At 66.6% G+C, this 115,343-nt stretch carries 95 protein-coding genes and 2 tRNA genes (2 of these 97 cut by a window edge); 76 read left to right on the forward strand and 21 right to left on the reverse strand.

Features of this window, described 5'->3' with window-relative positions; genetic code table 11:
• From HCH03_RS02615 to HCH03_RS02645, 7 genes are all read left to right on the forward strand, one after another.
• Window positions 1-772 carry the 3' portion of a YaaA family protein gene (locus HCH03_RS02615; RefSeq protein ID WP_221688235.1) on the forward strand. It extends 59 nt beyond the left edge of the window, so 772 of the gene's 831 nt are visible here — the last part of the coding sequence; the start codon falls outside the window, past its left edge; the stop codon is at window positions 770-772.
• A gap of 445 nt (window positions 773-1,217) precedes the next feature.
• Window positions 1,218-2,258: a protein kinase domain-containing protein gene (locus HCH03_RS02620; protein ID WP_221688236.1), complete on the forward strand. Its 1,041-nt coding sequence runs from the start codon at window positions 1,218-1,220 to the stop codon at window positions 2,256-2,258.
• Between the two features lie 27 nt (window positions 2,259-2,285).
• Window positions 2,286-3,356 carry an FHA domain-containing protein gene (locus tag HCH03_RS16730; RefSeq protein WP_221688237.1) on the forward strand — a complete coding sequence of 357 codons (1,071 nt, stop codon included), beginning with the start codon at window positions 2,286-2,288 and terminating at the stop codon, window positions 3,354-3,356.
• 104 nt (window positions 3,357-3,460) lie between these two features.
• A complete protein-coding gene (locus tag HCH03_RS02630; protein ID WP_221688238.1) occupies window positions 3,461-3,784 on the forward strand; it encodes a hypothetical protein in 324 nt (107 codons plus the stop codon).
• Between the two features lie 74 nt (window positions 3,785-3,858).
• On the forward strand, window positions 3,859-6,432 hold the full coding sequence (gene leuS, locus HCH03_RS02635) for a leucine--tRNA ligase (protein ID WP_221688434.1): 2,574 nt from the start codon (window positions 3,859-3,861) through the stop codon (window positions 6,430-6,432).
• A gap of 103 nt (window positions 6,433-6,535) precedes the next feature.
• Entirely contained in the window at window positions 6,536-7,597 is a 1,062-nt protein-coding gene (locus HCH03_RS02640) for an NADH:flavin oxidoreductase (protein ID WP_221688239.1), read from the forward strand.
• Window positions 7,598-7,843: 246 nt separating this feature from the next.
• Window positions 7,844-8,488, forward strand: coding sequence for a SanA/YdcF family protein (locus tag HCH03_RS02645; protein ID WP_221688435.1), 645 nt, complete (start codon window positions 7,844-7,846; stop codon window positions 8,486-8,488).
• 69 nt (window positions 8,489-8,557) lie between these two features.
• Here the strand turns inward: HCH03_RS02645 and HCH03_RS02650 are convergent, their stop codons facing one another.
• From HCH03_RS02650 to HCH03_RS16550, 5 genes are all read right to left on the reverse strand, one after another.
• Window positions 8,558-9,226, reverse strand: a complete 669-nt coding sequence (locus HCH03_RS02650; RefSeq protein WP_221688240.1) for a molecular chaperone TorD family protein — start codon at window positions 9,224-9,226, stop codon at window positions 8,558-8,560.
• Window positions 9,227-9,353: 127 nt separating this feature from the next.
• Entirely contained in the window at window positions 9,354-10,229 is an 876-nt protein-coding gene (gene nrfD / locus HCH03_RS02655; RefSeq protein WP_221688241.1) for an NrfD/PsrC family molybdoenzyme membrane anchor subunit, read from the reverse strand.
• Between the two features lie 5 nt (window positions 10,230-10,234).
• On the reverse strand, window positions 10,235-10,855 hold the full coding sequence (locus tag HCH03_RS02660) for a 4Fe-4S dicluster domain-containing protein (protein ID WP_221688242.1): 621 nt from the start codon (window positions 10,853-10,855) through the stop codon (window positions 10,235-10,237).
• A gap of 13 nt (window positions 10,856-10,868) precedes the next feature.
• Window positions 10,869-13,103, reverse strand: a complete 2,235-nt coding sequence (locus tag HCH03_RS02665; protein WP_221688243.1) for a molybdopterin dinucleotide binding domain-containing protein — start codon at window positions 13,101-13,103, stop codon at window positions 10,869-10,871.
• An 87-nt stretch (window positions 13,104-13,190) separates the two neighbouring features.
• Complete coding sequence (locus HCH03_RS16550) at window positions 13,191-13,967, reverse strand: twin-arginine translocation signal domain-containing protein (RefSeq protein WP_185904186.1); 777 nt, start codon at window positions 13,965-13,967, stop codon at window positions 13,191-13,193.
• Between the two features lie 266 nt (window positions 13,968-14,233).
• On the opposite strand from HCH03_RS16550, the gene HCH03_RS02675 reads away from it, so the two are divergent.
• Complete coding sequence (locus tag HCH03_RS02675) at window positions 14,234-15,742, forward strand: helix-turn-helix transcriptional regulator (protein ID WP_221688244.1); 1,509 nt, start codon at window positions 14,234-14,236, stop codon at window positions 15,740-15,742.
• 7 nt (window positions 15,743-15,749) lie between these two features.
• On the opposite strand, the gene HCH03_RS02680 is transcribed toward HCH03_RS02675, so the two are convergent.
• Window positions 15,750-17,321, reverse strand: coding sequence for a response regulator transcription factor (locus tag HCH03_RS02680; protein ID WP_438821620.1), 1,572 nt, complete (start codon window positions 17,319-17,321; stop codon window positions 15,750-15,752).
• 211 nt (window positions 17,322-17,532) lie between these two features.
• Between HCH03_RS02680 and HCH03_RS02685 the strand changes: the two genes are divergently transcribed.
• The 9 genes from HCH03_RS02685 (at window position 17,533) to HCH03_RS02725 (ending at window position 30,363) form a co-directional block, all read left to right on the forward strand.
• Window positions 17,533-18,210 carry a molecular chaperone TorD family protein gene (locus HCH03_RS02685; protein ID WP_368042406.1) on the forward strand — a complete coding sequence of 226 codons (678 nt, stop codon included), beginning with the start codon at window positions 17,533-17,535 and terminating at the stop codon, window positions 18,208-18,210.
• Between the two features lie 178 nt (window positions 18,211-18,388).
• Window positions 18,389-20,587, forward strand: a complete 2,199-nt coding sequence (locus HCH03_RS02690; protein WP_080144386.1) for a molybdopterin-containing oxidoreductase family protein — start codon at window positions 18,389-18,391, stop codon at window positions 20,585-20,587.
• Between the two features lies 1 nt (window position 20,588).
• Entirely contained in the window at window positions 20,589-21,125 is a 537-nt protein-coding gene (locus tag HCH03_RS02695) for a 4Fe-4S dicluster domain-containing protein (protein ID WP_080144387.1), read from the forward strand.
• A gap of 7 nt (window positions 21,126-21,132) precedes the next feature.
• Window positions 21,133-21,999: an NrfD/PsrC family molybdoenzyme membrane anchor subunit gene (nrfD, locus tag HCH03_RS02700; protein ID WP_080144388.1), complete on the forward strand. Its 867-nt coding sequence runs from the start codon at window positions 21,133-21,135 to the stop codon at window positions 21,997-21,999.
• A 406-nt stretch (window positions 22,000-22,405) separates the two neighbouring features.
• On the forward strand, window positions 22,406-23,053 hold the full coding sequence (locus HCH03_RS02705) for a 4Fe-4S dicluster domain-containing protein (protein WP_221688246.1): 648 nt from the start codon (window positions 22,406-22,408) through the stop codon (window positions 23,051-23,053).
• Between the two features lie 5 nt (window positions 23,054-23,058).
• Window positions 23,059-24,372 carry an NrfD/PsrC family molybdoenzyme membrane anchor subunit gene (gene nrfD / locus HCH03_RS02710; protein WP_080145281.1) on the forward strand — a complete coding sequence of 438 codons (1,314 nt, stop codon included), beginning with the start codon at window positions 23,059-23,061 and terminating at the stop codon, window positions 24,370-24,372.
• Complete coding sequence (locus tag HCH03_RS02715) at window positions 24,369-27,635, forward strand: molybdopterin-dependent oxidoreductase (protein ID WP_221688247.1); 3,267 nt, start codon at window positions 24,369-24,371, stop codon at window positions 27,633-27,635. The genes nrfD (HCH03_RS02710) and HCH03_RS02715 overlap by 4 nt, the downstream gene beginning before the upstream one ends.
• A 665-nt stretch (window positions 27,636-28,300) precedes the next feature.
• Window positions 28,301-29,893, forward strand: a complete 1,593-nt coding sequence (locus tag HCH03_RS02720) for a DHA2 family efflux MFS transporter permease subunit (protein WP_246599480.1) — start codon at window positions 28,301-28,303, stop codon at window positions 29,891-29,893.
• Window positions 29,890-30,363 (forward strand): CBS domain-containing protein, encoded by a 474-nt coding sequence (locus HCH03_RS02725; RefSeq protein ID WP_080144392.1) that lies wholly within the window; start codon window positions 29,890-29,892, stop codon window positions 30,361-30,363. Before HCH03_RS02720 ends, HCH03_RS02725 begins: the two co-directional genes overlap by 4 nt.
• Window positions 30,364-30,393: 30 nt before the next feature.
• Here HCH03_RS02725 and HCH03_RS02730 read toward each other — a convergent pair whose 3' ends face one another.
• On the reverse strand, window positions 30,394-32,502 hold the full coding sequence (locus tag HCH03_RS02730; protein ID WP_221688248.1) for an alkyl/aryl-sulfatase: 2,109 nt from the start codon (window positions 32,500-32,502) through the stop codon (window positions 30,394-30,396).
• Between the two features lie 47 nt (window positions 32,503-32,549).
• Window positions 32,550-35,192, reverse strand: coding sequence for a hypothetical protein (locus tag HCH03_RS02735; RefSeq protein WP_221688249.1), 2,643 nt, complete (start codon window positions 35,190-35,192; stop codon window positions 32,550-32,552).
• A 161-nt stretch (window positions 35,193-35,353) separates the two neighbouring features.
• Between HCH03_RS02735 and HCH03_RS02740 the strand changes: the two genes are divergently transcribed.
• Window positions 35,354-37,918 (forward strand): LuxR C-terminal-related transcriptional regulator, encoded by a 2,565-nt coding sequence (locus HCH03_RS02740; RefSeq protein ID WP_221688250.1) that lies wholly within the window; start codon window positions 35,354-35,356, stop codon window positions 37,916-37,918.
• Window positions 37,919-37,966: 48 nt separating this feature from the next.
• Here the strand turns inward: HCH03_RS02740 and HCH03_RS02745 are convergent, their stop codons facing one another.
• The gene (locus HCH03_RS02745; RefSeq protein WP_221688251.1) at window positions 37,967-41,155 is read right to left on the reverse strand and encodes an ABC transporter ATP-binding protein/permease; all 3,189 of its coding nucleotides are present in this window, start codon (window positions 41,153-41,155) and stop codon (window positions 37,967-37,969) included.
• 251 nt (window positions 41,156-41,406) lie between these two features.
• Between HCH03_RS02745 and HCH03_RS02750 the strand changes: the two genes are divergently transcribed.
• Together HCH03_RS02750 and HCH03_RS02755 are read left to right on the forward strand one after the other, a co-directional pair.
• Complete coding sequence (locus HCH03_RS02750) at window positions 41,407-42,645, forward strand: hypothetical protein (protein WP_221688252.1); 1,239 nt, start codon at window positions 41,407-41,409, stop codon at window positions 42,643-42,645.
• Between the two features lie 288 nt (window positions 42,646-42,933).
• Complete coding sequence (locus tag HCH03_RS02755; protein ID WP_221688253.1) at window positions 42,934-43,449, forward strand: ferritin; 516 nt, start codon at window positions 42,934-42,936, stop codon at window positions 43,447-43,449.
• Window positions 43,450-43,563: 114 nt separating this feature from the next.
• Here HCH03_RS02755 and HCH03_RS02760 read toward each other — a convergent pair.
• A tRNA-Val gene (locus HCH03_RS02760) sits at window positions 43,564-43,638 on the reverse strand.
• 524 nt (window positions 43,639-44,162) lie between these two features.
• On the opposite strand from HCH03_RS02760, the gene cpaB (HCH03_RS02765) reads away from it, so the two are divergent.
• From cpaB (HCH03_RS02765) to HCH03_RS02885, 25 genes are all read left to right on the forward strand, one after another.
• Window positions 44,163-44,864 carry a Flp pilus assembly protein CpaB gene (cpaB, locus tag HCH03_RS02765; protein WP_080144399.1) on the forward strand — a complete coding sequence of 234 codons (702 nt, stop codon included), beginning with the start codon at window positions 44,163-44,165 and terminating at the stop codon, window positions 44,862-44,864.
• Window positions 44,861-46,306 carry an AAA family ATPase gene (locus HCH03_RS02770; protein ID WP_221688254.1) on the forward strand — a complete coding sequence of 482 codons (1,446 nt, stop codon included), beginning with the start codon at window positions 44,861-44,863 and terminating at the stop codon, window positions 46,304-46,306. Before cpaB (HCH03_RS02765) ends, HCH03_RS02770 begins: the two co-directional genes overlap by 4 nt.
• A gap of 2 nt (window positions 46,307-46,308) precedes the next feature.
• The gene (locus HCH03_RS02775; RefSeq protein ID WP_221688255.1) at window positions 46,309-47,634 is read left to right on the forward strand and encodes a CpaF family protein; all 1,326 of its coding nucleotides are present in this window, start codon (window positions 46,309-46,311) and stop codon (window positions 47,632-47,634) included.
• The gene (locus HCH03_RS02780) at window positions 47,604-48,584 is read left to right on the forward strand and encodes a type II secretion system F family protein (RefSeq protein ID WP_221688256.1); all 981 of its coding nucleotides are present in this window, start codon (window positions 47,604-47,606) and stop codon (window positions 48,582-48,584) included. Before HCH03_RS02775 ends, HCH03_RS02780 begins: the two co-directional genes overlap by 31 nt.
• Window positions 48,581-49,555 carry a type II secretion system F family protein gene (locus HCH03_RS16735; protein WP_368042407.1) on the forward strand — a complete coding sequence of 325 codons (975 nt, stop codon included), beginning with the start codon at window positions 48,581-48,583 and terminating at the stop codon, window positions 49,553-49,555. The genes HCH03_RS02780 and HCH03_RS16735 overlap by 4 nt, the downstream gene beginning before the upstream one ends.
• A gap of 307 nt (window positions 49,556-49,862) precedes the next feature.
• Window positions 49,863-50,138 (forward strand): hypothetical protein, encoded by a 276-nt coding sequence (locus HCH03_RS16275; RefSeq protein WP_246599481.1) that lies wholly within the window; start codon window positions 49,863-49,865, stop codon window positions 50,136-50,138.
• A gap of 5 nt (window positions 50,139-50,143) precedes the next feature.
• Window positions 50,144-50,449 (forward strand): hypothetical protein, encoded by a 306-nt coding sequence (locus HCH03_RS02795; RefSeq protein ID WP_246599482.1) that lies wholly within the window; start codon window positions 50,144-50,146, stop codon window positions 50,447-50,449.
• A gap of 22 nt (window positions 50,450-50,471) precedes the next feature.
• Window positions 50,472-51,014 (forward strand): TadE/TadG family type IV pilus assembly protein, encoded by a 543-nt coding sequence (locus HCH03_RS02800; RefSeq protein ID WP_246599483.1) that lies wholly within the window; start codon window positions 50,472-50,474, stop codon window positions 51,012-51,014.
• Window positions 51,002-53,251 carry a molybdenum cofactor biosynthesis enzyme gene (locus HCH03_RS02805; protein WP_368042408.1) on the forward strand — a complete coding sequence of 750 codons (2,250 nt, stop codon included), beginning with the start codon at window positions 51,002-51,004 and terminating at the stop codon, window positions 53,249-53,251. The genes HCH03_RS02800 and HCH03_RS02805 overlap by 13 nt, the downstream gene beginning before the upstream one ends.
• Complete coding sequence (locus HCH03_RS02810) at window positions 53,248-53,715, forward strand: hypothetical protein (protein WP_246599484.1); 468 nt, start codon at window positions 53,248-53,250, stop codon at window positions 53,713-53,715. The genes HCH03_RS02805 and HCH03_RS02810 overlap by 4 nt, the downstream gene beginning before the upstream one ends.
• Window positions 53,712-54,236 carry a hypothetical protein gene (locus HCH03_RS02815; protein ID WP_221688257.1) on the forward strand — a complete coding sequence of 175 codons (525 nt, stop codon included), beginning with the start codon at window positions 53,712-53,714 and terminating at the stop codon, window positions 54,234-54,236. Before HCH03_RS02810 ends, HCH03_RS02815 begins: the two co-directional genes overlap by 4 nt.
• Window positions 54,233-54,721, forward strand: coding sequence for a DUF192 domain-containing protein (locus HCH03_RS02820; protein WP_246599485.1), 489 nt, complete (start codon window positions 54,233-54,235; stop codon window positions 54,719-54,721). Before HCH03_RS02815 ends, HCH03_RS02820 begins: the two co-directional genes overlap by 4 nt.
• Window positions 54,718-55,491, forward strand: a complete 774-nt coding sequence (locus tag HCH03_RS02825; RefSeq protein ID WP_221688455.1) for a hypothetical protein — start codon at window positions 54,718-54,720, stop codon at window positions 55,489-55,491. The genes HCH03_RS02820 and HCH03_RS02825 overlap by 4 nt, the downstream gene beginning before the upstream one ends.
• Window positions 55,488-56,384 carry a peptidase A24 gene (locus HCH03_RS02830; RefSeq protein ID WP_221688258.1) on the forward strand — a complete coding sequence of 299 codons (897 nt, stop codon included), beginning with the start codon at window positions 55,488-55,490 and terminating at the stop codon, window positions 56,382-56,384. The genes HCH03_RS02825 and HCH03_RS02830 overlap by 4 nt, the downstream gene beginning before the upstream one ends.
• Window positions 56,385-56,468: 84 nt before the next feature.
• On the forward strand, window positions 56,469-56,699 hold the full coding sequence (locus HCH03_RS02835) for a hypothetical protein (protein ID WP_080144408.1): 231 nt from the start codon (window positions 56,469-56,471) through the stop codon (window positions 56,697-56,699).
• Complete coding sequence (locus HCH03_RS02840) at window positions 56,686-57,195, forward strand: TadE/TadG family type IV pilus assembly protein (RefSeq protein ID WP_221688259.1); 510 nt, start codon at window positions 56,686-56,688, stop codon at window positions 57,193-57,195. The genes HCH03_RS02835 and HCH03_RS02840 overlap by 14 nt, the downstream gene beginning before the upstream one ends.
• On the forward strand, window positions 57,192-57,713 hold the full coding sequence (locus tag HCH03_RS02845; RefSeq protein WP_185904205.1) for a pilus assembly protein: 522 nt from the start codon (window positions 57,192-57,194) through the stop codon (window positions 57,711-57,713). Before HCH03_RS02840 ends, HCH03_RS02845 begins: the two co-directional genes overlap by 4 nt.
• Window positions 57,710-58,384, forward strand: coding sequence for a hypothetical protein (locus tag HCH03_RS02850; RefSeq protein ID WP_221688260.1), 675 nt, complete (start codon window positions 57,710-57,712; stop codon window positions 58,382-58,384). Before HCH03_RS02845 ends, HCH03_RS02850 begins: the two co-directional genes overlap by 4 nt.
• Window positions 58,381-59,283 (forward strand): Flp pilus assembly protein CpaB, encoded by a 903-nt coding sequence (gene cpaB, locus HCH03_RS02855; protein WP_221688261.1) that lies wholly within the window; start codon window positions 58,381-58,383, stop codon window positions 59,281-59,283. Before HCH03_RS02850 ends, cpaB (HCH03_RS02855) begins: the two co-directional genes overlap by 4 nt.
• Window positions 59,276-60,595: a CpaF family protein gene (locus HCH03_RS02860; RefSeq protein ID WP_221688262.1), complete on the forward strand. Its 1,320-nt coding sequence runs from the start codon at window positions 59,276-59,278 to the stop codon at window positions 60,593-60,595. The genes cpaB (HCH03_RS02855) and HCH03_RS02860 overlap by 8 nt, the downstream gene beginning before the upstream one ends.
• A 35-nt stretch (window positions 60,596-60,630) precedes the next feature.
• The gene (locus HCH03_RS02865) at window positions 60,631-61,566 is read left to right on the forward strand and encodes a type II secretion system F family protein (RefSeq protein ID WP_221688263.1); all 936 of its coding nucleotides are present in this window, start codon (window positions 60,631-60,633) and stop codon (window positions 61,564-61,566) included.
• Window positions 61,567-61,602: 36 nt separating this feature from the next.
• A complete protein-coding gene (locus HCH03_RS02870) occupies window positions 61,603-62,610 on the forward strand; it encodes a type II secretion system F family protein (protein WP_221688264.1) in 1,008 nt (335 codons plus the stop codon).
• Window positions 62,611-62,621: 11 nt separating this feature from the next.
• Window positions 62,622-64,769: an RICIN domain-containing protein gene (locus HCH03_RS02875; RefSeq protein ID WP_221688265.1), complete on the forward strand. Its 2,148-nt coding sequence runs from the start codon at window positions 62,622-62,624 to the stop codon at window positions 64,767-64,769.
• 65 nt (window positions 64,770-64,834) lie between these two features.
• A complete protein-coding gene (locus HCH03_RS02880; RefSeq protein WP_185904212.1) occupies window positions 64,835-65,017 on the forward strand; it encodes a type II toxin-antitoxin system HicA family toxin in 183 nt (60 codons plus the stop codon).
• A gap of 21 nt (window positions 65,018-65,038) precedes the next feature.
• Window positions 65,039-65,485: a type II toxin-antitoxin system HicB family antitoxin gene (locus HCH03_RS02885; RefSeq protein ID WP_080144417.1), complete on the forward strand. Its 447-nt coding sequence runs from the start codon at window positions 65,039-65,041 to the stop codon at window positions 65,483-65,485.
• A 46-nt stretch (window positions 65,486-65,531) separates the two neighbouring features.
• Here HCH03_RS02885 and HCH03_RS02890 read toward each other — a convergent pair whose 3' ends face one another.
• From HCH03_RS02890 to HCH03_RS02900, 3 genes are all read right to left on the reverse strand, one after another.
• Entirely contained in the window at window positions 65,532-66,761 is a 1,230-nt protein-coding gene (locus tag HCH03_RS02890) for an ABC transporter permease (protein WP_221688266.1), read from the reverse strand.
• The gene (locus HCH03_RS02895; protein ID WP_221688267.1) at window positions 66,748-67,926 is read right to left on the reverse strand and encodes an ABC transporter permease; all 1,179 of its coding nucleotides are present in this window, start codon (window positions 67,924-67,926) and stop codon (window positions 66,748-66,750) included. The genes HCH03_RS02890 and HCH03_RS02895 overlap by 14 nt, the downstream gene beginning before the upstream one ends.
• 192 nt (window positions 67,927-68,118) lie before the next feature.
• Window positions 68,119-69,057: an ABC transporter ATP-binding protein gene (locus HCH03_RS02900; RefSeq protein ID WP_221688268.1), complete on the reverse strand. Its 939-nt coding sequence runs from the start codon at window positions 69,055-69,057 to the stop codon at window positions 68,119-68,121.
• A gap of 408 nt (window positions 69,058-69,465) precedes the next feature.
• Here HCH03_RS02900 and HCH03_RS02905 point away from each other — a divergent pair, with 408 nt between their 5' ends.
• The 3 genes from HCH03_RS02905 to nrdD all read left to right on the forward strand — a co-directional run bounded on the left by HCH03_RS02905 (window position 69,466) and on the right by nrdD (window position 71,988).
• Window positions 69,466-70,578, forward strand: a complete 1,113-nt coding sequence (locus HCH03_RS02905; RefSeq protein ID WP_221688269.1) for a sensor histidine kinase — start codon at window positions 69,466-69,468, stop codon at window positions 70,576-70,578.
• A complete protein-coding gene (locus tag HCH03_RS02910) occupies window positions 70,575-71,267 on the forward strand; it encodes a response regulator (protein ID WP_221688270.1) in 693 nt (230 codons plus the stop codon). Before HCH03_RS02905 ends, HCH03_RS02910 begins: the two co-directional genes overlap by 4 nt.
• 370 nt (window positions 71,268-71,637) lie before the next feature.
• Window positions 71,638-71,988 (forward strand): anaerobic ribonucleoside-triphosphate reductase, encoded by a 351-nt coding sequence (gene nrdD, locus HCH03_RS02915; protein WP_221688271.1) that lies wholly within the window; start codon window positions 71,638-71,640, stop codon window positions 71,986-71,988.
• A 267-nt stretch (window positions 71,989-72,255) separates the two neighbouring features.
• Here nrdD and HCH03_RS02920 read toward each other — a convergent pair whose 3' ends face one another.
• Complete coding sequence (locus HCH03_RS02920; protein ID WP_080144424.1) at window positions 72,256-72,600, reverse strand: winged helix-turn-helix domain-containing protein; 345 nt, start codon at window positions 72,598-72,600, stop codon at window positions 72,256-72,258.
• A 52-nt stretch (window positions 72,601-72,652) separates the two neighbouring features.
• Window positions 72,653-74,227: a threonine synthase gene (thrC, locus tag HCH03_RS02925; RefSeq protein WP_221688272.1), complete on the reverse strand. Its 1,575-nt coding sequence runs from the start codon at window positions 74,225-74,227 to the stop codon at window positions 72,653-72,655.
• A gap of 184 nt (window positions 74,228-74,411) precedes the next feature.
• Here thrC and HCH03_RS02930 point away from each other — a divergent pair, with 184 nt between their 5' ends.
• The 13 genes from HCH03_RS02930 to HCH03_RS02990 all read left to right on the forward strand — a co-directional run bounded on the left by HCH03_RS02930 (window position 74,412) and on the right by HCH03_RS02990 (window position 87,868).
• Complete coding sequence (locus tag HCH03_RS02930; protein ID WP_221688273.1) at window positions 74,412-74,693, forward strand: type II toxin-antitoxin system RelE/ParE family toxin; 282 nt, start codon at window positions 74,412-74,414, stop codon at window positions 74,691-74,693.
• Between the two features lie 13 nt (window positions 74,694-74,706).
• Window positions 74,707-75,033, forward strand: a complete 327-nt coding sequence (locus HCH03_RS02935; RefSeq protein WP_221688274.1) for a HigA family addiction module antitoxin — start codon at window positions 74,707-74,709, stop codon at window positions 75,031-75,033.
• A gap of 208 nt (window positions 75,034-75,241) precedes the next feature.
• Window positions 75,242-77,377: an HAD-IC family P-type ATPase gene (locus HCH03_RS02940; protein ID WP_221688275.1), complete on the forward strand. Its 2,136-nt coding sequence runs from the start codon at window positions 75,242-75,244 to the stop codon at window positions 77,375-77,377.
• A gap of 352 nt (window positions 77,378-77,729) precedes the next feature.
• Window positions 77,730-78,050: a FeoA family protein gene (locus HCH03_RS02945; protein ID WP_221688276.1), complete on the forward strand. Its 321-nt coding sequence runs from the start codon at window positions 77,730-77,732 to the stop codon at window positions 78,048-78,050.
• 485 nt (window positions 78,051-78,535) lie between these two features.
• A complete protein-coding gene (locus tag HCH03_RS02950; RefSeq protein WP_185904222.1) occupies window positions 78,536-78,775 on the forward strand; it encodes a FeoA family protein in 240 nt (79 codons plus the stop codon).
• Between the two features lie 575 nt (window positions 78,776-79,350).
• A complete protein-coding gene (gene feoB / locus HCH03_RS02955; RefSeq protein WP_221688277.1) occupies window positions 79,351-81,702 on the forward strand; it encodes a ferrous iron transporter B in 2,352 nt (783 codons plus the stop codon).
• Between the two features lie 136 nt (window positions 81,703-81,838).
• A complete protein-coding gene (locus HCH03_RS02960; protein ID WP_221688278.1) occupies window positions 81,839-82,069 on the forward strand; it encodes a hypothetical protein in 231 nt (76 codons plus the stop codon).
• 494 nt (window positions 82,070-82,563) lie between these two features.
• Window positions 82,564-82,944: a metal-dependent transcriptional regulator gene (locus HCH03_RS02965; RefSeq protein WP_080144431.1), complete on the forward strand. Its 381-nt coding sequence runs from the start codon at window positions 82,564-82,566 to the stop codon at window positions 82,942-82,944.
• 335 nt (window positions 82,945-83,279) lie between these two features.
• Window positions 83,280-84,107 (forward strand): septum formation initiator family protein, encoded by an 828-nt coding sequence (locus tag HCH03_RS02970; RefSeq protein ID WP_368042409.1) that lies wholly within the window; start codon window positions 83,280-83,282, stop codon window positions 84,105-84,107.
• A 54-nt stretch (window positions 84,108-84,161) separates the two neighbouring features.
• Window positions 84,162-85,163, forward strand: coding sequence for a Ppx/GppA phosphatase family protein (locus HCH03_RS02975; RefSeq protein ID WP_221688279.1), 1,002 nt, complete (start codon window positions 84,162-84,164; stop codon window positions 85,161-85,163).
• A gap of 124 nt (window positions 85,164-85,287) precedes the next feature.
• A tRNA-Leu gene (locus HCH03_RS02980) sits at window positions 85,288-85,372 on the forward strand.
• 255 nt (window positions 85,373-85,627) lie between these two features.
• Window positions 85,628-86,677, forward strand: coding sequence for a polyprenyl synthetase family protein (locus HCH03_RS02985; RefSeq protein ID WP_185904226.1), 1,050 nt, complete (start codon window positions 85,628-85,630; stop codon window positions 86,675-86,677).
• A gap of 294 nt (window positions 86,678-86,971) precedes the next feature.
• On the forward strand, window positions 86,972-87,868 hold the full coding sequence (locus HCH03_RS02990) for a peptidoglycan-binding domain-containing protein (protein ID WP_080144435.1): 897 nt from the start codon (window positions 86,972-86,974) through the stop codon (window positions 87,866-87,868).
• 180 nt (window positions 87,869-88,048) lie between these two features.
• Here HCH03_RS02990 and HCH03_RS02995 read toward each other — a convergent pair whose 3' ends face one another.
• A complete protein-coding gene (locus HCH03_RS02995; RefSeq protein WP_185904227.1) occupies window positions 88,049-89,854 on the reverse strand; it encodes a peptidase in 1,806 nt (601 codons plus the stop codon).
• Between the two features lie 191 nt (window positions 89,855-90,045).
• Window positions 90,046-91,557, reverse strand: coding sequence for a helix-turn-helix domain-containing protein (locus tag HCH03_RS03000; RefSeq protein WP_221688280.1), 1,512 nt, complete (start codon window positions 91,555-91,557; stop codon window positions 90,046-90,048).
• A gap of 259 nt (window positions 91,558-91,816) precedes the next feature.
• Here HCH03_RS03000 and HCH03_RS03005 point away from each other — a divergent pair, with 259 nt between their 5' ends.
• From HCH03_RS03005 to HCH03_RS16555, 5 genes are all read left to right on the forward strand, one after another.
• Window positions 91,817-92,302 carry a spore coat protein SP96 gene (locus tag HCH03_RS03005; protein WP_185904229.1) on the forward strand — a complete coding sequence of 162 codons (486 nt, stop codon included), beginning with the start codon at window positions 91,817-91,819 and terminating at the stop codon, window positions 92,300-92,302.
• A 127-nt stretch (window positions 92,303-92,429) separates the two neighbouring features.
• Window positions 92,430-93,746 carry a 3-isopropylmalate dehydratase large subunit gene (leuC, locus tag HCH03_RS03010; RefSeq protein ID WP_221688281.1) on the forward strand — a complete coding sequence of 439 codons (1,317 nt, stop codon included), beginning with the start codon at window positions 92,430-92,432 and terminating at the stop codon, window positions 93,744-93,746.
• Between the two features lie 11 nt (window positions 93,747-93,757).
• Window positions 93,758-94,252: a 3-isopropylmalate dehydratase small subunit gene (locus HCH03_RS03015; protein WP_221688282.1), complete on the forward strand. Its 495-nt coding sequence runs from the start codon at window positions 93,758-93,760 to the stop codon at window positions 94,250-94,252.
• A gap of 443 nt (window positions 94,253-94,695) precedes the next feature.
• Window positions 94,696-95,805, forward strand: coding sequence for a 3-isopropylmalate dehydrogenase (gene leuB / locus HCH03_RS03020; protein ID WP_221688283.1), 1,110 nt, complete (start codon window positions 94,696-94,698; stop codon window positions 95,803-95,805).
• Window positions 95,806-95,975: 170 nt separating this feature from the next.
• Complete coding sequence (locus HCH03_RS16555) at window positions 95,976-96,200, forward strand: helix-turn-helix domain-containing protein (protein ID WP_185904233.1); 225 nt, start codon at window positions 95,976-95,978, stop codon at window positions 96,198-96,200.
• 135 nt (window positions 96,201-96,335) lie between these two features.
• On the opposite strand, the gene HCH03_RS03030 is transcribed toward HCH03_RS16555, so the two are convergent.
• Entirely contained in the window at window positions 96,336-97,325 is a 990-nt protein-coding gene (locus tag HCH03_RS03030) for a CPBP family intramembrane glutamic endopeptidase (protein ID WP_221688284.1), read from the reverse strand.
• Window positions 97,326-97,940: 615 nt separating this feature from the next.
• Here HCH03_RS03030 and HCH03_RS03035 point away from each other — a divergent pair.
• From HCH03_RS03035 to HCH03_RS03060, 6 genes are all read left to right on the forward strand, one after another.
• The gene (locus HCH03_RS03035; RefSeq protein WP_221688285.1) at window positions 97,941-98,819 is read left to right on the forward strand and encodes an ABC transporter ATP-binding protein; all 879 of its coding nucleotides are present in this window, start codon (window positions 97,941-97,943) and stop codon (window positions 98,817-98,819) included.
• A 10-nt stretch (window positions 98,820-98,829) separates the two neighbouring features.
• Complete coding sequence (locus tag HCH03_RS03040) at window positions 98,830-100,422, forward strand: hypothetical protein (RefSeq protein ID WP_221688286.1); 1,593 nt, start codon at window positions 98,830-98,832, stop codon at window positions 100,420-100,422.
• A 19-nt stretch (window positions 100,423-100,441) separates the two neighbouring features.
• Window positions 100,442-100,759, forward strand: coding sequence for a DUF1648 domain-containing protein (locus HCH03_RS03045; protein ID WP_221688287.1), 318 nt, complete (start codon window positions 100,442-100,444; stop codon window positions 100,757-100,759).
• A gap of 19 nt (window positions 100,760-100,778) precedes the next feature.
• The gene (locus HCH03_RS03050; protein ID WP_221688288.1) at window positions 100,779-101,285 is read left to right on the forward strand and encodes a GntR family transcriptional regulator; all 507 of its coding nucleotides are present in this window, start codon (window positions 100,779-100,781) and stop codon (window positions 101,283-101,285) included.
• Window positions 101,286-101,291: 6 nt separating this feature from the next.
• Window positions 101,292-102,416 (forward strand): DUF1648 domain-containing protein, encoded by a 1,125-nt coding sequence (locus HCH03_RS03055; protein WP_368042410.1) that lies wholly within the window; start codon window positions 101,292-101,294, stop codon window positions 102,414-102,416.
• Window positions 102,417-102,725: 309 nt separating this feature from the next.
• Window positions 102,726-103,658 carry a LysR family transcriptional regulator gene (locus tag HCH03_RS03060; RefSeq protein ID WP_221688289.1) on the forward strand — a complete coding sequence of 311 codons (933 nt, stop codon included), beginning with the start codon at window positions 102,726-102,728 and terminating at the stop codon, window positions 103,656-103,658.
• Between the two features lie 182 nt (window positions 103,659-103,840).
• On the opposite strand, the gene HCH03_RS03065 is transcribed toward HCH03_RS03060, so the two are convergent.
• Window positions 103,841-105,673, reverse strand: coding sequence for an FAD-dependent oxidoreductase (locus tag HCH03_RS03065; RefSeq protein WP_221688290.1), 1,833 nt, complete (start codon window positions 105,671-105,673; stop codon window positions 103,841-103,843).
• A gap of 989 nt (window positions 105,674-106,662) precedes the next feature.
• Between HCH03_RS03065 and HCH03_RS03070 the strand changes: the two genes are divergently transcribed.
• Both HCH03_RS03070 and HCH03_RS03075 read left to right on the forward strand, forming a co-directional pair.
• Window positions 106,663-108,567 carry an ABC-F family ATP-binding cassette domain-containing protein gene (locus tag HCH03_RS03070; RefSeq protein WP_221688291.1) on the forward strand — a complete coding sequence of 635 codons (1,905 nt, stop codon included), beginning with the start codon at window positions 106,663-106,665 and terminating at the stop codon, window positions 108,565-108,567.
• Window position 108,568: 1 nt separating this feature from the next.
• Entirely contained in the window at window positions 108,569-109,309 is a 741-nt protein-coding gene (locus tag HCH03_RS03075; protein ID WP_221688292.1) for a DUF6198 family protein, read from the forward strand.
• Between the two features lie 19 nt (window positions 109,310-109,328).
• Here the strand turns inward: HCH03_RS03075 and HCH03_RS03080 are convergent, their stop codons facing one another.
• Window positions 109,329-110,573 (reverse strand): helix-turn-helix transcriptional regulator, encoded by a 1,245-nt coding sequence (locus tag HCH03_RS03080; protein ID WP_221688293.1) that lies wholly within the window; start codon window positions 110,571-110,573, stop codon window positions 109,329-109,331.
• Window positions 110,574-111,265: 692 nt separating this feature from the next.
• On the opposite strand from HCH03_RS03080, the gene HCH03_RS03085 reads away from it, so the two are divergent.
• Both HCH03_RS03085 and HCH03_RS03090 read left to right on the forward strand, forming a co-directional pair.
• Window positions 111,266-112,444, forward strand: a complete 1,179-nt coding sequence (locus HCH03_RS03085) for a winged helix DNA-binding domain-containing protein (RefSeq protein WP_221688294.1) — start codon at window positions 111,266-111,268, stop codon at window positions 112,442-112,444.
• Between the two features lie 1,113 nt (window positions 112,445-113,557).
• Complete coding sequence (locus HCH03_RS03090; protein ID WP_221688295.1) at window positions 113,558-114,355, forward strand: Cof-type HAD-IIB family hydrolase; 798 nt, start codon at window positions 113,558-113,560, stop codon at window positions 114,353-114,355.
• A gap of 167 nt (window positions 114,356-114,522) precedes the next feature.
• Here the strand turns inward: HCH03_RS03090 and HCH03_RS03095 are convergent, their stop codons facing one another.
• Window positions 114,523-115,343 carry the 3' portion of an L-cystine transporter gene (locus tag HCH03_RS03095; RefSeq protein ID WP_221688296.1) on the reverse strand. It continues 667 nt past the right edge of the window, so the window shows 821 of its 1,488 coding nt (coding positions 668-1,488); its start codon lies beyond the right edge, outside the window — the gene reads right to left on this strand; the stop codon is at window positions 114,523-114,525.

Consider the following 115,343-nt stretch of genomic DNA (forward strand, 5'->3'; position numbering starts at 1 on the left):
GCGCGACCTGCCGACGTTCCTCGACCGGACCGAGCTGTTGCTCGGCGCGTTGCGCGCGCTGTCCTACGACGAGGCGAAGGCGCTCTGGCGGTGCAGCGACGCGCTGGCCGAGCTCAACTTCGAGCGCGTCCGCACCATGGACCTGCGCGCCAGCGCGCTCACCCCGGCCGTGCTGGCTTACGAGGGCATCCAGTACCAGCATCTCGCGTCGCAGGTCATGGACGAGGCGCAGCTGGCGTACGTGCAGGAGCACCTGCGCATCCTCTCGGGCTTCTACGGCGTGCTGCGCCCCTTCGACGGCGTGGTGCCGTACCGCTTGGAGATGCAGGCGAAGCTGCCCGTAGGCGGCGCCCAAGACCTCTACGCCTTCTGGGGCGACCGCCTCTACCGCAGCCTCGCCGCCGAGACCGACGTGATCGTGAACCTGGCCTCGGTCGAGTACGCGAAGGCCGTCTTTCCGCACGCGCAGGCTTCCACGGCCGCCGACTCTGCTTCTTCGGCGGTGCCCGCGCGGGTTGGCGACGGCGAGGGCCGACCGTCCCCCGGGCTGTCCCCGCGCGTCGTCACCTGCCTGTTCGGCACCGTCGACGAGCGCGGACGCCTCGTCCAACGCTCCACCGCAGCGAAAGCCGCGCGCGGCTCCATGGTGCGCTGGTGCGCCGAGAACGACGTGCGCCGCATCGACGATCTGCGCGCCTTCGACGTGTTCGGCTACGCCTTCGACGAAGCGCGCTCCGCCAACGATTGCCTCGTGTTCGTGCAGGGGCGTTGAGCCTCGCGGCGCTTCCGCTCCCGTCCGTTTCCGTCTTAGGATTCCCCTCATATGAGCTCGGGGCCCCCGGCTTGCATGCGACTTGCAGATTCGCCGCCGGTTGTCTCGCGGTACGCGCAAACCTTGCTTGCAGGAGGATCGTTCGCGCAGGACGCCGCCTGCGCCCGCTTCCCGACGTGCGGCCGACGACGGTTGCGGCGCCTCGAACGGGGGCTCGTGCGAAGTTGCGCAACCCGTCCGGGCGTTTCAACGGGCTATAGTGCGAGGAGGGAGGCCTCCCGAAAATCGGCGGCGCGCACGTCAGAGCACTGCTCCAGGGCGGTGCGAGCGACCTCCCGCGCATGTTCGCCAGCACTCCTTGCACAGAACGCGTTTCCACGAGGGCCTCCGAACGGACCACGCGCCTTGGCGACTCTGGGCGCTCCGGCGAAGTGGAGGATCGGGCATGCATATCCATTCAGGAAACCGCGTCGAAGGACGTGGGCTGGCATCGCATCCCCTTTCGATCGATCTCGTGTCGAAGAACAGCCGTTCGAGCGTGTTCGTTTGCCGCCTCGCATCGGGCGCGGCGCCCCAGCGTGCGTGCTGTTTGAAGACCATGCGGGCGGAAGGCCCGTATTTGCGGCATCAGGTGGAGCTGTTCGCACGGCTTGCCGAGGATTCCCGTTCGCGTTCGGCGGAAGGGGAGGGCGGCACGCCGCGCGTTCTGACGTACGGGGTTGTGGGAGAGTCGCCGCCCGGCTCCGATCGTGGCAAGCTGCTCTACGTGGTGACCACGTGGATCGAGGGAACCGCGCTTTCGCACGTGATCGCGCAACGGACGCGGGGATGCCGGTCGGTTCCGCTCGCCGAAGCGCTGTCGCTGCTGTTCGATGTGGCCGTTGGCCTGCGCGACCTGGGGCGTTTCGACACGAATGCTCCGCTGATCCACCAAGACGTCAAGCCGTCGAACATCATCGTTTCGCCTTCTCCCCGCAACCGGGCGACCATCATCGATTTCGACACCGCGTTCTTCTTGGGCGGCCCTACGGACGCCGTGCCCTGCGGATCGTACGGATATACCGCGCCCGAGGGCGTTATCCGCAACGAGGGCTGGGAGAACGACACGATGGACGTGTTCTCGTTCGGCATCGTGGCGCACGAGGTGCTCACGGGGCTGTGGCCGTACCCGTTCCCGCCCTCTCCGCAGCGCGGTCTTTCTTTTTGGTCGGCGTACTGTCGCCAAGGAGCCGGCCCCCGCGTCGATGACAGGCTGCCGCGCGATATCCGTCGCACGATCCAGGCTTGCGTCTCCCTCGATCCGGCAGCGCGTCCGAGCGTCTTCGAGTTGGTTGAGCGGATGGAGCGGCTGAAGGATCGATACGCCGGCTCGAACGCTTCCTGCCCGCCGGCCGACGTCTCACAGCCCCTTCCCACGCCTGCGGATACGCCCCGTTTCCGTCCCGATTTGCCGGCCGGTGATATAACGAATGGTGTTGCGCAATAGGGCGACCTCCCCAAGACGAATAACCTAGTGATCGTTTACTTGCGCGAACGCAGGCTTGAAAAAGCAACAGAGACAAGGGGACAAGGTGCGGTTGACGACGAACACCGAGAAGACGCGATCATTCGACGTTCCGGGCGAGGACTGCGGTGGCATACGGCGCTGTACTACTTCGCCGAGCATATTCGATCGCTGTCGCATGGTCGGATCAATCACAAGGTCCTCTATTCCTACATCGGAACGAACGGCCACTACATCAACCACGACAATCCCACCATCCGCAAGCGCACGGCGGCCGTTCTGTCCCGTCTTATTCATTCGCGCCGCTACGTGGAGGATTTCCGCACGAGCTACGAGAAGAATCCGCGGGCTTTCGACGAGGCCGCGCAGCTTCTCTGCGCCGAGCTGTGCGAGGGAGCGGGTTGCGATGCCGGAGAGGCGGTCGACTATTTTCGCGGCGCCCTGTGGGAGGACGTCGAGCGCGGGTTGCAGAACGAACGCGAGGACGGGCGCGCGGAGCTCAACCCCGACCGCATAGCCAACGAGATGCATTCCTTGTTCGCCTGGTGCGACGAGCTTCCCGCCACGCATGGCAAGGAACAGCTGATCGTGCTTGCGTCCTCGTACTTCCATCTTATGACGTTCGGATATCTCGACGAACGGCTCGTGCTCGAGCTGGCCGACGAGACGCCGCTCGTCGTTCCGAACGCAGACGAGGGCCGACCCTGTCTGCAGGAGAACCGCGCCTGCCTGATCAAGTACGCGAGCGACGAGAAGGGCGCCATGGCCAACTGGTGGACCCTGACGGCCGACCGCCCGTTCGTCATCGGGCGCTACACCGATTGCGACGTCATCGAAGTGAATCCGTACGTATCGCGGTCGCACTGCCGCATCGTCGGCAAGGACGGCGTTTGGCTCTTGGAAGACCAAGGGTCGCGGCACGGCAGCCGCGTTCTGCGCGACGCGTGCGTCGTGTACGACAGCGCGCGCGACGGCCGCCAACCGTTCGAGCTCGCGTTCGGCGACCGCATCGTCCTGGCCGGCGTCGCGCACTACTGGTTCGGCGCCCTGCTCGAGGGAAATCGGACCGCACGCCGCTGATCGGGGGGGGGGGGGCAGCCGTTTTCCGCTCGGTCGAGAGCCCGCTCGGCGAGCGTGCTGGCAGCGGTCTGCCGAAGATATTCGATGGATGGAAGGCATGTGGGTTGCCCGAACCTATGATCGCGGAATCGTTCGATCCCGACCGGACGGTGATGGTATTGCCGCTGATTGATTCCAAGGATGGCAAAAACCGGCGGCAAAAACCGGCCGCAAACACAGGGAGGATAACGCAAGAAAAAGAGAACCAGGTGATCGATCTGCTGGTTTCGGAAGGGGCTGCCGGTAGGAGCAGGATCGTGCAGGCTCTCGAACTGGGGCCAACGAGGACCAAGGATATCCTGTCCAGCATGGTTTCCAAAGGTCTTATCGTACCGGAGGGGACGGGCCGGGCGCGCGTGTACCGATTGCCCGACGAAGCGCGCGAATAATCCCTGCAAGTGCGGCAACACTGCTACAATGTGCAATTACGATTGCCCATACGTTTCGAGGAAGCAACATGACCATGAAACCTTACAACCCGCACGAGATCGAGCCTCGCTGGCAGAAGGAGTGGGCCGACACCGACCTCTACCAGGTGACGGAGGACACCTCGAAGCCGACGAAGTACGTGCTGGAGATGTTCCCGTACCCGTCGGGCGACATCCACATGGGGCACGTGCGCAACTACACCATCGGCGACGTGGTCGCGCGCTATTCCAAGATGCGCGGCTTCGACGTGCTGCATCCCATGGGCTGGGACGCGTTCGGCCTGCCGGCCGAGAACGCGGCCATCAAGCACAACAGCCATCCCGCCGCCTGGACCTACGCCAACATCGACACGCAGAAGGCGTCGTTCAAGCGCATGGGCTTCTCGTACGACTGGGATCGCACCGTGGTGGCGTGCGACCCGGAGTACTACCGCTGGGGCCAGTGGATCTTCCTGCAGTTCTGGAAGCGCGGCTTGGTGGAGCGCCGCAACAGCCCCGTGAACTGGTGCCCGAACTGCGGAACCGTGCTCGCCAACGAGCAGGTCACGGAAGGCACGTGCTGGCGCTGCCACGGCGCGGTGGAGAAGCGTGACCTGACGCAGTGGTACCTCAAGATCACCGACTACGCCCAGGAGCTGCTGGACGACCTGGACCAGCTGGACGGCTGGCCCGAGCGCGTCAAGCAGATGCAGGCGAACTGGATCGGCCGCTCCGAGGGTGCCGAGGTCACGTTCACGCTGTGCGGGCCCGACGGCGAAGCGCCCGCCGAGCCCACCGAGGCCGACCGGATCACCGTGTTCACCACGCGCCCGGACACGCTGTTCGGCTGCTCGTTCTTCCTGTTGGCGCCCGAGTACCAGGGCCTCATGGAGTTGGTGGAGGGCACCGAGTACGAGGCCGGCGTGCGCGAGGTGGTGGAGGGCGCCGCCAAGGTGAGCGCCGTGGAGCGCGCGCAGGGCGACCGCGAGAAGCATGGTGCGTTCACCGGCCGATACATGGTGAACCCCATCAACGGCGAGAAAGTGCCCGTGTGGGTGGCCGACTACATCGTGAGCGACTACGGCACCGGCGCGGTCATGGCCGTGCCGTGCGGCGACCAGCGCGACTTCGAGTTCGCGCGCAAGTACGACCTGCCCATCATCCCCATCATCCTGGGCGAGGACGACCCGCTGTACCCCGAGCTCAACGGCGTGCAGGAGCGCCGCGTGACCTCGGTGGATTGGGACCACGCCTACGACGCCGAGGGCATCCTCGTGCAGTCCGGGAAGTACACCGGTATGACGGGCGGCAAGCACTCGCCGGCCGTGGACGCCATCGTCGCCGACCTCGAGGCCCAGGGCCTCGGCCGCACGAAAGTGGAGTTCCGCCTGCGCGACTGGCTCATCAGCCGCCAGCGCTACTGGGGCAACCCCATTCCGGCCATCCACTGCGAGAAGTGCGGCCTCGTGCCCGTGCCGGAAGAGGACCTGCCGGTGCGCCTGCCCGAGGACATCGACCTGGCCGCCGGCGAGACGCTGGCCACGCACGAGGCGTTCGTGAACACCACGTGCCCCGTGTGCGGCGGCCCGGCCAAGCGCGAGACGGACACCATGGACACGTTCACGTGCTCCAGCTGGTACTATCTGCGCTACACCGATCCGCATAACGACGAGCTGCCGTTCGCGCCCGAGAAGGCGAACCGCTGGCTGCCGGTGGACCAGTACATCGGCGGCATCGAGCACGCTATCCTGCACCTGCTGTACAGCCGCTTCTACACGAAGGTGCTGCGCGACCTGGGGCTGGTGGACTTCGACGAGCCGTTCGCGAACCTGCTCACGCAGGGCATGGTGCTGGACGAGCACGGCGAGGTCATGAGCAAGTCCAAGGGCAACGTCATCTCGCCCGAGGACATGATCGCCGGCTACGGCGCCGACGCCGTGCGCACCTACATCCTGTTCATGGCGCCGCCCGACAAAGAGCTGCAGTGGAACGAGGACGGCCTGGCCGGCATCTACAAGTTCATGAACCGTGCATGGCGCATCGTGAACGACTTCCTCTGCCAGGCGGGCGACGAGACGTTCTACCAGGAGGGCTCGTCGCGCGAAGAGGGCGAGAAGGCGGCTGAGACGCTCAACCGCGAGCGCCATCGCGTGGTGGGCAAGGTTGCCGACGACTTCGACCGCAACAACTTCAACACCGCCATCGCCGCCATCATGGAGCTGGTGAACGCGGCCAGCGACTACCTGCGCAAGGTGTCGCCCGAGACGCGCGCCGCCGACGAGCGTCTGCGCGCTCTGGACGCCGACGTGGCCGAGGTCATCGTGAAGATGATGGCGCCCCTGGCTCCGCACTGGGCCGAGGAACTGTGGCACACCGTGCTGGGCTGCGAGGGTTCCGTTTACGAGCAGCCGTGGCCGGAGTTCGACCCCGAGCAGGCCAAGGCCGACGAGGTGGAGCTGGCCGTGCAGGTGAACGGCAAGGTGAAGGCCAAGATCACCGTGGCCGCCGATGCCCCCGAGGACGACATGAAGGCCGCCGCCCTGGCCGCGGCCGAGCAAGTGCTCGCGGGCAAAGACGTCAAGAAGGTCGTCGTGGTACCGGGCCGCCTGGTGAACATCGTGGCGAAGTAGAAGCCGCGCTCGAACTGGCAACGAAGAGGCAGGGCAGCTCGGAGGTGCGGGCTGCCCTGTGCGTTTGGGCTGCGGATAGGTTCTAAAAGGCTAGGGAGCGATCATGGGCGCATTGTTCGAGGAGCTGGCGATCGGGACGCTGCGGGCGCGGAACCGGTTCGTGCGGGCGGCCACGTACGAGGGGTTGGCCACCGAAGACGGGCACGTCACGCCTGCATTGACCGCTATTTGCGAGGAACTGGCTGCGGGCGGCGTGGGCACCGTCATCTTGGGGTACGCGTACGTGACGGCCGACGAGCAGCCGAACCCGCGCATGCTGGGCATCTACGACGATTCGTTCGTGCCCGAGTACCGAGCGCTCGTCGGTGCGATGCACGAGCGCGGCGCGCGCGTCGTGTCGCAGATCGTGTACGGCGGCTCGGCGACGAAGCTCGAACCGCCGAGCGCGCGCATCCTGGGGCCTTCGGCGGTAGCCAATCCTAAGACGGGCGTCGTGCCCGTCGAGGCTTCCGCGCGCGACATCGAATGGTTGGGAGAGGTGTTCGCCGCCGCAGCCGTGCGCGCCCGGGACGCCGGGTTCGACGGGGTGGAGCTGCATGCCGCCCATGGCTACCTATTGAGCCAGTTTCTGAGCCCGCTGCTCAACCGCCGCGAGGACGAATACGGCGGCTCGATAGAGAACCGCGCGCGCATCGTCGTGGAGACCGTCGAGGCGGTGCGCCGTGCGGTGGGCGCGGATTTCCCGGTGATGGTGAAGCTGAACAGCTCGGACGGAGAAGAAGGCGGGCTGACCGAGGATGACAGCTTGGTGGTGGCGCGCCTGCTGGCAGATGCCGGAGTCTCGGCTATCGAGGTGAGCGGAGCGTGGCGCGCCTGCCGCGTGCGTGACTTCGGCGGCGAGCCTTTCTTCGGCGTCTTCGCGCGGCGCTTGGCCGAGGCGGTGGACGTGCCGGTTATCCTCACGGGCGGCAACCGACGGTTCGACGTCATGGAGCGCTTTGCTGCCGAGGACGGCATCGCCGGGTTCGGGCTGTGCCGCCCGCTCATCTGCGAGCCCGACCTGGTGAACCGCTGGGCGAGCGATTCCGGGTACGCGCCGCGTTGCGTCTCGTGCGACGGGTGCAGCAAAACCCCGGGACACTGCTGCGTGTTGCCGAAAAGGTAGGCGCAGAACAGCGCACAAAGTCCGAGAGCGTCCGTAGGGGCAGGTAGCAGGGCGCCCCTGCGGGGGTTTCGGTAAGCAACGTTCACGGGGCTTGCCGACGTTGCTCGGCCGCGCTGCTTCAACCGTTGTTTGTGGACAAGTCCGTGAGATTCGATGACGGGGGCGGCGTTGCGCCGCAAGGCCCGTGTCCGTTTGCTATCATCGAAGCCTATGACACGTGAGAAGAAACATGGATGGTTGAGGCGTATGGTGTGGCTCGTGGTCGGGTGCGCGATCGTTGCGGCGTTGGTCGTTGCGGGAACGAACGTCGCCACCATCGTCACCACCAAAGATGCCATCGTCGACACCGAGACGGCCGCGGCCTTCGATGCCGACGCCATCGTGGTGCTAGGTGCCTCCGTGTTCGCCGACGGCACGCCGTCGGGCATCTTGCGGGACCGGCTCGACGACGGCATCGAGCTGTACCGGGCGGGAGCCGCACCGAAGATCATCATGAGCGGCGACAACAGCACGGTGTCGTACAACGAGGTCAAAGCCATGAAGGACTACGCCATCTCCCAGGGCGTGCCCAGCGAGGACATCTTCAGCGACCATGCCGGCTTCTCCACCTACGAGAGCATGTACCGCGCCAAGCACGTGTTCGGCGCCGAGCGCATCGTGGTGGCCACGCAGACCTACCACCTGTACCGCGCCCTCTACTCGGCGCAAGGCCTCGGTCTGACGGCCGTGGGCGTGCCCAGCGACTACCACGCTTACAGCAAGCAGACCCAGTACGATCTGCGCGAGATACCCGCGCGCACAAAGGACTTCTTCAAAACGCTGTTCAAAGCCCCTTCCACGTTCGTGGGCGACTTCATCAGCCTGAACCAGTCGGGCGACGTGACCGACTAAGAAGGGCACTGACGCGAGAGCCGAGGCGCTACTCGAGGCGCGCGCCGTCGGGTCATGCGTCGAAAACGTCTAAGCAGCGTCGGAATCTACCGAATCGGCAAGGTTCTCCCGGTCGAGGGCGACCCACGCGGCGACGAGCGCGCAGAGGCGCGCGAAGAAGTCGTCGTCCGCCTCGGCCATGGCCTCTGCTGCTTGGTCGACCCAACGGGCAAGATGGAGGTCGACGAACCGTTTCCTCCACGCACGGCATCGCCTTGCCTCGCCCTCGCTTCGAGCCTCCGATTCGGCCCGCGCGAGCAGCGCCGCGAACGCCAGCTCGCTCGCCAGGCTGTCGGCCCGCAGGGTCTTCACGGCCAAAGGGTAGCCGGTCAGCGAGGCGAACTCGAAAGACCAGCTGCGATAGCATTGCTCCACGTGGTCGATGGCGGGCCCGGCGGTGGGCCCGTACCGCCGGGACCCGTCCACCACGGCCGAGTCGAGCAGGCAGCTCTCGCTCAAAGGCACGAAGTAGGGGCTCGCGGGGACGAAGAAGCGATCGAAGTACCGCTGCTCCAAGTCGGCGCTCGCCTCGAAGCATCTGAGCCCTTCTGCGCCGAGCAGGTCGGCCGCGCGGGCGACGTCGGGCAGGATCCGCCCGTCGGGAACGTTGAGCAGCGCCTCGGCCAGCGTTTCGTACACCAAGCCGGTCGCCCGCGCTTCCAGCGCGCGTTCCGAGCCCGTTTCGATGGTCGCTTGCATGGAAGCTCCTTTCCTGCGGGGCGGTCGGCAGGCGACCGCCCCTGTCTTGCACGGCCCGCCCCGCAGCCGCTCGGGGAGGGAGGGAGCGGTTGCGGATGCCAAGCGGGTGGTTGTCGGACGCGTCGCGCTAGAACAGCACCAAGGGCACGGCGGCCATGATAACCAGGTAGCGCAGCAGGAAGCCGCCCACGAGCACGCACGCCTCGCCGACGATCGCCATGCCGGACGACGCAGCTTCCGGGTTCTTCTTCGCCTGCGCGGCGCGCACCAGCTCGAGGCAGAACGGCAGCGCCAACCCCACGACCACCAGCCCCAGCCAGAACGCCACGGCGTAGGGCCCGCTCACCAGGTTTGCCACCGAAGCGGCGGCGGCCGGTCCGGCGCTGCCGCCCACGGAGGCCGTCACGGCCAGCAGCGCGACCACGAGCACGACCTCCAGCACGGGAAGCGCCAGGCCGGTCTTCTTCAGGAAACCCAGCCCGTCCGATCCCCCGAACTTGCCGACGTGCGCCGCCAGGAGCACGGCGGCGAAGCCGGACGAAGCGGCCGACACCAGGAACAGCAGCGGCAGCACGACGGGGTTCCACAGCGGGAATCCGGGTGCGTCGCCCAGCAGAAGGCCGGTGTACATGGCCACGGCCACGGCGCAAACCAAGCCGACGACGTCGAGCGCCTTGGGCGTGCTCTTCTTCCTCAGCATGACCACGAGCGCCACCACGCTCACGATCATGAACAAGATGAGGATGACCACGCCCCACGCCATGACCGACGAGAAGTTCGCCAGCAAGCCGAAGAAACGCAGCGGGTTCATGAGCCCCGCCTTGGCGTCCACCATGAGCAGCACCGTGCCCACGGCCACCGCGATCGGTGCGATGACGTAGCCCGCAAGGCGCAGCTTCGTCGCGTCGGGCTTGACGAAGCCCGCGAGCGCGGCCAACGCGAACGCGCCGGCGCCCAACCCTGCCAAGAACAGATAACAGGCGATAATTCCATCCCATACCATGCTGATCACCCCTCCAGCGGCTTAACGACGTTGCCGCCACGATGGATGGCGGATGTAACCGGCATGCCCTCCACCTGGGAAAGCCCCACGTAGAGCACCGCCGGGTCAAGTCCGAGGTCGGCGTAAAGCGCCTCGCCCCCAACCTCGGCCACCTTCTTCGCGATGTCGCTTTTCGGGTCGTTCAGGTCGCCGAAGTAGCGCGCGCGGGTCACGCACGTGGACACGCAGGCGGGCAGCAGGCCATGGGACGAGCGGTGGTAGCAGAACGTGCACTTGCCCACTTCGCCCGTGTCGTCGTTCACCCAACGGGCCTGGAACAGGCAGGCGGCCATGCAGTACTTGCAGCCGATGCACTTCTCCTCGTCCACCAGCACCACGCCTTCCTCGGTGCGGTAGCTGGCGCCCGTGGGGCACACCTTCACGCAGGGAGCGTCGGCGCAGTGGTTGCACAGCTTCGGCTGGTTGGCGCGGCGGGTTTGCTCGCCGGTGTTCACATCCCAGCTCTCCACCCAGGTGTTGAACTTCGTGAGCGGCACGCCGTTCTCCTGCTTGCAGGCCACGGCGCAGGCGTTGCATCCTATGCAGAGGGACAAGTCGATCAGCATGCCGAGTCGTTTCTCAGTCATCTTGCATCCCTCCCTATGCCTTCTCGATGTTGTACATGCCGCCGCTGCGTCCGGGCGAGCCGGCGTCGCTGTCGGCGTGGGGGTAGATGACCCCGTCCTCGAGCATCGGGTCGAGCATGGTTTGCAGGTGGACGCCCGCGGCGATGGCAGGATCCCCCTTCGCCAGCGTTCCGTCGATCTCGGCGTCCTGCGCGCCGTACGCATGGTGCCCGTAGCCGTAGGCCACGCCGAACGTGCTGCGCGCGATGCCGGCGCGCACCATGGCCTCTCCGGTCATGACGTCGCCCGTGGGGTTCGTGATGCGCACGGTGTCGCCGTCTTTGATGCCCAGCTCGGCCGCGTCGTCCAGGTTGAGCTCCAGGTAGTTCTTCTCGCACAAATCGCGCATGATGGGGCTGTTCGCCTGCATGGAGATGGAACGGAAGCGCGGCTTGTAGTTCGTGGAACGGAACGGCCATTCCTGCTCGCTGTACACCTCGGCGATGGGGGTGCGGTCGCAGAAGTCCTCGGGCACGTAGCGCAGCGCGGCGTCGGGGTGGACGCCCGAATAGGGGTTCTTGTTCAGGGCCTTCTTCTCGCTGTAGTACTGGATCAGGTACTCCTTGGCGTAGGCGCTGCGGCCGTTTTTCTGGCTCGTTTCGATGGGCCAGAAGCGTCCTCCGCGCGAAAGCACGTTGAGGACCTTCGGCCATTCCTCGGGCGTGACGGCTTCCTTCCAGGCGGCGGGAAGCTCGTCGAGCGCTTGCAGCTTCACATCCTCGTCGCGCACGTCGGCTACGGGCTCCTCGGCGAAGGCCAGGTTCGCCACGGCCTTCAGGAAGAAGTCGGCCGCATCGTTGAGCGGGTAGGACGTGCCGTCCGCCGCCTCTATGGCGTTGTCTCCGAACCCGGGCACATCGCACGCCTTCGCCACGTCGACGCAGAACGCCTCGAAGCTGGCGAAGCGCCCGTCGGACAGCTCGATGGTGCTGGGCTGCTTGGCTTGCCAGCGCACGGTGTTGCCCTTGCCGCGCCAGTAGCCCTCCTGCGTCACCAGGCCGAAGCTCTCGAACGGCGTGGTGTCGGGCACGATGTAGTCGGCGAGCTGCGCGTGCTCGCCGATGAAGGCGTCGCAGGCGATGTGCAGCGGCACGACGGAGGTGTCCTTGAGCTTTTCGATCACGCTGTCGCGCAACGCGCCCGAAGACGCCTGGATGGTGTTCGTCATCCAGGACACGAGGATCTTCGCCTGGTAAGGGTACTCGTTCACGATGGACACGAGCGCCTGATTGTCGGAAGTGGAAGGAACGTTGAGCCAGGGGAGCTTGGGCTTCGGGTCCTTCTCGCCTGCCGCGACGCGGGCCTTGTACTCGTCGGTTTGCGAGAACAGCTTCTGGGTGCGGCAGATGTACGTGGCGTTTTTGGCGGACACGGCCGGCTTGCCCTTGACGGTGGCCAGCTTGTAGCGATCGCCGTCGGTCGTGGTCTTCGAGCCGATACGGTAGCAGTTGCAGCCGCCGGTCATCTGCGCGGAGCCGATAAGGCCGTTGAGAGCCGGATAGGCCAGCACGCCGGTGGTGCCGTTGGCTGTTGCGGAACCGCCGAAGCCGAGGCGCGCGGACGCCTTGGTGCCGTGCGAGACGAACTCTTTGGCGATGCGCTCCATGGTGGCGACGGAGGTGCCGGTGATCTCGGCGTACTCGTCTAAGGTGTGCTCGAACGCGTTGTCTTTCAGGAACAGGAAGCTGCTGCGCACCTTCACGCCGTTCACTTCGCCCTCGTACTCGAACTGCGCGGCGTCGCTCTGCGTGTGTATGGCTGGCTGCCCGGTGGCCTGGTCGATGACGACGTAGTACGGCACCGGTGTGGTGGCCTTCGGATCGGCGGGAGGCTCTTCGAGCCCCGCGTCGGCCGCCCGCATGAGCTTGCGGTAGTTCGGGTGGTTCTCGTCGACGATGACGAGGTGGCTCGCGTTCGTGTAGGAGGCGAAGCCGCCCGCGAACGCGCTTTGGTAGTTCGGATAGGAAAGGAACGTGGCGTTGTACGTTTTGTCTTCGAGTATCTTCCGTACGATGCCCAGCGCAAACGCGGCGTTCGTCGCCGTTTTGATGGGCACCCAGGTGATGCCCTTGGCGGTGGGGGTGACGCATCCGTTGCCCAGCACGGGGTCCACCACGTCGATGGTGCACTCGCCGGTTTGCAGGCGGTCGAGGGTGCGTTTGGCGATTCCCTGGAAGCTCTTGCCGTTCGATCCGGGGAATGCGCCCATGAACAGGACGTACTCGCCTTCCTCAAGGTCGGGTTGGGTATTGTTCGAAGCGGTCTCTGCCAGCGCACGCGCTGTTTGGGAGCCGCCTCAAGTGGAGCCGTGGCCGTACTGGTTCAGGGAGCCGAAGCAGTTGGTGAACCTGGTTCCGATGGTCGTGCGTCCGTCGCCGCGTCCGCCCAGCATGACGAACTGGTTCGACACGGGGCCCAGGTCGGGCTGCGCGGGGTTCAGGGGCGTCTCGGTGTCGTGCAGCGCCTTGAAGCCCTCGACCTCGCGGTCCTCGCCCGCGTCGGCGAACAGCTTGCCGCCTTCGGTCACTTCCTTGATGAGCTCGTCCCAGCCGATGGCCTTCCACTTGCCCTCGCCGCGCTTGCCCGCGCGCTTGAGGGGCGCGGTGATGCGGTTGGGCTGCGCGTACACGTCCTGCGTGGCTTGGCCGCGTCCGCACACGGTTCCACGGGTGAGGTTGCCCTTGCCGGATGCGAATCCCATGGACTGATACGCCTCGCTGAGCGGCTCGTCGAAGTCCAGATAAGGGTACGCGCAGCTGGGATGGTAGGGGTTGCCTCCCACCGATATGAGCCGTCCCGATGCGCGATCCAGCTTGAGCCGGTTGCCGCACGAGCTGTAGCAGCCCAAGCACGCGCTGTAGCGCACGACCACGTCGTCGTTGATGTCGAGCTTGCCCGTCTCCGGGTCGACGGTGGCCTCGATGGGTTGGCCGTGCCGCTGCTCGGGGAACGCGGCCTCCTCGGCATGCGCCTCGCGCGGTAGGCCGGCGATCCCCACGCCGGCGATCGACAGGGCTCCAAGGCCGCCTGCGGCCTTGAGGAAGCTCCTGCGATCCAGGTTGATGCTTGCCATACTCCCTCCTTCTCCTCCGGTGAACCGGTCGGCCGCGATGCGTCCGACCTTGCCGTTATCATCCCCGGCGCAGGGCGCGGGCGCATCACCACGTTGCCGTAAAACATGCCCAAACGGCCCTCGAAGGCATAGTCATGATGTGACTATTTTCCTATTTCCGCAGATGGGATAGGCGAGGCGTCAGCCACATTTTCCTTGGTTTGCGGTACCATGGAAGGGGGGAGGGATCGCGCGCGTCGATTCCCCGATTGTTTGGGGGCAACCGCATGGTTCAGTATCTTGTAGAGCATATGAGGGTGTATCGGAAGCAGGCGCTAGGGTTCGCCTTCTTCCTGGCGTGGAACTACTACTCGTTCTTCTCGTGCGGGCTCGTGCCCGTTATCCGTGTGATTAGGAGCAGCGAGCGCGTGTGGGTGTGGGCGGGGCTGTTCATAGCCGTCGGCTCCATCGTGGCTATGCTCGTTTCCGCCAGAACGTCGCTTGCCGGCAAGAAGGCCTGCGGGGTCGCGGCGGCTCTGCTCGGCGCCGGGGGCACCGCGATCATTTGGACGAGCTTCTTCAACGAGGCCGCCTATCAGTGGGTGTCGGCCGGGGGAGGCATGATCGCGGGTGCGGGCTTCGCGTTGATGGCCCTGGTGTGGGGCGATCGGATGAGCCGGTACAACGAGGCGGCCATCGAGTTCTCGGCGCCCGCCTCGTTTATCCTGTCGTTTCTCATCTACTTCGCGCTCCTTGCGCTCAAAGGGCCCGCGTCGATGGCGGTGGACGCCCTGCTTCCCGTTCTCTCGATGTACTTCGCGTTCCGTCCCGCCGAAGCGGCGCATGGCGGTGACGAGGGGGTCGCCTACGTGGATCGGCGGGTGCGCGGGCGCGAGCTCGGCCATGCGCTGGCGGGCATCGTCACGCTGTGCCTGTTGTTCGGCATGCTCTGGTTCCAGTTCGCCTACTTCAGGTTGCTTTCCACGCCCGACGTGGTGGGCGATCGATTCCTGCATTACCTCGTGCCGTTCTCGTGCTCGTCGGTGCTCTCCATCATCGCCCTGCTGTCATGCATAAAGCTGTCGCGGCATTTGAACTTCACGCTCATGTTCCGCTGGGGGCTGCCCTTCCTGCTTCTGAGCTACGCGCTGCTGTACTACAACTACGACGACGAGGTGCAGAGGATCGTGGCGTACACGGTGAACTTCATCGGCATGTTCGGTGTGCAGTTCAGCTTTTGGATAGCCGCGCCGAAGTACGTGCGGCGTTCCCGTATTCCGGCGTACGTGCTGTTCGGAGGCATGTTTGCTGCCGAAGGCATGGGAATATTCGCAGGCACGTGGTACGGGCTTGCCGTCATCGACGGCGTGACCGCCACGAACGTGATGAACGAGTCGTTGCTGTTCTTCGTGGCGGTGCTGTTGGTGGCCATGGTGGTGGGCTTCAACCCGCGGTGGTCGTTTTTCCGCATGAGCCCGCGTTGGAAGGTTCGCGAGGACGAGGCCGACGACGAGGCTGCAGGCGGCACGTCGACCGCTGACGACATCAACGCCCTGTTCGCGCAGCAGGCCGAGGAACTGCGGGCGGCCTATGGGCTCTCGAATAGAGAGACGGAGGTGGCTGAGCTGCTTTTGGCGGGGCGCAGCCGCCCCTACATCCGCGACGAGCTGGTCATATCGCTCAACACCGTGCATGCTCACGCGCGCAACATCTACGCGAAGTGCGGCGTGCACTCGCAGCAGGAGTTCATGGACCTGCTGCGCCCCGTGGCGAAGCGGGACGAGCCCGAGGCGTGACGGGCCGCTAGCCGTACTTCTCGATCAGGTCGATGACCTGCTGCTTGGAATGCAGGTCGGTTTTCTCCAGGATGCGGCGGATGTGGGTGCGCACCGTGCTCTCGGACACGAACAGGGCCTCGGCGATGACCTTGGCCGAGCGCCCGCGCGCCAGGTAGGGCAGCACCTCGGCCTCGCGGCGGGTGAGGCCGTAGTCTTCGGCTATGGCGGCGTACAGGTCTTGGTCGGCATCGTCTTCCGCGGGGAGGGCGGCGGGAGGGGGCGCGACGGCCGGTTTCGGCGCGTCGGCATCTGCGGCGCGCTCGCCGGCTTCGGCCGCGCCGCCGGCGATCGGCTCCGGCGCCATGCCGTGCGCTGCTCCGCCGTCGAGCGCCGCAGGCTTCTCGCCGGCCTCCTCGGCGTTCCCCGCGGTTCCGGCCAAGCGCCGCTTGCGGCGCAACGTGTTGAACAGCCCCAGCATAACCAGCACGTACAGCGCGCCTATGGACACGCCCACGATGAGCGCCGACGGCTTGCCGGGCACGAGCGTGATGAGGAAGCCGATGCCCATGCCCACCAGGCGCAGCAGCACGGACAGCGAGCGCACGATGCCGCCCACGATATAGCCCGACACAGCGAAGTCGTAGGAGCAGGCCACCACGAGCGACCAGATGATGACGTCGAACAGCCCGTAGCTGGCGCTCATGATGATGTTGAGCGCCACCGGGTTCGTCTCCCAGAAAAACGGCAGCACGGCGAACAGCACCACGATCACGGGCACGATCACGCGGTACGCCATGTCCAGGTTGATGCGCGTGCGCGCGTACAGCACCAGCCCCACGAGCGCCGCGGCCACCACGAGGTTGGCCACGAGCGGCGCCAGGTGCGCCTCGTTCACCGAGCCCACCGAGAACACGGTGAGCTCCCACACGAAGCCGAACAGGCACGACAGCACCAAGCTGGCCACTATCAAGCTGACGAGCGAGCCCAGGGCGGCAAGCGAGCGCTTCGATCCCCCCGAAGCCGCGGCGCGGCCGTCCGGCTTCTCGGCGCGGCACCGCAGCAGGCACGCGTACGCCGCCAAAGGCAGCGGCACCATGAGCGCGATGGCGGGCACGCCCAGGTTCTCGGTCGCCAGCGACACGGCCAGGAACAGCGCGGCTGTGAGCAGGAAGGCCACCGGCAGGTAGAACGACGTGCGCGCGGGGTGCATGCGGCCGTAGCAGTCGGCCCAGCTGCCCCAGAAGAAGCCGTATCCCACTCCCGCGAGCACGGCCCCGCCCAGAAGCAGCGGCAGCAGCGCCCCGCCGCCCACGCGGCCCGCGGCGAACACCAGCAGCAATCCCACGATCACGAGCGCCGGCATGGGCCAAGAGGGCATGCGGTCGATGCGCACGGGGTCGTTCTCCACCCAGGCGGCCACGGCCAGCATGGCGGTCATGTTGGCCACGAACGACACGATAACCACGAGCGATTCGTATTCCGGCGTGTCGGCGGTGCCCGACAGTAGGATGGAGCTGCGGAACGTGAGCATGCTGCAGGCCCAGAAGAACGCCATGCCCACATGGCGCAGGCGCATCGTCTTCCACACCATGCGCATGCTGCGTCGTTCGTGTGCGACGGACAACGAAACCCCCATCTCGTGTGACGGCCGACGCGAGGGCGGAGCCCGTCTCCGCTCCGCCCTCGCGTCGGCATAGTTCTTTATCAAATCGTCTAGCAGGGGAAACGCGCAAATCATCAATTATTGATGACAATCGTTTCCCTCTGCGCACCTACGATGGCGACAACGAAGAAAGGAATCGGCTCTCGTGAACGCGACATCGAACATGGTACTCGCATTATCGCTCATTGCGCCGCTGTTTTCATCTCTGACCGAGGCAGAATACGGCGACGTATGCCGAAACCCGGCGTGGCGGGACGTGCGCGGGGCGGCGGAGCCGCTCGCCCGCGACGCCGTCGAGCGCGCTCTGGCCCTGCCGGCATGGCAGGTGCGCTCCACGTTGCAGAACGATGTGCTCCTGCCCGGCATGCCGCTGGCGGCGCTGCCGGTGGAGTCGCTCTACAAGCCGTGGTCCGCCGCTCCCGGCAACGCCTTCGGCGCCCAGCGCGGCCTGTACCTCGGAGACTCCGCGCAGCACATCCAGGCGGTGTGCGCGGCGCTCGAACTCGACGTGCCCGAGCGCTACGCGGCCATGCCCGACCATCTGTCGCTGCTGCTGGACCTTCTGGCCCTGTTCGTGGAGAGCGGCAACGCGCAGGCGGCGGCGGATCTGGCGGCCGACCACTTCGATTGGCTGGGCGACTACGACGTCGCGCTGGCCCGCAAGGCCGCCGACGCGGCGCGCGCCGACGCGCTCGACCCCGTCCGTCGCGCCGCGCTCGAGGAGGGCATCGCCCATCTGCGGGCCCTCGTCGCGCTGACGGACGCGCTCGTTCGGTCGGTCGTTTCGAACGAGGAGCGAGGGGCGTTCGCGTTGTCGTCCTGAGCGAAGGCGGCGCAGCCGCCGAAATCGAAGGATCTCGCGCGGCGGCAGGAAGCGATGGAGCTGCCGCCGCGCGAGATCCTTCGACCGCCGCACGCAGGGCGCTTTGCCCAAAAGGGCGCCCGGCGCGGAAGGCACGAAGGAAAGCAAGCTCGACAGGAAGAGGAAAGGGAGGAACGGGATGTTCGAAGACGTTTCAAGGCGAACGTTTCTGAAGGGGACCGCCGCCACGGCAGCCCTCGCCGCCGCGGGGTCGCTCTCGCTGGGCGCATGGCGCGACCAGGCGCAGGCGGCCGAAGCCGGCGGCATGTCCGGCGAGGTGCGGCAGGCTCCGTCGCTGTGCAACGGCTGCTCCAGCAAGTGCGGCCTCGTGGCCACCACGGTGGGCGGCAAGCTGTACACGCTCAAGGGCAACGAGACGCATCCGTACTCGAAGGGGCGCATCTGCGGGCGCGGCCACGGTCTGGCCCAGATGGCCTATTCCGACGAGCGCGTCACGCAGCCGCTGCGCCGCAAGGACAACGGCGAGTTCGAGCCCATCGACTGGGACACGGCCTTCAAGGAGATCGGCGAGAAGGTCAAGGGCATCGTGGCGAAGAGCGGCCCCGAGTCGCTGGCCATCATCCAGGATCCGCGCCCGTCGGGCAAGTACTACTCCAAGCGCTTCATGAACGCGCTGGGTTCGCCGAACGTGTACGCGCACTCCTCGTCGTGCAACCTGTCGAAGGAGAGCGCCTACATGCAAACCATGGGCGCGTCGAACTACTCCACCGACTTCGGCAACGCGAAGATGGTCATGTTCATCGGCCGCAGCTACGGCGACGGCATCCGCCCCTCGTCCGTGCAGAGCCTCGCGTCGGCCAAGGAGGCCGGCACGCGCATCGTGAGCGTCGACCCGCGCCTCAACAACTCCGGCATCTTCTCCAGCGACTGGGTGCCCATCAACCCCGGCACCGACCTGGCCTTCATCATGGCCCTGTGCAACGTGCTCATCGAAGAGGACCTCTACGACCACGAGTTCGTCGAGCAGAACACCGTCGGCTTCGACGAGTTCGCCGCGCAGGCTCAGGAGTACACGCCGGAATGGGCCGCCAAGATCACCGACGTGCCCGCCGAGCGCATCCAGGAGCTGGCGCGCGCCCTGGCGAAGGCCGCTCCGGCCGCTTCCATCGAGTCGGGTTGGCGCGCCGTCATCGGCTGCTCGTACCAGAACTCGTTCGAGACGGCCCGCGCCGCCTCGGCCGTGAACGCGCTCTTGGGCTCCTACGGAGCCAAGGGCGGCGCGCTGCTCACGTCGTCCCCGTCGGCCGGCAAGCTCACCGACGCCCGCTTCGCCGACCCGGCCAAGCCCGAGGCCAAGCGCGTGGGCAACAAGGAGTACCCGCTCGCCCTCGACAGCGCCGGCACGAACCTGGCCGCGCTCAAGGCGGCGCTCGACGGCTCCATGAAGGGCCTGTTCTTCTACAACAGCAACGCCGCGAAGGGCTACGCGCAGCCGAAGACCTGGACCGAGGCGCTGCAGAAGACCGACCTCGTCGTGACCATCGACGTGCAGATGTCCGAGACGGCGCTGCAGTCCGACTACGTGCTGCCCGAGGTCACGTACCTGGAGCGCTTGGAGCTGCCCGAGTTCATCGGCGGCAAGAAGCACTTCGTGGGCATGCGCACCGCGGCCATCGACAAGGTGCTGCCGGATGCCAAGACGTGCGACGAGATCTTCAACGGCCTGGCCGAGGCCTGCGGCGTGGGCGAGTACTTCCAGTTCACCGCAGAGGACCTGGCAACCGCGCAGCTGGCCACCGTGGGCGTGGACATCGACGTCATGAAGAAGGACGGTGTGGTCGAGCTGCCCGACCCGAACTTCAAGTACGGCGTGCCGAAGTTCAAGACCCCGTCCGGCAAGTTCGAGTTCTCCACCGAGGCCGTGGGCGCCGCCGGCCTGAACCCGGTCATCGGCTACATCCCGCGCAAGGTCACGCCGAAGGACGGCGAGTTCTACATCGTGGGCGGCAAGCAGGGCATCCACTCCCACACCATGACGCAGAACATCGAATGCCTCAACGCCATCTCGCGCGAGTACCACATGGAGCGCCTCTGGATATCCGCTCAGGACGCCGAGAAGCTGGGCGTGCAGACGGGCGACACGGTGGAGGTGGCGTCGAGCGAGCACACCGGCCAGGTGGAGGCCCGCGTCACGCAGCGCCTCAAGCCCGGCGTGGTGTTCCTGCCCACGCACTACGGCGGCGACTCGCCGGTGCAGACGCGCGCGTACCAGTACGGCATCGCGCTCACGGATTTCATCCCGTTCGACATGGAACCGGGCACCGGATCCATGATGAGCCAGGAGGTTGCGGTTACGGTGAAGAAGGTGGAGGCATAACATGGCACGCTACGGAATGCTGATCAACACGAAGAAGTGCGTGGGCTGCTTCGCCTGCCGCCTGGCCTGCCAGGCGAAGAACCACCTGGAGCCCACCGAGGCATTCATCAAGTTCCACGAGCTCGAGACGGGCGAGTTCCCCAACGTGTACAACGAGATCGTGCCCACCCAGTGCCAGCACTGCGAGGACGCGCCCTGCGCGGCGGTGTGCCCGACGCACGCCACGTACATCACGGACTCCGGCGTGGTATTGGTCGACCCGGAGAAGTGCATCGGCTGCAAGTACTGCATGGCCGCGTGTCCCTACGGCGCCCGCATCGTGCAGGAATCGACCGGCGTGGTGGAGAAGTGCCGCTTCTGCTACGAGAACGGCGAGCCGGGCAACCCGCCCGCCTGCGTGGGGACGTGCATATCCGGCGCGCGCGTGTTCGGCGACCTGGACGACCCCGAAAGCGACGTCTCGCAGGCTATCGCAAAGTACCATGCGCAGCCGCTCGCAAGCAACCTGACCGAGTCCAAGATCTACTACGTGAGGTGATGAAACCATGGTATGGGGACCTTTGATTGCATGGTATTTGTTTCTGGCCGGTGCTTCGGCCGGGGCGTTCCTGACGGCTGCGTTCGTCGAGGCCAAGTATCCCGACAGCGTGAAGATGCGCGTGGCGGGCCGCATTATCGCGCCCGTGTTCGTGGGCATCGGCCTGCTCATGCTCATGATCGACGCCGAGGCCGGCCTGCACAACCCGTTGCGCTTCTTCTGGCTCGTGTCTAACCCGGGCTCGGTCATGACGCTGGGCGTGTACTTCATCTGCATCTACATGCCGGTGACGCTGGCGGCTGCCATCCTCGAGATACTGAAGAAGAAGGTGCCGAAGTGGCTCACGTGGATCGGCATCGTGTTCGCGTTCGCCGTGGCGGCCTACACCGGCTTCCTGCTGGGCGTGGTTAAGGCGTACCCGCTGTGGAACAACGCCGTCCTGCCCATCCTGTTCGTGGTGTCGGCGCTGTCGGCGGGCCTTGCGGCTACGTCGCTCGTGGGCCTCGTCACCGACCGCGAGCGCTTCGAGCACATGTGGCTCATCAAGAAGTCGCACGTCATCCTCTCGGCTATCGAGATGGTGGTGCTGTTCACCATGCTCGTCATCGTGAGCGCCGGCAGCTTCGAGGGTGCGGCGTCGGTGCACTCCCTGATAGCGGGGCAGTATGCTCCGGCGTTCTGGGGCGGCATCGTGATCTTGGGCCTGGTGGCGCCGTTCCTCATCGAGGGCTATCCGGTGTTCATCGCCAAGCGGGTGGAAACGTCCACCACGTCGCTGGTGGTGAGCCTTATCGGCGAGGCGGGCGTGCTCGTAGGCGGCTTCCTGCTGCGCCTGCTGGTCATATTGTCCGCGCTGCCCGTGCTGTTCCTTTAGCGTAACGTTTCCCACGCCCCGCCTGCGATCGCAGGCGGAGGCGCTTCGGCGGCCCGACCCCCTTCGACGCCGCCTTTGCTCGACGGGCGCCACGTGTCCCCTCCCCTTACCGTGGCGCCCGGCTTCTTTTCCGCACTCCTCATGGAGTGCTTTTCGATATTGGATCGGTCGTATTGTTTTCGCAGGTGAACGGTAGATTCTTTCTCGTTTTCCCGTCAAAACCGATACGGAAGATCAACGTTTCGCATGCGGTCGCGGCCAAGCGCTAAGGTAAGGAGGCGCGCGGTCCGCAAGCCGGGCGGACGGGCGAGCGGGCTTCCGGCCCGCGCCCGATAGGGCCGGCGGCCGCGGGCTGCGCGGCGCCGAGCGCGCCGTTCGCGTTCAACCTGAGGAAAGAGGTGCAAGCATGGAGGATTCAGCCTCTCCGCACTGGGGCATGGTCATCGACCTGGCGAAATGCGTCGGGTGCGACTCGTGCACGGTGGCGTGCAAGGCCGAGAACCGCACGCCGCCGGGCGTGTCGTACAACGTGGTGCTGGAACAGGAGGCGGGCACGTACCCCAACATGCGCATCGAAGTGCTGCCGCGCCCCTGCATGCAGTGCGAGAACCCGCCGTGCGTGGCCGTGTGCCCCGTGCAGGCCACGTACCGCGGCGAGGACGGCATCGTGGTGATCGACGCCGACCGCTGCATCGGCTGCAAGTACTGCATCGCCGCCTGCCCGTACGGCGCACGCTCGGCCGACGAAGGCGAGAGCTACGCCGGCGAGATGCAGGCGGCCGACCAGGTGGTCGTGCCCGAGTACGGCGTGGACCGGGGCGTGCGCGGCAAGTACCGCGCCACGTACGGCACCGTGCGCAAGTGCACGTTCTGCGCGCACCGCATCATGGAAGGCGAGGCCCCGGCCTGCTGCGAGACGTGCGTCGGCGATGCGCGCTACTTCGGCGATCTGGCCGATCCGGCGTCGAAGGTCGCCCGCATGGCCGCTTCGCCCCGCGCGTTCCGCCTGAAGGAAGAGCTGGGTACCCAACCGTCCGTCTACTATTTGAGGTGATCGCCATGGCACGCACGCAAGCGAAAAGGCGCCCGTTCGGCGTCGAGCCGTTCTCCCGCCGGGCAACCGTCGTCTGGGCGGTTGTCGTGGTCGCCCTCTTGGCGGCCGGCGGCTTCTTCATGTTCGACCGGTTGGCGAACGGCCTGTCGATGGCCGGTGCGACCAACGCCGTGCCCTGGGGTTTGTGGGTTGCGGTCTACATCTGGTTCTCGGGTCTGGCGGGCGGGCTGTACCTCGTGTCGGCGCTCGTCTACCTGCTGCGCCTCCCGCGCTTCGCGCCCATCGCGCGGCTCGCGTTGGGCGGCAGCATCGTGTCGCTTGTCGTGTCGATGATCTTCATCGGCATCGACCTGGGCGCCATCAGGCATTCGCTGGGAACGCTGCTGTTCTTCCATTGGTCCTCGCCCTTGGCGTGGGAGATCAAGGCCTATATCTTCTTCATGGTCGTCGCCATCGCGCAGTTCGCGCTCGTGCTGTACAACGACCGTGGGGCTCGCGCGGCGGTCGCCGGCGCAGCCGACGGGCGGAAGGCCGACACGCATCGCGGCAACGTGAACCTGGTCGTTCGCGTGCTGGCGGGCGTGGGCGTGGCCACGTCGTTCGTGGGGCCTCCGGGCGGCACGGGCATGTTCTTCGCCGCCGTTAAGACGCGGGGGCTGTGGGAGGGCGGCATCACCTCGGTGCTGTTCTACGTCATGGCCGTGGTGACGGCGGCGGCGTTCCTCATCGTGGCCTATCGGCTGCTGTGCCGTCTGCGCGGCGCCCGCCCCGACGAGGCGGCGTGCACCGGCCTCGCGCGCGTGCTCGCGGCCTCGCTGTTCGCGCTCGCCCTCTGCGTGTTCTTCCAGCTGGCGCCCGCGCTGCTCTCCGACGATCCCCGAATCGCCGACGCGGTGGCGGTCATGACGGGCGGGTACCTGGCGCCGCTGTTCTGGATCGGCGAGATCGGCCTCGGCCTCGTCGTTCCGGCCGTGCTGCTGGCCCTGGGCGCCGCGCGGCGCTCGCCGGGCATGGTGACAGCCGCGTCCCTGTCGGTCATGGCGGGCATCCTCGCGTTGCGCTACGTGCTGGTGGTGGCCGGCTTTTCCGTTCCGCTGCTGGCGGGTATGGCGCCGCCGGTGTACGTGCCGAGCTTGGGCGAGGTTATGGTGGCGCTGTTCGTGCTTGGATTGGGCGTGGCCCTGTACGGGCTGGCCGTGCGCTTTCTGCCGCTGGAGGCCATGGGCCCCGGCGAAGGCGTGATGGAGAAGACGGCGATAGCCGGCAACGCGGCGGTCTTCGCCGGACCGGTTGGCAACGAGAAGGAGGCCGCACGATGAGCGAGCATACCGAAACCACGTCCGCAAGCCGCGAGGCCGCCGCGTCTCCGCACGGCGCCGACGCGTCCGCGCGCACGGCGTTCGGCACGCCGTCGCGCAGGGCGGTCGTGGGCGCGAGCGCCGCGGTGGCCCTGAGCGCGCTGGCGGGCGGCGCGGGCTTGGGCGCCTACATGGCTGCGAACGACCCGCTGACCGACGCCCCGCACGGCCGGGGGCAGACGTCCGGCGCTTACGGTGCCGACGACGTGGTGCTGTCCATGTGCAACAACTGCAACACCTACTGCACCATCAAGGTGCGCGTGACCGACGCCGCCGAGGGCACCGACGCGGCGGAGGGAGCCACGGCGCTCGTGCGCAAGATCTCCGGCAACCCCTACTCGCCGCTCAACTCGCAGCCCTACGCGCCCGTGCCCTACGGCACCGCGCCCGCCGACGCGCTCGCGCCCGACGGCTCCATGGCCGTGAAGGGCCGCGCGGCCAACGGCGGCATGATCTGCCTCAAGGGCCAGGCGGGCATCCAGCTCGTTCACGACGCGCTGCGCGTGACCCAGCCGCTGCGCCGCGTGGGCGAGCGCGGCTCCGACGAGTGGGAGACGGTGTCGTGGGACGAGGCCGTCGACGAGATCGTGAACGGCTCGCCGTCGCTCGGCACGCCGGGCGTGGCCGCGTGGTGGGCCTACGCGCCGAAGAAGGACGTGGAAGCCGACGTCGCCCTGGTGGAGGCCGGTGAGATGACGAAGGAGGCGTTCGCGCAGAAGTGGGGCGACAAGCTCATCGACGTGGAGCATCCCGACCTGGGGCCGAAGTCCAACCTGTTCTGCAGCTGCGGTGGCGACCGCATGTTCCTCATCGGCGACCGCTTCACGCAGAAGTGCTTTGGCTCGGTGAACAACTTCAACCACGGCGGCGTGTGCGGCATGACCGGCGTGATGGGCAACGCGCGCACGCACCCCACCACGGGGCACAAGCGCATGTACGCCGATATCGACCACTGCGAATGCCTCATCATCTGGGGCACCGAGCCCATGACCGCGAACAAAGGGCCGACCTGGCTGGCACCGCGCCTGTCGGTGGCGCGCGAGCGGGGCATGAAGCTTATCGTGGTGGATCCCCGCCAAGGCCGCAGCGCCTCGAAGGCCGACGTGTGGCTGCCGGTCGTTCCCGGCCACGATGCGGACCTCGCGTTCGCCATGGCCTCGTGGATCGTGCAGAACAAGCGCTACGACGAGGCCTACCTGCGCGCGCCCGGCAAGAAGGCTGCGGCCGCCTTGGGCGAGCCCACCTGGTCCGACGCCACACACCTGGTGGCCGTCGACCTGCCGAACCGGCCCGTGGTCACGGCAAAGCTGCTCGGACGCACGGGCGAGGGCGGGCTTGCCGACGACGCGCGGTTCGTGTTCGCGGGCGGCGAGCTCGTGGCGGCCGACGAGCTCGACGGCCCCGCCGACCTCGAGGTGGACAACGTGGTGGACGTGAAGGGCAAGCCCACGCGGGTGGTGAGCGTGTTCGCGCTTCTCAAGGAGCGCTTGGGCGAGCGCACGATCGAGGAGTACGCCGCCGCGGCCGGCATCGACGTGGCCGACGTGGTGGACGTGGCGCGCGAGTTCACCTCGCACGGCAAGCGCTCCTGCGTCATGAGCTACCGCGGTCCCGCCATGCACGCGAACGGCTTCGACGCCGTGCGCGCCGTCTCGTACCTCAACTTCCTCATAGGCAACCACGATTGGAAGGGTGGGCATATCGCCGCAGCCGCGAAGTTCGCCCCCTACACGGGGCGCTACGACCTGCAGTCCGTGCCGAACGCGCACGAGGGCTGGGGCATTCCCATCACGCGCCAGAAGACGGAATACGAGAAGACGAGCTACTTCAAGCAGGACGGCTACCCGGCGCCGCGCCCGTGGTACCCGTTGCCGGGCAACCTCTCGCACGAGATCGTGCCCACGCTGCGCGCCGGCTACGTGTACGACCACCTGGGTGCGCTGTTCATCCACCGCCATTCGCTCGTCGACTCCACACCCGGCGGCGACCGTTTGGCCGACGTGCTGTGCGACACGGACAAGATCAACCTCTTGGTGTCGTTCGACGTGGAGGTGGGCGACACGTCCCGCTACGCCGACTTCGTGCTGCCCGACTGCACCTATCTGGAGCGGTTCAGCCAAGAGCCCATCTACCCGAACCAGCAGTACCAGCTCATCCAGTTCGGTCAGCCCGCCGTGCGCGCCTACGAGGGCCCGCGATCGGTGGAGGACGTCTACCTGGAGATCATGGAGCGGCTCGGCCTGCCGGGCGTGGGCGAGGGCGCCGTGCCGAAGGGCAAGAAGGACAGCGGCCAGACGGCTTCGCTTTCGAGCGAGGAGGACTACTGGTTGAAGATGGCCGCGAACATCGCCTACGCCGGCGAGCCGGTGCCCGACGCCGATGCCGAGGAGCTGGCCCTGTTCGAGCGCGTGCGCGCTCGCGCCTTGGGCGACGCGTTCGACCTCGACGCGTGGAAGGCGGCCGTGGACGAGGACGAGTGGCCGAAGGTGGTCTACGTGCTCAATCGCGGCGGCCGGTTCGGGTCGGCCGACCCCGCGAAGGACGACGGCTACGAGGGCGACCTCATCAAAACGCGCTACGCCGGCTTGTGCGCGTTCTACGACCCGAAGACGGCGTCCACGAAAAACGCCCTCACCGGGAAGAACTTCGACGGCTTGGCCGCGGCGGCTCCGGTGGCCTACGCCGACGGCTCGGCTTTCGAGGCTCCGGCAGAGCGTCCGCTCGCCTTCGTCAACTGGAAGGCGCGCACCAACGGCACGCACCGCACCATCGCCTCGCCCTGGCTGCGCGAGACGGGCACCGAGAACTTCGTGTGGATGTGCCCGGCCGACGCCGCCGCGCGCGGCCTGGCAAACGGCGACGCCGTGGAGGTGGCGGGTCCGATGGGCTCGGAATCGGGCCACGTGCGCGTGACCGAGGGCATCCGCCCCGGCGTGGTGGGCTGCAACTTCTCGTTCGGGCAGACGGGGTACCGGGCCCGCCCCCTCGTCGTCGACGGCGAGGTGCTGGCGCCGGCGCCCGACTACCTGGAGGAATCCGGCGTGCTCGACGGCGACGTTCCCGGCGAGCAGAAGAGCGGCTTCGCCGGAGGCCGCGGGCGGGGCTTCATCATGAACGAGCTGCTGCCCGACGATCCCACCATCCAGGGAGGCGGCGGCGTGTGCGACCCGGTGGGCGGCGGCTCCGCGCAACTCGACCTGTTCGTGGAGGTGCGCAAGGCCTGATCGTTCCCGGCGCGGCCCTCCGCCTTCCCTGCCGCGCGCTTCAGCGGCCGGTTCCCGCGACGCGTTGCCGGGATCGGCCGCCTTTTCTTTGGCACCCCTCTTGCGACCGTGCTCGCTCTCCCCAGGTGCAACAACGTCCCGCCCCTCCAAGCGCGCCTGCTCCCGTCGGTGCGGGGCCGCGCCCTCGGTTCCAAGAGGGCTCCGCGGTCATGTGGAGTTCGTTTGAACGGCGAAATTTCTCGAAGATACGGGGTATTTTCACTTCGCTATACTTGAAGGAAACGAGACGAGAAAGCGCGCTTCCAGCGCGCGCAACTACGGGGGTGAGACGGCATGACGGCGCTTCGCGGCGAAGCTTTGATGCGGCACGATGCCGCAGAACCCGTGCAGGCAGGTATGTGGAAGGGGTTCCTCTGATGACGGCCTTCCCCCTGCGTCGCGCCGAGGCGACGACGTCCCGTTCGAACATGCTGTGGTAAGCGGCAGCTTTCTTCGAACCCCACCAATCTTTCCAACCGCATAGGGCCCGCAAGGCCGTTGGCGCACGACGCGATCGAGCATCCGCGCAGGCGAACCGCCGTGCGTTCCGTTCGATCGCCGTTCGAAGGCGCCTACGCACGCCTTGTCGGCGCCTGATCTTCCCGAAGAAAGGCAGTGACCAAGTTTTGAAAGCAGAACAACCGGTGGCCGCGCAGCAGCACAAGGCCACGCGCAAGGAGCTCACCATCATCGGCGTCGTGCTGGCCGGCGCGTTCCTCGCCATCTTGAACCAGACCGTCCTGTCCCCGGCGCTGCCGAAGCTCATGGAGACGTTCGACATCACGGCCGGCACGGCGCAGTGGGTGACGTCCATCTATTTGCTGGTGAACGGAATCATGGTTCCCGTCAGCGGGTTTCTTATCGACCGGTTCCCCACGCGCAAGCTCTTCTTCGCGTCCATGCTCGCGTTCATCGTGGGCACGGCGCTCTGCGCGGTGGCTCCGTCGTTCCCCGTGCTCATCGTGGGGCGCGTTTTGCAGGCGGCCGGAGCGGGCGTGCAGTTGCCGCTCGTGGCCGTGGTGCCCATGCTCATCTTCCCGCCCGAGAAGCGCGGCACGGCCATGGGCATGTCCGGCATCGTCATGAGCTGCGCGCCGGCCGCCGGCCCCGTGGTGGCGGGCGGCATCATCGACGCCATGGGATGGCGCGCCATGTTCGGCGCCATGCTGCCGCTGGCCGTGATCGTGCTGGCAGTGAGCTTCTTCTTGCTGTCGAACGTGGGCGAGCTCAAGCGGCCGCACCTCGACGTGCCCTCCATCCTGCTGTCCACGGTGGCCTTCGGCGGCCTGTTGTACGGGTTCTCCAGCGCGAGCACGCTGGGGTGGGGAAGCCCCCTGGTCATCTTGCCCATCATCGTGGGCGTGGTCGCGCTCGTGTGGTTCGTGCGGCGCCAGCTGCATATCGACGAGCCGCTGCTGCAGCTGCGCGTGCTGAAGCGCCCGACGTTCGCCTACTCGGCCATCATCGTCACGGTCATCAACTCGGCGCTTTCCGTGGGCAGCGTCATCCTGCCCATCTACCTGCAGAACGTGCTGGGGTTGACGGCGTTCGAAACCGGCATCCTCATGACGCCGGGCGCGGTGTGCACCATCTTCCTGAGCCCCGTGAGCGGCATGCTGTTCGACAAGTTCGGGCCGCGCGTCATCGCGGTCGTGGGCCTGACCGGGCTGTTCGGTTCCATGTTGGCGCTCGCGTTCGTGGGGTCGACCACGGCCATCTGGTACTTGGTGTGCGCCTACATCATTCAGTCGTCGGGTTTGACGCTGGCCAACATGCCCATCACCACCTGGGGCCTCAACTCGCTTGAGAACGACCAGATAGCGCACGGCAACGCTATCTCCAACACCGGCCGCCAGGTGGGCGGCGCCATCTCCACGGCGCTCATCGTCACCATCATGACGATGGTGACGGCGGCCAACGCCGAAGCCGGCCCCGTGCAGTCCACCGCCGTCGGCATCGACGTGGCCTACGGCGTTTCGGCCGCCATCGCCGCCGTGGCGCTCGTGCTTGCCCTGCTGAAAGTGCACAACCGCCGCAAGCCGGAGCAGCGCGGCGCGGCGAGCATCGAGCTGGTGCCGGATTCGACGGTGGCCGACGACGAGGTCGCGGCGCACCTTGCCGAAGCGACGCCGGCGTCGAAAACCGCACGTGTCGGCGAAACCGCGCGAGGCGCCCAGCCGCCCGTCGCGCACGAGACCCCCGAGGGAGCAGCCTTATGAAGCAACCGGTGAAAGACATCATGGAGCAGGAGGCCTACACCTGCCGCTACGACCAGACGCTCGGCGAGGTCGTGCAGATATTCAGCGAGAAGGGCACGAGCGGCATCACGGTGGTGGACGAGGACGACCGGGTGGTGGGCTTCATCAGCGACGGCGACATCATGAAGGCCGTGGCCGAGCAGAAAACGCGTTCCATCTTCAGCGGCTACTCCACCATGCTGTTGTACGACAACGAGTCGTTCGAGGACAAGGCGCGCGCCCTCAAAGACCGCAACGTCATGGAGCTGGCCACGAAGAAGGTGCTGTGCGTGCTGCCCGACCAGTCCATCGGCAGCGTGGCCGACATCCTGGGCAAGCGCAAGTACAAGAAGATACCCGTGGTCGACGAGCAGGGCGTGCTGGTGGGCGTGGTGCGTCGCGCCACCATCACGCGCTACATCTTCCGGCTGCTGTTCGGCGAGGGGGACTAGGGCGCTCGCGATCCTTCCCGTCCTCCTTCCTTACGGTTCCACGATGTTGAAGAAGAAATCGAACGCGACCAGGTGCTCGGTGAGCTTGGCGATGACGTCCTGATCCCCTTCGACGGCGATCGAAGCAGCTTGCGCGTCGGCATCGCGGTTGAGGATGGCGAACATGCCCAGGCGCGGCATCGTGAGCGTGGCGTCGGCGTCCGCCGCCTGCGTGCCCCGTTCGTACAGCACGACGCCCGAGCGCACGGTGAGCAGGTAGGGGTCCTCGTCGGTGAACGCCAGGTTCACGGTGAGGTTCAGGTTCTCGGCCGCGTTCGCGTCCAGCAGGATGCCCAGGTAGTCCAGCATCATGGCGGGCGTCATGGCGCGCTGGATGTCCGAGCTGCCGGTTGCCTGGTACTTCGGATCGGCGTCCACGCCGTCGCGCAGCTCCTTCGCACCGGTGAGGTAGGCGTTGCGCCAGGGGCCCGATTCCGCCTGGAAGCCCAGCTGCTCCAGCGCGTCGGCGCACAGCAGGCGAGCGGCTCGGTTGCCGGGGTCGGCGAACACCACGAGGTTCGTCACCTCGGCCACCCATTGGTACGCGCCCGCTTCGAAGTCCTGCGCGGCTTTCGCCAGCACCGCGTCCACGTCGCCGAAGTATTCCACGAACTTCTTGGCCGACTCTGCCGGGGGCAGGGCGGCCAGATGCACGGGATTCGCGTCGTACCAGCCCATGTACTTCTGGTACACGGCCTTCGCGTTGTGCGACACCGTGCCGTAGTACTGGCGCGTGTACCAGTTCTTCTCCAGCGCCGCGGGCAGCGCGATCAGGTGGGCTATCTCGTTGGCCGTGTAGCCTTGGTTCACGTACATCAGCGTTTGGTCGGCGATGAACTTGTACAGGGCGGCGGTGTTCGTGAGGTAGTCGCGGATGAAGTCCGCGCCCCAATGCGGCCAGTTGTGCGCCTGGAACGTGACCTGGGCCTCGCTGCCGTAGCGCGCGAGCGTTTCCATGAGGTAGTTCGCCCAGGCGTTGCCGTCGCGCACCTCCGCGCCGCGCAGGGTGTACAGGTTGTGCAGCGTGGCCGTGCAGTTCTCGGCAACCCACAGCGCCCGGTAGCCGGGGAACCACGTGTTCATCTCGGCGGGGGCCTCGGTGCCGGGCGTCATCTGGAACTCCATGGTCACGCCGTCGACGGTGCGCGTCTCGCCCGTCGTCGTGACGATGTCGTTCGGCGCGAGGTAGGAGACGGTGCCCGTGGACTGCCCCATGCCGATGCCGATGGACAGCTTGCCGGTGGGCGAGGCTTCCAGGAACGTGCCGTACTGATAGCCTGCGCGCCGCCCCATGGCGTTGCCGGCGTACACGTTCTCGGCCACGGCGTGCTCGGCGAAGCCCTGCGGCACGATGATGGGGATGGCGCGTGCGGCCACCTCCTCCTCGGACACGATGCCCTTGATGCCGCCGTAGTGGTCCACGTGGGGGTGGCTCATCACGATGCCCGTCACCGGGCGCTCGCCCAGGTTGTCGGTGACCAGATGGAACGCGGCGCGCGAGCACTCGCAGCTCATGAGCGGATCGAACACGATCCAGCCCGTGTCGCCGCGGACAAAGGTGATGTTCGTCATGTCGTAGCCGCGCACCTGGTAGATGCCGTCCACGACCTCGAACAGGCCGTAGAGGTGGTTGATCTGGGCGTTGCGCCAGAGGCTGGGGTTGGCGGTGTCGGGCGCGTCGGCAGGGCCGGTGCCGTCCGCGTCGAATGCCGCGCTCGTTTCGTCCACGTCGCCGGCGTTGCCCGCGCCGTCGAGGAACGCGTAGGCCTTCTGGCTCCACACCACCTTGCCGTCTTCGCCGGTGATCTCCAGCGTATCGGGCGCGGCGATGAGGCCGCGCGAGGCGAACTCGCGCTCGGTCTCATCGGAGAAGTCGAGCAGGGCGTACACGCCCTCGTTGGCTTCGACGGTGGCGTCGGTCGCGGGCTTCACGTCGGCGTTCAGGCTGTCGAGCGCGGCTTTGCCGGCGGATGCGCCGCCGGTTCCGGCTCCTGCGGCGACGCAGCCGCACAGGGCGCTTCCCGCGGCCACGAGCGCGCCGGTGGCGAACGCCCCGGTCACGAAGGTGCGGCGGTCGAGCGCGTGGGGATGTCGGGTCATGATGGGCCTTTCTCTCGAAGGGGACAAAAGGTGCCGGCGCTTCGGCGTCACCGTCGGGCGGCGCGTCGATCGTTGCGCGTTGCCGGTTGGTTTCGGCGTGCGCAGGCGAAAGCCGCTGCCGCGCACGCGATGAGCGAGAAGATGCCGATGCCGACGAACGGGACGAGCGGGAGGGGGTCGCCCGTTGCCGCGAGGGCGCTGCCGCCCTGCGCAGGCCCGGCGTTGTCGGGAGCGCCGGGAGCCGGCTCGGGTTCGACGGGCGCGCTTGCGAGCGTGAACGAGCGCCCGAGGCGGTAGGGTGCCCCCATGTCGATCCATACGCCGTCCTCGGAGCGCTCTCGCGCGAACGTCACCACGATCCGGTACATGCCCTCGTTCAAGCCGCCGGTGGCCAACAGCGCCTCGAAAGGATGCGCCGACCAGGCTCCGTCGGCCACTTCGACGATGCCGCCGTCGCTCAGCGATTCGATGCGCCACGAGGAAGGTCGCAGCCGCGCGGCGCCCCAGGCATGATCGGCTTCGACGTTGGCTCCCTCGGCCGAGAACACGATGGGGTCGCCGGGTGCGAACGTCTGCCCGTCGACCACGCCTTCGATAGAGCAAAGGGACTCGTCAGCGGTCTCGCTCGGCGCGGAATTCTTCGTGGTGACGCGGATCACGCAATCCTTGTAGGGCATGGACGTGGAAAGCGTCACCAACCCATGCTCGTCTGCGCACAGGTTGAACCCGTCGGCGGTCAAAAGCGTGTCCAGCACATTGCCGCGGTGGTCCATCAGATCGAGGCTCTCGAACGAATCACCGGCGTTCAGGATGATGGAGAGCTTGTCGGACGAGCGGCGATGCGAGCCCGATGCTATGTCGTTGCCGTTGTCGTCGCGCACCGTTATGCTAGCGTCGGGCTGCTGCTCTATGCCAATGGTGTGGCTTTGCGAGCTCGATCCCGTGAGCATGACCAGCATGGACTGGTCGTACAGGTTCTTGTCGTAGTGGTAGGGGCTCGTGTTCGCGTTTTTAACGCGGTTGGACAACTCGTGGCTGCTCTGGTTCAGCGTGTAGTTCGTCAGGTCTGCCACGTAGTCGTAGGTGAAGCACCAGCTGCCCACCATGCCGGGATGGTCGAAGTGCTCGCTCATGTCATGGGTCTTGTCGGCCGGGTACCATTTCTGGATGAGCGCGGTAGTCGAGGAAGGCGGCAGCAAGCTCGCGTCCATATCCCCATAGCCGGTCAGGTACGAAAACAGGTCGTGTCCGCCCGACAGCGCGTAAGACTGCGGATTGACAAGCGCCGCGAAATCGCCCGCACCTTCTACGAGCCTGTAGTTCGAGTCGTACGTCGAGACCAGATTGTACCAATCCTGGTTCATGGTGGAGTAATCCCAATAGTTGGTGCCGCGGGGTGTGGGCATAGTGTCGCGCTCGTAGACGATGAGGTCGCGGTGAACAAGCGCGCCGTGATCGGTTTTCAGGAGCAGGAAAGGCGCGGAGCCGTTCAGCGCTTTGCCTTGGTAGGCGCTCATGGTATAGCGAGACCAAACGGCGTAAAGGTTCAGGTCGATGGGCCGCGAGAACGCGAGGTAGTGCCCGTACATGTGCGTGGAGCCTCTTTCGGTGTAAGACATATCGACGTCCACGTTGAAGTCGTACGGCCGCATGAGCGCGCCGGCGTAGCGTTCCGCCTGCGCGCCCAGGTCGTTGATGGCCTGCACCGTCTCGTTGATGACCGTCTCCTGCTCGGTGAGGTACTGGGCCGGTGCCTGCCCGTCGGGCGACAGCGAGGCTTGATAGTCCACCCACAGGCGGTTCGCGTACGCGAGCTTCGCGAAGGCCTCCATGCACTCGTTGGCCTGCGCGCTGATGGTCGCGAACTTCTGATGCTCGTAGGCTTGGGTCTGGTCGCACACCCCGTTCGCCTCTTTCAGCAGGTACAGCTGAGGGAGCGTGCTGCCAGCCGGGTTCTGCACGCCGTAATTGGGATACGTCTCGCAGCATACGGAAGCAAGCTTCCTGATGTCGCTTGCGAACGAGATGGGGTCGCCCGTTTTGGCGGGATCGAAGCTGTCGGCGAAGTTCTGCAGGTATCCCTCCATCTTCGTTTTGAAGCCTTCGGCGCCTTGCGTGTCGCCGGACTCCTGCGCTTTGCTGTAGTTTTGCGTCGCATCGAGGAAGTGCTGGTAATAGTTGTAGGTGTCGGTGTATTTCTGGGCCATCTCGGTGAGGGTGCGCCGGTCGTTGGCCCATTGGTCGGTGGAGTACACGGCGCCCAGCTTGAGGATCTCGCTGGTGAGCTGGTCGCCGAGGTCCTTGATGTCCTGGTCGACGGCGCCGAGCTGGCTCAATATCTCGTTGCAGAGCTTTTCGATCTCGCGGTCGCCCTTCCCGGAAGGCAGGGTGAGCAGGTCGGCCGCCTTGCTGAATAGGTTGTAGCCCGTCTTTTCGGCCGCGTAATCCAAACTCGACACGATGGCGTCGTCGACGAAGTCGATCGTCTCGTCGGCCAATTTCTCCGTGAGGAACTCGGCGGGGCCGGCGTAGGCGCGGGTCGGTTCGATCGCGGGTTCGCCGAAGTCGATGCGGGGAGCGATCGGAAGGAGCGCGAGGCAGAACGCGAGCACGCAGGCCAGCGCGTAGCGGCTGTGGCGGGCGAGGGTTCGCGCGCGGTTTCGGCGGAAGATGCGCTCGGTGTCAGACATGGCCGGTCTCCTGACTTTTGGGGTTATTCTATAGCACGATACGCGTGTCGGACGTATGAAAACATCGGCCGGTACGAGGGTTTTGCCAAAGTTCCGTCGGATGCTTTGCTATTCTGGGAAAAGAATGCAGCACCGAATGCGAGAAGAGGCGATTCGCGTTTATGGAGCAGGAGCCCCCCATCGACAGCGCGCTCATGCTGAGCGAGAAGTTCACGCCCGCGGCGTTGCCGGAGGTGTGCGCGCCGCGCCGCGACCTCATCGACCGTTTCGACGCTGCCGCCGCCCTGCGGTTCGGCTACGTGGGGGCGCCGGCGGGCAGCGGCAAGACCGTCTCGACGCTGCTGTGGCTGAAAGCGCGCAAGAGCAACGTGGTGTGGGTCGGCCTCGATCGGTACGACAACGCCCCCACCGTGTTCTTCAAACTGCTGGCCACGGGCCTGTTCTCGGTGCAACCCGAGAACGTGGGCATGCGGCGCGTTCTGACGAGCACGTCGTTTTCCGCGTCTCCCGTCGAGCACGTCATCATGATGCTCGCCGAGATGCAGCCGCCCGCCGAGCGCTACGCGCTCGTGCTGGACGACGTGCACCTCGTTACGAACCGCGAGATCATGAAGGCGCTGCCGGCCGTGCTCAAGCGGCTGCCCGGCGCGTTCTCCGTGTTCCTGCTGTCGCGCAACGAGCTGCCCGACGAGCTGCGCGGCGTCGTGCGGCAGCCGACGCAGCTTATCGGGGCCGACGACCTGCGCTTCACCGAAGACGAGATACGCCGCTACTTCAAAAGCCTGGGACGCGCGCTCACGGCCGAGGAGTCGCGCGTCGCGTTCGTGGCCACGGAGGGTTGGGCCATCGGCGTTGCCGCCGTGGCCAAAACGGGGCGGATCGACGCGGGCAGCAGCCTCTACCTGTTCGCCAGCTACTTCGAATCGCAGGTGTGGAACGCGTGGGATCCGGCTCTGCGGGATTTCTGCCTGCGCACGTCCGTGGTGGACGAGTTCGACCCGGAGCTGGCGCAGCTGCTGACGGGGCGATCCGACGCCCGCGCCGTCATGGACGAGCTCAACCGCACGAACACGTTCCTCAGCCGCCTGCATGGCGACGCGTACCGCTACCACCACCTGTTCCAAGACTTCCTGCGCGACAAGGCCGCGAGCGAGGGCGTCGATCGAGCGGCGCTGTGCAAGGCGGCCGCGGCGTACTATCGCGAGCACCGCGACTATTCGCGCGCGCTGCGGTTCTGGATGGAAAGCGGCGACTACCGCGGCATCGACGCGTACCTGCTGTTGTTTTTGTTCGAGAACAACCGCGGCAACATCGCCGAGTACGCCGACTTCCTCAACACGTTCTTCGTGGCCGGCATCCCCGAGCGCGCCTTCAAGGAGTGCCCGCCGCTGCACGTTCTGGGGGCGTGGCACGCCTATCTCACCAGTCGCCGCGAGCTGTTCGAGGGCCACATGGACGCGGTGTACCGCAACCTGCCGCGCATCGCCCGCGCCGACTCGCGGTTCATGGAGTACGCGCTTCTGGCGTACAGCGTGGACCATCGCACGAGCATCCTGGAGAAGGTGAAGCACTTTCGCACGTTCGGCCGGTTCATCAAGCGGTTCACGCCCGAGGGGCTGGCCACGAACATCGCGTCGTTCACGCACAACCTGCCCTACATGCACCGCAGCAACCTGGACTACTCCGACCTGGCGCTGGAGAAGAACAGCATGCGGAAGCTGGAGGGCAACTTCTCGCTGCTGCTGGGCCAGGAGTGGCGCTACATCGAGCCGGGCATCCCGGCGTGCTTCGCCTACGAGCGCAACCGGTTGGACGAGGCGCTCGCGGGCATCGAGCGCGCGCGGGCAGCCATGATCCCCGACAACAAGGTGGAGGGCCGGCTGTGCGTGGCCGTCATGCACCAGCAGACGCTCTGGCAGCTGGGCCGCTCGCGCGAGGCCGACACCGTGTTAGGCGAGCTGGACGACCTGGTGGAGCGCGAGGCGCCGTTCTTCCTGCCGAACCTCAAAGCGCATCGGGCGAAGCTGGCCCTGTTCGACGCCGACAAGCGCGTGGCCCGCGCGTGGCTCGACGAGTTCTTCGTCACCGAGGTCGACCAGGTGGAGCTCTATCGCGTGTCGCAGCATTTCACCACGGCGCGGGCGCATTTGGCGCTGGGCCACGGGGCGGAGGCGCTGCGCGTGCTCGACCTGCTGGATCGGTTCGGCCGGGAATTCAACCGCCCGCTCGACGTGGGCGAGGCGGGCGCGCTCAAGGCGTCGCTTCTGTGGGCGTACGGCAAGAAGGCCGAGGCAGGCGAGGCGCTGTCGGCGGCGCTCGAGGCGCTCGCGCCGTACGGGTTCGTGCGCATCGTGGCCGACGAGGGCGCTTCGGTGGAACCGGTGCTCAAGCGGCTGCTCAAGCAGGTGTCGGCGCCGGAATACGGCGGGCCGCTGGAGCGCGCTTACGTGCACGACCTGCTTCTGGCCGCCCATGCCACCGCCCAGCGTCACGCGGGCGTGACGGCGAACATCGCGCCGAAGAAGAAGCCCGTCAAGCTGTCGCGCCAGCAGGCGCTCGTGCTCACGCTGCTTGCGCAGGGCCTTCGCAACGGCGAGATCGTGGCGGAGACGGGTCTGTCGCTGTCCACGGTGAAGAGCCACACGGAGGCCGCCTACCGCAAGCTGGACGTGCACAACGCCATGGACGCCGTGCTAAAGGCACGCGAGCTGGGGTTGATAGAGTGAGCAAGGGACAACGCTAGGTTGCCCCTTGCTTCAGGATGCTGGAAAACACTACTCGCTTCTCAGCGCTTCCACCGGGTCTTTGCGGCTGGCGGCGCTCGAGGGGATGAGTCCGGCCAGGAACGTCAGGAACACGCTGATGGCGATGAGGATGATGGCGGCCTGCCAGGGCAGCGAGGCCACGTTCGCCACGTCGAAGTTCGCGTAGACGATGGCGTTGGCGGGTATGCAGGCGAGCGCCGTCACGCCGATGCCGATGACGCCGGCCGTGAAGCCCACGATGATGGTCTCGGCGTTGAACACGCGGCTGATGTCGCCCTTGCTGGCACCGATGGAGCGCAGGATGCCGATCTCCTTCTTGCGCTCGAGCACGCTGATGTAGGTGATGACGCCGATCATGATGGACGACACCACCAGCGAGATGGCCACGAACGCCACCAGCACGTAGCTGATCATGTTCACGATGTCGGTGACCGAGGACATGAGCGTGCCCACGAAGTCGGTGTACGTGATGACCTTGTCCTCCTGGCCGTCCGCGGTCATGCGGTCGTTGTAGGCGTCGAGGATGTCGATGACCTTCTCTTTGCTCTCGAAGTCGATGGGGTAGATGTCGATGCCGCCCGGTTTGTTGAAGTCGGCGTACCCCAGCTTCTTCAGGTTGTTGTCGTACGAGGCGTCCTCTTTGCCCATCATCGACATCATGAGCTCGCCGAGCTCTTCTTCGCTCATGTTCATCTTGAAGGCGTCTTGGAACTTGTCGGGGTCGATGGACATGGCGGAGGCCATGTTGTTGGCCATCTGGTTCATGGATTGCTGCAGGGCCGAGGTGACCTGCGTTTGCAGCTCGCTGGCCATGGCGGTCATGTAGGTGGTCATGGTGGTTTGGACGTAGCCCTGCAGGGCGGTGGCAAGCTGGGCTTGCAGAGCGTCCTGATCGACCATGCCCTGGATGCCGGCCATGATCTGGGCTTTGATTTCAGGTCTGTCCATCCATTCTTGGGCGGTTGGTGGTTTGGCGTTGGGGTTGTAACTGGGATTGGGGATGACGGGCAGTGACGCGGGATCGGTTTTGTCGTAGTTGGGGTTCTCGATATAAGGGGCGTTGGCGGCATAGAATTTCTGCACCTCGCCCGCATAACCTTGCATCAGGTTGGCCATGAGCGCGCTCACCTTGTCGACGGGCAGGTCGATGTTGAGCGACCCGCCTATCTCCTCCATGTTCGGCGCGGGAGCGGCGGGCATGTTCTGCAGGCTGCCTTGCAGGTTCAGCGCGTTGGACATGTCCACGGACAGCTTGCTCTGGTCGATGGTGAACGCCGCCTGGATGGCGTCGCCGTCTATGGTGAACAGGGAATCCATGTTGAAGCCGCTGTCGCTGTCGTCCTCTTCGCCGAACGGCTTTCCGGTGAACACGTTCGTGTCGGGATGGGCCAGCTGGTCTTTCACGATGGTGCTGTCCGCGGCCTGGTCGATCACGTAGTCGGTGAGCGAGGACGGGTAGTTTATTCCCGAGCTGAGCATGGTGGCCGATGCGCCCTCGGCCGGTTGCACCACGCCTACGATCTTGATGTCCTCGCCGTTCGCCACCAGGTCGCGCATGTAGTTGGTGTCGTCGGTCTTGTCTTTCCACACGCCGAACTCGTCGTCGTGCACGTAGTAGTCGGTCGCCTTCACCAGTTTGAACGTCACGCCCATGATGTCCTCGTACGAGGGGTACTCGATGTCGGTGGGCGTGGTGACCTCTTCCTCGGCCGCGAACTGCTTGACCATGGTGTCGAGTTCGTCGGTGTTGCGCAGCCCCAGCGTGTACAGCATGAGATCGCTCATGCTGCCGTTGCCGGTGAGCACGACCACGCATTCGTCATGGTTCTCGGGCCAACGGCCGGCCTTCACGTCGTATTGGTATTCGTACAGGCCGGGGTCGCTGGGCATTTCGGAGAACATGTCGGTCGACATGGACATGGACATGAGGCTGTTGGAGCTGGTCGTGGAGCCAAGGCCGAGCGCCGAGAACGACTTGTCGGGGTTGACCTGGCGGATCTTCTCGGTGTTCGAGCTGTATATCTGCGGGGCCACGTTGTAGGAGTACTCGATGGCGTTCGTGTACTTGTCGATGTCGCTCTCGCCGCTGTCGAAGTATTCCTTGAGCGAGGCCAGGTCGTTCGAGCCGATGCTCGAGAACATGTTCGTGACCATCTCGACCACGCGCACCGAGTCATCGCCGCCGCTCTTCTCCTCGGACGATCCTTCGGAGCCGCCCCCTGCACCGCCTGCGGCCGCGCCCAGCATCATGGAGGTCATGTCGAAGCCGGTGCTCTGTATTTGCAGCGGGTACTCCGACAGCGTGTCCTCCTCGACGGACTTGATGTAGTTGTTCACGCCGTTGGCCAAAGCCAGGATGGCCGCGATGCCGATGATGCCGATGGAGCCGGCGAATGCCGTCATGAGCGTGCGGCCCTTCTTCGTCATGAGGTTGTTGAACGACAGCGCCAGTGCGGTGAAAAACGACATGCCCGTCTTGCGCACGGGCTTCTCGCTCTCGTGCATCTCCTGGGCCGTGGGGTCGTAGGGGTTGGAGTCCGAGCGGATGACGCCGTCGGACAGGTTCACGATGCGGTTCGCGTACTGCTCGGCTAGTTCCGGGTTGTGCGTGACCATGATGACCAGGCGGTCTTTGGCTATGTCGGTGAGCAGGTCCATGACCTGCACGCTGGTTTTCGAGTCGAGGGCGCCGGTGGGCTCGTCGGCCAGCAGGATCTCGGGGTCGTTGATGAGGGCGCGGGCGATGGCCACGCGCTGCATCTGGCCTCCGGACAGCTGGCTGGGCTTCTTGTCCACGTGCTCGCCCAAACCCACTTCCTCGAGCGCCTTGACGGCCCGCTCGCGGCGCTCCGCGTGCGACACGCCGGACAGCGTGAGCGCCAGCTCCACGTTGGACAGCACCGTTTGGTGCGGGATGAGGTTGTAGCTTTGGAACACGAAGCCGATGCGGTTGTTGCGGTAGGCGTCCCAGTCGCGGTCCTTGTACTGCTCGGTGGATATGCCGTCGATGACGAGGTTGCCCGAGTCGTAGTGGTCGAGGCCTCCCACGATGTTCAGCAGCGTGGTCTTGCCCGACCCGGAGGGGCCGAGTATGGCAACGAACTCGTTGTCGCGGAACGAGATGGACACGTCGTCGAGCGCGACTTGGGTGAACGTGCCGGTGGTGTACGATTTCCGTATATTGAGCAGTTGGAGCATGGAACTGCCTTTCGTTTTCGGCAGTCCGAGGGGCGGGCGATCGGGCGCCGGTGATAACATCTGGTGAACACGCAAGGTACTTACGGTAAACATTTTAGACGTGCCGGATCGGGAGCGAGCGAAGCCGGCGCGAAACCACATAGTTTACAATAGACTGATTTCGGTTTGATTTTGATTTCGGAATGACCGCGAGAGAGATGCTCGCTTACCTTATAATGAAAAGTTCGAATGAAGAAGGGACGACGTTTACGATGAAGGCATCTGCCCGCGCATGGTCACCGGTGAGCTTGGCGCTCTCCTGCGTGCTCGCGTGCATCGCGCTGTGCCTGCATGCCGACAACATCCTGCTTTTCGCGTTCGAGAAGTCCGCCGCCGCGGGGCCGTTCGCCTGCGCGTTTCTGGGGGGAGCGGTGGTGCTGTGCCTGGCCGTTGCCGTGTCGGCGCACGACGACGAGCAGCGCCGTTGGTCCATTGGCGTGGGGTTGGCGAGCGCCGGTGCGGGCGTCGGCTTCGCGCTGTTCCTCGACGCGCTGCCGGCGTTGATGTCGGCCGTGTGCTCGGGCGCGCTTTTGGGCTTCGGGCTGACGTGCCTGCTGCGCCAATGGGGTCGCTACTACCGTTCGTTCACGTTCCAAGGGGCGCTGCTCAGCACGGGGCTGTCCTTTTTGCTGGGTTCGTGCTGGTGGTTCGTGATGATGCACGCCGGGTCGCCGTTCCTGTTCTGCCTGGGGCTGCTTGTGCTGGTGCTGAGCGGCGGCTTGCCGTTGCTGGCCAGCGACATCGTGCGCGCCGACGAGATTCGCGCCGGGTTGCGCGACGTCGACGAGAACTGGGTGCCCAGCGTCACCATATGGCAGGTCATGCGGCAGGGATGGGCCGCCGTGGCGGGCCTCATGTTCAATTTCTTCGTCATAGGCCTGACGTTCTGGCCGCTCGCCTCGGGCTTGGGCTTGGGGGTCGTGCCCAAGCCTTTGCCGTACCTGCTGGTCGCGCTGGTGGCGTGGCAGGTGGCGACGCGCGTGCGCGAGGTTTCGGGCGGCATGCTCGAGACGTTCTATCGCGTGGCGCTGCCGGTTGCGGCCACCATCATGCTCGCGGCTCCGGCGCTCGCGGCCGTGTTCCCGGCTGCGAACAGCACGGTGCTCTCGGCGCTGTCGTACGTGGGCATCGCCGTGCTCAACGTGCTGGGGCTCGTGGTGCTGTTCTGGTCGGCCAAGAGCTCTGAGGTCGGTTTTTCGAAGATGTTCGCGGCCTTCTGCGCGAGCTGCGCGGCCAGCATGGCCTTGGGGATGCTGACGTTCCAACTGCTGGGATCGGACGCTTCGCGCGGCGTCGCCCTGGTGCTGCTGGTGGCGTACCTGGCGGCCGTGCTCGTTGCCGAGGCGTGGCGCTTGGCGAAGCTGCGCCGGGAGGCGGGCTTGGAGGCGGGTGCGAACGCGCCGGCAGCCGAGCCGGCGTGCGACGACGACGCGCTGGCGGGCGGGGACTGACGGCTGCTCACTGTCGGCCCGAAAACGCGTTTCGGGGCCGAATTCCGCGTTTTTGGGCCGACAGTGCGTTCGGGTTTCGTTCGAAGGCGCCGAGCGGTGCTTTCGGCGCGGCCCTGCATGCGGCGGGGCCCTGCCTGCGAGGGAGGTGCTTCGCGCGGTTCCTGTGCTGATTTTGGATGACCGCTCGTCCATCGTTTCCCCTTGTCTCGCGGTGGGGGTATCATTGATTTCGACAGTGATGGTTGCCGTGTCGTCGGCGGGCGCGCGGCCGACTTCCTAGGAGGAATCATGGACAAGCATGTGTACGAACTACTGAACGATCAGATCAACAAGGAGCTGTATTCCGCCTACCTGTATATGTCCTTCGCCGACTACTACGAGGACGAAGGGCTCAAGGGCTTCGCCAATTGGTACATGATCCAGACGGCCGAAGAGCGCGACCACGCCCTGATATTCCGCAAGTACCTGCTGGACAACGGCTGCTCCGTGAAGCTGAAGGCCATCGACCAGCCCGACAAGACGTTCTCGACCTATCTGGAGCCGCTGGAGGCCGCGCTCGAGCACGAGAAGTACGTCACGTCCCTCATCAACGACATCTACGCCGCCGCCCACGACGCCAGGGACTACCGCACCATGAAGTTCTTGGACTGGTTCATCGAGGAGCAGATGGAGGAAGAGGCGAACGCCGAGGACATGATCACGAAGATGAAGCTGTTCGGCACCGACGCCAAGGCGCTCTACGACTTGGACAAGGAATACCAGGCGCGCGCGTACTCCGTGCCCACGCCGCTCGCAGGGGAGTAGCGCTTCGGGGAGCTTCTCCGGCAGGGGGTCGGCGCCGTTTCGGGCAACAGCCCGGTTTTCAGGCCGATGAAGAAGAGGCCGCAAGCCGTTTCGGGCTTGCGGCCTTTTTGCGCGTGGTGGGCGATAACGGATTCGAACCGCTGACCTTGTGCGTGTAAAGCACCTGCGCTCCCGCTGCGCCAATCGCCCTTGATCTGCGCCTTGCGGCGGCAGAGCGTTCATTCTCCCACAGAACGCGGCTTCGTGCAACGCGGCTTGGGCGCGCGTGCTTTGGAAACCGTGCTTTCGTCTCGGCAAAAGGGGGCGCCGAGCTTTGGACGAGGCTGCGTTTCGGCCAGCCGCAAGAGACCCGGGGCGCTCGGGCGGACGGACCTACTGAGGTGCGTGCGCGTTGCGCGACGCGTTTTCGAAGGGAAAGGACCTTGACGGCCGGGCGCGCGAAGAAGCGCGCTCCTTGCCGCGACGGGTTTTCCACCGTGCTTTTTTCGCGGGCGAATTCGCTTTTTATTTTTGCGCCATCAGGCATTTCGATCCCCTCGTTTGATTTCCGTTGGATATGCGCTTGATTCGCGTTGGCCGCGTGCAAGGTCGGGACGGTCGAGGCGTTGGAAACGTGCAAGGTCGGCGCGGTTTCGCGTGGGGTGCGGCAACGGTTCCCGGGCAAGGTCGCGGATGCATACTGGGGGCACGGAATCCCAGATGCGGAGGCAGCGATGAAACGAAGGAAGACGACGATAGCGGGTATCGCCTGCGGCGTGTTGTGCGCGGCATGCGTGTTCGCTTATGTGCAAAGCGTGCGGGGCGACGCGGAAGCCGCCCGCGCGGAGGCGCTCTCCCGTTACGGAGGGGAGCAGGTGGAGGTGTGCGTGGCGCGACGCGACGTGGCTGCGGGCGAGAAAGTGGACGCGGCGGCGATCGAAACGAAGCTGTGGGTGGCCGACCTGCTGCCCGCAGACGCGGCCCGTGCCGCATCTGACGTGGTGGGACGCACGGCCACGTCCTCCATCCTGGCCGGCGAGGTGGTGTCGCTCAAGCGGTTCGGCGAGGCTTCGGCGACGGTGGACGTGCCCGCAGGGCTCGCAGCGCTGAGCGTTCCGGCGAAAACGGTGCAGGCCGTGGGCGGGGCGCTGGCCCCGGGCGCGCGGGCGGACTTGTACGCTTCGGGCGACACGTCCACGGCGGCCGTGGCACGCGACGTGCTGGTGCTGGCCACGAGCTCGAGCGCCGCGGACGGTGCGGCTTCGGCCGACGTGACGTGGGTGACCGTGGCCGTGGAGCCGGAATCGGTGCAGGAGATCATCGCGGCGTCGCGCAAGGCGGAGCTGTACTTCGCGCTGCCCGCCGCCGACGGCGGGTCGGGCGGTTCCGGGAAAGCGGAAAGCCGGGCGGACGCTGGAGCGGAGGGGTCGCGATGACGTCGTCTGTGGCGCTGTGCGCCGATGCCGAGAGCATCCGGCGACCCGACCTCATCGGGCTCGCGGGCGAGAATCTGGCTCGGCAGGAATGGCTCCGCCTGTTCACGTCGGGCGAGGACGCGCGGCGGTTCCTGCGCGGCGATCGCAGCGTGAGCGAGGCGTGGGTGGCGGGATGCGACGACGTGGAGCCCATCAACCTGGCCGCCGCCCTCAAACGGGATCGCGCCGATTTGCGCGTATGCCTGTTGGCGTTCGAGGGCACGGGATCGCTGATGAGCCGCGCGGCTGCGGCCGGCATCGACGCGTCGCTCACGCGCCAGGCGTTCGTCGACCGCTATGCGCAGATGAAGCGGAAGCACGTGGACGCGACGGGCGAAGGGCCCCGGGGAGGGTTCGTCGCAGGCTCCGAAGGAGCACCCGGCGACGTGCGCTGGCCGCCTTCCGACGGAGGTTTCCAGGGACGTACGCCCGCGCCGCGCCTCGAAAGGGGTTCGAGCGCACACGGCTCGTGGCGGGGGACAGGTGCGGGAGCGGGCGATCTGCGATGCGAAGAAGGCGTGGATGCCGATCGATCCGAGCCGCGTTGCGCCGCGCGCGTCGCGCCGGCCCCGGCTGCAGGGAGACCGGCGGTCGCCGCGAGCCGCCGGGCGTTCGTGCTGCCGGTGGTCAGCGGCAGCGGCGGAGCGGGCAAGAGCACGGTTTCGACGCTATCCGCGCTGTTCGCGCAGGGTTTGGGGTACCGCACGCTGCTGCTCGACTTCGACCTGCGCTTCGGCGACGTGCACGAGCTGTCGGGTGTGCCGAACGCGCTCGGCGTGGACGAGGCCCTGGCTGCGCCAGCCCGCATCGCGTCGCTTGCGCCCGACGGGCTCGTGCCCGCCGTGCTGGCCGCACCGAAGCGGCTCGAAGACGCGGAGGCGGTGGTGCGGGAGGCGCCGCGCCTGCTGGACGAGCTGCAAGGCCGTTTCGACGTCATCGTGGCGAACACGGGGGCCTCGTGGGCCGAGGAGCACGCGCTGCTGCTGGAGCGCTGCTCCAAGGCGCTGTTCCTGGTGGACCAACGGCCGTCGTCGCTGCGCGCGTGCCGGCACGCGCTGGAGCTGTGCGCACGGTGCGGCATCGCCACGGGGCCGTTCCTGTTCGCGGCGAACCGCTGCGCCAAGGGCGCTCCGCTCACGTCCATCGACGTGTCGTGCGCCCTGCGCGGTGCGGCCGCCGTGGAGCTGCGCGAGGGCGGGGGCGAGGTCGAGGAGCTCATGGGCGCCGGGCAACCCCTCGACCTCATCGCCGCGAAGAACGATCTGTGCACGAGTTTGGAGCATGTGCTAGTGGACGTTCTGCCCGGTTGCGAGGGCCGCACGCTGAGCGTGGCGGAGCCGAGTGCCGGACGGGCGGAGCGACGGTTCGGCAGGAACCGCCGACGCGGAGGAAGGAGGGGCTAGCCATGTCCCTGTTAGAGCGGGTGCAGCAGGCGGGAAACGGGGTGGGGCCGCGCGACGGGCTGCGGAGTGCTCCCGGGCTCGATGCGTTGAGAGACCAGGTGCAGGCGCTCGTGTCGGCCGATGAAGTGGCGGCCTTGCAGGCCGAGAATCCCGAGCGGGCTCGCAACGAGGTGCGCAGCGCCTGCCGCCGCGTGTTCGAGGGGCCTGATTGGGCCGCCGTCTCGCCGGAGCGCCGTGCGCGCCTCGAAGGAGAGCTCGTCGACGCGGTGTTCGGCTTCGGCCCTTTGGAGGGCCTGCTGGCGGACGACACCGTCACGGAGGTCATGGTGAACGGTCCCCGGAACGTGTTCTTCGAGCAGGACGGACGCCTGTTCCGCAGCGACCGGGCGTTCGACGACGAAGGACAGCTCCGCGCGCTCATCGACCGCGTGCTGGGGCCTTTGGGCCGGCGCATCGACGAATCGTCTCCCATGGTCAATGCCCGTCTTCCACAAGGGCACCGCGTGCACGCCGTCATCCCGCCGCTGGCGCTGGACGGCTCGGCGCTCACCATCAGGAAGTTCGCGCGCCGCGTGATGACCTTGGAGGACATGGAGGCCGGCGGGTCGTTCGACGCGGCCATGCGCACGTTTCTGGTGTGGGCGGTGCGGGCGCGCAAGAGCGTGGCCGTGTCGGGCGGCACGGGCTCGGGCAAGACCACGCTGCTGAACGCGCTGTCGTGCGTCATCCCGCACGAGGAGCGCATCATCACGATTGAGGATTCGGCCGAATTGCGGTTTTTGGAGCACCCGCACGTGGTGCGCCTCGAGGCGCGTTCGCGCAACGCGGAGGGGCTCGGCGAGGTGACCATCCGCGATCTGGTGACGAACGCGTTGCGCATGCGGCCCGACCGCATCGTGGTGGGCGAGTGCCGCGGGGCGGAGGCCCTCGACATGCTGCAGGCCATGAACACCGGTCACGACGGATCGCTCACCACGCTGCATGCGAACTCGCCCGAGGAGTCGGTGGCGCGTCTGACCACGATGGTGCGCTATGGCGCCGATCTGCCTGTGGACGTGATCGAGGCGAACATCGCCAGCGCCATCGACGTGGTGGTGCAGATGGCCCGCGCACTGGACGGCTCGCGGCGCATCGCGGAGGTCGTGGCGCTCTCCTTCGATCGCGATAGTCGGCGCTGCGTTGCGGAGCCCCTGTTCAAGCGGGGCGAAACGGAGGATTGCGGCCGATGGTCGGCCGCGCCGTCATGGACGGCCGACCTGCCGGCGCGCGGCTGCGCACGGCTCGGGGAGGTGGAGGCGTGGATGCGCGCATGCTGCTTGGCGGCCTGAGCCTGGCCCTCGCGTTCGCCGCGGCGACGCTGCTGGCCTCGGGTTTGCGATCTGCCGTGCCGAGCCGTCGCGACGCGGCGTCCGTCGCGTGCGGGCCCGACGCGCCCCGGTCCGGGCGTTTGGCATGGCGGGTGCGCAACGGCTTCGCGTTGACGGCGCCGCTTGCCGAGGCGTTGCTGCGGAGCGCGCGCGTGAGGCGGTTCGCCGACGACGCGGTGCGTCTGCTGGCCGAGCGTCGCTACGTCACCACCGAACGCGCGCTGCTCTCATGCGTCGTTGCGGCGTGCGCGGCGCTCGGATTGGCGGCTCTCGCCGCAACGCGGAGCGTCGTCGGCGCTCTTGCCGCCGTGGCCTGCGCGCTGGTGGCGACGGGGTGGCGCGTTCGGTCGCAATGCGACCGTCGTCGCGAGGGCGTTCGGGACGCGGTGCCCGACGTGCTTCGGTCGATGGGCACGTGCTTCGAGGCGGGCTTGTCGCTGCAGCAGACGCTGTCCCAGGTGGCGAGCGAGACGAGCGGGCCTTTGCGCACCGTGTTCGCGCATGCGGCCCACGTGCTGGAGGCGGGCGGGAGCGCCGAGCAGGCGCTCGAGGACGTCAAGCGGGGCTCCGGCGCTTCCGAGCTCGCGTTCGTCGCCGTGGCGCTGGACGTGCAGCACCAGACGGGCGGCAGTATGAGGCAGGTGCTTGACGCCGCGCGCGATTCGGTGGAGGGAGAGCTCGCCCTCAAGAGGTCGCTCAAGGTGCAGACGGCCCAGGCCCGCCTCTCGGCCCAGGTGGTGAGCATCATGCCGTTCGCGTTGGTGGCGGTGTTCTCTTTGGTGAGCGAGGACTTCCTGGCGCCGTTCTTCGCCAGTCCGGCCGGGTTCGCGCTGCTGGGGCTGGCCCTGGGCATGCAGGCCGCGGGCGTGGGCATGGTGCGGCGCGTGCTGGCCGTGGGGGCGGCGTCGTGAGCGGGGCTGGCGGATGGGCGGTTTCAGCCTGCGCCTTCGCCGCCGCGGCCGGGACGATCCTCGCCCAGGCCGCGATGCGGGGGCGCCAAGCGGCCGCGCGGCGCCAGGCGGCGTTCGGCCGCGCGGCCGGAGGCGGCGTTGCCGGAGATGATGCGGGCGGATGCGCCGGCGCGGTGGTGCGCTATGCGGTGGGCTTGAGCCGGCGCATGGCGTTCGGGGCGACGCGCCCCGTCACCCCGCGGGCGCGGCCGCGCGTTCGGCGGGACGGGCCAGGCGTCGAGTGCTCCGGACGCGTGAGCGCCTGGTTCGCCGCGCATGTGCGGAAAGCGGGCCTCGCTGCCAAGGTGAGCTGGGAGGGCTACCGGGAGAGCCGGGTGCGCATGGCGCTCGCATTCGCGCTTGGCGGAGCGCTTGCAGGGGCGATGCTGTCGAACGAGCTCGCGCTGTTGTTGGGCGCAACGGGGCTGCTGGCGGGCGCTCTGGCGCCGCGCTGGGCCGTGCGCTCGGTCGAACGGCGCCGTGCCCAGGAGGTTGAGCGCGACCTGTCGGAAATGCTGGAAGTGGTGGCGCTGGGTCTGCGCGGAGGGTTGTCGTTCGACCGCAGCTTCGAGCTGTACGGCATGCACTTCGCCACGCCCCTCGCCCTGGCGTGCGCATCGGCCCGCAGACGGTGGTCGTTGGGGTTGTCCACGCGCGACGAGGCGCTGCGCGAGCTGGCGGCCTCGTACGACTCCGAGGCGCTTGCGCGCGTCGTAGAGAACGCGGTGCGGTCTTTGAGGTTCGGATCGTCGCTGGCCGAGAGCCTCGAAGCGGCGGCGGCCGAGGCGCGTGCCGAGCATCGGGCGCGCATGGAGGAGCGGGCGGCCAAGGCTCCGGTGAAGATGATGATGCCCACGGGCGCCCTCATCCTGCCGGCCATGCTGCTGCTGGTGCTGGGTCCGGTGCTGTTGGAATTGGCGAACGGGTTTTAGGCGGAGCGGGCGTATCGAGCGGATCGACGGGTGTTTTTCGCGGGATTGCGTCGAGGTTTTGGGAAGCGGCGGTTTTGCCGGTCGATGGGGCTGCATCAAAAGTTGCCAAAACACCTAGGGCAAGGGCTCTGCCCTTGCCGTTTACCGGGGAAACGTCGCTTGTCGAGCGGCAAGGGCAGAGCCCTTGCCCTACGCGATGAGCGAAAACGAAGCTTTTGATACAGCCCCAAGGCGGCGAGCGGCGGCTTGCGTCTCCTACGAGACGGTGCTTTGCGGTTTATACGACCTAGGAGGAAGGGAGTGCGCGATGGAGGTTCGGAAGACGGGCGCGCTTTGGGCGCGCGGCGGGAGGCGGCTGGCGGGCGGGTTGCTGGCTGGCTGGCGCGAGCGGAACCGCGCGGCGTGGCCGCGCTGGTCGGCGGCGTGGCGGGTGCGGATGGCGCGGGCGCGCGGCCAGGGCACGACGGAATACGCCATCTTGGTGGGTGTGCTGGTGGTGATAGCCATTCTGGCCATCGCGGTGTTTCGGCCGAAGCTGCAGGAGCTGTGGGACGCCATTGCGAGCGGCATCAACGGGTTGTGACGGGCATGGCCGGCTTGCAGGCGAGGCTATCGCTCGGGTCGTTCGCGTGCTGCGTTCGGAGAAAGCCGCGCGCGCCGTGCCGCCGGCGCGTGGCACGGGCGGTGTCGCTTGCGGCGCGCGGCGGGGAGCGCGGCCAGGGAACGGTTGAATTCGCGCTGGTCACAGCTGGGTTGCTTGCCGTGGTCGTGGCGTGCGGGGCGCTCTGGCGCTCGCTTGAGGGCGGTTTGTTCGTGGAGCACGCGCTGACGGCGGCGTCTCACCACGTGCAGGGCGTCGCCCCGGGGGCGGTCGCGGACGTGTTTCTGTATTGACGGAGATCGAAAGGAGGCGGACATGGTCGGGCGGATGCCGCAGGGGATCCCGGCGCTCGGAGCCGGGAGCAGGGAGCGAGGACAGGCGACCGTCGAAGCGGCGGCGCTCGTCCCCGTGCTGTTCGTGGCGCTGCTGCTTCTTCTGCAGCCGGGCATCCTGCTGTACGACCGCATGGTCATGCAGGGCGCGGCGGCGGAGGGTTGCCGGCTGCTCGCCACCAAGACCGGCGCGCTGGGCGACATGGACGGCAGCTGCGAGGCGTTCGTGCGCCATCGGCTGGGAGCGGTGCCGCCACACGACTGCTTCCACGTGCATCGCGGCGGATGCAGCTGGGACGTCGAGCTGGCGGGCGACGAGGGCTCGCAGACGGTGAGCGTGACCGTGGGCAACGACGTGCGGCCATTGCCGCTGCTGGATGCGGGCGCCGCGCTGCTCGGCATGACCGATGCGGCGGGCAACCTGCACCTGGAGGCGACGGCGTCGATGCCGACGCAGCCCGCATGGGTCGACGGGGCCGAGGCGGGGCGCGATCCTGCCGGGTGGATCGGGGCGTGGTTGCGGTGAGGCGGAAGATGATGCCGGCGGCCCGCGTTCCGAAAGCCGCGTCCGGGAGCGCGCGGGCGAACCGGTTGCGGCCGCTTTCGCCGGGCCGATGCGGGGGCCGTGCGCGCCAACCGTTCGGGCTGTTCCGCGACGAGGACGGGTTCACCACGGTGGCCGTGGCGCTGGCGCTGCTTGTAACGCTGTCGCTCGTGTTCACGTCGGCGCAGGTGTACCGCGTGAGCTCGGCGTCGGCCGACGTGCAGGACGTGGCCGATGCGGTCGCCCTCGCGGCCGAGAACGAGGTGGCGGAGTTCATGATCGTCGTGCGCGTGTGCGATGCCGTGGCGCTGTCGCTCTCGCTCACGGGCGCGGTGGTCGCCGGCCTGGGCGTGGCGGCGCTGTGCACGCCGGCGACGGCGGGCGCGTCCGGAGTCCTGCTCGATGCGGCTCGCAAGGTGGTGCGGGCGCGCGACGCGTTCGCCGAGAAGGCTGCCGCGGGGCTCAACCGCCTGCAGAAAGCGCTGCCGTTCCTGGCGGCCGCCAATGCGGCGTCGGTGGCGTCGGCGAACAACGGTGGCGCGATGGGCGCGTCGTACCTGGGGCTGGCCGTGCTCGTGCCGGCAGACGGCGAAGAGCTGTCGGTGGGGGCGGTGGAAGGCGCCGAGGACCTGGTCGACCAGGCCGAGCGGGAAGCCGACGACATCAAGCAGGCCGCCGCCGAGGCCGAGGAGGCCGCGCAGGAAGCGGCTGCGTGCAAGGAGCGCGCGTTCATGCGCGACTGCGGCGACGCGCCGGCGTACTGCATGTACGAGCGCGCGGCGACGCTCGCCGGCATGGCGGGAGCGGACAACCCCCGCTACGCGAGCGTCGACGTCTGGTCGTTCTCCGTGGCGCTCGACCGCGCCCGCGCCTATTACGCGTGCCGGTTGGCTGCCGAGGAGCCCGAGGGGTCTTCTGCGGAGGAGCGTGCCCGCTCGGCCCTGCGCGAGCGCTTCTACCGGTATGCGGCCGCCGAGGTGGAGCGCGGCTACGTGCGCGAGACCGCCGACTCGTTCGAAGCGTTCTTCCCGCATCTGCCGAAGAACACGGCGGAGATGCGCCAGACGAGCCTCTACACGGAGGCGGTTTACCCCGTGACGGCTGACGAAGGCGGGCAAGCGGTCGTGCACGCATGGCCGGGATGCCCCGAGGCGGCGGGCGCAACGGGGACGGCCTCCATCGCGCAGATGGAAGCCGACGATTGCCCCGCCTGTCCCGCCTGCGGCTTCACGGCCGCCAGCATGGGGAAGGTGGCCGCGGCCTCCACGTCCATCGAGAACGGTTTCGAACACCATTACGAGGCCGTGGCACAGGCGGCCGACGAGTACCAGAAGGCGCGCGCGAAACTCGACCCGCTCGCGGCCGAGGTGAAGGGCAAGGCGGGCGGCCTACTGGACCGCTGCCTGGACGTGCTGCGGCGCGCAGGCGGCATGCGCATCGACGCCGCGCCTCCCGGCCGGTTCGGCGCGGTGGCCTTCGCGGTGAACACGAACGCGGCCGCAGCCTCCACCGGCTTCGCCAACGGATACGTGAGCGAGGCGGGTGCGCTGGGCGCGCGGGCGGCCGTGTCGGCGGCCACGCTGGTGGCCGAGCCGTCGGACGAGGGGCGAAACGTGGTGTCGTCGCTGCTCGACGGCTTGCGGGGCGAGGGCGGCGCGGCGACGGGCGCGCTCGGCGTGGTGCTGGATTGCTGGTCGGGGCTTTTGGGTGCCTACCTCGAGGGGCAGGGCGCCGTGCAAGGCGCCATCGAGCGCGCGGTGGACGCGCTGCCGTTCGCGAGCGCGAGCGGGCTGGGGTCGTGGGCGGCGGGCGCGTTCGGGAAAGCCGCGGAGGCGCTGGGCCTGGAGCCGGCGAAGCTCGACGCGCTGAAGCCGGTGCTGGTGAACACGGCGCACGTGGCCTCGGCCGACGACGCGTCGTTTTCGGCGCGCTTCCTCGCCGTGAAGGCGCAGGCCGTGGCGCACCCGCTCGCGTCGACCGACCTGTTCTCGTCGGTGGTCACGGCGGCCGAGGCGGCCGCCGTGGAAGGGGTGGCCGGGCTCGACGGCACCGTCGAGATCGCCTCGGTGCGGCTGTTCGGCGACGACGGGCCTGCCATCCCGATAACCATCGCGTTGCCGCAGGCGGCGAAGGACGCGGCCGCCGATTTCGCAAGCGGGGTGGCCGACGGTGTGCGGTCGGTGTACGCGCAGGTGACGGGGGTGAGGACGTGGGAATGACGTGGAAGCGCGCGCCGTGCGCCCGGGCAGCGCGGAGACGGGGCGCGGCCGAGCGCGGGCAGATGACGGTGGAGCTGGCCGTGGTGTTTCCGGTGCTTGTCGCCGTGGCGGTGATCGCGGTGAACGCGCTGCTGTTCTTCTCCGAGTGCGCGGCGTTCGATCGCGTGGCGCGCGAGGCGGTGCGCGTGCACGCCACGTCGCCGGCCTACGGCCAGGGGCTCGAGCAGAGCCGCGCGCAGGTCGCCCAGACGGTGGAGCAGGCGTTCGACCGGCCGTTCGAGGCCACGCGCGTGGCGGTGGAGGGAACGGGCGGCGGGCACGCCCGGTTCACGGCGACCATCGAGTTCTCGCCGACGCTGTTCGGGATGGGCTTGAAGCCGTCGGTGTTCGGCGTGGCGCTGCCGCCCCTGCAGCATGAGGTGTCGCTCGCGGTCGATCCGTACAAGCCGGGGGTGCTGCTGTGAGCGCGCTTCTCCGCCGCAGGCGTCGGGCGGCGGCCGTTCTGGCGGCGCTGCTCGCGCTGGCGCTTGCGGCGGATGCGGTGCTGAAGGCCGAACGCCCGGGCGTGGCGCACGAAGCGGCGGCCCTAGCGGCGGACGGATGGGACGCGCGCGGGCTCCTCGCGTTCGGCGAAGGGGAGGGGACGGCGGGGGATGCGAACGACGCGTATGCGGTCGAGCCGCTGCCCGAGGGCTTCGCCGAAGAGGTGATGCCGCTTGACGGGTACGCCGACGTGCGGGTGGGCGCCGAGGGGGCGGTGGTGGGCTTCACCGTGAACGCAGAGCCGGCGCGTGCGTTCGAGGAGGTGCGGAGCGCGTTGCGCGAACGCGGTTGGACGTCGGTGCCCTCGGGCAGCGATGCGGGCGGCTCGTTCGTGAAACGTGCGGGGCCGCGCACGTGGGCCTACGTCGCGTGCGTGCGGACGGGAGAGACGACGAGCGTCGTCGTGCAGTGCGCGGCGATCGATGGGAAAGGACGAGCATGATGGAGAAAACGGAAGTCGGCACGCGAGACCTCGCGTGCCGGAAGGGGACTGCTTCGAGCGAGAGGCGCGTGGCGAAGAGGGCTCCGGAAGGATTGGGGAGGCGGCGGTCGGAGAAACCGGAGAGGGTCACGGTTTCCGCAAATCCCGAGCAAGCGAAGCGCTTGGAGAAGCGCACGGCGCTCACGCTGGCCACGCGCGGGAGGCGCAAGGCGGCCGGTCTGCTGTTCACCGGGCCGAACGACAAGGCGTTGCTGCTGGTGTCGTGCAACGACGTGCACACGGTGGGCATGCGCCATGCCATCGACGTGGCGTTCGTTGACCGGGCGGGGCTCGTGGTGGAGGCGCACCGCGCCGTGGGGCCCCTGCGCAGGCTGCGCAACGCCAAGGCCGTGGCCGTGGTGGAGCGGTTCGCCTCGTGCGACGCGCCGTGGTTCGCGGTGGGCGACCAGGTCATGATCTCCAGCGGAAGGGAGGCGGCGTTATGAAGACGTGTCCGATATGCCGGGCGCGCACGTTCGACGACGCGGAGGTGTGCTACGGGTGCATGCACCGTTTCGATAGCGAACCGGTGCGTCGACCTGCGGTCGAAGAGGACGTTTGGGAGCCCGACGAGGCGGTGGCGCGGCCCACGATCGGCGATGCGGCAGCGGGCGAAGAGGCTCTCGGGGAGGAGCGGCATCCTGCTCGCTCTCGTCCGGCCACGCGCCTCGACTTGGTGGAAGCCGCAGGTCGTGCGGAGACGCGCCCGGTGGACGGAAAGGAGCCGGAACGCGAAGGGAAGCACGCCTCGCCGGGTGCCGGGCGGTCGCCTGCGCGAGCGCGGCCCGAGGCGGATCTTGCGCCGCAGCGTGCCGAACAGCACCGGGCGAAGGCCGTGCGCTTCGACGACGGTGCGGGGCGGGCGCTGCCGGCGTCTCGCGCGGCTCCGGCTGTGCCGTTCGACGGTGCCGGCTGGATCGTGCGCTTCGAGTTGCCGGGATCCGCCGCCTCTTCGCTCGAGCCGCTCGACGGTGGGACATGCGCGCATGAGGCGGAGGATGGGCGCGACGCGGCAGCATGCTCCCTGGTCGTCAGCATCTGCCCGATGCGAGCGGACGCGGTGCCCGCCGACGGCGCGTCGGCGCGAGGGGCGAGGACGTTGGAGCTCGGCGGCATGCGAGCCGCGCAGGCCCTCTTCGCGAGTTCTGAGCCGAAGCGGCGCGCCGGGTTCGCGGGCGCGACGCCCGTCGCAGCGGGCGAAGGCGGAAAGTCGTGAGCGCCTCGATGGTCGCTGCGTTCGCGGCCGTCGGCGGAGCTCTCGGATGGTTCGCCGTACCCGGTGCGAGCGATGTGCTGCTGCGCCGGGCGCGCGCCCGCGCCGACGCCTGGTGGCGCGACTCGCTGGAAGCCTACCGGGCCTTCAAACGCGAGCATCCCGACGTCGAGCCCTCGAGCTCGGCGCGCGGAGTCGAAGGGGCGGTGGGCATATGGCGCGACGAGGCGTTTTCCGCCGGTCTGGCGGGGTCGCTCACGCAGGAGCGGTTGCGATCGCTTGCCTCCGCCGGGTTCAAGGTCGACGGGTTGGCCGCGGCGGGCACCGAAGAGAGTCGCCGCCTGCGTTGCTCGTTTCGGGCGCGCAAGCGGGATCGCGCGCTTTGCGCGCTGGCCCTGGCCGCTGCGGCGGCGACTGCGGCGGCGTTCGTTTCGAATGCGATCGCCGCCGCGTTGCTCGGCCTGTGCGCCGCGGCTATGGCCGTGGCGGTGGTGTGCGACGCGCGGGCCCGCATCATCCCGCTCGAAGCGTGCGCGCTCGTCGCGCTGGGGGGCGCGGCCTTTCAGGCGGCGGTGCGGGGGCCGGAAGGCCTTGCCGCCGGGGCGCTGTTCGCGCTCGTCGTGACGGGAGGATGCGCGCTGGCGAACCGCCTGTTGCGCGTGCGCTGTCCCGGCGGTGCCGTGGGGCGCGGGGACGTGCGGTGCATGGGTGCGCTGTCGTTGGCCACCGGCGCCGGCGCGGCATGCGGCTTCGCGGCGTGCTACGCGCTTGCGGGTCTCGTGGCCTTGGGCGGATGCGCGATGCGCCGGTTGAAGCTGGGCGACGGGATGCCCATGGCGCCGTTCCTATCGGCCTGGCTGGCTTGCGGGGCGGCGGCGAGCGTGGCGCTGGCGTAAGCGCATGGCGGCGCTCGTCGCGAAAAACGTGGAAGAGCGGGCCCAAAACGGGGCCCGCGAACATTCAAGAAAGGACTGTCTATCATGAAAAAGGAAAACAACCTGGTGAAATGCAGCAAGCTGAGAGCGCTCGCCGTGCGTGGCGAAGAGGGCGGCGGATCCGAGATCGTGCAGACGGTCATCGTGCTCGGCTTCGCCGTGGGGCTGGGGGCGGCGCTCATGCTGCTGCAGGGCAACATCCAGACGGCCATCACCACGGCCGGCACGAACATCACGGACATGTTCTCGAAGGTGACGTCCGGTGCGGCCAAGTAGGCGGGCCGAACGGGGCGGGAGCGCCGTCGTGGCCGTGGTCGCCATGCCCATCCTGCTCACGTTCCTGTTCGCCGCCATCGACTTGGGGCGCGTCGTGTTTTTGGGTTCCGAGGCGGGCGCGGCGGCCCATGCCGTTTGCCGCCGTGTGACAACGCGCCCCGCATCGGCGTCCTCGCCGGACGAGCTGCGCGAGGCCGCGGTGGAGGCGGCTCCGTCGCTCGCCGGCGAGGGGCTGGACCTGTCCATCGACGTCGGCGTGGGCGACGTCGAGGAATGCGCGCTCGCGTACCGGCTGTACGACGACGAGGCCGGCTCGTTCCTCTCCCGCACCGTCCGCACGCGCACGCGACCGGTGGAGGCGACGGTCGCCGTGAGCGGCCGCTATCTGACCCCGCTCGGCGCGCTGCTTTCCAAAGGGGCGGGCGAGGCGGCGTTTCGCTGCTCGGCGCAGGCGCGCGGCTCGATCGACGAGACGGCGGAGGGAGCGGGCGCATGAGCGCGCCGCGAAGATCTCGCGCGTCGCAGGCTTCGGAGCGGGGGAGCGAGGTCGTGCAGTCGGTGGTCGCCGTGTCGCTCGTGCTGCTGGCGGTGTTCGCGGTGGTGCAGGTGGGCGGCATGATGCTGTCCATCAGCCGGCTCACGGCCGATCTTTCCCGCGCCTGCCGGCAGATGGACACGGCGGGCCTCGCGCTCGCCGCCGATCGGGAGCGCTTCGTGGCCGAGGAGGTGCTCGGCGCGGCGACGCAGTTGAAGCCCGAGCTGCTGCAGGTTCGAAACGTGAGGATGTCGGCGGCGGTCGAAGAGGGTGCGGGGCAAGCGCCCGGGCAGGGAACCGCTTCGGATGCGGATGCCGGGGTCTTGCAGCGAACGGACGCCGCGCGCGTGTCGTTCGACGTGGCGTACGAGCTGCCCTCCTTGGCGGCGTTTCCCGGGCTCGCCCATCGGACGATCGCGCGGCATGTGGTGTGCGAACACGTGGAAGGCCGGGTCGTGGAAGTGGGGGTGGGGCCGTGAGCTGCGGGATGATGCGCGTCGCGGCCCCGCACGCTGCGGGGCAGGGCGGCCGGCTGCTCGAGCCGGGCGAGCGCGGATCCATCGCGCCGCTTGCGGTGATGGCGGCGCTTCTGTTGTTCTCCGTGCTGGCGTTCTCGGTGGACCAGGGCATCGCCTGCGCGGTGAAGACGGGGCAGGAGAACGCGCTCGATGCGGCGCGTGACGCCTGCTTCGACGCCTCGTTCGCGCTGGCGGCGAAAAACGACGAGGACCCGGGTCTTGCGGTTGCGCGCCGCCTTGCGGAAACGCTGCGTGCGGAGGGCTTCCCGGGGGAGGTCGACGTGTGGTTTTACGAAGTGCCGAAAGAGGACCTGCCGGCTTCGCGGCGCGTTTGGGGCATCGCGGTGCAGGTGCGGGATCAAGCGCCCACGGTGTTCGCGCGCGGGTTCGGCGTCGCGTCGCTGCCGGTGGCGTCGAAACGCGTGGTGGTGGCCGAGCCGTTCGCCGGGTCGGAGGTGTGGCGCCCCGACGTTGCGGGCGGCGAGACGTTCGAACTGCGTGCGGGCGCCGAGGCATCGGCCTTGGCGCGAGCGCGGCTCGCGCGCCTTGACGAATGCCCAATCGAATTGGAGCGCGAGGTGCGCGCCGCCGTCGCGGCGGCGAGCGGGGCGCCCGAGAAGGAGGAACCATGATCATGCAACGAGCAAGGGAGCGGGCGGGCGGCGCGTCCGGCTACGCCAGCCGCGAGAGTGCGGGCCCGGCGACGGGCGGCGCGTCGGGCTCTGCGACCGAACGGCAGGAGCGGCCCCGCCGATCGCGCGGATCTTCCGCCGCGCGCGAGGCGCAGGATCCGCAAAAGGCGAAGAGCCTGGCCGCCGTTGCGGCGGTGTCGGTCGCGGTGGCCCTGGTAGCTGCTGCGTACGGGACGTGGGCGGCCCTGTCCGCGCAGGCGACGGTGGCCGCTGCGGGTGCCGACGCCCAGCCGACGCTGGTCGCGGCCGCCGACGTACGCGCCGGAGACGTGCTCGCGGCGTCGTCGTTCGAAGTGCGTTCGATCCCGCGCAGCCTGCGCGTGCAGACGGCGCTCGGGGCCGACGCCCTCGAGGGAGGCGCGTCGTTGCTCGGCCAGCGAGCGCTCGTAGACATGCCCGCGGGCACGCAGGTCACGCCTGCGGCCGTTTCGGGCCGTGCCGACGGTGCGCGCCTGTCGGCGGTGCTCGCGGCCGGCCGGCAGGCCGTCACCGTGGCCGTCGATGCCGAGTCGGGGCTCGCCGGGCAGCTGCGTCCGTCCGACCGCGTGCGGGTGGTGGCCCTGGAAGGCGCGGCGTCTGGAGAGGTCCTCCTGGCAACGATCTGCGACGACGTGCGCGTCGTTTCGCTCGACGGCGACCGGGTGGGCGAAAGCGGGACGTACGCGTCCGTGACGCTGGAGGTGACGCCTGATGAGGCCGACGCCGTTCGGGCCGCGCAATGGGCGGGGAAGGTGAGCCTCGTGCTCATGCCCGCGTTCGCGGAACCCGCGCAGGAAGACGCCTCGCCGGATACGGCGGCGGACGGCGCGAACGAAGCGGAGGAGGCCGTCGATGGATAGGACGCTCGAGCGCGCGCTCAAAGCGGCCGTGCGCGACGAGGTGGCCGCGAAGCTGGGCGGCGGCGCAGCGGGGCCCGACCAGGTGAAGGCGTTCGTGGTCGAGGCGGTCGAGACGTTGCGGCTCGACTACGGCGCGCATCTGGAGCCGGCTGAGGCGGACGCGCTCTGCCGCGCGATCGTCGACGACTTCCTCTACTACGGCCCGCTCCAGCCGTTGCTCGAAGACGGAACCATCACCGAGGTGATGGTGAACGGCGGCGGCGTCGACCTTGCCGATCCGGCGCTGTCCTATTTGCCCCCTATCGTGTACGTGGAGCGGGCGGGCAAGCTGGAGTACCGTCCCGACGTCGCGTTCGACGATGCGGGGCACGTGCGTCGGATCATCGACAAGATAGCGGAGCAAGCGGGCGTTCGCTGCGACGAGGCGCATGCCATGGGGTGCGCCATGCTGCCGGGGGGCCGGGCGCGCGCCACGTACGTCGTTCCTCCGCTCGCCCCCGACGGGCCGGCGCTCAACCTGCGCATGTTCAAGGAAGACCTCATGAGCATGGGCGACTTGGAGCGGGCCGGCGCGCTCACGGCCGCCATGTCGGATTTCCTGCGTTCGGCCGTGGCGGCGCGCTGCCCCATTGTCATATCGGGCGGCACCGGATCGGGCAAAACCACGCTTCTCAACGCGCTTTCCGAGTTCATTCCCCCTGGCGAGCGCGTGATCACCTTGGAGGACACGCCGGAGTTGCGGCTGCGCACGCCGCACACGGAGCGCATGCAGACACGCGAGGCGAACGTGGAGGGCGAGGGGGCGGTGGGCATGCGCGAGCTGGTGGCCATAGCGCTCAGGCGCCGTCCCGACCGCATCATCGTGGGCGAGTGCCGAGGCGCGGAGGCCTACGACATGCTGCAGGCCATGCAGACCGACCACCCCGGTTCCATGACCACCGTGCATGCGAACGACCCTGGCAACGCCATCAGCCGCCTGCGCACCATGGTGGGCTACGCGGACGGCGACCTGAACCGCGAGGTCATCATGCAACAGATAGCCGAGTCGCTGTGCGGTGGGCTCGTCGTGCATGTCGAGCGCCTGCAGGACGGGAGCCGGCGGGTCACGAGCATCGTGGCCGTCGACCCGTTGCCCGAGGGCGGAACGGTCATCCCGCGCGCCGAGCTGTTCGCCTTCGATGTGGAAGGGGTGGACGACGACGGGTGGGTGATGGGCGCGTGGCGGGCGCGCGGCATCCAGCCGCAGCACATCAAGGAGCGCATGAGGGCCGCGGGCGTCTGGTACGACCCGGAATGGTTCTTTTCGACGTGACGCCGGGCGGGTGGTTGGCGATCAGAGGAGGAACGATGGTGTACATAACGGTATCGACCGCCATCGCGGCGGCATGCGCCTTCCTTGCGGCGAAGGTGCTGGCCTTCGTCAGGGAAGGTCGGCTGGAGCAGCGCAGGCGCGAAGCGCTCGTCGGCTCGAGGGGGCAGGCCGGGCGACAGAGGACGGGCGCTCGATCGGAGGGCAGGTCCCAGGCGGGCATCGAGCGCGACACGCCGCTCGCCAAGCGCCTGCACGCTGCCGGCATCGGCATGGCTCCCCGCCGGTGGATCGCGCTCGTTGCCGGTGCGAGCGCGGCGGCGGGGTTTTGCCTTGCGGCGGCAAGCGGCATCGCGGCGCTCGGACCGGTGGCAGCGGCGGCGATTCTCGTTGCGGCTCGGTTGCTGGTGCGCCGACGCTCGCGCACGCGAAGCGACCTGCTCGACGTCCAGCTCGCCCATGCGCTTCCGCAGATCGCGGCCGGCCTGCGCGGTTCGCTCACGCTCGAGCGGGCGCTGCGGGTCGCCCTCGTGCACATGGACGACCCGCTGCGCGGCGAGGTGGCGCACGTGCTGGCCGACGCGACGTACGGCATGCCCTTGCACGAGGCCCTCGAGGCGATGGCGCGGCGTACCCAAAGCGCGGACGTGAAGACGCTCGCCTCCGCGACCAGGATGCGCCAGGGCAGCGGCGGCAGCGTGGCAGCTGCCCTGGCCATGATCTCGTCCCGCGTGAACGCCCGCTTGAAAGCGGCGCGCGAGCTCAAGGTCGAGGTGGCCGGAACGCGTTTGGCCAAGTGGTTCGTCGCGGGTGCCATGCCCGTCATATTTTTCGTCATGTACGCGACGAACGCCGATTTCGCCCGGTTCTATGCGACGGAGCCGCTCGGCTGGGCCGTGCTCGGCATCGCGGCGGTCATGGAGGCGGCCGGCCTTGCGATGGCGCATGCGGTCACGTCGCTCGATCGGCGATAGCGACGGCGGGCAAACGGAAAGCGAAGGGGGACTCAGATGGAAGGTTCGTGGCTGGCGATCATCGTGCTTCTGGCGTTCGGGTGCGCGGCGGGGTGCGTCGCCTACGAGGGGCTGGTGAGGCGGTACGCGCCGCCGCGCGTCGAGCGAGCGGCGGGTTCCGCTGCAGGGGTTTCGCCGGCACGCGGGGGTGCGGGCGGGATCCGCAACTTTGGGCGGCGCCGCGCGGGGGCGGCTGGGACGGGCGCCGGCTCCGGTGAAACCGGTTCCGCGGCGCATCGCGGTGCGCCCACGCGTTTCCTCGCTGCGGCCGGACGGCGCATCGAGCGGGTGCTCCCCATGACGCGAGCCGACGGCGATTCCTACCGCACCCTGATCATGCGGGCCGGCTGGCGCCTCGAACCTGAGACATGGCGCGCCGCGCGCATCGTTTCGGCTGCCGGATGCGGGGCGTTGGCGTGTGCGTCCTCCCTGACGATGGGCGGTGCTACGCCGACGGTGGCATGTGCGGCAACGGCGGTGGCGGCCGTTGCCGGCTGGACGGCGCCGCGCATCGTGCTCGCGCGCGCCATCGCGCGTCGACGCCGGCTGATCGAGGCGCAGCTTCCCGACGCCATGGGGCTTCTGGGTATAGCCATCGCGGCCGGGTCGCCCGTGGAGCAATGCTTCCGCGAAGTCGCCCAGAACCTGGAACAGCCTCTTGCGGACGAGTTCGAGGCGGTGGACCGCGAGGTGAACCTGCTGGGGCATTCCCGCGAGCAGGCGCTCGACCATCTGGCTGCCCGCTGCGAGAGCCGGGACGTCTCGGCTTTTGTGGCGCAGCTCGTGCAGGCGGTGAGCCAGGGCTCGTCCATCGCCGAAGGCCTGTCGTCCCAAGCCGCCCTCGCGCGCGAAACGGCGCAGGCGGCGGCGCTCGAGCGCATCCGCAAGATGCCCACGAAGCTGGACGTGATCCTGTCGTTCTGCTTCCTGCCTCCGACGATCGCGCTCGTCGTGGTGCCGACGGTGGTGGATCTGCTGAAGTTTTTGAACGACACGCTGCGATAAGGGGGTTCGCTATGGGAACGGAACAGGGAAGTCGCGGGTCTGCATCTAGCGGAAGACCGCGGTTCGAAGAAAGGGGCGGCACCCCGTCGCGCGCCGAGGCGAGCGGCGTTTCGCCGAGCTCCGAAGCGCGTGCCACGCGGGCAGGCTTCGATGCGGACGGTGCGTCGCCCGATGCGGGCGCGGTAGCGGAATCTTCTGACGTTGCGCGACCGGGCACGCCCCCGTCGTGCGGACGGAGCATCGCGCGGCGCACGTTTCTGGGATTGGGCGGGGCGGCTGCGCTTTCGTTGCTGTTGGCGCCGCGCCTGGCGTGGGGCGGCGTGGGCGGCGGGAGTTGGGGAGAGGTGGGCGCCGTGGCGCACCCCGGGTCGCATTTCGGGTACGACGGCGGGTGGGGCCACTCCAGCAACGGGTGCGTGTGGCTCGCCGTAAGCTGCAATGCCACGGTCGGTCGCATGACCGAGCTGTTTCTGGAGATGAGCGTGACGTCTTACTACGCCAACGGCGGCATCTGGTCGCCCACGTGGTTCACCGACTATCCCGACACGCACGTCGATTCGTTCGTGCGCAACGAATCTGGGGCGTGGATGTCCTCCACGAGCGGTTTCTACGACACCGTCTACGACTGCGCTTCGTTCCAAGGTCCCTACGCCACTCATGCGCTGCGCGTGCGTCGCGAGGCGTGGGACTGGTGGGCTTGGGCGGGCGTGAGGGCCTGGTGCGATTCCCCCGACAGCGCCTACGGCATCGACACGACCGCCGAGGCTTCGCAGCTCATTCCCCGTCATCCGCTGGCGGACGATCGCTCATGGCAAGGGAAGATCGCGACCCTGCGCCCCGAGGCCGCGCCGCATTTGCGCCTCGACGCTTCCGAGGGCGGTACCGCGAATGGCACTAACATGCTGGCGTGGGGCGCGTCCGACTACACGAACCAGCATTGGCTTGTGCTCACGAGCGCGCAAGGCCGCACGTGCCTTGTTCCTGTGCACACCGGCAGCGCGCCCCTTTTCGCCGACGTGTCCAGCAACGATTGGAACGACGGCGACAACGTGCACCTCTGGCAGGGCACCGGCGGCTGGAACCAGTCGTTTTGGCTGCATGATCTGGGCACGGGTTACCATCTCATCGTGCCGGAGTGCTCGGGCTGCGCGTTCGACCTCTACGGTGGCGGCCAGGCGAACGGCACGAACGTCGTGCAATGGAACTGTTACGGGAACTGGGACAACCCCAATCAGCACTGGATGCTGGAGGAACCGCTTTTCCGCGAGCGGGAGCCGGGCGCGATGACGCTTTCCGGCATCGACGGGGCGGGGGAGGCGGAGCCGGGGGCCGTGCTCGCTCCCGCGGATCCCGATCAGGCGTGCCTGCCGCGCAACTACCCGGGAACCGCCGGAATGTTCTACCGCTACGCCTGGTATCGGGGCGTTGCGCCGGGGGAGCGCACCGTGCTCGCACGCGAGGCGAGCGAAGACCCTGCGTACAAGGTGACGGAGGCCGACGAGGACGCGTATCTCACCTGCGTCGTGAAGGCGCACGCGCGCTACGGGGACGTGCCGTACCGGGGCGAGGTGGCAACCGCCTCGGTGCGGGTGCGCTCGCGCCATGCTCGCATCAGGTTCTTCGCGGACGGCGCGGGCGAGCCGTGCTTCGTCGACGAGGCGGAGCGCGGATGCTCCTACGAGCCGCCTCGGGCGGCGCAGGCCGCCGCCGTGAAGCCCGGTTGCTCAGGAGTCGACGGCTGGTATCGCGATGCGGGCTGCGCCGAGGCCTACGTTGACGGCTCTTTGGTCGAAGGCGATCTCGACCTGTTCGCGCGCAACCGCGTGGAGCTGTCGTACGCCATGGCCGGCTCCTCGTGCCTGCTGGCCTCCTCGCATGCGTACTTCTTCGACGAAGCTGCCGAGCATCCGTTGCTCGATCCGCAGGTTCTGCTCCCGCCGCCCGCGTCGCTCCATTACGGAGACCGCGTGACGTTCGCCCGCGGAGCGAGCGCGTGGTACGAGGACATGGGGCGCATGCGCGAAGCGTCCTGCGCACCAGGCGCCTACGCCGACGCCGACGCTTCGGGTCCGCTCATGCGCTCGGCCCGCCTCACCCGCAACACCGTGGCGTATCTGGTCTGGCGCACTCCCGCCTACGACGGCATCGCGCTTTCATGAAATGAGGCGTTAAGTCTAACTCTTGAGTAATACTAACTTTAGCGTTATAGTGAAAGGAAAGAACCATGCCTCCGAAACCGTTCGAGATATATCGTCGGCTTTTGCGAGAGGGTTGGCATGACGATGGCTGCACGGGCTCGCACCGAAAGCTTTCCAAGGGCGACGCTAGGATCGTATTGCCGATGCATCGTGGAGAGATGGCCAAGGGGATGTGGGAGAGCGTCAAGAAAGAAGCAGGTTGGCGGTAAGTCTCATCGGAAGGAGCAGACGTGAGGTACACCTATCCAGCACTCATTGTCAAGGACGAGTGGGTTGGCTACTGTGCTTACTTGAACGACTTCGGCACCGTCACACAGGGCGATGATATCCAAGATGCGGTGGAGATGGGCGCCGATGCCCTTTGGATCATGATCGACGATTACCTCCAGTTGGACAAACCCTTGCCGAAGCCGACCTACCCCGAAGAGCACGAGGGTCTGCTCGTTGCCATTTCGGTGGACGTTGCCACGGAGCGCGGGCTGCTCACCACGAAGATGGCGGCGGGTTTGCTGGGCGTGAGCGACTCGCGCGTGCGGCAGATGGTGTGCTCGGGCCAGCTTGCCTCCAAGAAGATCGGCCGCGACAACTACGTCTACCTGTGGAGCGTCCGCGAGCGCCAGGCGAACCCGCCGAAACCGGGCCGCCCCAAGAAGAAGGCCCTCGCGGAGCAGTCGTAGCGCTCGGCGAGGGCTCATTCGCAGGCGGGTTGACCTGGGCCCCTTATTACGCGGCCGTTATGCTCGCGGCGGCATTGCCGCCGGCCTCCGACGAGCGCATGCGCACGCGGCCGGCCACGAGGGCCACGGCGAACAGAGCGGCGGCGAACAGCAGCACGATGCCCATATCGCCTAGCACAGGGGCAACGGACGCGAACGACATATCCGTCAAGTGCACGCTCTTGCTCACGGCGTCGGTGTACCAGGATGTGGGTATGAACCGGGAAACCGTCTGGATCTCGGGGCCCATGAGCTCGATGCTGATCCACGCGCCGCCCAGAAACGACATCACCATGCCGGTGATGTTGCCCACGGCATTCGCCATCATCTCGCTCGCGCCCAGCTGCCCCAGCAGGAAGCCGATGGTGAGCGGCACGAGCGCGAACACGAACGCGCAGGCCAGGGTCAGCGCGACGGCCGCCGGGGGCACGTCCGCAAGCGACGAGCCGAACACGGCCAGGCCGATGCCGCTTGAAATCGCCCACACGAGCGCCGTGACCAGCAGGCTGGCCCCGGCCTTCTGCATGCCCAGCCGCAGGCTGCTCATCGGCGAGACGAGATTGCGGCGGTACAGGTCGGTGCGGTTGAAGGCGCTCATGAGCAGCCCCACGCACACCACCACGGCGGCCGTCATGGTGTAGGTGCCCCACTGCAGGTAGAAGGCGAACTGGTCGGCCGGCGCGGCTCCGCTCGGCGTCTGCATCGTCTCCACTTCGGCCGTGGCGGCGGCAGCCTCGTCGGCGCGCGCCAGCACGGAGGCTGCGGGCGCGCCGGGCTCGAGCGCGGCTGCGGCGCGCACAAGGCCCAAATACTGGTTCACCTGCTCGTCCACCAAGGTGCCGGCCATGGTGCCGTAGCTGAACGAAGACTCCAGCGTCGGTTCCGCATCGCCGGCACGCGCGGCCTCCATGAATTCCTCGCCGTAGCCCTCCGGCACGATCAGCAGGTAGCGCACCTGGCCGGTGGCCACGGCGTCCTGCAGGGCGAAGGGGTCATCGGCGACTTCGACCCTCTCCCCCTGCTGGCTCAAGAAGGTCGTCAAGCTCTCGGAGAGCGGGCTGCCGTCGCGGTCGATGACGGCGAAGGGCGCCTTCGACGCGGTGTATTCGGTGCCGTCGACCCCCACGTTGATGCTGCTGGTTATGAACACGCCCATGAGGCTGAGGAACCCGACGTACACCAGCAGGTACACGGGGTGGTTTGCGACGATGCGCAGGGCTGCTTTAAAGGCTTGCATAGCGCTGCCTCCTTACGAACAGGGCGGACACGGCGAACAGCACGGCGGCCATCGCCAAGAGGATGCCGGCTTTCTGGGCGAAGGGCGCGAGCGAGTCGTAGTAGTACAGGCTGTAGAACAGATCCGTGACCACCTTCGCGGGGTTCATGGAAGCGAGCAGGGGATAGTTCCTCGTTATGCTGTCGGCCAGCTCCATGCACGGCTCGCCGTACAGGCCCGCGAACAGCGAAAGGAAGCAGGTGAGCGCGGTGAGCAGGCCGGTCTTCACGCCCATACCGACCTTCGGCAGCGAGCCCAGCAGCGTGCCGAGCGCGGTGGACAGCAGCGCCGCCACGGCCAGGGCTGCCGCGCATAGGCCCTCGCGTCCGGAGAAGTCGATGCCCACGGCGAAGCGTATGTACAAAAACGCCACCATGAGGCACAGAAACGAGATCAGCCAGCTGGCCGCCAACGTGGCCGCGAGCGTCTTGCCGCGGCTCGTGGCGCCGAGGGCGCGCCGCGCACCCAGCGGCGAGAGGTTCGGCTGCGCCTCGCAGATGGCCAGCATGCCCACCTGCCCGCAGAACAGCGCGGCCATGCCCAGCAACGCGTAATAGTAGCGCACCGACTGCGCGGGCTCGGCGTGCGTGAGCGATACCTGCTCGGTGGCGTCGCCGTGGGCGAGCGCGTCTTCGATGCGGCCGGGGTCGGCGAGCGCCAGCGGGTTGTTCTCGGCGATGCCGGCGATAAGGTCGGCATCGCGCACGTAGGTGTTCACGACGGTGTTCAGGATGGTGCGCCCGATCTGCTCCACTCCCAGCCCGCCGGAGTCGGGGGTCACAAGGAGCAAGGGGTCGCCGTTATCGTCGACCGAGAGGACGCCCTGCACCTCATCGGCAGAAAGCGCGGCGCGCGCCTCGTCGGCGGTCGCGAACGCGCGCACGTCGAGCAGCTGGTCGTCTCCGGGCTCGCCCAGCTCGTCCACGACGTCGGCGAAGGCCGAGTCCTCGTAGGCGGCATCGGCCACCACGCCCGTGGGAACGGGGTCGAACGCCGTGGCGCTGTCGAGGTTCGAGAACATGAACATGAACATGGTGGACAGGATGATGGGGAAGGCGAGCGACCACACGAACAGCTCCCGCTTGCGCGTGAGCACCGTGAGCGCCCCCTTGAACACGTTCCACATAAAAAAGCTCCTTAATCGTTGACGCACCTGTCTAGCTAAGTCAGCGAGGGCGTTCGCGGTGCTCGAGATTGCCTCGTTGCGCGGCCGAGCGTGCTTTCGCACGTGAGGGTAAGCGCAAAAGGGGCAAGATCGTGCGCCGCGAACGGCCGCAGCGTCGGCCCGTTCCGTCGGCCGGTAGGCCGACGGAACCTCCTAGTCCCTCAGCTCTTTGCCGGTGATCTCCAGGAACACGTCGTTCAGCGTGGGCGGCTCGGCGTAGATGCGCCCGGTGGCCACGCCGCGCGCGGCCAGCACCGCCAGCACGTCGGCCACGTTGTGCTGCCCGTTTCCGCAGGCTGCCTCCAGCATGGCGCCGTCGAACGTCGCTCCCGCCACGCACGGCAGCGCGCGCAGCGCCTCCAACACGGCGTCGTCGGCGGTGTCCACCTCGATGCGGATGCGCTCGCCCGTGCCGATCATGGCCTTCAGCTCGTCGTTCGTGCCGGTGGCCAGCGCGCGGCCCTGGTCCATGATCATGATGCGCGTGCAGATCTCCTCCACTTCCTCCATGTAATGGCTCGTGTACACGATGGTGGAGCCCTGCGCGTTCAGGCGCAGGATGCCCTCGAGGATGGCGTTGCGGCTCTGCGGGTCCACGGCCACGGTGGGCTCGTCGAAGAAGACGAGTTCGGGCTTGTGCGCGATGCCGCACGCGATGTTCAGGCGGCGCAGCAGGCCGCCCGACAGCTTCCGCGGGCGGTACTTCACGTAGTCCTCGAGGCCCACGAACGAGATGGCCTCCTCGACAAGCGCGGCGCGGCGGCTCTTGTCCCGCACGTACAGCGCGCAGAAGTAGTCGATGTTCTGCTGCACTGTCAGCTCCTCGAACACGGCCACGTTTTGGGGCACGATGCCGATGCGACGCTTCAGGTCGTAGCGCGCCGGGGTCATGGCCTCGCCGAACAGGCTGATGGAGCCCTTGTCGTACGTGAGCAGCTGCAGCATGCAGTTGATGGCGGTGGTCTTGCCCGAGCCGTTCGGCCCCAAAAGTCCGAACACCTCGCCCGGCGCGATGTGCAGGTTGAAGTGGTCGAGCGCTATCACGTCGCCGTAGCGCTTCACCAGGTTGTCGACGGCGATGATGTCTCCCATGGTCTGTCCTCTCTCGAAACCGGCCGCCCGCGCAGGCGGGCTGGGCGGGCGGCTCGGCCGCAGGGCCGATGCCGGATGCTGGATTCATCATCGCGCGTCGCCGCATCCGCCGCCAGTGAGCGGCGTCATCGATCGACCCGCGCGGCATGACAAATGTCACGACTTCACCTGCCTGAGATGCCACAAGCTGTCATCCTGAGCGAGCGAAGCGAGTCGAAGGATCTTCGGCAAAGGAAGTCTCCCGTTCTCGAAGATCCTTCGACTCGCTTCGCTCGCTCAGGATGACAACGGGGGTACTCCGCTCGGGATGACAACGGGGAAAGATGTTCCGCTCGACCTCAAAAGGGGACAGTCCTCTTTTGAGACATCCCGCCGCTGCGGCGGCGCGCGACCTGTTACCATGGCCCCATGGAAAGAGTCGTCGACAAAGCCATCGTGCTCGTCTGCTGTTTGGCGGGCCTCGCCGTCGTGCCGTGGGAGCCCCTGCTGCTCGTGGCCCTGCTCGTGTCCGTGGTGGTTGCGGCGGCTGCCGAGGTGCTTCCGCGACGTTTCTGGGCGCTGCCTCCGCTGGCGTTCGCCCTCGTCGCGCTCGCACTGCCGGCCTTCGCGCTGTTTTTGCCCCTCGCGGTGTACGATCTTGCGCGGGACGACCATCCCGCGGTGCGCGCGTGCTGGGCGCTGCCGGCGCTGGCCGCGGCCGTGCGCCTGCCGCTTCCCGCCACGTTCGTGCTGTTGCTAGGCTGCTCGCTGGCGTTCCTGCTGTCGTATCGCACCCATCGCTCCCAAACCGAGCAGGCCGCCTACCGCCGCCTGCGCGACAGCGTGCAGGAGACGTCGCTCGCGCTGGAGGAGAAGAACCGCGGGCTGCGCGAGAAGCAGGACCTGGAGGTGAAGCTGGCCACGCTGGCCGAGCGCGGCCGCATCGCACGCGAGATCCACGACAACGTGGGGCACCTGCTCACGCGCTCCATCATGCAGGTGGAGGCGCTGCAGGTGGTTCATCGCGACGACGAGCGGGTGCGCGGCGAGCTGGCGCAGGTGGGCGCCACGCTCCACGAGGCCATGAGCACGGTGCGCGCCAGCGTGCACGACCTGCACGACGACGCGTTCGACTTGGAGACGCAGCTCCGGGAGGCGGCGGCAGCCTGCGCGACGCTCGCCGTGGACGTCGACTACCGCGCCGCCGACGTGCCGGCCGACGTGGGCTACTGCTTCATCGCCATCGTGCGCGAGGCGCTGTCGAACGCCGCCAGGCACTCGGACGCCAGCCGCGTGTCCGTGTCGGTGGCCGCCTATCCGGCGTTCTACCGCCTGGTCGTGCACGACAACGGCTCCGTGCCGCCGCCCGCGGCCCTGCTCGATCGGCCGGGAGCCGAAGCGGCGACGGTTGCCGCCGCCGGGCGCGGCATCGGCCTCGCCACGATGGCCGACCGCGCCCGCGCGCTAGGCGGCATGCTCCGCATCGACTACGACCAAGGATTCAAAGTGTTCGTCACCGTACCGAAGGAGGACCTCGCATGAGCGATACGCCAGCCGACCCCATCCGCGTGTGCATCGTGGACGACGACCCGTTCGTCACCACGTCGCTCGCCACCATCCTGGCCGCCGAGCCCGACGTAGCGGTGGCGGGCGAGGGCCACGACGGCAACGAGGCCGCGGCGCTGTTCGAGCGCGAGCGTCCCGACGTGCTGCTCATGGACATCCAGATGCCCGGAACCGATGGCCTGGCGGCGGCCGAGCGCATCCTGGCCGCGCACCCGGACGCGCGCATCGTGTTCCTCACCACGTTTTCCGATGACGAGTACATCGTGCGCGCGCTGCGTCTGGGTGCGAAGGGCTACCTCATCAAGCAGGAAGTGGCCACCATCGCGCCGGCGTTGCGCACGGTCATGTCCGGACAAAGCGTGCTGGGCGACGAGGTGCTCGATCGCGTGGACGCCCTCGTGAGCGGCCTTGCGGCGAGCGGGGCGGCCGCGCTCGCTTCGGCTCCCGGAGCGGAGAGGACCGGGACGGCGTCTCCGCTCGACAGTCTGTCCGAGCGCGAGCGCGCCATCGTGGAGCAGGTTGCCGAGGGCCTGGACAACAAGGAGATAGCCGCCGCCCTCTACATCAGCGAGGGCACCGTGCGCAACCACATCAGCGCCATCCTGCAGAAGCTCGCGCTGAAGAACCGCACCCAGCTGGCCATAACGTACTATCGCGCGCGGTAAGCGAGCGGACGACCGAACGATGTACGGCAACCTCCGTAGGGGCGATCTCCAGATCGCCCGGCGCGAGGGGTTCCAAACGGGGAAAAGCGATGCGGCGAGCGCACCGTGCGCTCGCCGCAAGAAAGTCGACAGGCCGACGATCGTCGCACCGGGCGATCTGGAGATCGCCCCTACGCGCAATTGCCGTGCATAGGCAACCGGTAGATCCCATTCGCACCACCGATGGCGCGTGGGTTGCTTTCAAACCACTTCATGTAGTGCATGGCCGTTTTCCGAACGTTGCCGAAAAAACTCGCCAAGGCGCTCTGGCGTGTGCTATGATGCCTCTTGTAAATGATGCTTAAATCATACCAATTAAAGGAGCACACCCATGGCCCAGAGCAGCGAACTGAAGGTTTCCGGCATCGACGTGACCGTCGCCTACACCAACGAAAGCGATCAACCGGTGACGGAGCACGAGATAGAGGCGTACGTGGCCCGCGCCCACGAGCAGCACCCCCATCAGGTGCTGAGCTTCCTGAAACTGGATGTGGACGGCGAGGACGTGGGCATCAGCTACGGTTTCGAGCCGCTGCCGTTCGACCGCATCCGCCGCATCACGGGCTACCTGGTGGGTACGATGGATCGCTGGAACGACGCGAAGACCGCCGAGGAGTCCGATCGCGTCAAGCACGGCGTCTCGCGCGACGAGCGCGCCTTCACCTGCTCGAACGGCTGCTAGCGGGCGTTCTTGGCAATCCGGCCGGACGCGCGTCGGAACGGCGCTCTTCCGTAGGGGCCGTATCAAAAGCCTCGCTTCGTTCGATTTGTAGGGCAAGGGCTCTGCCCTTGCCGCTCGACAGGCAACGTTTCCCCGGATAGACGGCAAGGGCAGAGCCCTTGCCCTACGAGGCGGTCGCGAAGAGCGTGCATCTGACGGTTTTCGCGACCGCCCCCTCAACAAGCAGCCCCCCCCCTCCCGATCGAGCAGGGTGCTGCGAGCGTTTCTCTAGCCCAGGATGCGGGCGAATTCCTTCTCGGCGTCTTCCTGCAGCTTCGCGTCGATGGCCACGTAGGCGTCGAGCAGCTTGTTGCCGGCCTCGGTCAGGGTGCTGCCGTGAGCGCCGTCGCGATCGAGCAGCTGGATGCCCAGCGCCGCCTCGGTGTCCTTCACGATGCGCCACGCCTTGCTGTAGGCCATGCCCATGCCCTTGGCCGAGGCGTTGAGCGAGCCCGTCTCGCGCACGCCCAGGCACAGGTTCGCTATGCCGCGGCCGAACAGCGATCCGCTCTCGGAATCGGGGTTCATGATGGACAGCCTGATGGTGGGCTTCAGGTTCGCCAGTTCGCTCATAATCTTGTCCTCGTCCTTCTCTTTTCCGGGTCCGCCGCGGTTGCGGGAACCGTCAATCGTTTTGCCCGGAGGTCGCCGCGTCGAGCCTTTCCAGGAAACGCAGCGCCGCCGCCTCTATGTCGTCCGTGCCGTTGTCTATAACATCGGCGAAGCGGATGGGCAGGTCGTCGAGCTGCGCCAAACCGCTGGGTATGTCGTGCTTGCCCGTCTCCTGCGCGATGAGCTCGTTCAACGCGCAGCCGGTGAGCGCGGCCACGTCGGCGGGCAGCGGCGCGCCGGGCTCCAGGCCGTGCAGGGCGCGGTACACGTTGTCGCCGAACTTCGCCCAGTGGGCCGTGCTCGCGATGAGCACGGGGTTCTCGCCGCGCAGGTTCTCGGCCGTGCGGTAGGCCACCGCCGTGTGCGGGTCCAGCAGGTAGTCGTGCTCGTCGAACACGCGCTTGATGGTGTCCAGGCACGTGGCGTTGTCGATGGAGTCCGACGCGAACGCGGCGCGCACCTGCGCGAACGTGTCCTCGTCCACGCGGAACGCGCGCTTCTCGCGCAGGTCGGCCATCCACCCGGCGATGGCCCCCGCGTTGCGGCCCGTGAGTTCGAACAGCTGGCGCTCGAGGTTCGACGACACAAGGATGTCCATGGACGGCGACGGCGTGAGCACGAAGTCGCGGTCGGCTATATCGTAGGTGCCCGTGTTGATGAAGTCGGTGAGCACGCGGTTCTCGTTGCTGGCGCAGTACAGCATGCCCAGCGGCACGCCCATGCGCTTGGCGTAGTAGGCGGCCAGGATGTTGCCGAAGTTGCCGGTGGGCACGCACACGTCCAGCTCGTCGCCCAAGCCCAGCTTGCCGTCGGCAACGAGTTGCGCGTAGGCCGACACGTAGTACACGATCTGGGGCATGAGGCGCCCCCAGTTGATGGAGTTCGCGCTGGAGAGCGCGATGCGGTGCTCGGTCTGCAGCTTTTCCGCGAAGGCCTCGTCGCCGAACACGTTCTTCGCGCCGGTCTGGCAGTCGTCGAAGTTGCCGCGCACGCCCCACACCTGCACGTTGCCGCCGCGCTGCGTGGCCATCTGCTTGTGCTGGATGTCGCTCACGCCGCCGTCGGGGTACATGACGCCGATACTCACGCCGTCCACATCGCGGAAGCCCTCGAGCGCGGCCTTGCCCGTGTCGCCCGACGTGGCCACCAAGATGAGGAAGTCGTGGTCGAGCTCGCCCTGCTCGCGCAGCTGGGCGGCGCTGGCGGAGAAGAAGCGCGGCAGGCATTGCAGCGCCATGTCCTTGAACGCGCTCGTGGGGCCGTGCCACAGCTCCAGCACGTGCGTGTTCGCGGTGAGCGAGGTGATAGGGCAGATGCGCTCGTCGTCGAAGTTGTCGCCGTAGGCCTGCTCCATGAGCGCGTCGACCGTCTCGTTGGGCAGGTCCACGCCGAACGCCCGGTAAATGCGCGCCGCGCGCTGCGCATAGGGCAGCTGCGCCAGGGTTGCGATCTCCTCCAGGGAGAGCTCCGGGATGCGCTCGGGCACGTACAGCCCGCCTCCCGCCGCCAGCCCGTCGACGACGGCTTCCGTGAACGTGACCGGGCGTTCGCTCGCCCCTCGCGTGTCGATGTACTGGTTTGCAGCCATGTCCTGCGCTTTCTGCTCGAATCCCCTCGACCTATTATCCATTCACAGTATACTATGTTCCGAAAACAACGAGCGCGGCGCGAACGCACGTTTTTCATCCAATACCCAATTCCTGCAAGCCCGTTACCAGTCGGTTGTGAAATTTCATTTGTCATGCGTCACGTTACACGTTATATTAGGATGCATGATAAAGACGTTTGCCGACAAAGCCACGGAGGCGCTCTTCTGCGAAGGCGTCTCGAAGAAGCTTCCTTCCGAGGTGGTGGGGCGTGCGTTGCGGAAATTAGACATGCTCGATGCCGCAGTGTCGGTGGAGGATATGCGGGTGCCTCCCGGCAACAGGCTTCATGCTCTGCAGGGTGAGCGCTTCGGGCAGCACGCCGTTTCAGTTAACGATCAATGGCGTATCTGCTTCAGGTTCAAAGGCGAAGATGCCTACGATGTCGAGATATGCGATTACCATTAAGGCGGTGAAGAAGATGACTGAATCCAGGAACATGCTGATCGTGTCGCGGAAACCAACGCATCCGGGCGAGGTTCTGCGCGAGGAGTTCATGCCGGACTGCGGTCTGACCGTGTCGCAGCTGGCGCGCAGGCTCTCCATTTCGCGACAATCGGCGAACGAACTGGTTCGCTGTCGGCGTTCGGTGAGCTCGGACATGGCGCTGCGCCTGTCGCGGTTGTTCGGCACGTCGCCCGAGTATTGGCTGAACCTGCAGCGCAACGTCGATTTGTGGGATTCCCTCGACCTTCACCGGGACGACATCGAGCGCATCGAGCCGCTGTCTTGGTGCTCGGCGGGCTGAGCCTCTGTCAAGGGCTCGTCCAGGGCCTTTCCGTTTCGCAACGAATCTCCGGCGCGGATTCGATCCGGGTGGCCCGCGTCTAATCTGGCCTCGATTCCATCGGTTGAACGGGAAGCGAGGCACGGCGATGGGCGAAGGCGAAGAAACGCGGAACGGCTCCGACGGAAGCCGTGTCTCCGAGGGCGGCACCTCGAAAAGCGGGCCGCCTATGGGCATGACGATGCACGGCGCGAACCTCAAGCGGCGGTTCTTCGTGAGCCTTGTGCTGACGGTGCCCGTGTTGCTGCTGTCGTCGCCCATGGGGATGGCGCTGCCTATCACGCTTTCGTTCACCGGGTCGGACTGGGTCGTGGCGGTGCTGGCCACGGTGCTGTTCTTCTACGGCGGCATGCCGTTTCTGCGCGGGGCGGCAGACGAGCTCAAGGAGCGGCACCCAGCCATGATGACGCTCGTCGCGCTGGGCATCACCACGGCTTACGCCTACAGCATCTATGCGTTCGTTCTGCGCTCGGTTCTGCATGCGGACGGTGCGCACATGGACTTCTTCTGGGAACTGGCCACGCTCATCGACATCATGCTGCTGGGCCATTGGGTGGAGATGCGGGCCGTCATGGGCGCGGGCGACGCGCTCAAGGAGATGGCCGAGCTGTTGCCGGCGCAGGCGCACGTGCGGCAGCCGGACGGCTCCTTCGCCGACGTGCAGCTCGACGAGGTGCGGGTGGGGCAGACCGTCATGGTGGAGGCGGGCGAGAAAGTGCCCGCCGACGGCGAGGTGGTGGACGGCGAGTCGCAGGTGAACGAGGCGCTCGTCACCGGCGAGGCGCGCGAGGTGGAGGCGCGGGCGGGTAGCACGGTGTTCGGCGGCTCGCAGAACGGGTCGGGCACGCTGTACGTGCGCGTGACCGGCACAGGCGAGTCGGGTTACCTGGCCCAGGTCATGCGGTTGGTCTCGCAGGCCCAGCAGGAGAAGTCGCGCGCCGAGGTGCTGTCGGACAAAGTGGCGCGCTGGCTGTTCTACGCAGCGGTAGGGGTGGGTTTGGCGGCGTTCGTGGTGTGGCTTGCCGTCACGGGCGACGTGGGCGACGCGCTCACGCGCATGGTCACGGTGTTCGTCATCGCATGCCCGCATGCGCTCGGCTTGGCCATCCCGCTTGTTGCGGCTCGCTCCACGTCGATCGGCGCGCGCCACGGTCTGCTCGTGCGGCGTCGCCGCGCGCTCGAGACGGCGCCCCGGGTGAACGCGGTCATGATGGACAAGACCGGCACGCTCACCCAGGGCGACTTCCGCGTGGTGGACGTGCGCGCGATGCGGGATCCGGCAAACGCCGCCGACGCGCTTGGCGGGCGCGAAGAAGGCGGCGGTCGGCTCGACGGGCTAGACGGAACGGGCGGTGCGGGCGACGGCCGTGCGGAAGCTGCGGTTGGCGCGCGTGCGTCCAGCGCTCGCGGTGCCGGTCGCGCAGGCGCGGCCGGCGGGGCCGACCGGGTTCTCGCTTTGCTGGCGGGCCTCGAAGCGTCGTCGTCGCATCCGCTGGCTGCGAGCATCGTGGCCGAGGCGCGCGAGCGCGGCGTGAGCCCCGCATCGGTGCGCGACGTGCAGGCGGTGGCCGGCGTCGGCGTGGAGGGCGTGCTCGACGACGGTTCGAGCGCCCTCGTCGCGAACGCGCGCTATCTGGACGAGCGGCGCATTCCCTACGACCGCGCCTCGTTCGAAGAGCTCTCGGGCCGCGGGCTCACCGTGAGCTACCTCGTCGTCGACGGGAAGGCGCGCGGCGTCGTGGCGCAAGGCGACGAAGCCAAGCCCACGGCGCGCGAAGCGGTCGCGCAGCTCAAGGCCCGCGGCATTGCGCCGGTCATGCTCACGGGCGACAACGAGCAGGCCGCTCGCGCCGTGGCCCGCGATCTGGGCATCGACGCGTTCCATGCTGGGCTGCTGCCGCAAGACAAGGTGCGCCTCGTGCAGGAGCGCCGAGCGGCGGGCGGCGTGGTCATGATGGTGGGCGACGGCATCAACGACGCACCGGCGCTGGCGCAGGCTGACGTGGGCGTGGCCATCGGCGCGGGCACGGACGTCGCCATTGACTCCGCCGACGTCGTGTTGGTGAAAAGCGACCCCGAGGACATCGTGCGGCTGCTCGACCTGGGCGCGAGCACCACGCGCAAGATCAAGCAGAACCTGTGGTGGGGCGCCGGCTACAACATCGTGGCCATCCCGCTGGCGGCCGGCGTGCTGGCGCCGGTGGGCGTCCTGCTGAGCCCCGCCGTGGGCGCCGTGCTCATGAGCCTGTCCACCGTCATCGTGGCCGTGAACGCCATGACGCTGAAGGCGGGCGACGAAGGGTAGCGCCCTGACGGGGTTTCCCGCAGGGCTTCTGCGGAACCCCCCCCCGCAGCGGTTTTGCGCCGAAGCTTTCTCGTGATGCGGCGGTTTTCGTTGGATCATTCTCATGCTGCGGCGTCTTGCGCAGGGCCTTTCTATGCTGAGGCGCGCGTGGCGGCCTAGCGGCGTGTGCGACCTCGCCATCCTATGCGGTTTGCAGCGATCGCGCCAAGGCGGTCAACCTTTTGAAGATGACGGACTCGATGAAAGTGACGGACTCGGAACCATTCAGGGACGCGTTCCAGAAAAAGTTTGCCAGGGCTTCCATTTTTGAAAAGTTTGCTATAGAATACTTTTTGTTATACGAAGCTAACTGATGGGAGCCGACATGGGCAATGCTACGCTAGCAAGCATGAACGGACGGGCGGTCGGATACGCCGACACGGGTGCTATGTCCGGTGCTTCGTGCTGTCAGATGCCGCTGTCGTTCATGAAGAACGGCGAAACGGCGACGATCGCGAAGGTGCGCGGCAAGGGCGATCTTCATCATCACTTGGAGAATCTGGGCTTTGTGGAAGGGGCTCGCGTGACGGTGATGTCCGAGGCGGCCGGCGACCTCATCGTGGAGGTCAAAGGAACGCAGGTCGCTCTCAACAAGCAGATCGCGTCCCGCATCATCACGAGCGCCGCCGCATAGACCATTGCAAACGCCGCTGCGTAGCGCGTATTTTTCATTCGCTTTTCGCGGCATTGCGTTTTCGGCATCGATTTGTGCAGCACCCGGTCTTTCGCCCCCACGCCTCAGCGCTTGTTTCCGCACTCGATTTTCCGCTTCTCTTTTTTAGCGTACAAATGTTTCACGTGAAACAAGGCACGCGTTGGGGAGGCAAGCGCGCTCCACGATGTCATCTTGGACGGATGCGCGTCGAGGAGCCCGGCGTGCACGTTCCCCGCTTTCGGCCCGAGCAAGGCGGCTGTAGGGAGCGTGGTCGAAGGACTTTGCGCGGCAGCGGTTGGGAAGGTCGTCGGTACAGTGCGGGAATTTCGAGCATTCGCTCGCCGGGGACGGCATAAGCGCAGGACGCTCGCTTGCATGCGGACGCATCCCATCGATTTCAGTTAGCAATGCGCAGGCAGTGACGAAACAATGCGCAGGCAGTGACGAAAAGGAAGGAACGGCACATGGCAGAAGGGCAGAAGACGCTGCGCGACATCGCCATCGGCGAGTCGGCGACGGTGCGCCGCCTGGTGGGCGAGGGCGCCATCAAGCGCCACATCATGGACATGGGCATCACGAAGGGCACGGACGTGTTCGTACGCAAGGTCGCGCCGCTCGGCGACCCCATCGAGGTCACGGTGCGCGGCTACGAGCTGTCGCTGCGCAAGAGCGAGGCCGAGAGCATTCTTGTTTCGCTGGCCTGACGGCCAGCGAAACGTGCCGACTGCTGCGCCGCGCAGCAAGTCCCTTCAGGGGCGGCTTTCCGTGGTGCTCCATCTTGTCGCGCTGGCTTGGGCTCACGTGCGGAAGCACGCTTCGCCCAACCCATCACGCCAATCTGGAGCACCACGAAAACCCTCGCTGACCTCGGTGGACCTGCGGCTTTGTTTTCGCGCTTCGCGCGAATCGAGCGAACCTGGACTCGGCCGCGTGCGAACGAGCTTGATCGGGCGACCCAAGGTTCAGACGCGTGCGATCGAGCTTCGATATTGAGCTTCGATGTTGAGTCTCGGTGTCGAAACTCGGACCGAAACTCGGATCGGACTTCGATCTCGAACCTCGGTCATGAGAGGCTCCGCGGTGTTTCGCGCTTCGCGTACATAGCGCTCCGGCGTTAATTTTTTGGGATTGAGTTAGTTACAGTTAACTTCGCGCGTGCGGTGCTGGGAAACGCCGGGCTGCGCGGACGAAACAGGAGCGCCCGTCTGGGAAAGTCGGGTGGAACGGAAGGAGCCGTGCGGCGTGTCCGCCGAACGGCGTCATGTGGGAAAGGCAGAACATGGGAATTCGCATAGCGCTTGCCGGCAATCCGAACTGCGGCAAGACGACGATGTTCAACGACTTGACCGGAGCCTCGCAGTACGTGGGCAACTGGCCGGGCGTGACCGTCGAGAAGAAGGAAGGCACGTACTCGCGCGACAAGGACGTGACCATCACGGACCTGCCGGGCGTCTACTCGCTTTCGCCGTACTCTCCCGAGGAGATCGTGACGCGCGACTACCTGCTTGACGGCCGCCCCGATGCGGTCATCAACCTGGTGGACGCCACGAACATGGAGCGCAACCTCTACCTGACGACGCAGATCCTCGATCTGGGCCTTCCGGTGGTCGTGGCCCTGAACATGATGGATCTGGTGGAGAAGAACGGCGACAGGATCGACGCGGCGTTGCTCTCGAAGAAGCTGGGCTGCCCCGTGGTGGAGACGTCGGCGCTCAAGGGCCGCGGCATGGACGACCTGCTTAAAACCGCCATCGACGCGGCGAGGAAGGGTGCGCCCGCCGCGCCCGATATGCGCTTCGCCCCCGAGGTTGAAGAGGCGCTGGCCAAGATCATCGACGTGCTGGGCGCGCGCGTGACGCCGAACGTGGCGCGCTGGTTCGCCATCAAGCTTTTGGAGGGCGAGCAGAAGACCATCGACCAACTGGACCTGCCCGCCGGCGACCTCTCCGCCATATCCGCCGTTCGCGAGGCGCTCGAAGACCGCATGGACGACGATGCCGAGAGCGTCGTCACCGGCGAGCGCTACGACGCCATCGGCGACGTGGTGTCCGCCGCCGTGAAAAAGTCGCTCAAGGGAACCACCACCACGCAGAAGATCGACCGCGTGGTGACGAACCGCTGGCTGGGCATCCCCATCTTCGTGGTCATCATGTTCCTGGTGTACTACATATCCGTGTCCACGGTGGGCACGCTGTTCACCGACTGGGCCAACGACGGCGTGTTCGGCGACGGCTGGCTCTACACCGGCACCGAGCAGTACGACGAGGCCGTGGGCGCGTGGGAAGAGAGCGTGGCGGCCGCCGAAGAGGGCGGCGCTTCCGAGGGCGAGCTGGCGCTGCTGGCCGAGGAGGAGCCCGACCCTGCCGCGTTCGGCTGGTACATTCCGGGCCTCACGCCCGTGGTGACCGATGCGCTCGAGTCCATCGGCACGGCTCCCTGGCTCGTGAGCCTCATCGTCAGCGGCATCTTGGCCGGCGTGGGCGCAGTGCTCGGCTTCGTTCCCCAGATGATCGTGCTGTTCCTGCTGCTTTCGCTTCTGGAGGCCTGCGGCTACATGGCGCGCGTCGCGTTCATCATGGACCGCATCTTCCGCAAGTTCGGGCTGTCGGGCAAGAGCTTCATCCCCATGCTCATCGCGTCGGGTTGCGGCGTGCCCGCCGTCATGGCCACCAAGACCATCGAGAACGAGAAGGACCGTCGCATGACCATCATGACGACGACCATGATCCCCTGCGGCGCGAAGCTGCCCATCATCGCGCTCGTGTTCGGCGCCATCGCCGGTGCGGACGCCGCTTCCACCTGGTGGATCGCCCCGGTGTTCTACTTCTTGGGGGTCATCGCCATCATCGTCTCCGGCATCATGCTGCGCAAGACCAAGATGTTCGCCGGCGAGGCCACGCCGTTCATCATGGAGCTGCCGCAGTACCACGTCCCGGCTGCGAAGAACGTGCTTCTGGCAACATGGGAGCGCGTGAAGAGCTTCATCGTGAAGGCCGGCACCATCATCTTCCTGTCGTCCATCGTCATCTGGTTCCTTATGAACTTCGGGTTCTACGAGGGCGCGTTCGGCCTGCTCGACACCGAGATGGACGACTACATCCAGTACAGCCTCATGGCCGGCCTGGGCAACGCCATCGCGTGGATCTTCGCGCCGCTCGGCTTCGGCAACTGGGAGTCCACGGTCACGTCCATCACGGGCCTCGTGGCCAAGGAGAACGTGGTGGCAACCGTCGGCATCCTCACCAGCCTGGGCGAGGCGGGCGAAGCCGATCCGTCCATGTGGATGGCGTTCGGCGCCCTCATGGGCGGCAGCGTGCCGGCCATCCTCGCCTTCTGCGCCTTCAACCTGCTGTGCGCCCCGTGCTTCGCCGCCATCGGCACCATCCGCCGCCAGATGGCGAGCGCGAAGTGGACGTGGTTCGCCATCGGGTACATGACGGTGTTCGCGTGGGCCGTGGGCCTGATGATCTACCAGTTCGGCATGCTTTTGGGCGGCGGCGAGTTCAACGGGTGGACCGGCGTGGCGCTCGTCGTGCTGGTCGGCATGCTGTTCCAGCTGTTCCGTCCTATGCCGAGGCACGACGGCAAGAGCTCTGCCGGGCGGCTCGAAGCCGAGAAGAACGCCGCGTAAGGCGTGCGGAAACGGAGCGCCGGCCCCTGTGCGGTCGGTGCTCCGGCAGGAAAGGAATCGTCCTGCGATCGCCATGCTCGCCCGCTTGGAAGTCGATGTCCCGCCGCAGGGCGGGCGCAAGGAAAGGAGGCTCCTTATGGCGCCTTTGGATATTTCACCGGCCACGATCGTGTTGATTCTCGTTATCGCGGCGCTGGCGGCGTTGGCGGTGCGTCGGCTGGCGAGGCGCGGCACCTGCGATTGCCACGACCACTGCGGCGACAAGCCGGCGGGAGGGCGTTGCGCGGGCTGTTCCGGATGCGGGGCCGTGGACACTATGGTCGCCGATATGGAGCGCGCCGCGAAGCAGGCGAGCGCCCGTTCCTGACGACGGTTGCCTATGTGGAGGAATTGTAAACCATGGTGAACTTCTCTTGACCGTAACAATAAGTTAGCATAGACTAACAAATGTCAGAAAGCGACCGTGAGATTCGAAAAGCACCTGGCAGGTGCCAACGGAAAAGCATCGCTCTCTGCCTCCTCTTTTTGCTGACACGGCGGCGAAGGCTCCTCTCGTCTGGCCTGTTCGCCGCACAGCATCGCCGACGGGGAATACCCCCCCCTCTTCCCCGTCGGCACTCCTCCTCTTTCAACTTGGAATCCAATCTGCGCGTCTCGCTTGCGCGCCTGTCCGCACGTGCGCCCGGCCCGCTCGGCCGTATGCTCGCGGGCGTCGACCGGCTGCAAAAGACCTCGCCGTTTCCAGGGCGGGTTCAACCGAGCGACGATGGGCGGGCAACTCGGGCGGGCAACTCGGCGGCGGCCTTTCGGGCCGGGGGTGCGGTGTGGTACCATGAAGGGCAGCGCGAAGGAGGGTTCCCCTTGGAAAAAATGTCTATGTCGCACGAGGACTATCTTGAGGCCATCGTCATGCTGGGCGGCACGACGGAAGTGCCGGTACGTTCGGTTGACATCGCAACGAAGCTCGGCGTTTCCAAAGCCTCGGTCAACAAGGCCGTGACCTCCTTGAAAGAGAAGGGCCTCGCCGATCAGCCGTATTACGGCGACATCACGCTCACGGACGAGGGATACGCCTACGGTTCGTCGGTGCTCGACCGCCACCATATGCTGTTCACGTTCCTTACGAAGGCGCTCGGCATTCCCGAAGAGCAGGCCGAGAAAGAGGCGTGCCTCATGGAACACGCCATCAGCGACGAGTCGTTCAAAAAATGGAGTTCTTATATTAAGAAGCTCAGCCTTTAGCCATCGCAAAGCGCCGCCTCGAGCGGCGTTTTTCGTGTTGGCGCTCGCGTTTCAACGGTTTTGCAACAGGCTGCCGCACCGCGGGCGTTCGGTGGCGGGGGCCGTGCTTCTGTGGTATCCTTGGCAGTGCTTCTGGCATTACACCCACCATCAACGAACCACGATGCTAAGAGGAGCGCATTCCATTGGGCAACCAAGCGAATATACTTTCGTTTGACGAGGCGAAACGTGAATCGGGCGCAGCGCGCTCGTCTTCTGTCGCGCCTGGAAAGTCCGCGCGCAGGCACGCCCCCGGCAGGGCGTCGAGCGCATCCTCTCGTCGCTCCGGCACCCGCGTGGCCTCGTCGGCCGCCCGCGTGTCCGGCACGGCAGGCGTCGTTTCCGCTCGCTCGGCCGTCACGGCGTACTCCGAACGCGGTTCCCGCTCCGCGCGCGTCGACTCCGCGCCCCGTCGCGGCGCCCATGCCAAGCAGAGCGTTGCCGACGAGATCGAAGCGTCGCGCGACGAGGCGCAAGACGCTCCCGAGAAGCGCTCGCGCCTGCAGGAGTTCCGCCGCAAGCGCCAGAAGGGCCGTGCCGACAAGAAGTTCGACCGGCAGTTCGGCGGCGCCCGCACGAGCGACGCCGCGTCCTCGGGACCGCGGGCGGCCGTGTACAAGGGCGAGATGGGCACCAACCACAAGCGCGCCGCGCGCATGCAGAACGACGCGGCGGGGAAGACCCGCACGTTCTCGCTCGCCTCGCTCAATCCGCTGGCAGTGCTCTCGGCTTGGAAGCGCTCGCCCAAGTTCATAGCGAGCGCCGGCGTGATGGTGTGCCTGCTGCTCTCGTGCTGGTTCCTGTACACTCCCGCGCAGCAGCTGTACCAGTCGGTGCGCGAGCACGATCGGCTCGAGGCGGAGTACGCCGCCATCGAGCAGCGCAACGCCTCGCTGCAATCCGAGGTTGAGTCCCTGCAGACGGACGCCGGCATCGAAGACCGGGCGCACCAGCAGTTCGGCTGGGTGCCGGAGGGCGAGCAAACCGCCAACGTGCACGGCCTTTCCGACGGCGCCGCCGACGGCTCCGGTTCTAACTTCACGGCGAACATCGTGCCCGGCAGCATCGAGGCCCCCGAGACGTGGTACTCGCCGGTGCTCGACGTGCTCTTCGGCGTGAAATAACTGTCGATCCCCGCCATCAGGCCCCATCTGCGTTCGAGGAGGAACCGACTACCCATGGCCACCCATCTGACGAATCCGACGCCCGCTTGTCCGGCCGCCGGCGCGTTGCGCCCCGGCCGTTACGCCGCCATCGACATCGGCACGGTGACGTGCCGCATGCTCGTGGCCGACATCGACGATGCGGGCTCGCTGCACGAGCTGCGGCGCGAGTACGCCATCACGAACCTGGGCGAGGACGTGGACGCCACGGGCATGCTGAAACCCGAGGCCATGCGCCGCGTGACCGAGGTCGTCGCGCGCTATCGAAAGATTCTCGACGAGTGCGCTCCCGCAGATGGAAGCGGCGTGACCGTGACGGCCGTGGCCACGTCGGCCTCGCGCGACGCGGGCAACGCCGACGAGTTCGTGGCCATGCTGGCCGACGTGGGCGTGACGCTCGCCGTCGTGCCGGGCGAGCGCGAGGCGGCGCTGTCGTTCGCGGGCGCCTCGTGCGACTTCGCGGGCGAGCGCCTTCTCGTCGTCGACGTGGGCGGCGGCTCGACGGAGCTCGTCGCGGGACAGGCGGGCGGTCGGCCCGTGCAGGCGCACTCGTTCAACATCGGGTGCCGGCGCGTGACCGAGAAGTTCCTGGCTGCGGACCCGCCTTCCGCAGACGAACTCGATCGCGCTCGCGCTTGGATCGCGGAGGGCATGCGGCCCTACTTCGATGACCTGCGCTCGTCCGGGTTCTCGCTCGAGCGCGTGGTGGCCGTGGCCGGCACGGCCACGAGCGTGGTGGCCGTGCACGAGCGCATGGCGGAGTACGACTCGTCCCGCGTGCACCGCTCCGTGGTCGAACGGGCGACGCTCGACGAGGTGTACGCGCAGCTTGCCGGCGTGACGCTGGACGAGCGTCGCCGGGTGGTGGGGCTCGACCCCGGCCGGGCACCCGTGATCGTGGCCGGCTTGGTCATTCTGCAGGTGGTGCTGGACTTGGCGGACATGCCCTCGTTCACGGTAAGCGAATCGGACATCCTCCACGGCATCGTCTTGGATGCGGCTCGAGCGGCCGACTAACGCGGGCCGCGCAACGGAACAGGACAACCTGGTCCGCGCGCGCTCAAAATTTGCTACCATATACAAGCTGTCCTTGGCAAGCTTCCCGCAACGCGGACGCTTCGCCGGGGCACGGGGACCACGTGGGAGCGTGGCGGAATTGGCAGACGCAGCGGACTTAAAATCCGCCATCTTCGGATATGTGGGTTCGAGTCCCACCGCTCCTACCATGTTGGACGACCCCCAAGCGAGCGCGCGTCCGGGACATCCCGGCGGGGCTCGAACCGATGAGGTGGTTTCGCGTTGCTTATGCAGCCTCTCGCATACGGGCGGTCGGAGCATGCAGTTTTCACGTAGATGACGGTGCCGGTCGCCTTGCCGGTTCATGGCGCGCAGGGTGGTTGTGGTACGATTGCTCAAGCGTCCGCGCCGCGTGCGTTCGGTGCGTTTAGGGCAATGTCTATCCGTCTATCGAAGAAAGCGTTATGGACAACATCAACGACATCATCGCGGCTGTCGAAGAGCCGCCCGAAACCTTCGAAGAATACCTCACCTGCTACGCCGACAAGGTCGGCCAACTGGTGAACTCGTACATTCCCCAGGGCTCGCACCCTGACATGAACCGGTATTTGTACGATCCGCTGAACGCGTACAGCCAGAACGGCGGCAAGCGCCATCGTCCGCTCATCTGCTTCGCGGCTTGCCGCGCGGTGGGCGGCGACATGGTGCGCGCCACGAGCGCGGCGGCCGCCATCGAGCACTTCCACACGGCGGCGCTCATACACGACGACATCGCCGACGAGGCCGAGCTGCGCCGCGGCGAGCCCTGCCTGCACCTCACCGAGGGGCTGGGCCTGGCCATCAACATGGGCGACTTGGCGCTGTCGCTGGTGAACGGCACGGTCATCAACGACCCGCTGCTCGACGACGCGTGCAAGGTGCGCGTGGTGAACGAGCTCATCGAGATGACGCGCCGCACCATCGAGGGCCAGGCGCTCGACATCGGCTGGGCGCGCGACGGCCGCTACGACATCACGCCCGAGGACTACCTCGTCATGGCCACGCACAAGACGGCGCACTACTCCGGCGCCGTGCCGCTGGCCATCGGCGCCATCATCGGCGAAGGCACCGAGACCGAAATCGAGGCGCTGCGCAACTACGGCTTGGACACGGGCCTCGCGTTCCAGATCCAGGACGACTTGCTGAACCTCGTCGGCTCCGAGGAAAGCACGAAGAAGGATTTCCGCAACGACATCACCGAGGGCAAGCGCACGCTCATGGTGGTGCACGCGCTGCAGCACTCCGACGACCGAGGGCGCCTCATCGACATCCTCTCGTCGAAGGAGAAGGATCAGGCCGTGCTCGCCGAGGCCGTCGACATCATGGAGGCGTCCGGCAGCATAGAATACGCGCGCAACTACGCCGAGAACCTCACGAGCATCGCGAAGAACCGCCTGGTGGACATGGTGCGCCCCTCCGCATCGCGCGACTTGCTCACCTCCATGGCCGATTGGTTCGTCAACAGGTTGAAGTAACGAAGCGCCCGCCTTCGTTATCCTGAGCGGAGGAGGCGGGACGCCGCACCCCCCTGTCATCCTGAGCGGAGCGAACGTAGTGAGCGCAGTCGAAGGATCCCGTGCGGCGGCAGCCTTAAGCACCCCAGCTGGCGCCGCGCGGGATCCTTCGACTCCGGCGCTTCGCGCCTCCGCTCAGGATGGCAATCTCAATGACACCGCCGTAGACAATCCCTAGAGAAAACCGCTCTGTTCCTTTGGTGAAACCCCCTTTGCGCATGTTGGAGGGCGTTCGACCTGCGGTACCATGACCCCATGGAAACCATCAAACGACATGACACGGGCGCTGCCGTCGAGGACGTGCAGCAGCGCCTCGCCACCATCGGGCTGCTCGACCAAGCCGCCGTCGACGGCGTGTTCGACGAGCGGACCGCCGCCGCCGTGCGGGCTTTCTGCATCCAGGCGGGCCTGCCTTCCGGCGAGGACGTGACCGACAAGGTATGGTCGGCACTCGTGGACGCCTCGTACTTTTTGGGCGACCGCACGCTGTACCTGCGCATGCCTCACTTCCACGGGCACGATGTCGAGGAGCTTCAGCAGGCGCTCGGCGCGCTCGGATTCGCCTGCGGGGCGAACGACGGCATCTTCGGCGCGTACACGGAGTTGGCGTTGCGCAAGTTTCAGCTCAACCTCGGTTTGCCGTCCGACGGCATCGCGGGCGCGTACACCTATTCGGCCATCCGCAACCTGCATCACTCGTGGGAGGGCAAGGAAGCCGTGCACGAGGCCGTCCATCTGGGGTTCGCCCGCGCGGCCGACGTGCTCGAGCACAACGCCCTGTGCCTGTTCGGAACGTGCGACTTCACGCGCAGCGTGGCTTCGCGCATGTCGAACCTCGCCTTGGCCACAAGCCCCGCTTCGAAGATCGTGAGCGCCGACTCGCTTCTGGTGGCTCCCGATCGAGACATGCTGCTCGTGCACATCGTGCTGGCCGAAGAGGACACGGCCGAGGCCGTTCCGCGCGTGAGCTTCGACGACGAAGCGACGCTGCCCCTTCGCTTGGAAACGGCCATCGGCGTGGCCGACGCCGCCGCCCCTTCGCGCATAGCCGTCGAGCTGCCGGGCACCATGTGGGAGGATGCCGGCGAGGGCCGCTCGGCGCAGCACTTCGCCATCACGCTGCTCGACGCCCTGTGCTCCGCGCTTTCGTAGTTCCGAAGCGCCGATGAGCGGTGGGCCGCCTGATGCGACGAAGGGTCGAAACGCTACTCTGTCTTTCAAGCAGGTTTCGTGCCGAAGCGCACGGCTGATAAAATACGATGATTGGCGAAATGGCAGCCCTTCTCGTCGGAGCACCGAACGGGAAGGGCTGCTTGACGTATGCCTGGGCGTCTACTTGCCGGTGGGACCGCCCTGCTTCTTTTCTTCGGGATGCGCAGCCTTGTAGGCGACCACGCTTTCCGGCGTCCATCCTTCGCTGTAGCATTCGTCGGCGCCTTGCGGGGTGTAGAACGCGGAGTTCAAGCCCAAGGTGCCGCTGCCGGTGACGATCGCGCCGGACTCGTCGCGGCCGAGCCAGGGGTTGTTCAGTCCGGCGACCTTGTCACGCGCCATTTCGGCGCTGCGGGTCTGCTGCACCAACCACTTGAAACCAGCCTTGATGTCGTAGCTGTACTTCCAAGTGGACATATGGTCGCCGCCTTCGAAAGAAGCCCAGTTCACGTTGATGCCGGTGTTCTGGTTGGTAAGGGTTTCCACGGCTGCGTTCTGCTCGTCGAGGCTGTCGTTGGGGCTCCAGGTGGCCTTGGCGATGTTCGCCCCCGCGGCAGCGAAGTACTGGTCAGTGTAATCCCACAAACCGTGCGACATGGCATCGCCCTCGCAGTTCATGACAAGGATGTTGTCGTCGGAGATCTGATAGTACCAATTCTCGTAGTTCGGGTCGTTCGCATAGTCGCCGATGAAGGTGTTCGGATCGTTTTCGGGGGTGCGGGCGACCTGCCCTTCGCTTGCAACATCTTTGTTGTAGCAGTTGGACCACTGGGACCCGGAGATCCAGAAGCCTCCGAAGAAGTTGTCTCGCTGGGCCGCCATGTCCATCAGGGTCATGCCCCCCATGGACTGTCCGGTGCCGTAGATGCGGTCGGTGTCGACGTAGTCGGCGTACTCGGCGATGACGGAGTCGAGCAGTTCCCATGCGGCGGTGTTCACCTCGCTCGTGGCTACGTAGTCGTTGGAGGATCGCTGTTCTTCAGGGACCTGCGGGCAAATGACGATGGTTTTCTGAAGGCTTTGCACTTCGTCGCTCGCCCAGTCGACGGGTGCCTGGGACTCAGTCAGCGTGAGCATGGGATCTTCGCCAAGCGATCCGGCATCCAGGATGTGCAGCGCTACGGCAACATGGCCCTTGTCGGCGTCCGAGAGATCCGGCACGTACAGGGAGTACGTCAGGTCGAAGCTGGAGGCCTCGCCCGTGTACTCGCTAAAGCAGTCGACCGCTTTGAAGGCTTCTCCTATCTTCCAGTTCTCATTGCTCACGAGCTCGGGAAAAAGCATGTAGTCGGGATCGGTAGCGACGACGGTCTCCATGCCTTGCGACTCGCCTTCGCGATTGAACTTCTCCTGTTCGGTGGCCGTGTAGTTACATTTTTCCTTCGTGCTGGCCGCAATGGTCTTATCGCCGGCGGCAACCTCGCCCACTTGCGTAACGCCCGCCATGGTGGTTTTGGTGTAGGCAGGTGTGTTTCCGGCGAGCAGATAGTCGGTTTCCACCTCGATGACCACGTATTTTCCGCTGTCGGTGCCTCCGTTTTCGGAGACGTCGCAGGTGTCGTTCACGTAGACGTCGACAATGCTTCCCGCCGTGTCCGCGCTGCCACGCTCGAACGCGGCAGCGCCTTTCTGCTCGCTTTGGAACAAGGCGTAGTCATTGACTTGGTAATCGTCGGCGGAAACCGAGTCGGCCTTCACTGCGTCGGCGTACTCGACGATGACGGCGTCGGTCTTCGCGCCGTCTATGTCGACGAAGTTGTGCGAGTACACTGCTTTGATAGCGTCGTCGGCGCTGGCGTTACCGCCGTCATTGGAAGTCGTGCTGCAGCCGGTGCAGGTCGCGGCCAGCATCGCCGACAGGGCTATCGCCCCGAAAGCGCAGGCGGCTTTGCGATTGAATCCGGCGTGTGTGTCTGATCGGTCCATAAGTCCTCCTTGTCGTTGCGTTGTTCGATTGAATCCCATCGCCCAAGCGGCTCCCGCTGGGCTTGGCGTCATGAAAGCGCAAACGAGAGGTCGAGTCCTCGCGCGATTAGGATGAAAGATTGGAAGTTGTTGCTCCCCAGTAATCGGGGAGGACTGATGACCTGCGGTTTCGTAGGCTAGAAAAGCACGCGCTACTGCGGTGCCGAGGGTGTCGGCAGATCGAGCGCGTCGACCAAGTCGATGAGCTCTTGGCGTGAGTGAACGTCGAGCTTGTGAAAAGCGTGCTTCAGATGCGTGTCCACGGTGGAGGCCGACACGCCCAGCTCTTCTGCGATGCGCTTGCTGGTGAAGCCTCGATAGGCGAACACCATCACCTCGAGTTCTTTCGGCGTGAGCTGCGCTCCGTCGCTCGCGTTGCGGCACCGTTCGAACAGCCAATCCCGCTGCTGTTCGGGTGTGCGGGCGGAGAGGTGGCGGCTTCCCCGCATGTTGAAGACGATGAGGATGAGGGAGACGGCAAAAAGGGCTATGCCGGCCGCTTGTGCAAAAGGAAGCTTCCCGCTCGAACCGGGCGTGCTCGGCAACGGGAAGAGGTTGATAAGGACGAGCGGCGCGGCGACTGCGATGAGAATGAAGATGCCCGAGGCGAACCGCGTCGTGCAAATGCCGTGCACAATGCCCCAGTACAAAACGATGAGCGTCAACACCTTGAGGCAGTGACCGATGGAGACGAGCAACTGGTCGACGAGCTCCGCTCGCGAGTCTCCCAGCACGATGACCGACAGCAATATGGCCATGTAAACAATCGTCGTCAAGACGAAGGCGACGGCGATGCCTTTGCGATGCGATGCGTCTTCCACATGCAGATACGCTGCAAGAACGATCATGATGATTAGCGAGAAAAGCGGTATAGGAACATCGTGGGCGAATGCAGTCGAAGAAGGGTTCGAAGCCGTTTTCAGCAGATGCGAGAATAGGTCATCGAAGCAGATGAAGGCTAGCGAGGCGATGAGCATGCCGTTCACGAATCGACGGGCGCCCAAGTCATGGGCGGCTTTGCGGTGCTCCCTGTTGTCCGGTCCGCTTGCTGCGCCGAGGAGGAGCGCCGAGGCGGCTAGGGGGCACGCGAGCCTGAAGGCGAACTGCCATTCGAGGGGAATGAAATGCAGCGATATCTGGATCGCTTCCGTGATGGCGTATGACAGGGCTATGGCGGCCAACGGATGCCCGATCTGAACGATCTGCGCCAAGCGCAGCCATGCCGACAGGTATGCGAACAAGTACGCGGCGCTCATGATTGATCCTGCGGCGGCGCAAACTCCCATCAGCGCTGCCGAAGATTGAAAGGCGATAGGCGACGAGAAGCTCCCCATGCCTGAAAGCGTTTGCAGGACGTAGCCGACGATGCCAGCACCGCCGCTTAGCGCAACAAGCAAGGTGATGCGCATTCTTAGACGCGGTTGCTTTGCAAATGCGGTGAACGCGGCGAATGCCATGAGCATAACGGGAAAAAGATAGCTGAGGGCGAGGCGGAACGTATCATCGAACGAGCCGTGTGCCGGCGAATGAAAATCCGCTTGGAACACGCAAGGCCACCAGAAGGCCAAGCCAAGCACCAGCATGAGGGGACTGTGCGAACGATTCAATTTCTTTGGACTCCCAGGCGATTTGAACAGCGTCTTCCAATCATAACGCTTTTTCATCGGGGTGATTTCGAAAGGATGGGCGTTTGCCTTCCGGAAAGCGAATAGCGGAGAGGCTTGCGATGGCATTGTCCTGCAGATTGGCCCGTCAAGAGGTCTTGCTGCGACGCATTCGCTGTTCGATACGATGTTTGCCGCGCGCGGCTACACCAATCGGTGTATTTACGTGTCGGTTCGATGACGTTTTCGCTGGGTGTACTCGGTGGCGTGGCACGGCTTTTATACTGCTGCCAAGCAACCCCGAAGAAAGCAGGTCATCATGGCTGAAGACACGAACAACACCGAGCAGGGCGCACCCGTTCCTCCCGTGCCCGAGCCCTCCGAGCCTGTCGCGCAGCCGGTTCCGCCCGCGCAGCCTCAACCCCAACCGCAGCAGCCTCCCATGGGCCAGCAGATGCCGCCGCAGCAGCCCTATCAGGCTCCGCAGCCCACGTATCAGCCCCAGCCCCAGCCCATGTACATGCCCGCTCCGCTCATGCAGCTCACCGGCGGCATGAAGTTCGGCTGGTTCGTTGTGGGTGCCCTCATGGGCATTCCCGGCATCGTCATCTCGTGGCTCGTGAACGTGGACAAGTTGCCGCAGGTGAAAAGCGACGCGCTGAAGTGGACTATCATCGGTTTCGTCGTGTGGATCGTGCTGGGCATACTCATCGGACTGGCCATCGGCGGCATGATTACGGCGATGGTGGCTGGAGCCATGGGCACGGCCGGCTACTACGGTTACGACTACCACGGCACGTGGTAAACCGTAGCGCATTTCTGGAAAATAGCTTCACAAAGAAGAGCCCCTCGGGGCTCTTCTTCATGCTGGAGTGGTGGAGTGGTACAATCGAGAGCGTTTTTCACGAGACCCACCGCACAAAGGAGCGCACATGCCACGTCCCATGACCATGGCGGAGAAGATCCTCGCCGCCCATGCGGGACTCGACGAAGTGGAGCCGGGTCAGCTGATCGAATGCGATCTCGACCTCGTGCTTTCCAACGACGTCACGTCCCCCATCGCCATCAAGGAGTTCCGCAAGATCGGCGTCGAGAAGGTGTTCGACCCTGCGAAGATCGCCCTCGTCCCCGACCACTACGTCCCCAACAAGGACATCAAGAGCGCCGAGCAGGCCAAGATCGTGCGCGACTTCGCGCGCGAGCAGGGCATCACCCACTACTACGAGGTGGGCTGCATGGGCGTCGAGCATGCGCTGCTCCCCGAGCAGGGCGTCGTGGGCGCGGGCGATCTCATCATCGGCGCGGACAGCCACACCTGCACGTACGGCGCGCTGGGCGCGTTCGCCACGGGCGTGGGCTCCACCGACGCCGGCGTGGGCTACGCCACCGGCAAGGCGTGGTTCAAGGTGCCCGAGTCGCTGCTGTTCAAGATCGAGGGCGAGCTGGCCCCCGGCGTCACCGGCAAGGACGTCATCCTGCACATCATCGGCATGATCGGCGTGGACGGCGCGCTCTACCAGGCCATGGAGTTCACCGGCAGCGCCATCCGCACCATGGACATGGACGAGCGCATGAGCATCTCGAACATGGCCATCGAGGCGGGCGGCAAGGCCGGGCTCATCGAGGTCGACGACGTGACGCGCGCCTACCTGGACGGGCGCACCGAGCGCCCCTACACCGAGTACCACTCCGACGCGGACGCGACGTACGCGAAGGTGTACGAGATCGACGCCGCCTCCATCGTGCCCACCGTGTCATTCCCGCATCTGCCGTCGAACACGCGCCCGGCCGCCGAGGCGCGCGACGTGCGCATCGACCAGGCCGTCATTGGCAGCTGCACGAACGGCCGCATCGCCGACATGCGCCAGGCCGCCGACGTGCTGCGCGGCCGCACGGTGCATCCCGACGTGCGCTGCATCGTGATCCCCGCCACGCAGGCGGTGTATCGCCAGTGCATGGAGGAAGGCCTCATGGACGTGTTCCTCGACGCGAACTGCGCCGTGTCCACGCCTACGTGCGGCCCGTGCCTGGGCGGCTACATGGGCATCCTCGCCGCAGGCGAGCGCGCCATCGCCACGACGAACCGCAACTTCGTCGGCCGCATGGGTGACCCCACCAGCGAGGTATACCTGTCCTCGCCGGCCGTGGCCGCGGCAAGCGCCGTGCTCGGCCACATCGGCCTGCCGGAAGACCTGGACGCCGTTTCCGCCGCCGCCCCCGCGGGCGCCGGCGCGCAGGGCGCGGAATAGGAGGAGCGACCATGCAATTCAAAGGAACCGCGCACCGTTACGGGCGCGACGTCGACACCGACGTCATCATTCCGGCCCGCTACCTGAACACGTCCGACCCGGCGGAGCTGGCGAAGCACTGCCTGGAGGACTTGGACAAGAGCTTCATCGAGCGCGTGCAACCCGGCGACATCATCGTGGCCGACGAGAACTTCGGCTGCGGCTCGTCGCGCGAACACGCACCCATCGCCATCAAGGCGGCCGGCGTCGACGTGGTCGTGGCCAAGAGCTTCGCGCGCATCTTCTACCGCAATTCCATCAACACGGGCCTCGCCATCATGGAATGCCCGGAGGCCGTGGACGCCATCAGCCAGGGCGATGTGGTGAGCGTGGACGCCGACAGCGGCGTGATCGTGGACGAGACGACGGGCGCCACGTTCCAAGCGCAGCCGTTCCCGCCGTTCATCCGCGAGATCATCGAGGCGGGCGGCCTCATCAACCGCACGAAGGCGAAGCTGGGGAAGTAGGACGCTCCGCCGTTTTCCGAACGGCGGAACTGCTTTCCGGCGGAAGCGGGGCGGCTCGACGGTTGCGTCGCCCCTTGCTTCCGCGCCGCCCGGGGCCGTCCGGCGAGAGACGCGCAGCTGCCGAGCGCGTTGTCGGTACGAGGATCGTGTGCCGGGGGCTGCCGCCCCTTGCGTGTAGGCGGGTTGTTCGTTTTCGGAAGACGCATGCGGGGAAAATCGAGGAAGCGGGTTGTTTCTGCTAAAAAATCGCGTTTGTGAACGAATATTCGGACCCTTTTGCAGGGGCTTACGCCGACGGTTTTCATAGTGCCTGTTCAAAGAGTTGGGCTCATCGGCTCCGGAAAGAAGAGTCGTTCACAAACGCGATTTTTAAGCAAATTTCTCCGAGTTAGAGAGATTTGGCTCGCAAAGAGCGCACGGCGATTCGAGGGAAGGAATTCTTTATGACCAAAACTTACCGCATTTGCCTGCTGCCGGGCGACGGCATCGGGCCGGAGATCATCGCCGAGGGTGTGAAGGTGCTCGACGCCGCGGGCGCAAAGTACGACACGGCGTTCTCCTACACTGAGGCGCTTCTGGGCGGGTGCGCCATCGACGCGTGCGGCACGGCGCTTCCGGATGAGACGCTGCGCGTGGCCGAAGCTTCCGACGCCGTGCTGCTGGCGGCCGTCGGCGGTCCGAAGTGGGATACCACCGATCCTGCGAAGCCGCGTCCCGAGCAGGGGCTGCTGGGCATACGCAAGGCGCTCGGCCTGTACACGAACCTGCGCCCCGTGCAGATATTCAATGCGCTCGCCGACGCGTCCACGTTGAAGCCCGAGATCGTCGACGGCGTGGACATGATGATCGTGCGCGAGCTGACGGGCGGTTTGTACTTCGGCCGTCGCGAGCGCTTCTACGACGAAGACGGCTGCGGAACGAACGGCTCGGCGGGCCAGCGCGCCTACGACACGCTCGAGTACCGCGAGTACGAGGTGGAGCGTATCGCGCGCCAGGCGTTCGAAGCCGCGCGCAAGCGACGCAACAAGGTGACGAGCGTCGACAAAGCAAACGTGCTGGAAACCAGCCGCATGTGGCGCGAGATCGTGCACCGCATCGGCGCCCAGGAGTATCCCGACGTGGAACTCGAGGACCTGCTCGTGGACAACACGGCCATGCAGCTCATCAGCCGCCCGGTCGACTTCGACGTGGTGGTGACGGAGAACATGTTCGGCGACATCCTGTCCGACGAGGCTGCCCAGATCACGGGCTCACTCGGCATGTTGGCCAGCGCGTCGCTCGGCGACGGCACGGCGCTCTACGAGCCCAGCCACGGCAGCGCGCCCGACATTGCGGGGCGCGGCATCGCGAACCCGCTCGCGCAGATCCTGTCCGTGGAGATGATGCTGCGCTACAGCTTCGACATGAACGAGGCTGCCGACGACATCCGCCGCGCCGTGACCGCCGTGCTCGACGAGGGCTGGCGCACGGGCGATATCAAGCAGGTCGACACCCCGGCCGACAAGATCGTCGGCACCGTGGCGATGGGCGACCTGGTGGTGTCGCACCTGTAGGGCGCATGCGCTGCTTTGCTGCCGATCGTGCATCGATCGGATTGAACGGCCCCTTGCTCTGCAAGGGGCCGTTTTCTCATCGGGGCCATCTTTCTATCGTTCGGCTGCTCTCTTGCATAACTTGCTATATAAACCGATATTCCAAGTTGGGGATAACCTACGCTGCTCGAATGAACAACGGAGAAGACGAATGCCGAAAAGTTGGTGGCCGTATCCGCGCAATGCGGGAGGGCCAAGATTTGTCTCAAGAAAAGCTCGCAAAGATGATCGGTATGGATCCAACCTATCTGAGTAGAGTCGAGCAGGGCAAGCGGAATCCTACGGTCAAATTGCTAGCGAAGATCGCTCATGGCCTTGGGGTGGAGCTTAAAGAGTTGTTCGATTTTAGTCTCTGAAAACGTCTGCGGCCTCGTCCCGCTCCGCATTCCTCCGGCTTGCCTCGCTTCGCATGGCGAGGACGACAGGCCGGAAGATGAGGAGCGGTTGGTTTCGAGGCGATGTTTTCGCCGCCTTCGGCCGCGCTCTTTGTGCTAGCGCACGGGTTGCGTTCCCGCTTTCTCGGCCGGAACGTCGCCTTTTCGCACGTCGTTGGGGAGGCCGGCTTTCGGCATGTCGAGCGTGCTCGCCTTCTCGCGGCGGTGCAGGTCCCACAGCATGAGCGCGGCGACCACGATGAAGGCGCTGCCGCCCAGGATGCCCGTGGGCGTGGGGCCGACGAACGGGTTGCCGCCGGTGACCGAGAACAGGATGGCGGCAGCGGCCAGCGCGTTGACGGCCCCGTGGCCGAAGGCGGCGGCCAAGCAGCTGCCCGTGCGCACGGTGACGTAGGTGAGGAAGATGCCCAGCACGGTGCAGAACACGCACATGGCGGCGATGCCCGCGAACGGCCATCCGGGGTAACCCACGCCGTAGTTATGCCCGATAATGGTGAGCGGCGCATGCCACAACCCCCAGATAACGCCCGCGACCAGCAGCGTGGGAACAATGCGCAGGTGCGTGGCCATCTTCGGCACCAGGTAACCGCGCCAGCCCCATTCCTCGCCGAACGTCGTGACGATGTTGAGCGCGGGGCCGAGAAACACGGCGAAGGGAAGCTGGGCGAGCAGCATCATCTTGATGGTTTCGACGGGCATTTCGGCACCGCCTGACGCGGCGGCTTGCTGGGTTGTCGCCACCATCGTCGCCATGCCGGGGTCGAAATCCTGCGGAAACGCGAGGAAGTACACGACGGCGCCGACGAAGGCGAGCAGGGCCGGTCCGAACCACGCGACCAAGAACCACGGCAGCGATTTTTTGAACCCGCGCGGTTTGATGACGCAGTTCTTGAATCCCTCGCGCGTGACAAGGCGCGTGATGAGCACGCCCAGGGCGGGGAAAAACATGGCCGCGCCGGTGGCGAGCTGGGCGGCCACGGCGGGCACGCCTGCGAGGCCTCCCGTGGCGATGGGGTAGACCACTCCGAACTCGTAGGCCCACGTGAGCCCGAACGTGACGGCCAAAAAGACTGCGATTCGTTTCATTGCGACATCCTCTCTCGCGCTCGCTTGCTATCGCGCACTATCGCGCGCTAGCACCCTGGCGCATTAGCATTCTGGCGCGCTATCACGCGCTATCACGCGCTGACGCTCCGGAGCGTTATCAATCTGGCGCGCACTATCGCGCTGGCGCATTCGTTTTTTCATGAACGAAAAAACGAATGCAGCGCACCTGCTCCCTCTCCGCTTCCCTTGCCACTGCTTCTGCCACTGTCCCTTCCTTTTCCGCTTTCTATCTTGGCTCTTCGTCGTACTGCCTGTCTTTGGTGAAATACGTACAAATGTTTCACGTGAAACATGTTGGAAGCTGTGTGGTTCCGCGCCTAGCCATTGGCTTTGTTCTGAACGCAAAAACTGGCTTGCTTCCATGTTCCCGTGCTCCAATGCCCCCATGTTTCCAAAGACCTTGTAGCTTCATGGCTCTTTGAGTTCCCGAGGCTCGCTTTTTTATTCTGCAGTTCGCTATTCGTTGGTTTCTATCCATGGTCGCTCGCGATGGGTTCGTTGAATTTTCAATAATCAAAAATCAATTGCATCTTTGTTCCATCTGTTATAGCATAAATATAACAAAAAGAAAAGCATCGGAACGGAAGGCGGACCATGAACGATACAGGCAAGGCGCCCGTGCTGGCGGTGAAGGATGTGGTGAAGGCGTTCGGGTCGAAGCGCGCGGTGGACGGGGTGTCGCTCGAGGTTATGCCCGGGGACATCTTCGGTTTCGTGGGACACAACGGGGCGGGAAAGACCACGCTCATCCGCGCCATCGTGGGCGTGACCGACTTCGACGAGGGCGATATCCGCATTGCCGGGCGCTCCGTGCGCACCGATGCGCTGGCTTGCAAGCAGGTCACGGCCTACGTGCCGGACAATCCCGACGTGTACGAGTTCCTCACGGGCATCCAGTACCTCGACTACATCGCGGACATCTTCGGCGTGCCCGCCGATACGCGTCGCGCGAGCATCCAGGCGCATGCCGATCGGCTGGGGCTGACGGAGGCGCTCGGCGATTTGATCTCGTCGTATTCGCACGGTATGCGGCAGAAGCTCGTGCTCATCGGCGCGCTCATGCACGAGCCCACGCTGCTCGTTTTAGACGAGCCGTTCGTGGGTCTGGACCCGGAAGCCGCGTTCCACGTGAAGGAGATGCTTCGCGAGCTGGCCGACCGCGGCTCGGCCGTGTTCTTCTCCAGCCATGTGCTGGAAGTGGTGGAGAAGCTGTGCGACAAGGTGGCCATCATCAAGCAAGGACGGCTGCGCGCATGCGGCGCCACGGCCGACGTCGTGGGCGACGAGAGCTTGGAAGACGTGTTCTTGGACATGATCGACCGCGAGGCCGCGGAGGACGGGGAATCGGCGGCTGCGCGCGATGCGTCCGGGCGCGCCGCGGCCGCGCGCGACGCGGCCGACCGTCGCGATACCGAAGGCCGCAGCGGTGAGGGCCACCGTGCGGAAGGCCGCCGTCGCGGCCGGAAGGCTTGAGGAGGCCGTCATGCGTTCGTTCTTTCTGCTGTTGAAGATACAGCTGCTCGGATTGTTCGGCATCAACAAGGCGCTGCATGCGAACGCCGCCAAGGCGAAGCGCACGCTGGTGCTGGCTTTGGTCGTGGTGGCCATCGTGGCTGTGGTTGCCCTGTACAGCGTCGGCGTTGCCGAGGGAATGGCGCAGCTGGGCATGGTCGAGGCCATCCCGCTGGTGGCCGTGCTCGTGGGCGCCGTTGCCGGCGCGGTGGCGGCGTTCCTTAAAACGAACGGCGTGCTGTTCGCCTTCAAGGATTACGACCTGGTCATGTCGTTGCCGGTGCCCACGCTGTCCGTGGTGCTGTCGCGCATCGCTTCGCTGTACGCCATGAGCGTGGTGTTCGGGCTGCTGGTGATGGTGCCGGCGTTCGCGGTGTACGCGGCGCATGCGGGCGCGGGCGCGCTGTCCGTCGTGCTCATGGCGCTGTCCATCGTGCTGGCGCCGCTCGTCCCTTTGGCGGCGGCCATCGTGCTGGCGGCGCTCATCGCGGCGTTTTCCTCGCGCTTCCGGCACGCGAACATCGTCATGGTGGTGTTGTCGCTGGTTGCGGTGCTCGCTGTCTTGGCAGGTTCGTTCGCGTTGTCGGGGCAGTCGGGCGACGCGGCTGCGCTCGCCGCCCTGGGCACGGAGGCGGTGGCGCAGATGGCCGGCTTGTTCCCGCCTGCCGCCTGGGCCGCCGAGGGCATCGCGTCTGGCAACTTGCTGTCGTTCGCGCTGTTCGCGGGCGTGTCGCTGCTGGCGGGAGCCGTGCTGCTGGCGGTGCTGGTGCGCGTGTTCGTGCCGGTGAACTCGCTGCTCATGTCGTCGCGGCCCCGCGGCTCGTTCTCGTTCGAGGGCTCAGCGGGCGGTGCGCGCGGCCTGCGGGCGCGAACGCCGTTTCGGGCGATGGTGGGCAAGGAGCTGCGCCTGCTGGTGGCCACGCCTATCTACCTGCTGAACGGGTGCATGGGCTACGTGCTGGTCGTCGTGGCGTGCGTCGCGGCCGTGGCGGCCCGCGCCATGGGGGTGTTGTCGCTCGACGCGCTGCCGGCCGAGTTCGCCCCGCTCGTCGGAGGATTTCTGCCCTGGGTCGTTGCGTTCTGCGTGGGCATCTCGTCCACCACGGCGCCGTCGGTGTCGCTCGAGGGGTCCAGCCGCTGGGTCATGCTCACGGCGCCGGTCTCCTCCCGCACCGTGCTGGGGGCGAAGGCCGCGGTCAATCTGTTGTTCGCGCTGCCCACGGTGGTGATCGGCGGCGTGACGCTGTCGCTGGCGTTCTCGCTCGACGCCGTTTCGGTGGCGGCGATGTTCGTGGTGCCGCTGGGGTTGTCCCTGTTCGCCACGTTCGTGGGTTTGATGGTGGACGCGCGCCATCCGCGCTACGACTGGACGACGGTGTACGAGCCGGTGAAGCGCGGCATGCCGGTGATGGTGGTTGTCGTGGGCGGCATGGTGTGCACGGGTGCGGGCATCGCGGTCACGGCGCTGCTGGGCACGGCGGCTTCCCTCGTGGTGGCCGTGGTGATCGGCGGGGCATCGGTGGCGCTGTTCCAAGCGACGGCGAGCAGGCGACTGGCCGCATAAGACGAGGAAGGAGAGCGTCATGAGGGAGCGGAACAAGGGCAAGGTGCTTGAGGGGACGTCGGGCTTGGCGGTGGCGGTTGCGCTGGGGGTGGCGGCAGTGGCGCTGGCTGCGCTACAATGGTTTCTCCTGCCCGACCAAGTCGTCACGCATTTCGGCGTGAACGGGCAGGCCAACGGTTGGTCGCCGAAGTGGTTCCTCGTTCTGCTGTCGACAGGACTCGGGTTGTTCGGCGCGGTGTGGTTCGGGGCCTCGCGCGAGAAACCGGGTCTGCTTCTGGCTGCCATCGGTGTGATGGTGGGAGCTCTCGATCTCGTGGTGAACGGGATCGCGTTATGACAGGAGGAGGTGCACGCCCATGGTAATCCGTATAGATCAGCGGTCGGACGAGCCGCTGTATCTGCAGATACGCAACCAGATCATCGCGGCCATCGCGCGCGGCGAGTTGGTGCCGGGGCAGGCGCTGCCCAGCGTGCGTTCGCTGGCGAGCGACTTGGGCATCAACCTGCACACCGTGAACAAGGCCTATGCCGTGCTGCGCGACGAGGGCTACGTGCTCATGCGGGGCCGCTCGGGCGCCTATATCGCCGATCCCTGCGAGGAGGATCGCGCCGATCGCGCACGCATCGAGCTGGAAAAAATGGAAGACGAGCTGTTCGAGCTCGCGTTGGCGCACCGCGCGCGCGGCGGTAGCTGGGGGCAGTTTCTGGAGTGCGCCCAGGCCCAGGCCGCACGCGCCTACGGCGCGGGAGAGCGGACCGACGTCGACCCGGCTTCCTCGACGTCCCAAGTCGATCGATCCGTCGGCATGACGAGGTTTCCCGTCGAAGCCGATTTCGCCCCCGCTTTCGGAAAGGACGCGTGACGCGCCGTGGAGGGAAACGCTACGGAGTTCGCCACGGCGATGCTCGCTTTGACCGTTTTGCTGGTGCCCATCGTGGGCATCATGACCGTCGTGACGCCGTTCCTCATGCGGCGCGGCGAGGTGTTCGCGGTCACCGTGCCGGATGCTGCCGCGCGCGACCCTTACCTGCGCGGGCTCAAGCTGCGGTACGCGCTGATCATGGGCGCGATCACGGCTGCGCTCACGGCGGCTGGCGCTTTCGGCTCGTTCACGGGCAACGCCGGCGTGGCGCTGGCCGTGCTCTGCGTGGGCACGCTGCTGATCTGCGGCGTGAGTTACGGGCTCATGCTGTACTTCCGTGCGAAGGTACAGGCGTACAAGAAAGAGCGGGGATGGCACGCCGCGGCCCAGGAGTCGGTGGCCGTGGTGGGCGACGCTCCCGTTCCGCATGCCGTGTCGCTCAAGTGGGACCTGCTGTACCTGCCCGTTCTCGCCGTGACGCTGGCCATCGGTGTCGCGGGGTACGCCCAGATGCCCGATCTCATTCCCCAGCACATGAACTTCCAAGGCGAGGTGACGGAGTACATGGAGAAAACCCCGCTCACCGTGCTGGCGCCCGTGCTCATCGTGGCGTTCATGGCGGCGTGCATGGTGTTCTCGCACTGGACCATCCTGCGGTCGAAGAAGCCGTCGAACCCGAACGCGCCGGCAACGTCGGCGCTGGCTTACGGCATGTTCGCGCGCGCCCAGAGCATCCTGCTGGTGGCGGGCGGCCTGGCGCTCAGCCTGCTGGGACCGGTGATGCAGCTGGCGTTCATCGGCGTGATAGGGCTCGCGCAGGCGGGCGTGTTCGTGGTGGCGTTGGCGCTGGTGATGGTGGTGGGCTCGCTGGCCATCAGCCTGGTGTACGGTCAAGGCGGAGCCCGCGTGTTCGCGCGCATGAGCGCCTCCGACAAGCTGCTGGCCGACGACGACGAGCATTGGAAGCTGGGCGTGTTCTACTTCAACCCCGACGATTCCAGTCTGTTCCTGCCCGAGCGCTTCGGCATCGGCTGGACCATGAACTGGGCCCGCCCCGCCGTATGGGCCATCATGGCGGGCGGCTTTCTGCTGACGGTGGCATTCGTGGTGGGCGTGATGACGATCATGTAGCCCAGGAGCGCAGGGACGTTTGGCCTGCGTTCAGTTGATCTGCATCAACGCTTGCTCGTCGATGCAGAAGGCGGCATACAACGGCACGCCGAACGTGGTCCGCCATTCCGAAGTTTTGTCGATATAAAACGTGCCTGCGATGCCACTTTTTACCGGAAAAACCGGAATCGAGGACACGCTTTCAAATAATGGCATTCATGGTGGGCGCGATGATGCTGATGGAGGGAGGCGTTCGGGATCGATCCGCCATGCGCACACTGCGCGCGATTCGTGTATAGTGGAGGACAATGGTAGAGGGGAGGAATACCATTGGAAACCGCTTACTTGAAAGAGTACCTGGCGTTCTCGCGCACGCTCAACTACGCCCAGGCGTCGGCGGAGCTGTTCGTTTCGCAGCCCACGTTGCGCGCCCATATCCATGCGCTCGAAGACGAGGTGGGAGCGCCGCTCACCGTGAAGCGCGGCGGCGCGTTGGAGCTGTCGCCGACGGGCAAGCTGTTCTTGAAGAAGGCGCGCGCCATCGTGAAGGTGGTGGACGAGAGCGTGGAGGAGTGCCGTGCGTTCGCGGCCGAGTCATCGTCGCTTGTGGTGGGCACGTTGGACTACCCGCCGTTCGAGGACCTGCTGTTGGGCACCATCGCCGCGTTCAAGGAAGAGTGCCCCGGCAAGCACATCGAGATACTGTTCGCTTCGGGCACGTACGCGAACGTCGAGTCGGTGCAGGCGGGCAAAGTGGACCTGTCCCTGTTCGTGCACCTGCGCAACCGCCGCTCTGCCGGCGCCGTCGAGCCGCTTTCGCTTCCCGAAGGCATAGCGAGCTTCTATCTGGAAACGGGCGAGTGCCTGTTCTGGATGAACCGCACCTGCCCCCTGTTCGAGAAGGAGCGCATTTCCGCGGCCGACCTCGAGGGCTACACGCTGCTGCTGGGGAATTCTCGGAACATGGTATGCGCGGGCGAGACGGCATCGGATTACTTCGCCGCCGCCGGCGTGACGGTGGAGCCGGACAACCAGCCGTGTGCGAACTACCTGGATCTGTACCTGTCCGGGCTAGGCGAGACGTTCGGCGTGGCGCTGGCCGGGTCGCGCTCGGGGCTGCGGTCGAGCCCCGACATCAGGATATTCGGGGTCGAGGACTTCTCCATCCCCTGCGACCTGCACGTACTGTGCGATCCTCAGCGCCTCGACGCCTGCGGCTCCGCGTTCTTGGAGCGTTTGAAGGCGGCGGCGCTCGCGCGGTAGTTCTCTAGAGCGGCGCGGGGCCGGTCTCGCGGGCCGTTCGGCTTCATGTCGTTCTGCCGTCCGCGCGCCAATCGTGTGCATGCGCGTCCAAGCTCCCTCCGAACAACGCGGTGCCCCGCGAGGAGAGCCTCGCGGGGCACCGTCCGCGCCGGAGGGAGGGGAGGCGCGGTTCGCGGAAGACTCTAGGCTTCGTCGATGATGCTGCCGGCCGCCATGTAGCCGCCCACGAACGACAGGCCCACGTCGCCGTAGATGCCGTTGAACGGCTTGCCGGCGATGTTGTTCTCGCCGTTCGATCCACCGGCGGTGTGCCACCCGGCGTACAGGCCGGGGATGATCGCGCCTTCCGTGTCCACCACCTGCATCTTCGGGTTGATACGCAGGCCGCACTTCGTGGCGAACAGGTTGCCGCCGATCTTCGCGCCGTAGTACGGCGGGTCGCCGATGGGGATGAGCCATGTGGGATCGTATTTGTACGTGGGCACGGTGTCCTCGCCCGCTTCGCAGGCTTTGTTCCAATCCTCCACGGCCTTCACCAGCACACCCTCGCGCAGACCGAGCTCCTGTTCCAGCTCCTCGATGGTGTCGCACTCCTTCACGGCGCCCGCGTCCACCATGATCTGGAACGCGTTGCGCCAGTCGCGCTGCCACTCGGGCACGCGGTCGATGAGCGGGTCGTCGTCGGGGATGACCTTGCCCACGCGGCAGACGGACTGCTTGAAGAAGTTGTCGCCCACCAGCTGCTCGAACTTCGAGTCGAAGCACACGTAGGTGCGCCCGCCCGGTTGGCTCATCTCCACGGCGCCTTGGTCGGTGAGCGCGGTGACCATGGAGTCGGGGTCGGTGTTCAGGAAGGGGTAGGACGATCCGCCGGTGCTCAGGTACGGCACGCGCTGGCCCATGCGGTTGATGAGCAGCCACGGCTGGCGCACCGCTTGGTTGCCGTCCTTGTTGACGTGGGCGTTCATCGTGGTGGCGTACTCGTCGTAAGGCTCCCACTCCACGCTGCCGTCGAAGCAGGCGACCGAGTTGTAGCCGGAAAGGTCGGCGCCCGCTCCCAGGCCCATGCGGATGCACGCGCCGTCGTTGTACGGCGGGGTTGCCACATTCACGATACCGCGCAGGCAGGTGGGCGTGTACTTGGCCAGCATGGCGCGGTTCATCTCGAAGCCGCCGGCCGTGAGGAGCACGCCCTTCTTCCCGCGGTAGAACTTCTCGCCGTCGGGCGTTTTCGCCTTGATGCCCACCACGGTGCCGTTGTCCATGACGAGCGCGAGCGCCTCCGTGCTCGTGTGGATGTCCACGCCGTGCTTCTTGGCCGTTTCGGTCATCATCTCGAAGGGGAAGTGGTTGATCTCGATGGAGTTCTTCGCCGTTATCTGGCCGTCCCAGTACAGGCTCTTCATGCCCGCCGGGCCCTTGCTCGAGGGCGCCCAGGGAACTTCGAGGGCGTCGGCCATCCAGTCGATGCACTGCGGACCCTCCACGGCCATGGCGTACAGCAGCTCCGGGTCAACCGTCATCTGCTGCAGATCGTTCACGTAAGCGACCACTTTGTTCGGGTCGTAGGGGTAGCTGGGGTAGGCCCACTCCACCTCGTTGGCCATGCGGTGCCCGCCGAAGTTCACGAACATGCCGCCGTACGACGAGGTGCCGCCGGTCTTCTCGTTCTTCTCCAGCATGATGACCTTGTTGCCCGCGTCCGCCAGGCGCACCGAGCCGGTGATTCCGCCGCCGCCCGACCCCACGACCACGACGTCGGCCTCGAAGTCCCACGTTGCCGGGGCCTCGACGGGTTCGATGGGCGCTGCGGCCGCCTCGAACGCCGCCGCGGCCTTGTCGCCCGAGCCCTTCTCCGGCGCGGCTTGCGACGGCGCGCATGCGGCGAGCGCGCCGCCCGCGGCCGTGGCGATGCCCGCCGTGGCGGCCGCCTTGAAGAAGCTGCGTCGGCTGAGCGCGTGCTTTCCGGTGGTCTTGGCGTCTTCCGACGGTCCTCGCTTCGCTTCGTCTTTCATGGTTCCCTCCTCCTTGTTGGAACGATCCCCTCCTCGGGATGCCCCCATTGTAGGTGCGCCGTGCCGGTGGCTTCAGGAGGGAAAACGGCGCGCTGGAACGATGTCGCGCGCGGCGCGAGGAAGTTCGGCGACGCGTGAAGGAAAAACGGCGTCGGACGAGGAAAACCTTTCGCGCGCGTCGAGCGCGCTGCGGGTGCAGGCTAGGCGCGGCGGGCATGCGTCGAGTGCGCGCCTGGCGCGGAAACCCTTTCGAGTGTGGCAGGCGCGCGTCGGGCGTGCGCCTGGCGCGGAAACCCCTTCGAGTTCGGCTGGCGAGCGTCGGGCGTGTGCCGGGTGCGGCAGGCGCGTGTTGAGCCCGGAAACCCTTTCGGACGCGCGTCGGGCAAAAACCCTTTCGAGCGCGCTCCGGATGCGGAAGCTCTGCCGAATGCGTTGGGCGTGCGTCTGACGCGCGGCGGGCGCTCGTCGGCAGCGCGTTCGGCCGCGACGCTCGCCGCGCCCCTTTTCCGGTGCCTGTGAGCAAGGTGCTTTGCTGGCATTCGTATGGTGCAAAAATCACCGATGTCCCCCTTGAACGAAGCGAGATACGCTCGCTTTCCTCCTTGCTTATCGTTTGTCCCGAGTGTTTTCCCAGCTCACGTGCTTCGGAAAATTCCAACGCTGCCACGCAGAGCGATGTGGCAGGGGGACATCGGTGATTTTTGTACGGAGAGCGGCCCCGTGCTGGTGCGTCGAAGCGATGCCGATCGTTCGGGACCTGCGACGCCAAGGCGATGCTAGGGGACCGCGGAGCGGCACGTGGATCCCGGTTTGCCAGCGTAAGGTGCATTTCTCAAAGACGTGCGAGATCGAGCGGCGAACACCCCAAATCGGCGGCGTGGTGTTTAGCGTCCGCGGCACTATTGCGGAGAGGCCGTGGTACCCTAGTGACGACAAATCGTGCGGGTAAGTTCGACGATGCTTTTGTTCGGATGAAGGAAAGGCTCTACATGGCGTTTCTGCTGGGATGCGAGAAGGTGCGGGTGGAATTCCCCACGAAGACGGTGTTCGACGGCATTTCGCTGGGCGTGGAGGAGGGCGACCGCATCGGCATCGTGGGCCGCAACGGCGACGGGAAGTCCACGCTGTTGAACCTGCTGGCGGGCCAGTTGGAGCCCGATGACGGGCGCGTGCTGAAGAACGGCGCCGTGCGCGTGGGCGTGCTGGGGCAGGCCGACGCGCTTTCCGACGACGACACCGTGGAGCGCGCCGTGGTGGGCGACCTGCCCGAGTACCAGTGGGCGGGCGACGCGCGCGTCCGCGACATCATCGCGGGGCTGGCCTCCGACATCCCGTGGGACGCGCGGGTTGGAACGCTGTCGGGCGGACAGCGGCGACGGGTGGACCTAGCGCGGCTGCTCATCGGCGATTGGGACGTGCTCGCGCTCGACGAGCCCACGAACCATCTGGACGTGCGCGCCATCACCTGGCTGGCCGGGCACCTGAAAGCGCGCTGGAAGCAGGGCGCGGGCGCGCTTTTGGTGGTCACGCACGACCGCTGGTTCCTCGACGAGGTGTGCACGCGCATGTGGGAGGTGCACGACCGTGTGGTCGATCCGTTCGAGGGCGGCTTCTCGGCCTACATCATGCAGCGCGTGGAGCGCGACCGTCTGGCCGCGCTGGCCGAGCAGAAGCGCCAGAACGACCTGCGCCGCGAGCTGGCCTGGCTCTCGCGCGGGGCGCGGGCGCGTGCGACGAAGCCGAAGTTCCACGTGGCCTTGGCCCAAGAGCTCATCGCCGACGTGCCGCCGCTGCGCGACGAGCTGGAGCTCAAGCGCATGGCCATGGCGCGTCTGGGCAAGCAGGTGGTGGACTTGGAGCACGTCACCGTGCGCTTCGACCATGCGGACGGCTCCAGTCGCACGGTGCTTGACGACATGGACTGGATCATCGGTCCCGGCGACCGCTACGGCATCGTCGGCGAGAACGGTGCTGGCAAAACCACGCTGTTGCGCGTGATCCAAGGCTTGCAGAAGCCAACGTCCGGCCTGGTGAAGATAGGGAAAACCGTGCGCTTCGCCGTGCTGTCGCAGCATTTGGACGACCTTGCGCGCTTCGGCGACGATCGCGTGCGGCAGGTGGTGGGCCGCTACAGCCGCCGCACGATGCTCGACGGCAAGGAGATGACGCCGGGGCAGCTGCTGGAGAAGCTGGGCTTCACGCGCGCCGACCTGAACGAGCCGGTGTGCGATCTGTCGGGTGGCCAGAAGCGACGGCTGGCGCTCATGCTGATCTTGCTGGACGAGCCGAACGTGCTGGTGCTCGACGAGCCGGGCAACGATCTGGACACCGACATGCTGGCCTCGGTGGAGGACCTACTGGACGGCTGGCCCGGCACGCTGCTTTTGGTCACGCACGACCGCTACCTCATGGAACGCGTGACCGACCATCAGTTCGCCCTGCTGGATGGGCGGATTCGCCACCTTCCCGGCGGCGTTGACGAGTATCTGAGGCTGACGGAGGCGCGAGATTCAACCCGGCCCGGCGGAGGGGCGGGCGCCACCCAGTCGCTCAAACAGTCCTCGCAGGGCTGCGGAACTCGCTTGGTGGACGGCACCCGTCCCTCCGCCTCTTCGGGTGCGACCGAAGCCGGCTCGCGCGATGCCGACAATGGGGGCGGGGAGCGGCTTTCCGGCGGTGAGATACGCACGCTGCGCAAGCTCATGCAGTCGAACGAGCGCAAAACCGAAACGCTCAACGGCAAGATCGAGGACGTACGCGCCCAGATGGCCGCCGCCGACCCCAGCGACTTCACCGCCCTCGGCGACTTCCAAGCGCAGATCAACGACTTGCAGGCCCAGGTTGATGCCCTTGAGGAAGAGTGGCTCGAAGCTGCCGAGAAGCTGGGCGAGTAGCATGCCCCCGGATGCCGAACGTGCGGCCGACGAGTTGGAACCCGCCTTGACGGGGGAGGCCGCCATTGAGCCGGCCGCGCCAGCCGCCGCGCCGTCGCTCGTGTTGCCGGCCGAGCTGGCGTGGGCCGTCTACTTCCTGTTCATCCCGCTTGGCGTGGCCGCCATGGCCCACGCGAATATGGGCCTCGTGCCGGCGGCGGCGCTCCCGTTCGCGCTCAACGCCATCGCGCCCCAGGTGAGCTACGGCGTGTGGTACGTCGTGTTCCAAGTGGGGCTCATCGCCATCCTGTGCGCGGTGCGGCGCACGCTTGACTGGCGCTACCTCATATCGTTCGCGGTGTGCGCCGTGGGCGGGGCGCTCATCGACTTCAACGGCGCGTGGATGAACGATTTGTTCCCGGTGGATTCGCTCGGGCTCTCCTGCCTGCGGTTCGCCGTCGGGTTCGCCATCGTGGCCGTGACGGTGTATTTCTGCACGCGCTGTCAGCTGCCCGTCATGCCCATCGACACGTTTCCGCGCGACCTGTGCGCTGCCATCGACCACCCGTACGCTCGCGTTAAAGTGTGGTTCGACGTCATAACGCTGCTTGTCACCTGCGCCATCGGTCTCGTCGGCGGCGGAGCTCTGTTCGGAATCAACGTGGGCACGGTGGTGTCGGCCTTGCTTATGGGCCGCTCGGTTGGTTTCATCCAGTGCATCATGGACAAGCGGGTGGCCTACCGTAAGCATCTTCCGCTCTGAAGACGCAAGGGCGTTGGCGCTATTTCCAGGTTGAGCGCTTGGCGGCGGTGCCGCGGGCGATGTTGCCGGGCGCGTTGGTTGGCGGTTGCGGGGTTCCTGGTGCAGTCTGTTGCGCCGTTGCCGGTTCCGGCTGCCCGTCGGCTTGCTGCTCGGGGCCGCGCGTCCACGGATCGTCCTTCGCGCTGTTCTGCGCGTACTTCATCCATGCGTCTTCTTGGCGCGCTTCGGCGATCCAGTCGTCTTGCGACTTGAACAGCACGCTGCCCGCCAAGTACACGATGCCGCACAGGATGCCACCCACCACGAACGCGATCCAACTGACGGCGAAGCCGCCTTGACCGGCGCGGATGGCCTCCTTGATCGCAAACTTGTCCATGCCGCCCAGGCCGCCCATCTGGTCGAACAGTGGTACGAAGCCCCATACCAGAAACACGATCAGCGCCAGCAGCATGATGATGCCGCACGTCACGCCCATGATGGACTCGGCCCGCACCTGTTCGGGCGACTTTACGTTGGCGGTGGGCGGCAGGTCGGCGCCCAAGTCCCTGCGGTGCGCTATGTAGGTGAGCTCTGACAGGTTGTACTTCGATTTCTGCAGGCATGCCCACATGATGGTGCCCACGCCCAAGGCGATGAAGAGCATGAAGGGAAGCAGCAAGAAGTCCTCAACGAGCACGCCGCCCACCATGACCTCGCCGTCGTCGGGCGACATGCCCACCATAAATATCACGGCCAGCAGGATGAGGCCCACGCCCCCTGCCATCATGAGGGGGAAGCGGCGGCTGAAGCGGTCGAGCACGTTGGCGCGGTAGCGCGGCTCGATAGCCGGGTTGCGACGCTTGAATTCGCCGTGGCTGAGCGAGCCCATGATGAGGATCATCACGCCCACCACCACGAACGCTAGGAACATGGCCGTCGCGAAGTTCTCGCCGAACACCCCGACGGCGTCGAGGGCTCCTTGCACGCCCACGCCCAGCAGGATGGAGGCCACGCCCGCAACCATGGACAGGTCGAAGCGGTTCATATGGCGGTCGTAGCGCTCGGTGTCGTTGTCGTTCGTCACCTCCACGCTGCCGCGCATGAGGTCGTCGAGGTTCGTATGGAACAGGTCGCACAGCACCAGCAGCTTGTCCATCTCGGGGTAGTTGGTGCCGGCTTCCCATTTCGACACGGTCTGGCGCGACACGCCCAGCTGCTCGGCAAGGCCCTCTTGTGTGATGCCGTAATGCTGGCGCAGGTAGACGAGGTTGTCCGCGAAGGTCATCGAAAGTCCTTTCGTTTCGTGAATGCATCATACCTGAAAGTCGCGCGGTGCTTCGTGGAAGCTGTCGGCCCGCGGAGCCGAATGCCGGCGCGTCTTTCGCGGCTTCTATCTTGCGATTGCGGGCCCGCACGCTCCACCACTTTGGTGTTGCGTTTCGCATTTTTTCGCGCACGCTCAGGTTGCGGAAGCTGTGAACTGGGGTTATGTACCTCCCTGCTCGTTGCGAGTGAAGCGCTGCGCCGCATCTCTTTCTCTCTTGTCATCCTGAGCAGGGGACTGTATCAAAAGCTCCCAAACGCTTGCCGGCGTTGACCGTTCCGTAGGGCAATGGTTCTGCCCTTGCCGTCTACCTGGGAAACGTTGCTTGTCGAACGGCAAGGGCAGAGCCCTTGCCCTACACGACGAGCGAAAACGACGCTTTTGATGCAACCCCACTTCCGAGCACGCGGAGCGGGCGCAGGGGAGGCGTCGCGAAGCGATGAGTGACGAAGCCGCCGGAGTCGAAGGACCTTCGGCAGCGGCAACGGCGGGGCTCGCGGGCATCGCCACGGGGGTGGGATGGGGGCTCAGCCTTTGCGCCCTGCATTTGACAAACGGTTCTGCATGTCGAAGAAGGCTCGCTCGTTTTCCGTGGCGTTCGTTTTCGCCTTTTGGTAAGGTGAGCGGTGTCGGGCACCGAAAGGAACCGCTTCATGGGAGAACCAGGCGTCGAACGCATTCGGAATTTCAGGTTGCATGCACATCACTTGGATGCGCGATACGACGAGGACAACGTGCTTGCTGTCGTGGGCGCGTGCGGCATGCAGAACACCCCGCCGGGCGCATGGAAGGCCGCGCTGCACAACCGCGTTCCCGCGCTGGGCGCGGAGGACCTGGAGCGCTTGCTGCACGAAAAGCGCTCGCTCGTACAAGCGTGGAGCTTTCGCGGCGCGCCGGTGGTGTTCCCTGCGGCGGACAGCGACGCGTTTCTGACGGCGCTGGTGCCGCAGAAGGACGAGCCGTGGGCATACACGCAGGGCATCGGCTTGGCGCTCGACGCTTTGGGGATGGAATTCCACGAGGTGCTGGCCCTGCTGGAACGGGTCATGCCGAAGCTGGACGACAAGGTCGTCGTCAGCAAGACCGCGCTTGACCAAACGTTGGCCGACTGGGTCGAGCCGCTGCTGCCCGCAGGCAAACGGGAGCCGTGGCGCGCGCCGTCGATGTACGGCAGTCCCGACAAGCAGACGGTGGGCGGCGCGGCGGTGTCCTTCCTGCTGCGTCCCTGCGCGTTGAAGGGGCTGGTGGTGTTCGGCGAGCGCTCCGGCGCGAGCCCTGCGTTCACGTCGTTTCGGGCGTGGCTCGGCCGGGGGCTGGAGCCCAGCAAGGACGCGCCAAAGAAGCTCGTGCGGAAGTTTCTGCACTGCTACGGTCCTTCGACCGCCGATCGGTTCGCCAGCTGGCTCGGTTGCTCGGGCAAGCAAGCGCGGCGCCTGTGGAAGACCGTCGGCGATGAGATGGAGCCGTTGACGTGCGATGGCAAGCGGGCCTACGTGCTGGCGGCCGACCGGGAGCGCCTGTTCGCGCCCGAGCCTCTCGAGCGTGAGCTGCTTCTGCTGTCGGCGCACGACCCCTACCTCGACCAGCGTGATCGTGTCGTTCTTCAAGCGGACAAAACGCTGCAGCGTCGGATATGGCGCACCGTAGCCAATCCGGGCGCCGTCGTGCGGCGTGGCGAGATCGTGGGCACGTGGACCGGCAAGAAGAAAGGCGCCGGTTTGGAAGTCGAGGCGAGCCTGTGGGCCGGCGATGTCGACGTGCGCGAGCTGCGCGACCTTGCCAAGGACTACGCCGCCTTCCGCGGCTTGGAGCTGGTTGGCTTCAAAGCGTAGCGCCGATGAGGGGGCGTGAGGGCGCGGTGCGGTGCCGATGATGCGGGCGGTGGCCGCGCCTCGTCTCCGCGGTTCCCTTCAGGTGCCGGCTCGGGGCTTCTGCGGCGGCGATCGGACGGTCGGGTGCCTCTCCCTGCTCCTGCCATCGGGTGGTCGGGTACCCCTTCCATCTCCGGCGTTTGAGCGATGGACGGCATTTCGGGTGTCCGCCGTTAAGCCGCCATCGACGCGTCCCGCCTAGCGCCCGACGGCGAGCTGGTGCCGCGCTTTCTTGAACGCGCTGCCGGCAGCGGCTCAGCAGCGGAAAATCCTGCGTTTGGTGCAAAAATCACCGACGTCCCCCGCCCGAATCGCCCGCCAAAGTCCCTCCGCACGCCCGTCTTCGCATGCCGCACGCGTTTCCGCAGGTCGCGAGATTTCAAAACCAACGAGATGCCCTGCGGGCTCCCCAAGAAGGGGGGCTTCGGTGATTTTTGCACCGATCCCCTGCGCTCCGCCGTTAAACCACCATCGACATGCACCCGGCCAGGTTGTCATCCTGAGCATGCAACAGTCCAGTGGACTGTTGCACTCCAGAGCACGCGGAGCGGGCGCAGGGAGGCATCGCGAAGCGATGAGCGGCGAAAGCCGCCGGAGTCGAAGGATCCCGCGCGGCGCCAGCAGCAAGCGCTTTCGGTTGGCACCGCGCGGGATCCTTCGTCCCCGCTTCGCGGGGCCTCCCTGCGCCCGCTCCGCGTGCCCGGGGCCTCGACAGTCCGCCGGACTGTCGAATGCTCCGCTCGCTCAGGATGACAAGCCGCCCGTTCGTCGTACCGACTCGCCGCGTTCGCCTGCCGTATCGGCCCGCCATGCCGGCTTGCTCTGTCGGTCCGTGGCGCCGGTTGGTCGCCGAGTCGGCGGAAAGCGTCACTTGTTCGCTCAAGTGCCTGGTCAAGTTGTCGGTTTGTTCAAATTCCTGCAAAGTATCGGTGGAGAAACGATGCCGTGCGAAAACGGGCCGTACAATGGCTTCGAAAACGGAAGCGACGCAGCTCGCTTCAGGTGGCTCTTCACCTGCTTTTTCGGCATTTCACCCCTCCTGTGCGGCTGCGTCCCAACATGGAAGGTTTCCCTATGATCAAGTTTATCGCCAGCGACATGGACGGCACGTTCCTCGACGAGAACGAATGTGTGCCCGACGGCGCTTTCGACCTCATCCTGCGCCTGCGCGAGGCGGGCGTGCGATTCGCGGCCACATCGGGGCGGCGTTTCGACACGCTGTGCGAGCTGTTCGAACCCATCGTCGATTGCATGGACTTCGTGGCGTCGAACGGCGCGCAGGTTGTCGTTGAAGGCGAGTTGGTGGACTTGGAGGTGTTCTCGCACGCGGCCGTGAAGCGGCTCGCGGGCGTTGTGGATATGTTCGACACCATGCACCTGGCGCTGTTCGACGAGACGCGCAGCTACCTTTTGGACGACGAGGAGCGCTTCGAGCGCGAGGTGGACAAGAATCTGCCGAATCCCGTGCGCGTGCTCGACGTGCCCTCTCCGCGGACGAGTATCTTGAAAGCATCGGTGTACTGCGACGATGCCGTCATGGACATGGCCTACATCCTCACGCGCGAACTGGACGACGACTTCGTGTTCGCGCCGTCCGGCCGCAAGTGGATCGACGTCATGCAGCGCGGCGTGAGCAAGGCCACCGGCGTCGGCCAGGTGTTGGACGCCCACGGCATCCGGCCCGAAGAGATGATGGCGTTCGGCGACTCGATGAACGACTACGAGATACTGCGCATGGCGGGAACGAGCGTGGCCATGGGCAACGCCCGCTCCGCCATCAAGCAGATAGCCGCGAATACCATCGGCACGAACGCCGAGCACGGCGTGCAGAACGAGCTGCGGAAGGTGCTGGCGGGTATCGAGGGCAGGTAGACCTCCGGACGGGTAATCTCCCGATCGCCCGGCGCGGCGCCCTCGCAACGGCACGGGCAATGCGGCGAGCGCGCGGAAGAGCTGGCAAGTCCTTTCCGCGTCCTCTGTTGCCGGGGCATCGCCCGTTGGTTGCCCGCTCTGGGTGATCGGCGGGCGATCAACCGCTGCTATAGCTTCGCGTGTTCTTCGCCGCTCACGCGGGCGTTCGGGTCGCGTAGCACGGCGCGGTCGAGGTCGCCCACGGCGTTCGACGCGGTGACGCCGGCCACCATGGAGTCGCTCACGTTGAGCGCCGTGCGGCCCATGTCGATGAGCGGCTCGACGGAGGCCAGCAGGCCCACGATCTCGATGGGCAGCCCCATGGTGCCCAGCACGATGAGCGAGGCGAACGTCGCACCGCCGCCCACGCCCGCCACTCCGAACGAGCTGATCACCACCACGGCCACGAGCCCGGCTACGAACGTCGGCGAGAACACGTCGATGCCCACGGTGGGGGCGATGATGGTGGCCAGCATGGCGGGGTAGATGCCCGCGCACCCGTTCTGCCCGATGGACATGCCGAAGCTGGCCGAGAAGTTCGCCGTGGCCTCGCCCACGCCCAGGGCGCGCGTTTGCGTCTCGATGTTGAGGGGCACCGCTCCCGCGCTCGAGCGCGCCACGAACGCGAAGCTGAGCACGGGGAACGCTTTCTTCAGATACGTGAGGGGGCTCACGCGGTTCGCCAGCAGGATAAGGCAGTGCACCAGGAGCATGAAGAGGAGCGCTGCGTAGGACACCGCCACGAATTTGCCCAGATCGAGGATGGCGGCGTAGTCGCTCGTAGCCATGACATGGGCGATGAGCGCCAGCACACCGTAAGGCGTGAGAGCGAGCACCATGGATACGATGCGCATGACGATGCCGTACAGGCTGTCGATGAGTTGCTTGAAGAACGCGGCCTGCCGCCCGGCGCTGGCGGCGGCATCGGCGGCGTCGTCGGACGCGGGGC

Source organism: Gordonibacter massiliensis (ex Traore et al. 2017), from assembly GCF_019731765.1.
GTDB lineage: Bacteria > Actinomycetota > Coriobacteriia > Coriobacteriales > Eggerthellaceae > Gordonibacter > Gordonibacter massiliensis.

What these genes read in the sequence shown, in the direction of transcription:
- HCH03_RS02935 (WP_221688274.1), top strand. Translation starts at nt 74,707, where the DNA reads ATGACTGAATCCAGGAACATGCTGATCGTGTCGCGGAAACCAACGCAT.
- HCH03_RS16555 (WP_185904233.1), top strand. Translation starts at nt 95,976, where the DNA reads ATGAACAACGGAGAAGACGAATGCCGAAAAGTTGGTGGCCGTATCCGC.
- HCH03_RS02845 (WP_185904205.1), top strand. Translation starts at nt 57,192, where the DNA reads ATGAGCGCGCCGCGAAGATCTCGCGCGTCGCAGGCTTCGGAGCGGGGG.
- HCH03_RS02875 (WP_221688265.1), top strand. Translation starts at nt 62,622, where the DNA reads ATGGGAACGGAACAGGGAAGTCGCGGGTCTGCATCTAGCGGAAGACCG.
- HCH03_RS02730 (WP_221688248.1), bottom strand. Translation starts at nt 32,502, where the DNA reads ATGACCCGACATCCCCACGCGCTCGACCGCCGCACCTTCGTGACCGGG.
- HCH03_RS02960 (WP_221688278.1), top strand. Translation starts at nt 81,839, where the DNA reads ATGGCGCCTTTGGATATTTCACCGGCCACGATCGTGTTGATTCTCGTT.
- HCH03_RS02680 (WP_438821620.1), bottom strand. Translation starts at nt 17,321, where the DNA reads ATGCGCATGGTGTGGAAGACGATGCGCCTGCGCCATGTGGGCATGGCG.
- HCH03_RS16550 (WP_185904186.1), bottom strand. Translation starts at nt 13,967, where the DNA reads ATGGCAAGCATCAACCTGGATCGCAGGAGCTTCCTCAAGGCCGCAGGC.
- HCH03_RS03090 (WP_221688295.1), top strand. Translation starts at nt 113,558, where the DNA reads ATGATCAAGTTTATCGCCAGCGACATGGACGGCACGTTCCTCGACGAG.
- HCH03_RS03005 (WP_185904229.1), top strand. Translation starts at nt 91,817, where the DNA reads ATGGCTGAAGACACGAACAACACCGAGCAGGGCGCACCCGTTCCTCCC.
- nrdD (WP_221688271.1), top strand. Translation starts at nt 71,638, where the DNA reads ATGGCCCAGAGCAGCGAACTGAAGGTTTCCGGCATCGACGTGACCGTC.
- HCH03_RS02865 (WP_221688263.1), top strand. Translation starts at nt 60,631, where the DNA reads ATGGTGTACATAACGGTATCGACCGCCATCGCGGCGGCATGCGCCTTC.
- HCH03_RS02800 (WP_246599483.1), top strand. Translation starts at nt 50,472, where the DNA reads ATGGTCGGGCGGATGCCGCAGGGGATCCCGGCGCTCGGAGCCGGGAGC.
- HCH03_RS03035 (WP_221688285.1), top strand. Translation starts at nt 97,941, where the DNA reads ATGAACGATACAGGCAAGGCGCCCGTGCTGGCGGTGAAGGATGTGGTG.
- HCH03_RS02810 (WP_246599484.1), top strand. Translation starts at nt 53,248, where the DNA reads ATGACGTGGAAGCGCGCGCCGTGCGCCCGGGCAGCGCGGAGACGGGGC.
- HCH03_RS02870 (WP_221688264.1), top strand. Translation starts at nt 61,603, where the DNA reads ATGGAAGGTTCGTGGCTGGCGATCATCGTGCTTCTGGCGTTCGGGTGC.
- HCH03_RS02895 (WP_221688267.1), bottom strand. Translation starts at nt 67,926, where the DNA reads ATGTGGAACGTGTTCAAGGGGGCGCTCACGGTGCTCACGCGCAAGCGG.
- HCH03_RS02820 (WP_246599485.1), top strand. Translation starts at nt 54,233, where the DNA reads ATGATGGAGAAAACGGAAGTCGGCACGCGAGACCTCGCGTGCCGGAAG.
- HCH03_RS02620 (WP_221688236.1), top strand. Translation starts at nt 1,218, where the DNA reads ATGCATATCCATTCAGGAAACCGCGTCGAAGGACGTGGGCTGGCATCG.
- HCH03_RS02660 (WP_221688242.1), bottom strand. Translation starts at nt 10,855, where the DNA reads ATGACTGAGAAACGACTCGGCATGCTGATCGACTTGTCCCTCTGCATA.
- HCH03_RS03075 (WP_221688292.1), top strand. Translation starts at nt 108,569, where the DNA reads ATGCCCCCGGATGCCGAACGTGCGGCCGACGAGTTGGAACCCGCCTTG.
- HCH03_RS03050 (WP_221688288.1), top strand. Translation starts at nt 100,779, where the DNA reads ATGGTAATCCGTATAGATCAGCGGTCGGACGAGCCGCTGTATCTGCAG.
- HCH03_RS02725 (WP_080144392.1), top strand. Translation starts at nt 29,890, where the DNA reads ATGAAGCAACCGGTGAAAGACATCATGGAGCAGGAGGCCTACACCTGC.
- HCH03_RS02705 (WP_221688246.1), top strand. Translation starts at nt 22,406, where the DNA reads ATGGAGGATTCAGCCTCTCCGCACTGGGGCATGGTCATCGACCTGGCG.
- feoB (WP_221688277.1), top strand. Translation starts at nt 79,351, where the DNA reads ATGGGAATTCGCATAGCGCTTGCCGGCAATCCGAACTGCGGCAAGACG.
- HCH03_RS02945 (WP_221688276.1), top strand. Translation starts at nt 77,730, where the DNA reads ATGGGAGCCGACATGGGCAATGCTACGCTAGCAAGCATGAACGGACGG.
- HCH03_RS03065 (WP_221688290.1), bottom strand. Translation starts at nt 105,673, where the DNA reads ATGAAAGACGAAGCGAAGCGAGGACCGTCGGAAGACGCCAAGACCACC.
- HCH03_RS03015 (WP_221688282.1), top strand. Translation starts at nt 93,758, where the DNA reads ATGCAATTCAAAGGAACCGCGCACCGTTACGGGCGCGACGTCGACACC.
- HCH03_RS02675 (WP_221688244.1), top strand. Translation starts at nt 14,234, where the DNA reads ATGGTTCAGTATCTTGTAGAGCATATGAGGGTGTATCGGAAGCAGGCG.
- leuS (WP_221688434.1), top strand. Translation starts at nt 3,859, where the DNA reads ATGAAACCTTACAACCCGCACGAGATCGAGCCTCGCTGGCAGAAGGAG.
- HCH03_RS02645 (WP_221688435.1), top strand. Translation starts at nt 7,844, where the DNA reads ATGGTGTGGCTCGTGGTCGGGTGCGCGATCGTTGCGGCGTTGGTCGTT.
- HCH03_RS02735 (WP_221688249.1), bottom strand. Translation starts at nt 35,192, where the DNA reads ATGTCTGACACCGAGCGCATCTTCCGCCGAAACCGCGCGCGAACCCTC.
- HCH03_RS02880 (WP_185904212.1), top strand. Translation starts at nt 64,835, where the DNA reads ATGCCTCCGAAACCGTTCGAGATATATCGTCGGCTTTTGCGAGAGGGT.
- HCH03_RS03085 (WP_221688294.1), top strand. Translation starts at nt 111,266, where the DNA reads ATGGGAGAACCAGGCGTCGAACGCATTCGGAATTTCAGGTTGCATGCA.
- HCH03_RS02775 (WP_221688255.1), top strand. Translation starts at nt 46,309, where the DNA reads ATGTCCCTGTTAGAGCGGGTGCAGCAGGCGGGAAACGGGGTGGGGCCG.
- HCH03_RS02905 (WP_221688269.1), top strand. Translation starts at nt 69,466, where the DNA reads ATGGAAAGAGTCGTCGACAAAGCCATCGTGCTCGTCTGCTGTTTGGCG.
- nrfD (WP_080145281.1), top strand. Translation starts at nt 23,059, where the DNA reads ATGGCACGCACGCAAGCGAAAAGGCGCCCGTTCGGCGTCGAGCCGTTC.
- HCH03_RS02910 (WP_221688270.1), top strand. Translation starts at nt 70,575, where the DNA reads ATGAGCGATACGCCAGCCGACCCCATCCGCGTGTGCATCGTGGACGAC.
- nrfD (WP_221688241.1), bottom strand. Translation starts at nt 10,229, where the DNA reads ATGGTATGGGATGGAATTATCGCCTGTTATCTGTTCTTGGCAGGGTTG.
- HCH03_RS02740 (WP_221688250.1), top strand. Translation starts at nt 35,354, where the DNA reads ATGGAGCAGGAGCCCCCCATCGACAGCGCGCTCATGCTGAGCGAGAAG.
- HCH03_RS03030 (WP_221688284.1), bottom strand. Translation starts at nt 97,325, where the DNA reads ATGAAACGAATCGCAGTCTTTTTGGCCGTCACGTTCGGGCTCACGTGG.
- HCH03_RS02715 (WP_221688247.1), top strand. Translation starts at nt 24,369, where the DNA reads ATGAGCGAGCATACCGAAACCACGTCCGCAAGCCGCGAGGCCGCCGCG.
- HCH03_RS02690 (WP_080144386.1), top strand. Translation starts at nt 18,389, where the DNA reads ATGTTCGAAGACGTTTCAAGGCGAACGTTTCTGAAGGGGACCGCCGCC.
- HCH03_RS02975 (WP_221688279.1), top strand. Translation starts at nt 84,162, where the DNA reads ATGGCCACCCATCTGACGAATCCGACGCCCGCTTGTCCGGCCGCCGGC.
- HCH03_RS02770 (WP_221688254.1), top strand. Translation starts at nt 44,861, where the DNA reads ATGACGTCGTCTGTGGCGCTGTGCGCCGATGCCGAGAGCATCCGGCGA.
- HCH03_RS02825 (WP_221688455.1), top strand. Translation starts at nt 54,718, where the DNA reads ATGAAGACGTGTCCGATATGCCGGGCGCGCACGTTCGACGACGCGGAG.
- HCH03_RS02990 (WP_080144435.1), top strand. Translation starts at nt 86,972, where the DNA reads ATGGAAACCATCAAACGACATGACACGGGCGCTGCCGTCGAGGACGTG.
- HCH03_RS02695 (WP_080144387.1), top strand. Translation starts at nt 20,589, where the DNA reads ATGGCACGCTACGGAATGCTGATCAACACGAAGAAGTGCGTGGGCTGC.
- HCH03_RS03070 (WP_221688291.1), top strand. Translation starts at nt 106,663, where the DNA reads ATGGCGTTTCTGCTGGGATGCGAGAAGGTGCGGGTGGAATTCCCCACG.
- HCH03_RS02795 (WP_246599482.1), top strand. Translation starts at nt 50,144, where the DNA reads ATGGCCGGCTTGCAGGCGAGGCTATCGCTCGGGTCGTTCGCGTGCTGC.
- HCH03_RS02890 (WP_221688266.1), bottom strand. Translation starts at nt 66,761, where the DNA reads ATGCAAGCCTTTAAAGCAGCCCTGCGCATCGTCGCAAACCACCCCGTG.
- HCH03_RS02745 (WP_221688251.1), bottom strand. Translation starts at nt 41,155, where the DNA reads ATGCTCCAACTGCTCAATATACGGAAATCGTACACCACCGGCACGTTC.
- HCH03_RS02900 (WP_221688268.1), bottom strand. Translation starts at nt 69,057, where the DNA reads ATGGGAGACATCATCGCCGTCGACAACCTGGTGAAGCGCTACGGCGAC.
- HCH03_RS02665 (WP_221688243.1), bottom strand. Translation starts at nt 13,103, where the DNA reads ATGGGCGCATTCCCCGGATCGAACGGCAAGAGCTTCCAGGGAATCGCC.
- HCH03_RS02835 (WP_080144408.1), top strand. Translation starts at nt 56,469, where the DNA reads ATGAAAAAGGAAAACAACCTGGTGAAATGCAGCAAGCTGAGAGCGCTC.
- HCH03_RS03045 (WP_221688287.1), top strand. Translation starts at nt 100,442, where the DNA reads ATGAGGGAGCGGAACAAGGGCAAGGTGCTTGAGGGGACGTCGGGCTTG.
- HCH03_RS02940 (WP_221688275.1), top strand. Translation starts at nt 75,242, where the DNA reads ATGGGCATGACGATGCACGGCGCGAACCTCAAGCGGCGGTTCTTCGTG.
- HCH03_RS02985 (WP_185904226.1), top strand. Translation starts at nt 85,628, where the DNA reads ATGGACAACATCAACGACATCATCGCGGCTGTCGAAGAGCCGCCCGAA.
- cpaB (WP_080144399.1), top strand. Translation starts at nt 44,163, where the DNA reads ATGAAACGAAGGAAGACGACGATAGCGGGTATCGCCTGCGGCGTGTTG.
- HCH03_RS16275 (WP_246599481.1), top strand. Translation starts at nt 49,863, where the DNA reads ATGGAGGTTCGGAAGACGGGCGCGCTTTGGGCGCGCGGCGGGAGGCGG.
- HCH03_RS02640 (WP_221688239.1), top strand. Translation starts at nt 6,536, where the DNA reads ATGGGCGCATTGTTCGAGGAGCTGGCGATCGGGACGCTGCGGGCGCGG.
- nrfD (WP_080144388.1), top strand. Translation starts at nt 21,133, where the DNA reads ATGGTATGGGGACCTTTGATTGCATGGTATTTGTTTCTGGCCGGTGCT.
- cpaB (WP_221688261.1), top strand. Translation starts at nt 58,381, where the DNA reads ATGATCATGCAACGAGCAAGGGAGCGGGCGGGCGGCGCGTCCGGCTAC.
- HCH03_RS02995 (WP_185904227.1), bottom strand. Translation starts at nt 89,854, where the DNA reads ATGGACCGATCAGACACACACGCCGGATTCAATCGCAAAGCCGCCTGC.
- HCH03_RS02755 (WP_221688253.1), top strand. Translation starts at nt 42,934, where the DNA reads ATGGACAAGCATGTGTACGAACTACTGAACGATCAGATCAACAAGGAG.
- HCH03_RS02950 (WP_185904222.1), top strand. Translation starts at nt 78,536, where the DNA reads ATGGCAGAAGGGCAGAAGACGCTGCGCGACATCGCCATCGGCGAGTCG.
- thrC (WP_221688272.1), bottom strand. Translation starts at nt 74,227, where the DNA reads ATGGCTGCAAACCAGTACATCGACACGCGAGGGGCGAGCGAACGCCCG.
- HCH03_RS03000 (WP_221688280.1), bottom strand. Translation starts at nt 91,557, where the DNA reads ATGAAAAAGCGTTATGATTGGAAGACGCTGTTCAAATCGCCTGGGAGT.
- HCH03_RS02860 (WP_221688262.1), top strand. Translation starts at nt 59,276, where the DNA reads ATGGATAGGACGCTCGAGCGCGCGCTCAAAGCGGCCGTGCGCGACGAG.
- leuC (WP_221688281.1), top strand. Translation starts at nt 92,430, where the DNA reads ATGCCACGTCCCATGACCATGGCGGAGAAGATCCTCGCCGCCCATGCG.
- leuB (WP_221688283.1), top strand. Translation starts at nt 94,696, where the DNA reads ATGACCAAAACTTACCGCATTTGCCTGCTGCCGGGCGACGGCATCGGG.
- HCH03_RS02750 (WP_221688252.1), top strand. Translation starts at nt 41,407, where the DNA reads ATGAAGGCATCTGCCCGCGCATGGTCACCGGTGAGCTTGGCGCTCTCC.
- HCH03_RS02920 (WP_080144424.1), bottom strand. Translation starts at nt 72,600, where the DNA reads ATGAGCGAACTGGCGAACCTGAAGCCCACCATCAGGCTGTCCATCATG.
- HCH03_RS02930 (WP_221688273.1), top strand. Translation starts at nt 74,412, where the DNA reads ATGATAAAGACGTTTGCCGACAAAGCCACGGAGGCGCTCTTCTGCGAA.
- HCH03_RS03080 (WP_221688293.1), bottom strand. Translation starts at nt 110,573, where the DNA reads ATGACCTTCGCGGACAACCTCGTCTACCTGCGCCAGCATTACGGCATC.
- HCH03_RS02650 (WP_221688240.1), bottom strand. Translation starts at nt 9,226, where the DNA reads ATGCAAGCGACCATCGAAACGGGCTCGGAACGCGCGCTGGAAGCGCGG.
- HCH03_RS03040 (WP_221688286.1), top strand. Translation starts at nt 98,830, where the DNA reads ATGCGTTCGTTCTTTCTGCTGTTGAAGATACAGCTGCTCGGATTGTTC.